Origin of the sequence: Xanthomonas sp. NCPPB 1068 (assembly GCF_041479385.2) — a bacterium.
Taxonomy (GTDB): Bacteria; Pseudomonadota; Gammaproteobacteria; order Xanthomonadales; family Xanthomonadaceae; genus Xanthomonas; species Xanthomonas cannabis.
The window spans coordinates 4,585,560-4,700,902 of record NZ_CM192986.1; the positions used below are offsets into that span (position 1 = coordinate 4,585,560).

The window sequence follows — 115,343 nt, forward strand, 5'->3', positions numbered from 1 at the left end:
TCTTCACCCCGCAACGCAGCAGCTCGTCGAAGTAGGCTTCCTGCGCCCAGGCCGCCAGACGCTGGTTGTTGCTCTGCGACAGGATCAGTTGCACGTCCACGCCCGATACCGCGGCGATGCGCAAGGCGCTCAGCAAGGCTTCGTCCGGCACGAAATACGGCGTCACCAGCACCACCTTGCGCCGTGCCAGGTGGATCACCGCGTTGATGGCATCGCGCGCGTTCTCGAACGGATACGCCGGCCCGCTGGGCAGCAGCTGGGTGGCGATGTTGGCCTGGCACACCGGCGCATCCGGCCACACATCCAGGCGCTGCCCGGTTTCGGTGAACCAGTCGCTGGCGAAGACCGCTTCCAGATGGTTGACCACCGGCCCGCGCACGCGCGCCACCAGTTCGCGATTGGGCACGCCGTGGACGAAGCCGGCATCGGCCAGATTCTGCGAGCCCACAAAACCCACCTGATTGTCGATCACCGCGATCTTGCGGTGGTTGCGCAGATCCATGCGCCCGCTGCGGCGCCAGCGCAGCCCACCGGGCAACACCGCCAGCACTTCGATGCCGCCAGCCAGCAGACGCTTGCGATAGCGGCGCAGGCCGCGCTTGGCGCCCACCGCATCGAGCAGCACGCGACAGCGCACGCCACGCGCACTGGCACGCTCCAGCGCGGCCACCACCGCCTCGCCCACGGCATCGTCGAACATCAGGTAATACAGCAGATGCACGCGCTGTTCTGCTGCATCGATCGCGTCGATCAGCGCCTGCAGCGACTGCGCGTAGTCGTCCAGCAACTCCACCGCGTTGCCCAGGGTCGGCATGAAATCGCCCTGGCGTTCGATCAGCGGCACCACCTCGGCACTGCTGGTGTCCGCCTGCGGTGTCCAGCGCAATGCGTGCAAGGGCAGTTGCTGTTCGCGGATCACCTGCGAGGCGGTGGCCTGCCGTTCCACGCGCAGGCGCGACAGCCACGGATGGCCGAACAGCAGGTACAGCGGCAGGCCGACCACCGGCACGAAGCCGATCAACAGCAACCAGCTGCGCGCCGCGCCCGGCGTGGTGCGGGCGGGAATCCACAGCAGGGCAGCCAGCCGGATCACCCAGTCCAGCGCCAGCAGCCAGGTCCCTTGCAACCAGTCGGGCAGCATCAGCGCTCCGTTCTCATGAGGAAGCCGATTCTGACCGGGCCGGACGTGAACGCAACGGCGTGCCGCCACCGGCCTGTCCGCAATGGCGAAAGGGCCCCGCTTCCGAGGCTGCCGGCCGCACGCGCTCGGCGCAGACCTGCCGCAGCGTCTGTACGAAGGCGGTCTGCGCGCGGGTGGGGTGCCAGTCGCTGCGCGTGGTGATGCCGATCTGCCGGCGCAGCTGCGGCCCGGCGCGGCCGATCTCGGCCAGCAGGCCGGCGCGGCGCTCGAACAGGAACTGGTCGCGCGACATCAGGGTCAGCCACTCGTCTTCCAGCAACAGCCCGCGCACGGTCAGCTCCGCGCCGCACTCGATACGCAGCGCCGGCGGCTCCAGCTGGCGGTCGCGGAACATGCGCTCCCAGCGTTCGCGCACCGGTGTGCCGGCGGCGGCGATCACCCAGGGGTAGTCGAGCAGCTGCGCAAACGCATACGACTGCCCGGCCAGCGGGTGCCCGCCGCGCGCCACGATCACCGGCTCGTCGTCGAACAGCGGCTCCTGCAGCACGTCACGAACCGGTAGCCGCTCGCGCAGCGCACCGATCAGCAGATCCAGCCCGCCGTCGCGCAGATGTGCCAGCAATTCTGCATACGGCCCTTCGACCACGCTGATGCGCGCGGCCGGGTGCGCGCGCGCAAACCGCGCCAGCGCCTGCGGCAACAGGATCGCCCGTGCCAGCGGCATCACCCCCACCACCACCCGGCCGGCATGCTGCGAGCGCAGCGCCGCCACCTCGTCGAGCGCGGCGCGTACCTCGGCCAGCGCCAGCCGCACCTGCCGCAACAGCCGCTCGGCCACCGGCGTGGGCTGCATCGCCTTGCCGCGGCGCATGGTCAGCGGCACCTCGATCACATCGGCCAGCGACTGCACCGCCCGATACACCGCCGGTTGCGACACCCCCACCTGCACGGCCGCCAGTGAGTAGCTGCCCGCCACATCCACGGCGACCAGCGCCTGCAACTGTCCCAGCGACACGCGCCGCTCCAGCCCCGGGCGGGCGGGCAAGCGCAGCGCACGCCGCGCCACCCGGATGCCGCGGCCAAGATGCGCCAGCGCACGCTCGACCCGCGGCACCACCAGCTGGGTGGCCTCGGTGGCCACCATCCCGCCAGGCTGGCGGTCGAACAACCGCACCCCCAGTTGCTGCTCCAGCCGTGCCACCGCCTGGGTCAGGGCGGGCTGCGACAGGTTCACCTGCGGGGCAGCCGCGCTGATGCTGCCCAGCCGATGCACCACGACCAGGGCGTGGAGATGGCGAAGGTTCGGCTCGGGCATCGGCGGCATGCTCTAACTATAAGCAAAACCAATACGCATACCTCAAATGAATCTTGAGCTGTCTCGCTCTCGCCGCTCAGACTCGGCACAGCACTAACGAGGATGGATGGATGAGCCAGGTCGTCACCCAGATCGCGCGCACCCCGATCGCCGTCGTGGACGGGCTGGCGCAGGCCGGCGTGGCCACCGTGCATGAGGCGCAAGGCCGCACCGGCCTGCTGCATCACCGGCTGCGCCCGATCTACGGCGGCTGCCGCATCGCCGGCACTGCGGTCACCGTGTCGGTGCCGCCCGGCGACAACTGGATGATGCATGTGGCCATCGAACAGCTGCAGCCAGGCGATGTGCTGGTGGTGGCGCCCACCAGCGACTGCTGCGACGGCTATTTCGGCGATCTGCTGGCGACCTCGGCCCAGGCGCGTGGCTGCCGCGGACTGATCATCGATGCCGGCGTGCGTGACGTGCGCGACCTCACCGCCATGCAGTTCCCGGCCTGGAGCCGCGCCATCTGCGCGCAGGGCACCATCAAGGAGACGCTGGGATCGGTCAACGTGCCACTGGTGTGCGCCGGGGCCTTGGTGCAGCCGGGCGATGTGGTGGTGGCCGACGATGACGGCGTGTGCGTGGTGCCGCGCGAACGCGCCGCCGAGGTGCTGGCCGAAGCGCAGGCCCGCGAAGCGCGCGAACTGCTCAAGCGCGAGCGCCTGGCGCGCGGCGAGCTGGGGCTGGACATCTACGCCATGCGCGAGCGCCTCGCAGCCAAGGGACTGCGCTATGTCTGAGCGGGTGCGTGCGATGTGGATGCGCGGCGGCACCTCCAAGGGTGGCTTCTTTCTCGCCGATGACCTGCCTGCCGACAGCGCCGCGCGCGCGGCCTTCCTGCTGCGCGCCTACGGCTCGCCGGACCTGCGCCAGATCGATGGCATGGGCGGCGCCGACCCGCTGACGTCCAAGGTCGCCGTGGTGTCGCGTTCGGCCCGCGCCGATGCCGACGTGGACTATCTGTTCCTGCAGGTGGCCGTGGACCAGGCGCAGGTCAGCGACGCACAGAACTGCGGCAACATGCTGGCCGGTGTCGCGCCATTCGCACTGGAACGCGGCCTGCTGCCGGCGCGCGACGGCGAAACCGAGGTGCGCATCTTCATGCGCAACACCGGCACCCTGGCCACGGCCACCGTACAGACGCCCGGCGGCCGGGTCAGCTATGCGGGCGATGCGCGCATCGATGGCGTTCCCGGCACCGCCGCACCGATTGCGCTGGCGTTTGCCGACATCGCCGGCTCCTCCTGCGGCGCCCTGCTGCCCAGCGGGCGAGCGCTGGACACGATCGACGGCGTGGAGGTCACCCTGATCGACAATGGCATGCCCTGCGTGGTGTTGCGCGCCAGCGATGTGGGCATCAGCGGCTACGAAGACCGCGCCACCCTGGATGCCGACGCGTCGCTCAAGGCACGGTTGGAATCCATTCGTCTGCAGGCTGGCCCGCTGATGCGGCTGGGCGATGTCAGCGCTGCGACGGTGCCGAAGATGATGCTGGTGGCCGCGGCGCGCGACGGCGGCGCGATCTGCGTGCGCTCGTTCATTCCGCACCGCTGCCACGCCTCGATCGGCGTGCTCGGCGCGGTCAGCGTCGCCACCGCCTGCCTGCTGCCGGACGCGCCTGCGCATGCGCTGGCGCAGCTGCCCGGCGGCGACCGCCAGCAGGTGGGGGTGGAGCATCCCAGTGGCATAAGCAACTGCCTCATCGAGTGCGACGCACAGGGCGCGGTGGTGCGCGCGGCGGTGATCAGGACTGCGCGCAAACTGTTCGATGGTGAATTGTTTGCGTGAACGTCACCGACCAGCCCTGCGCGCCGGCAGTTGACTGCGTGCCACTACCTCTCTCCGCATCGCGACGAGCATTGCCATGATCATCGACTGCCACGGCCACTACACCACCGCGCCCGCGGCGCACGATGCGTTTCGCAAAGCGCAGATTGCGCACTACACCGACGCCAGCGCGCCCGCGCCGGTGTACCCGGCCATCTCCGATGACGCGCTACGCGAAAGTGTCGAGCAACATCAGTTGCGCCTGCTCCGCGAACGCGGCGCAGACATGACCATCTTTTCGCCACGTGCCAGCACCATGGCGCATCACATCGGCGATGAGGCGGTGAGCCAGGTGTGGACACGGCACTGCAACGACCTCATTGCCCGCGTGGTGCAGCTGTATCCCCACACCTTCATCGGCGTGTGCCAGTTGCCGCAGTCGCCGGGGGTGTCGATCGCCCACTCGATCGCCGAGCTGGAACGCTGTGTCACCGAGCTCGGGTTTGTCGGCTGCAACCTCAATCCAGATCCTTCCGGCGGCCACTGGACCGGGCTGCCCCTGACCGACCGCGCCTGGTACCCATTCTTCGAAAAAATGGTCGAGCTCGACGTGCCGGCAATGGTGCACGTGTCGGGCAGCTGCAACGCCAATTTCCACGCCACCGGCGCGCACTATCTCAACGCCGACACCACGGCCTTCATGCAGTTTCTGGAAGGCGACCTGTTCACCGACTTCCCGGATTTGCGCTTCATCATCCCGCATGGCGGTGGCGCGGTGCCCTATCACTGGGGACGCTTCCGCGGACTGGCCGACATGCTCGGCAAGCCACCGCTGTCCACGCATGTGATGCGCAATGTGTTCTTCGACACGTGTGTTTATCACCAGCCAGGCATCGACCTGCTGTTCGAGGTCATCGATATCGACAACATCCTGTTCGGCTCGGAAATGGTCGGCGCGGTGCGCGGCATCGACCCGCAGACCGGCCACTATTTCGACGACACCAAACGCTACATCGATGCATTGGCGATTTCCGCAGCCGACAAGCACAAGGTGTTCGAAGGCAATGCGCGGCGGGTGTACCCACGGCTGGATGCGCAATTGCGGGCGCGTGGGCTGTAGCGGTGTTCCCTTCTCCCATCGGGACATTGTCCTCCTTTATGGGGGAGAAGGTGGCCCGCAGGGCCGGATGAGGGTACGGGCGAAGCCTCGTGTCATCTATTCCCCAGTGGCTTCGCCCGTACCCTCATTCCAACCACCGCTCCGCGCTCCGCGCCCCGGCCCGCGCCAGCGGCGCGAGCGCTCAAGGCACGCACACCTTCGGTGCGCAAGCCGTGCCTTGTCGCCCCGAGGGGAGCGGGGATTTGTCACGCACCACTGTCGATTTTGACCTTTGCCTTAGCTGGCTAAGCGCGAGGTGTTCGAGAGCAATGCGCGGCGGGTGTATCCGCGGCTGGATGCGCACCCGACGGAGAGAGGAACGCGCACTAACGCAGGCTAGGTGCAATCGAAAAATAATCGACGTATCCATCAAGAACGCCGCGAGCGATTCCCGCAAACGCAAACACCCGCCTTTCGGCGGGTGTTTGCTTGGATGCAGATCGCGTAATCGGTGGATTACTTGATCTTGCCTTCCTTGTACATGACGTGCTTACGCACGACCGGGTCGTACTTCATCATTTCCATCTTCCCCGGAGTGTTCTTCTTGTTCTTGTCCGTGGTGTAGAAGTGGCCGGTAGCGGCCGAGGAAATCATACGGATCTTGTCACGCTTGCCTTTTGCCATGACTGCTTACTCCTCAGACCTTTTCGCCGCGCGCACGCAGCTCTTTCAGAACGGCATCAATCCCGTTCTTGTCGATGGTGCGCAATGCATGCGCGGAGACACGGAGCTTCACCCAGCGGTTTTCGCTGGCAACCCAGAAGCGACGCTCGTGCAGGTTGGGCAGGAAGCGACGACGGGTTCTGTTGTTTGCGTGGGAGACGTTGTTACCCGTCTGCACACGCTTGCCGGACACTTGGCATACGCGGGACATTACGCACCTCGATAAAGTTTGGTGTCTTCCTTAGCCAGGAAAACGGCGGCCCCGACAGCAGCTTGGCTGCCACGCAACGTTGGGAATCAATCACTTAACGCTGGGAAGAGGCCGGCACCACATCGCGCTGGGTGCCGCCGTCCGGAACGATCCGGGCACAGCGAGCCGCGCATTATGCACGGCAATCCCTTGTGCTGCAAGCACTTAGGCCAGGCGCCGGTGGCGTGCGGGGGCACCTTGCGCACGCTGCCTGCGATGCGGTCTGCCTGCCGCATCGCTTGCCGTCGCTGCCAGCCCTCTCCTGCCGACGCAGCGAGCGATGTACCGGCCGCTTGCGCGCGCCCGGGCCGCAGCAGAAAACGCCGCAGCACTCCCGGGACAGGCCCCGAACCAGCATCGGCACGCGCCCGGCCGCGTCATCGCCGCCCGGTCACACCCTGCGCCGCCGAGGTGCCCCGGCGCGAGCGGGGCACGCTCACGCCCCGCCCCGCTGCGGCACCGCGGCATCCGCTGGTGCTACACGCCCGGCCTCGTCCCGATGCAGCCAGCAATACAGCACCGGCAACACCAGCAACGTCAGCAGGGTGGACGAGACGATGCCGCCGATCACCACCGTGGCCAGCGGGCGCTGCACTTCGGCGCCGGCGCCCACGTTGAAGGCCATCGGCACGAAACCCAGCGCAGCCACCAGGGCGGTCATCAACACCGGGCGCAAACGCGCCAGCGCGCCTTCGCGCAGGGCCTGCTCCAGCGACATGCCTTCGGCACGCAGGCTGCGCACGAAGGCGATCATCACCAGGCCATTGAGCACCGCCACGCCCGACAACGCGATAAAGCCCACACCTGCGGAAATCGACAACGCCAGCCCGCGCAGCGCCAATGCCACCACGCCGCCGATCAGCGCCAGCGGCACGCCGCTGAACACCACCAGCGCATCGCGCAGCGAACCGAACGACCAGTACAGCAGCGCGAAGATCAGCAGCAAGGTGCCCGGCACCACCCAGGCCAGGCGCTGGCTGGCGGAGATCAACTGCTTGAAGGTGCCGCCGTAGCCGATCCAATACCCGGTGGGCAGCTTGACCTGTGCCCGCACGCGCTGCTGCACCTCGGCGACAAAACCGCCCAGGTCGCGATCGCGCACGTTGGCGGTGATCACGATGCGGCGTTTGCCGTCTTCGCGATTGATCTGATTGGGACCGAGCACGGTCTCGATCCTGGCCACCTCGCGCAGCGGCACCGTGGTCGGTTCGCCACTGCGCCAGCCGGCGGCGCGGCTGGATTCGTCGGCATCGGCGCGCTCGCCATCGCCGCGCAACGGAATCGGCAGGTCCGCCAACGCGGTGGGGTCCTGCCGCAGGCCTTCGGGCAGGCGCACCACGATGTCGAAGCGGCGGTCGCCCTCGAACAACTGCCCGGCCGCCTGCCCGCCCACGGCGGCCGCGACGGTGTCCTGCACCACGCCGGGATTGAGCCCGTAGCCGGCCAGCGCGGCGCGGTCGGGCACCACCGCCAGCATCGGCAATCCGGTGGCCTGCTCCAGGCTCACATCGGCCGCGCCCGGCACCGCGCTGGCGATTTCCTGCACGCGCTGCCCGAGCTTGACCAAGGTGTCCAGATCGTCGCCATAGACCTTGATCGCGACATCCGCGCGCACGCCGGAAATCAGCTCGTTCATGCGCATCTGGATCGGCTGGGTGAACTCGTAGTTGTTGCCGGGCAATTGCTTGACCGCCTGCTCGACCTCGGCCAGCAACTGCGCCTTGGGCTTGCGCGGGTCCGGCCACTGCGCGCGCGGATGCATGATCAGGAACGTATCGGCGACCGAGGGCGGCATCGGGTCGGTCGCCACTTCGGCGGTACCGAGCTTGCCGAACACGTGCGCCACTTCCGGAAACTGCTTGATGCGTTTTTCCAGGGTGGATTGCATGGTGATGGCCTGTTCCAGGCTGGTGCCGGGAATACGCAGGGCATGCAGCGCGACATCGCCTTCGTCCAGGTTGGGGACGAACTCGCTGCCCAGGCGTGTGGCGAGCACCGCGCACGCCGCTACCGCTGCCAGCGCCGCGATGCCCACCCAGCGCCCGTGCCGCAGCGCGCGATCCAGCAATGGCGCATACACGCCGCGCGCCCAGCGCATTGCGCGGTTTTCATGCTCGGCAACCTTGCCGCCCAGCAGCAACGCGATCGCTGCCGGCACGAAGGTCAGCGACAACAGCATCGCCCCGGTCAGTGCCAGCACCACGGTGATCGCCATCGGGTGGAACATCTTGCCTTCGATGCCGGTGAGCGCGAACACCGGCAGATACACCGCGGTAATGATGCCCAGGCCGAACAGGCTGGGGCGGATCACCTCGGCGGTGGCTTCGGCGGTAAGTTCGAAACGCTCGTCGCGCTCGAGCACACGCCCCAGGCGCAATTGCGCTTCGCCGAAACGGCGCAGGCAGTTCTCCACGATGATCACCGCGCCATCGACGATCAAGCCGAAATCCAGCGCGCCCAGGCTCATCAGGTTGCCGGACACGCCACCGCGCACCATGCCGGTGAGGGTGAACAACATCGCCAGCGGAATCACTGCGGCCGTGATCAGGGCTGCGCGGACATTGCCCAGCAACAGGAACAACACCACGATCACCAGCAACGCGCCTTCGATCAGGTTCTTGGCGACGGTGACGATGGTGCGGTCCACCAATGCGGTGCGGTCGTACACCGGCACCGCCTGCACACCGGCCGGCAAGCTGGCGTTGGCTACTTCCAGGCGCTGTGCGGCGGCTTGCGCCACGGTGCGGCTGTTGGCGCCGACCAGCATGAACACCGTGCCCAGCACTACTTCATTGCCGTCCTGGGTGGCGGCGCCGGTGCGCAGCTCGCGTCCTTCGCCCACCTGCGCCACATCGCGCACGCGGATCGGCACGCCTTCGCGCCGGTCCAGCACGATCGCGCCGATCTGCGCGATGTCGTCCACCTGCCCCGGCACGCGCACCAGAAACTGCTGGCCGTTCCGTTCGATATAGCCGGCGCCGATGTTGCGGTTGTTGGACTCGACCGCACGCGCCACGTCATCCAGGGTAAAGCCCAACGCGACCAGGCGCGCCGGATCGGGGGTGATATGGATCTGCCGCGCATAGCCGCCGATGGTGTTGACCTCGGTCACGCCCGGCACATTGCGCAGCTGCGGGCGCACCACCCAATCCTGCAAGGTGCGCAGATCGGTGGCCGTCCACGCACTGCCATCGGGCTTGCGCGCATTCGGCTTGGCTTCGACCGTATACATGAAGATCTCGCCCAGCCCGGTGGCGATCGGCCCCAGTTGCGGCTCCAGGTCGGCCGGCAGTTGCGACTTGACCTGCTGCAAGCGCTCGGCCACCTGCTGCCGCGCGAAATACAGATCGGTGCCATCGGCAAACACCGCCGTCACCTGCGACAAGCCATAGCGCGACAACGAGCGGGTGGACTCCAGCCCCGGCAGTCCTGCCAGCACCGTCTCCAACGGAAACGTCACCCGCTGCTCCGATTCCAGCGGCGAATAGCCCGGCGCCGCGGTGTTGACCTGCACCTGCACATTGGTGATGTCCGGTGTCGCATCGATCGGCAAGCGCGAAAAACTCCACGCGCCGATCGCAATCAACACGCCCGTCAAGGCCAGCATCAACCAGCGCTGCGCGATCGCGAACCGGATGATGTTAGTGAGCATGACGCGCACCTCCGCGCACGCTCGGCGCAACTGCGTGGACAGCCACATCGATCAGTGCGTGCGTGCCTGCGCCGCGACTGCGTCGATGACAGAAAAGACGTGTCGCTGAAGCACGGAAGAACTGTTCGCACGCACCTGCGTGCGGCCAAGGAAGCAGCAAACCGGAAACGCAGCGTTCAGTGATCATGCGAGGCCCCCGACTTTTCGATGTCGGCCTTCACCAGGTAGCTCTGCTCCACCACCACCGTGTCGCCCGGCGCCACGCCGGACACCACTTCCACCTGCTGCGCATCGCGCGCGCCCAGCCGCACCGGCCGCGCTTCGTACACATCGCCCACGCGCACGAACACCACGTCCCAGTCGCGGAACCGCTGCAACGCCCCCACCGGCACCACCATCGCCGCCGGCTGCTGCGCCACCGTCACCCGTGCCTTGACCGCCGAGCCCGGCCGCCACAAGCCATCGCTGTTGCGCAGCACCGCGCGCGCCACCGTGCTCTGGCTGGCCGTGGCGGTGCCTGGCAACACGCGCTCCAGCGTGGTCTGCGCCACCACGCCATCGCTGATGCGCGTGACCGTCACCGGCGCACCGGCGGTGATGTGGCCGGCGTCGGCGCCGAAGATGTGCAGATCCACCCACAAGGTGGACAGGTCGGCGATTTCGAACAGCGTCTGGCCTTCGCCCGCGTTGCTGCCCAGGCTGGCATTGCGGGCGAGCACGGTGCCACCGATCGGTGCGCTCACCGAATAGGTGGTCAGGCTCAGATTGCTCTCCACCGTGGCCAGCACCTGGCCTGCGCGGACCTGGTCGCCGACATTGGCGCGCAGGCTGCGCACCGGGCCGGGGAAACGCGCGGTGGCCTGCGCCTGCGCGCCTTCTGCGGGCGTCAACAGACCTTGCACTTCATGCTGGTCGGCGATGCTGCCAGCACCCACCGGAGCAATGCGAATGCCGGCATCCTGGGCGATTTTCGCAGCGATGGTGGTGCGGCCTTCGTAGCTGGCATAGCGCCAGCGATGCGTCTTGCCCTGCACGGTGGCGCGCACGTCCACATCGAATGAATGCGGTTCGCCCACGGTGCTGTCTGCCAGCAGGCTACCGTCGTCGCGTGGCCGCAACCGATGCACTTCATCGACGCCGCCAAGCCGCTTCAAATGCACTTCCACGTTGCCCGCAGTGGCCGGCAACGGTTTGCCATCGCGGTACAGCCAGGCCTGGTAGGTGGGCGGTCTGCCGTCTTCGGCGATCGCCAACTCCACGCTGTCGCCGTCCTGGCTGAGCAGGCGCCCGCCGTGTGCGCCTTTTTGTGCGTCTTCGCCATGTGCGTCAGCATCGGCATCAGCTTCGGCAGCATGCCCTGCGTGGTCGTCGTGAGACTCTTCGCTACTGCGGCCGCAGCCGCTCAGCAGCAGCGCCAACAGCAGCTGCGCCATCAAAAAACGTGTCATCGAAATGGGTCCTGGCTGGCGCCGATGCAGTGCGTCGGGCGAACGAATGAAGCCGGCTTGCGCTGGACGCGCGCCAGGCATGGGCGGTGCTTCGCGGCCGCTGGATGATGCAGTTGCGACTGCAGTTGCAGTTGCAGCAGATGCAACCGTGCGTACGCAGTCCGCGCGAAAAGATGGGAAGGCGTCAGCGCTCATGGCTCCACCTGCGCGGCACTGTCGACCACGAACGGCTGCCCGGTCAGGCGCTGGATCTCGATCAACGCGGTCTGCGCGTCCAGTGCGGCGGCCAGTTGCTGCTGACGTGCATCGCTGCGTTGCGCCTGCAGCTGCGCCCAATCCAGATAACTGGTGGCGCCGGCACGGTACGCGCGCTCGGCCGCGGCATCGGCGCGCGCAAGTGCGGGCAGCACATCGCTGCGCATGCGCGCCACTTCCAGCTGCGCGGCGCGGTAGCGGCCATGCGCGTCGGCCAGCGTGGCGTACAGCAGCAATGCCTGCGATTGGCGTTCGATGTCCAGCAACGACAGCTCCGCTTCGGCGGCGCGGATGTCCGGTTGCGCGCGCGCGGCGCTGCCCAGCGCCAGCGAGACGCTGCCCAGCAGCGCGGTGGCGTCGTTGGCTTCGAGCCGGCGCACGCCCACCTGCCAGTCCAGGTCCGGGCGCGCCTGGCTGCGTGCCAGCCGCACCCGCGCCTCGCGCACGCGCTGCTCGCCGTTCAAGCGCGCCAGTTCGGGCGTGGCATCGAGCAGCTGCGCCAGCACCTCGAACTCGGGAATCGCCGGCAGCTGCAATGGGTCGCCAGTGACATCGCCGAAGTCCGGCGCACGCTGCCCCCACAACACCGCCAACTGGCGACGTGCGGCCGTCTCTTCCAGTTGCGCGCGGTCGCGATCGAGCTCCGCACGTGCCTGCAAGGCCTGCGCGGTCAACACCACCGACTCCGGCGAGGCGCCGGCCTGCAGCCGCAAACGCGCGGCGGCCACGGTACGCTGGCGTTGCGCCAGGGTCTCCAGCGCGACGGTGCGGCGCTGGCGGGCGGCGGTGATGGCCAGGTAACGCCGCGCCACCTCGGCCAGCACGTCCAGCCGCGCGATCGCCCGTTGCGGTGCCAGCGCATCGATACGGGCCTGGGCCAGCGTGCGCCGCGCATCCAGTTTGCCGCCGCGTTCCAGCACGCCGGCCAGGGTGACGGTGAGTTCGGCCTGGTCCAGCGCGCGGGTGGGGCCGCTGCCGAACACGTTTTCCAGTTCGGCACCGATGCGCAACGGCGGACGCAGCGCGTCACGTTCGGCTTCGGCGGTGAGGACGGCACGCTGGCCATCGGCCAGGCGCAGGTCGGGGTGCTGCAGGGCGACGCGCGCGATGGCGTCGTCCAGGGTCAGCACGGGTTTGGGCGATACGTCCTGCGCCATGGCGCACGGCACGACCGCGAAGACGGCAATCGCCGTCAGTCGCAACCACATGAGGGTGTCTCCGGAATCGGGATCGATGGACAGGCCGGCAGCTGCCGGCGAGGCATCAGGCCGCGATCGGGGGACGCAATCCGGTCTCGCTCAGGTGCGAGCGGTAGTGCGCAAACACGGCCACGGGCCGGGCGTGCGCGTGCGTGGACAACGGCAGCCAGGCCAGCGCCGGCAAGACGGCCGGATTCTGGCCGTGGCAGTAGCCGCTATGCATCAGGGCGTGCATCAGGCCGGCCCCATCGCGCTCGCCGGCATCGCCTTCGTCGGCGCCATCATGGCCATGCGGCGCGGTGTCTTCCAGATGCATCTGGTCGTGCGCCAACGCATGCACATCGCCCAATGCGCAGGCCACAGGCGCCACCAGCACGCCCAGCGCCAGCACTGCCAGCGCCATCAGGCGCAGCAAGGGGTGCAACAGGCGGGCGCGACGCAGCAGCATGGGCTGCAGCGTATAGAGCCCAGGGTGGTTACACAATTGCATGCGGGTGTGGCGTGGTTGGGGGGGTGCTTGGATGCTCTTTCTGCTCGGATGCTCTTAAAGCGTGGTGGGTCGAGTGCGCGGTGCCCTCACCGCTCGCGGGACACGCCGTTAACCCGTCCATGGGGGCTCGGTGGCGGCATCCATGCCGCCAACGGTCCCGCAATCGGTAAGGACACCGCACCGGACAGTTGGCTGGTGGTTTTGTTCAAGAACTGAGGGCGCCGCGCCACTGGGTTGCTGGTTGCCGATCGCTTGTTGAAAACTCTGCACACCGACCAACTCGACTGGTCCTTGCCCGCCCACCGTCGCGGGACCTTGAGCGGCATGGATGCCGCGCCAGAGCCTCCAGGGACGGATTCACGGCGTGTCCTGCAATGGTGGGCGGGCAAGGGCCCTGCAGCAAACTCGCAGCCTCGGTCGAGTGCGCGGTGCCCTCACCGCTCGCGGGATTCCAACGTGATGCCCTCAGACGCCGTTACCAGCACATCACGGTGCGCTGGCAGCGGCTGGCTTGGACTTGATCGGGCGTGCCTTGCTCTCTGCGATGAAGGCGCGCACCTGCTGCTCCAGCACCGGCAGGGTGACCGAACCCTGCTTCAGCACCACGTCGTGGAAAGCCTTGATGTCGAAGCGCTCGCCCAGTTGCTGTTCGGCCTCGGCGCGCAGCTTGACGATGCTGATCTCGCCCAGCTTGTAGCTCAGCGCCTGGCCCGGCCAGGAGATGTAGCGGTCCACCTCGGTGGTGACTTCGTGCTCGCTGAGTGCGGTGCGGTCGCGCAGGTAGGCCAGCGCCTGCGCGCGGCTCCAGTCGTCGTGGTGCACGCCGGTGTCGATGACCAGCCGGCAGGCACGCCACATTTCGTAGGTGAGCCGACCGAATTCTTCATAAGGCGTCTCGTAGATACCCATCTCCTGGCCGAGCTTTTCGGTGTACAGCGCCCAGCCTTCGCCGTAGGCGGAGATATAGTTTTCGCGGCGGAACGCGGGCTGCTCGCCCTGCTCCAGCGCCAGCGAGCCCTGCAGCGAATGCCCGGGCGAGGACTCGTGCAAGGTCAACGCCGGCAGGTTGTACAGCGGCCGCGATGGCAGGTTGTAGGTGTTGACCCAATACGTCGTGGCGCCACCGCGGCCGGCGGTCCAGAACGGGGCGATATCGTCGGGCACCGGCTTGATGGTGAAGCGCCCGCGCGGCAGCGTGCCGATGAACTTGCCCACCTGCCCGTCCACGCGCTTGGAGATCCACGCCGCGCGATCGAGCAACTCCTGCGGGGTCTTGGCGTAGAACTGCGGGTCGGTGCGCAGGAAGGTGAGGAACTGCGCGAAGCTGCCCTTGAAACCCACCTGCTGGATGATCGCGTTCATCTGCGACTGGATGCGCGCCACTTCGTCCAGGCCGATCTGGTGGATCTGCTCAGGGCTCAGCTCCAGCGTGGTGTATTCGCGGATCTGCTGGCGATAGAAGGCCTTGCCGTCGGGCAACGCTTCGGCCGCCAGCGTCGTGCGCGCATTGGGCATGTAGTCGTTGCGGAAGAAGCCCAGCAACTTGCTGTACGCCGGAAGGACGGCCGTGCTCAGCGCGGCCTTGGCTTGTTCGCGTAGTTGCGCCTGTTCGGCGGCGGGGATCTGTGAAGGCAGCTGCTTGAATGGCGCGTAGAACGTCGACTCGGTGGGGTCCTTGACCTCGGCGATGGTGGCGATGGAGACATCGCGCCCATCGAGCACCGCGCGCGGCACGCTGAACCCGCGTGCCAGGCCGGCGCGCATGTTGACCATCTGTTGGTCGAAATAGCGCGGCACATCGTTCAGGCGCGCGATGTAGGCGCGGTATTCGGCGGCGGTCTTCATCGGCCGCTGCGCCATGAAGCTCAGGTTCGACCAGAACGAGCTATCGGAGTTGAACGGCATTTCGTACAGGCGCAGGCGCACGTCGGCGGCCAGGTTTTCCACCTGTGGGCGGTAGATGGCGAAGTTGATCTGGTTGGCCGGCGAGAGCTGCCTGGGGTCGATGCCATCAAGCTGCTTGAGCACGCCGTCCCACACCGCCAGGCGCGCCTGCTGGGCGGCCGCGCTGACATCCGGCAGATGCGTGTTGTCGCCGGTGGTGTCGCTGTCTTCGTCGGCCTGCCCGGTTTCGGCCTGCCGCCAGGCCCACTCTTTTTCGTAGATCGCGCGGAAGCGTGCATCGGCGGGCGCTTCGGCGGCGAGCGTGGCCGGCGCGGGCGGCGTGGCGGCCTGCGTGGACGCGACGAACGAGGTGCCCAGCAGGGCGAGCGAGAGTGCGACGGCGAGCGGAGAGGTCACGTGCGGAAAGCCTGATCTGGAGCGAACGCCCGATCATGGCAGCCCACGCGTGAGCTGCCATGGGCCGGAAGTCCCAATGCGAGCTGGCGCGCTGTGGTGGCTGTTGAGCTCCCTCGCCTGCCTTGGAGCGCGTGTGGGGCTGTTGCGCTGATTGGCCAGAGTGTCGGTGCTGCCCCCATCCGCCCTGCGGGCACCTTCCCCCGCAGGCGGGGGAAGGGACCTGGTGGTGTCGAGGGTCGGTTGTCTTTCCACCGGGCGGAGCAACGGACGTTACTGGCGAGGTCGGTGTTGCCCCCTCTCCCGCCTGCGGGAGAGGGCTGGGGTGAGGGCCGCTTGATGCCGATCGGCGTCGGCTCGGCTCAGGCCTTGCGCACCACCACCAGATGCCGCTCGCCCTCCAGGCCGGGCACCTGCAGCGGATGCACCTCGCTCATGGTCCAGCCGGCAGGCAATGCGGCGATTTCCTCGTGCGGATAGACGCCCTTCATTGCCAGCAGGCTACCGCCCGGGCGCAACAGGTGGCCGCCGACATCGATGATGCCGGCCAGCGTGTCCAGCGCGCGCGCGGTGAGGTGGTCGTAGGCGGCCGGCTCGTCCAGCGCTTCGGCGCGCGATTCGGCCACCCGCGCATTGCGCAGCTCCAGGTGACGCAGGGCCTCGCGCATGAAGCGCGCCTTCTTGCCGTTGCTTTCCACCAGGGTCACCTGCAGTTGCGGGCGGGTGATGGCCAGCGGAATGCCGGGCAGGCCGGGGCCTGTGCCCAGGTCGGCAAGGGTGCCGCTGGCGATGTAGGGCTGCATGGCCAGCGAATCGAGCAGGTGGCGGGTGACCATCTCGCGCGGGTCGCGCACGGCGGTGAGGTTGTAGGTCTTGTTCCAGCGCACCAGCAGGGCCAGGTAACGCAGCAGCGGTGCGGCGAAGGCCGCATCCAGGGATTGGGCCTGCAGGCCGCGTTCGAGCGCGGCGGAGACATCGGGGGCGAGTGCGGCATCGTTCATGGCGCGATTATCGCAGCTGGGGTGCCGTGCGGGCGCGCGTGTGCAGGCGAGGATGCTGCTGGGTTGTCCGGGCCGACCAAGCCGACACCTCTTGGGCAACGCTGGACACACGCGCCGCACCCACCGCAATGGACACGTGCCGGTAAGACAGCGGCGCTATATCTGGACACCGCTGCCAGAGCTTTGGAGAACGCCATGCCCGCCTCCGATCGCGTCCGCCGCCGCCTCCTGCAAGGATTGGGTGCCGGCCTGTTGCTGCCAGCCACTGCCGGCTGGTCCGCGCGCAGCCTGGCCGCGCCTTCCGGGCGCCCACTGATCACCGACGGAGTGCAGAGCGGCGACGCGCTGGAAGACCGCGCGATGCTATGGAGCCGTGCAGATCGGCCGGCACGGATGCGGGTGGAATGGGACACGCGCCCCAGCCTGCGCCAGGCACGTCGGGTGGATGGACCGATGGCGGTGGCTGCACACGATTTCACTGCGCGCGTGGACCTGAGTGGCCTGCCGCGTGATCAGGACATCTTCTACCGGGTGCGCTTCGAAGACGCCGACAGCGGGGTACTGAGCGCGCCGGTACATGGGCATCTGCGCAGCGCGCCGCGGACACGGCGCGACGTGCGTTTTGTCTGGAGCGGCGACACCGTCGGCCAGGGCTTCGGCATCAATCCGGACATCGGCGGCATGCGCATCTACAGCGCCATGCGCGAACGCAACCCGGATTTCTTCCTGCACAGCGGCGACACCATCTACGCCGACAGCCCGGTTCCGGCCGAACTCACCGTCGAAGACGGCAAGCGCTGGCGCAACCTCACCACTGCGGCCAAGAGCAAGGTGGCCGAAACGCTGGACGAATTCCGCGGCAATTACCGGTACAACCTGCTGGACGAGCATGTGCGCCGTTTCAATGCCGAGGTGCCGCAGCTCTGGCAATGGGACGACCACGAAACCACCAACAACTGGTCGCCCGGCAAGCAGCTGGATGCGCGCTACCAGGTGCGCGAGATCGACGTGCTGGCCCGACGTGCCCGCCAGGCCTTTCTGGAATACGCACCACTGCGCGGCGTGCGCGCCGATGGCAACGGGCGCATCTATCGCAAGATCGCCTACGGCCCGTTGCTGGATGTGTTCGTGCTGGACATGCGCAGCTACCGCGGCGCCAACAGCGACAACCTGCAACCGCAACCCGGCCCCGATGCCGCGTTTCTCGGGCCGGAGCAATTGGCGTGGCTGCAGCGCGAATTGGCCGGCTCGCGCGCGCAGTGGAAGGTGATTGCCGCCGACATGCCGATCGGCCTGCGGGTGCCCGATGGTGAAGATGGAGAGGGGCGTCCGCGCTGGGAAGCGATCGCCAATGGCGACCCCGGCGTGCCGCGTGGCCGTGAGCAGGAAATCGCCACGCTGCTGCGCTTCATCAGCCGTGCGCGCATCCGCAACACGGTGTGGCTCACTGCCGACGTGCATTACTGCGCAGCCCATTACTACCACCCCGACCGCGCCGCGTTTCAGCAGTTCGAGCCGTTCTGGGAATTCGTCGGCGGCCCGCTCAATGCCGGCAGCTTCGGGCCGAACGCGCTGGATGCCACCTTCGGCCCCACGGTGGTGTTCCAGAAGGCGCCGCCTGCCCCCAATACCTCACCGTTGGCCGGGTACCAGTTCTTCGGCGAGGTGGAGATCGATGGCGCCAGCGGCGTGCTGACGGTGACCTTGCGCGACCTGGATGGCGTGGCACAGTTCCGTCAGCCGATCCTGCCGTATGGCGCGGGGCCTCACACGGCCGCGTGAGGGTAGAGCGCCAGCGCGGCGCGGCACTGCGGTGCGGCCCACCATTCGTGCAGCTGCCAGCGCGCGGCCTGGCCTAGCGCCGGGTCGCACCACCGCAACTGCAGGGCGCCATCGGCTGCCAGCGCGTAGGCCAGCCGATGCAGGCCGAACGACAGGCCGTGCCCATGCGCCTTGAGCAGGGCTTCCTTTGCGCACCACAGACGAAAGAACAGCGCCTGCTGTGCGTCCGCCGGCAAGGCGGCCAGCAGCGCCAGTTCATCGGGGTGGAAGAAGCGATGCGCGATCTCCAGCAGGCGCGGGCGCGGGCGGATCCGCTCCAGGTCCACGCCCAGCCGCACGCCCTGCCCCAGCCCCACCAGCAGGTAATCGCCGCTGTGGCTCCAGCCGGTATCCCAGTCCGGCAAGGCCGGCTGCAGGGTCGGGCGGCCCCGTGCGTCACGTTGCAATGGCACCTGCGCCGGATCCAGGCCCAATGCCGGACCCAGCAGCTGCCTCGCCTGCGGCTCGCCGCGTTCGCCGGGCCGGTGCGGCCGTAGCCAGAGCTGCACCGGCCCGTGCTGCCAGCTTGCGTACGCTGTCACGCGCCGCCCACCAACCCAACTGCTTCGCCAGCCCGGCGGCCGCGCTCGACAGCTGCTTCACGGCGCGATGCGTCCAATGGCGCCCATGCACCACGTCCGGTGCACAGACATGAGGAGATCGGCAACATGGGCATCATCATCTGGTTGATCGTCGGCGGCATCGTGGGGTGGCTGGCCAGCATCATCATGCGTCGCGATGCGCAGCAGGGCATCATTCTCAATGTGGTCGTCGGCATCGTGGGTGCGCTGATTGCCGGTTTTCTGTTCGGCGGTGGCATCAACCAGGCCATCACCCTGTGGACCTTCGTCTGGTCGCTGGTGGGCGCGGTGATCCTGCTGGCCATCGTCAACCTGTTTACCCGCGGCCGCGTGCGCTGATCAGCGCAACATCGGTTGCCACGACGCCCGGGCCTGCCCGGGCGTCGTCGTTTCAGCGACCGCCGGCAGCGCGATCGGCAGGATGGTTGACGCCGTCTTCCACCGGCACCGCAATGTTCAGCGCATACGGATTGACGCCTTCCAGGCAACCGACGTTGTAGCCGTATTCGTTGGGATTGGAACGGCGCCGATGATGGGTGTAGATGCCGCACACGCCGCAGAAGTAATGCGCGGCGGCATGGGTGTTGAACTGATACAGCCGCAGCGCGTCCTGGCCTTGCACCACATGCAGGCCGTCGAGGGCCACAGAGGCCACGATGGCGCCACGCCGGCGACACATCGAGCAATCGCAACGGCGCGGGTCGAGCAGGCCGTGCGGCAACTCCAGATCGATCTGCACTGCGCCGCAATGGCAACTCAAGCGGTGCACCGGACCCAGCGTGATATCGCCCACCTTATGGGTACTGCGACGCAGATGACGCTCGCTCATGCGCCCGCCTCCGCAAGCCGCACCCAGGCCGGCGCATGGTCGCTGGGGCGCTCCCAGGTGCGCGGTTCGCGGTCGATGCCCGATTCAAAGGCACGTGCGCGCAAGGCCTCCGACACCAGGGTCAGGTCGATGCGCAGGCCCAGGTTGCGGCGGAAACCGGCCTGGCGATAATCCCACCAACTGAACTGCTCGGCTTCATCGTGATGCAACCGGAATGCATCGTGCAGGCCCAGCACCAGCAGTTTTTGCAACGCGGCGCGCTCGGCGGTGGAGGTGAGGATATGGTGCTCGTTCCACACCGCCGCATCGTGTACGTCGCGCGCATCCGGGGCGATGTTGAAGTCGCCCAGTACCACCAGCTGCGGATACCGCTGCAGCTCCTGCGCGATCCAGTCGTGCACCGCATCCAGCCAGCGCAGCTTGTAGGCATATTTCTCGGTGCCCACGTCCTGGCCATTGACCACGTACAGGTTGACGATGCGCACGCCGTCCACGGTGGCGGCGATCACGCGTTGCTGCACGTCGTCGAACCCGGGGATACCCATCTGCACGTCCAGCGCCGGCGAGCGCGACAGGATCGCCACGCCGTTGTAGGTCTTCTGGCCGCAGAACACGCTGCGGTAGCCCAGGGCAGCCAGCGCCGCATCCGGGAACTTGTGGTCTTCCAGCTTGGTTTCCTGGACGCCCACCACGTCCGGCGCAAACGCGCCGAGCCACTGTTGCAGGTGCGGCAGGCGCACGTTGAGCGAGTTGACGTTCCAGGAGGCGATTTTCATGGGGGGGCCCGTGGTCCAAACCGCCAATAGTACCGCGCCGCCCGCGCATGCCTCAGGGCCGGGCCGAAAGACGTCCCGAGCTGGTCGGGGCCGCTGCACGCGGTCGCACTCCCCGGGCGGTTCCATCGCCAGACCGTGCGTATGTCGTTGCAGCAATGAAGGCTGCCGCATCCGCGCGCCTGCGCGTCGCGCTGCAAGCGTGGCTGCCGTGCCGGCACCGGGCGCGCAGCGATATCGCCAAAACGCAAGACGCCGGCACAAGGCCGGCGTCTGCAATCACCTGTACAACGCCGCACTCAGTGGCCCGAGGCACCACTGGCACCCAGGCCGGTTTCGGCACGGATCTGCTGCGCCTTGAACGCGGCGCGTTCATTGGCCGCCTGCGGGCTGCGATCCAGGATCGAGAACAGCCAGATGCCGACGAAGCCGATGATCATCGAGAACAGCGCCGGCGAGGTGTACGGGAACGGCGCCGAACCGGCCGCGTTGCCCAGCGTGTCCACCCACACCGACGGCGACAGCACGGTGAGCACCAGCGAGGACACCAGCCCCAGGAAGCCACCAGTCACCGCGCCGCGCGTGGTGCAGTTCTTCCACAGCAGCGACAGGATCAGCACCGGGAAGTTGGCCGAGGCGGCGATGGCGAAGGCCAGCGACACCATGAAGGCCACGTTCTGCTTCTCGAACACGATGCCCAGCAGCACCGCGATCACGCCCAGCACCAGGGTGGTGGCGCGCGAGACCTTCAGCTCCGAGCCCGGCGCCGGATTGCCCTTCTTGAGCACCGTGGCGTACAGGTCGTGCGACACCGCCGATGCGCCGGACAGGGTCAACCCTGCAACCACCGCCAGGATGGTGGCGAAGGCCACCGCCGAGATGAAGCCCATGAACACGTTGCCGCCGACCGCATTACCGACCAGCACCGCCGCCATGTTGGCTGCACCCTTGCCGCCGTGGATGGTGCCGGTGGCCACGTCCGCAAACTGCGGGTTGGTCAGCACCAGCGCGATCGCACCGAAGCCGATGATGAAGATCAGGATGTAGAAGTAGCCGATCCAGGTGGTGGCCCACAGCACCGACTTGCGTGCCTGCTTGGCATCGGGAACGGTGAAGAAGCGCATCAGGATGTGCGGCAGGCCGGCGGTGCCGAACATCAGCGCCATGCCGAACGAGATCGCCGAGATCGGGTCCTTCACGAAGCCGCCCGGCCCCATGATCGACAGGCCGGCCTTGGCGGCATCCTCCGCCGATGCACCGCCATTGGCCGCAATCGCGGTCTTCACCCGCACGCCCTCGGCAAACAGCGCCTCGAAGCTGAAGTTGAAGTGCCACATGATGGCCACGGCCATGAAGGTCACGCCGGTCAGCAGCAACACGGCCTTGATGATCTGCACCCAGGTGGTGGCGGTCATGCCGCCGAACAGCACGTAGACCATCATCAGCACGCCGACCAGGGTCACCGCCACCCAGTAGTCCAGGCCGAACAGCAGCTTGATCAGCGCACCGGCACCGACCATCTGCGCAATCAGGTAGAACAGCACCACCACCAGCGTGCCCGACGCGGCAAAGCTGCGGATCGCGGTCGGCGCGAAGCGATAGCCGGCCACGTCGGCGAAGGTGTACTTGCCGAGGTTGCGCAGCCGTTCGGCCATCAGGAAGGTCAGGATGGGCCAGCCGACCAGAAAGCCGATCGCATAGATCAGGCCGTCGTAGCCATTGGCCATCACTGCGGCGGTGATGCCCAGGAACGAGGCCGCCGACATGAAGTCGCCGGCGATCGCCAGGCCGTTCTGGAAGCCGGTGATGCCGCCGCCGGCAGTGTAGAAGTCAGCGGCCGATTTGGTCTTGGCTGCTGCCCATTTGGTGATCCACAAGGTGCCCAGCACGAAGAAGCCGAACATGCCGATCGCCACCCAGTTGGTGGGCTGCTTGTCGGCCTGACCGATGTCACCGCCGGCGGCCAGCGCGATGCCTGCCGGCAGCAGGCCGGCCAGGATCAGGAGAAGGCGCGAAGTCTTGCTCATTTGCGGGCGTCCTCCAGGATCTGCGCGGTCAGCTGGTCGTAGGTGTTGTTGGCGCGACGCACGTAGATGGCGGTGATGACGATGGTGAACACCATCACCCCGATCGCGATCGGAATGCCGATCGAGGTCACCCCGTCGCCGATGGGCTTGGCAAGGAATTCCTTGTCGAAGGCAATCAGGCCGATGTAGCCGTAGTAGGCCAGCAACATCAGCACGGTCAGCGTCCAGCCCAGCGTATTGCGTTGGCGTTTGAGCGCGTGGTACTTCGGATTGGCATCGATCTTGGCGATCAGTGCGTCATTCGAGACGGTCATGGTCTGTCTCCTGGAGTGCGGGCGGCACGGCCCGCCCACATGCGTGGCGGGCGGCCGGCGGGGTGAACCTTAGAAGCTGTACTTGGTGGTGAACTGCAGGCGCGAGATGTCGCCGGAGTCGCCGTTTTCGGCTTCGCGGCGGCCGTACATCAGCTCTGCACCCACATCCACCTTGGGCAGCGGCGAATAGAAGACGTTGGCACGCAGGCTCTGCTGCGACTTGCTGGCAAGCCCGCCGGTGTTGGCCAGGCTATGGTCGTAATCCACCCGCGAATACATGATGGTGCTGCGCAGCTTGGCGCTGTAGTCGTGGCGCCACGCCACCCAGCCGGCCACGGTGCTGACGGTGTGGATGTTGCCATCCACATCCAGCTCCACGTCCGAGCCGTTGCCCAGGCCCAGATAGCGCCCCAGGCCTTCGCCGTAGCTGAGCTGATAGCGCAGGTCGTTGCTGGAATTGATGATCCAGCGGCCGCCGCCGGCGATGGCGCCGCCGAACTCGGTGTCGTTGGTCAACGCGCTGCGGGTGCGGTACTGGCGTGCGATGGCCGACAGGCCGAACGTGCCCCAGGTGCCCTTCCAGTTGTAGCGCGCGGTCAGGTCCGGCATGGCGCCGTGGTCCGAGGCCAGGATGGTGTTGCCACCCTGGTAGGGCGTGGTCAGCGTTTCCGGGTTTTCTGCCGACACGCTGAAGGCGCCACGGGTGTAGCGGATCTGGGTCTGGCGGCTGAACAACGCGCCGTCGGTCGGCCCGACGATGTCGGCCGCTTCCGGCAGGATCGTGGAGTCGACGAAGTTGGACCAGGTCTGGCCGGCCAGCCAGTTGTTCCAGCTCATGTAGGCATGCCGCAGGGTGCCGCCGTAGAGGTTGTTGACCTGGTTGGCCAGCGCGTTGCCGAAGAAGTCCAGCTCGATGAAGCCGGTGAGCTTGTCGCCGTTTTCGGTGACGGTGTCCACGCCCAGGTTGAAGCGCGAGAACTTGGCATGGAAGTCGGTGTCGGTGCTCGACGCCTGCCCGCCGACCGGCGTCTGGGTCGGGATGTACAGGTACCGCCCCACCGCGCCTTCGGGCAATGCACCATCGCTGGTGCGGGTGGTCATGAAGTCGGCCTTGATGAAACCACCGTAACGGAACGTTGTCCCCGCCGCTGCATTCGGTGTGATGCTGGTGATCTGGATCGGCCGCTTGCCGGCCGGAACCGCAGGCGCCGCTGCCGGCGCTTGCGCCTGCAGGGTGCGCACTTCGCTGACCTGGGTCTGCGTCTGTGCGATCTGGCCCTGCTGCTGTTGCTGCGCGGTCACCAGCAGTTGAACCTGGCGCTCGAGCTCGGCGATGCGTGCTTCCAACGCCTTTTCCTTCGGCGTCTGTGCAAACGCCACACCCGGCAGGATGCTGGCCACGAACAAGGCGGCGGCCAATGGATGGCGCACCAGCGGTGCAGTACGGTGTTTCATGGAACCCTCTCCCCGATGAAGGCCTCGCGCTTGATGGCGATGCTGTGCGGAGCGTGAGGCAGTCCGCGGTTTGCAGCCTATTCGCCTTTGGTCGTAGCTGCAACGCAGCATTCCGCAAGGTGACCGATCGTCGCACCAGAGCCCGCAATGGATGTGCGCTGGCGCACTGACCTGGTTACGACCATGGTCTAAGGCGCCGTTGACCGCCGGGACAGAATGGATGCGGCACACTGATTGCCTACCGAGGGCAGCCGCAGCGCCCTCTTCCGACAAGATCATCGCAAGTGAGGGTGCCATGGCTGATGTTTATCCCGTCGATCCCGCGTTCGCCAAGGGCGCACGCGTCAATGGCGAGCAGTACGCAACGCTGTACCGCGAATCGATCGAGCACCCCGAGCAGTTCTGGGGCAAGGCCGCGCAGCGGCTGGACTGGTTCAAGCAGCCCACCCAGGTCAAGGACGTCAGCTTCGCGCTGGACGACTTCCATATCCGCTGGTTCGGCGACGGCGAGCTCAACGCCAGCGTCAACTGCCTGGACCGCCAGCTGGCCACGCGCGGCGACAAGACCGCGCTGCTGTTCGAACCCGACAGCCCGGACGCCGCCTCCTACCCGGTGACCTATCGCGAGCTCTATGAGCGCGTGTGCAAGCTCGGCAACGCCCTGCGCAACCTGGGCGTCAAGAAGGGCGACCGGGTCACCATCTATCTGCCGATGATCGTCGATGCCGCCGTGGCCATGCTGGCCTGCGCGCGTATCGGCGCGGTGCATTCGGTGGTGTTCGGTGGCTTTGCCGCCAACTCGATCGCCGACCGCGTGATCGATTGCCAGAGCAAGCTGATCATCACCGCCGACGAGGGCCTGCGCGGCGGCAAGAAGATTCCGCTCAAGGCCAACGTGGATGCGGCGCTGAAGATCCCCGGCACCAATACCGTCGAAACCGTGCTGGTGGTGCGCCACACCGGCGGCGCGGTGGAGATGCAGGCACCGCGCGACCGCTGGTTCCATGATGTGGTCGACGGCCAGCCGGCCGAGTGCGAACCCGAGCGCATGAATGCGGAAGATCCGCTGTTCATCCTCTACACCTCCGGTTCCACCGGCAAGCCCAAGGGCGTGCTGCACACCACCGCCGGCTATCTGTTGTTCGCCAGCTACACGCATGAAGTGGTGTTCGACCTGCGCGAGGACGACATCTACTGGTGCACCGCCGACGTGGGCTGGGTCACCGGCCACAGCTACATCGTGTATGGCCCGCTCGCCAACGGCGCCACCGCGCTGATGTTCGAAGGCGTGCCGAATTACCCCAGCGTGTCGCGCTTCTGGGAAGTGATCGACAAGCACCAGGTCACGCTTTTCTACACCGCGCCCACCGCCATCCGCGCGCTGATGCGCGACGGCGAGGCGCCGGTCAAGAAGACCTCGCGCAAGAGCCTGCGCCTGCTCGGCAGCGTGGGCGAGCCGATCAACCCGGAAGCCTGGCGCTGGTACTACGAGGTGGTCGGCGACAGCCGCTGCCCGATCGTGGACACCTGGTGGCAGACCGAAACCGGCGGCATCCTGATCTCGCCGCTGGCCGGCGCGGTCGATCTCAAGCCCGGCTCGGCCGCGCTGCCGTTCTTCGGCGTACAGCCGGCGCTGGTCGATGCCGAGGGCAAGATCCTGGAAGGCGCCACCGAAGGCAATCTGGTGCTGCTGGATTCGTGGCCGGGTCAGATGCGCAGCGTCTACGGCGACCACCAGCGCTTCATCGACACCTACTTCCGCACCTATCCGGGCAGCTACTTCACCGGCGACGGCTGCCGCCGCGATGCCGATGGCTATTACTGGATCACCGGCCGCGTGGACGATGTGATCAACGTGTCCGGTCACCGCATCGGCACCGCCGAAGTGGAAAGCGCGCTGGTCTCGCACCCGAAGGTGGCCGAAGCGGCCGTGGTCGGCTTCCCGCACGACGTCAAGGGCCAGGGCATCTACGCCTACGTCACCTTGATCGCCGGCGAGACCCCGAGCGAAGAGCTGCACAAGGAGCTGGTGAGCTGGGTGCGCAAGGAAATCGGCCCAATCGCCTCGCCCGACCACCTGCAGTGGGCCCCCGGCCTGCCCAAGACCCGCTCGGGCAAGATCATGCGCCGCATCCTGCGCAAGATCGCCGAGAACGCACCGGACCAGCTGGGCGACACCTCGACCCTGGCCGATCCGTCGGTGGTGGATTCGTTGGTCAATGAAAGGCTGACGCGCTAACGCGCTGACGCGCGTTGGAAATGGGGAATCGGGAGTGGGGAATCGTTGAAGCGGTTCCCTGCGAACGGAGGGAATCGAGAATGGGGAATCGTTGGAGTGGTTCCCTACCACCCGGCGCAGAGGCGGCATGGGGAGTGTAAAAACAGTCTCTAGCCCGCCTCTGTCAACCGCTGTTGCGCGCCGCTTTCTCCAGCCACCCGACGTACCATCTCTCAACGCTGTTGCTGTTGCTGTCGCTGTCGCTCTTAGCGTTTGCTCTTGCGATTCCCAATTCCCGATTCCCGATTCCCGGCCCCAAAATGACCACCCTGCTGATCGCTGACGACCATCCCCTGTTCCGCGAAGCCTTGCGCGGGGCAGTGCAGCGGGTGATGCCGGGGGTGGAATTGTTCGAGGCCGACAATGTCGATGCCCTCTATACGTTGGCCGATGCGCAGCCGGATGCCGATCTGCTGTTGATGGATCTCAACATGCCCGGCGCGCAGGGATTCAGCGCGCTGGTGCATATGCGTTCGCTGCATCCGCAGTTGCCGGTGGTGGTGGTGTCTGCACGCGAAGAACCCACCGTGATGCGGCGTGCGATCGACCATGGCGCGTTCGGCTTCATCCCCAAGTCCGCCGATTCGGACACCATTGGCCGTGCCCTGGCCACCGTGCTCGATGGCGAACGCTGGATTCCTGCAGAAGCGCAGAACCTGCCGCCGACCGACAGCGAAGAACGTGAGGTCGGCCAGCGCCTGCGCGATCTCACCCCGCAGCAGTTCCGCGTGCTGCAGATGCTGGGCGCCGGCCGTCTCAACAAGCAGATCGCCTACGATCTGGGCGTGTCCGAAGCCACCATCAAGGCGCACGTCACCGCGATCCTGCGCAAGCTCGGCGTCACCAACCGCACCCAGGCGGTGCTGATGGCGGGCAAGCTCGCCATCGATTCGGATGGCATCGTGCTGCCGCCGGAAGAGGAGTAACCCGCGCGGCACGTGCCTGCGTCGGGCGTCACGGGGAGAGCCCCGTCGCGCCCCGGTGCGCTCCTACGCGTGACCCCGCATCTGCAAGGTTACGCAACAAGAGGCACCACACCGACACACCGCTGCAGGAGCGCCCCGGACGCGACGGCATCATCGATACAGCCCCATCGCACGCACGCGCGTGACGACGCCTGACCCTGCATCTACCAGGTCACGCAACAACAGGCATCACGCCACACACACCAACACACCGACACACCGACACGCCGCTATGGCAGCGCCCTGGCGCGACGGCATCCTCAAGACAGCCCCGTCGCGCACAAGCGCACCACGACGACGCCTGGGCCCGCATCTGCCAGTCACTCGACACGATGCAGGACACCGCCAGCGCGGCAGTGACGCGTGTCCATCGATTCCCGAGACGGGCATGCACCGACGCGCCGCAGTGCACGGCATGCCATGCACCGTGCACAGCAGCTGGCGCTGCGACAGCCGCCCGTGCCACCTGGTGCGTGGCTGGTTGCTGCGGTGTTTTGCGCAAACCCGCTGCTCGACGTTGCTCCACAGTGGCAAGCCCAAGCGCAGCGGCGTGATCGTCTCCACAGCTGCGCGCCGTGCGACATCGCAGTTGTCGATATCACCATTGACCATGTGCTGATGCCTGGGCAAGGCTCGGTCACCAGGGACGCTTTGGAGTTGGGGTGGCATGACGCGACGATTTCCGTGGCTCTGGATGGGCCTGCTGGTGGCGTGCGCACTGATTGCAGTGCTGGCGTGGCAGAACCGGCAGCTGCGGGAGCAGCAGCAGTGGTTGCAGACGCGCATCAGCACGCCTTACGAGGGCATGTACGTGCCCCGGATCGAAGCGATCGATGGCGATGGTCAGCGCCATCTGCTGGGTGCGCCGCAGGGCCCGGCACAGGTGCTGTTCTTCTTCACCACCACCTGCCCGTATTGCCAGCGTTCGGCGCCAACGGTGCTGCGCGCGGCGCGGGAGCTGCAGGCCAATCTACCGGGGCGGCCGCAACTGCTGGGTGTCTGCCATTGCGATGCGGCGCAGGCCGCGCGCTATGCGCATGTGCATGGGTTCGATTTTCCGGTGGTCACGTTGACCGACCGTCGCGCGCTGATGCTGTTCCGTGCGCGCAACGTGCCACTGCTGATGGCCATCGATGGGGCCGGGCGCGTGCGCCATTCCCATCTTGGCGTGTTCGATACCACGGAGCGGGTGCAGGACCTGGTTGCCGCGTTGCGCCGCACGGATGCGCCAGCGGCTTTTGCAACGGTGAAGGAGTAATGCATGAAAAAGCGTTGGGTAAGCTTGCGCAGTGCGTTGATGGCGGCCACGTTTCTGGCCAGCACCGGATTCGGTGCCTTCCAGGTGATGGCCGTGGACAATGCACAGCCGAAAGTCGAATCGTGTAGTGCATGGGCCTGCAAGGCCGAGTGCCCGGAGTTCGGTGGCGATCTCGGGCAAGGCAACGTCTGCTACTGCTGCGGCTGAGTCGGCGGCGGGGCCATCCGGGCCCCGCCCTCTGCAGTGCGATGGCGGTGCTGCGCTGCCAATGCGGGGCACCGTCGTGCAGCCCTCGCTGACCACCATCGCGTTGTCATCGTGCGCACGCTGGCCGCCGCGGTGACATCGCGCACCAACCGCTCAGCTGACCGCGAGCAAGGCGGCACCTGTCAGGCACCGATCCAACCGTCCGCCGTCAGCCCAGCGCGCGGTAGCGGAAGTCGCGCAACACCACCTCGCCCTGCTGCGCGGCGTACACGCCCAGCTGCAGGCTCAGGAACCCGCCAAAGACGTTGTGGTGAAAGCCGGACACTTCCATGCGGGTGGGGTGGCGCGTCCACTGCCGGCCCTCGTCGAAGGAGTAGTCGAAGCGCACGATGTGGTGATCGTTGGTCAGCCGCACGCGGATGCGGCGGTGGGTGTTGGGCGTACGGGCCCACACCAGTTCTTCGGAGTATTCGTAGGTCTTCATGGTGTCGGCGGTGAAGCCGATGCCGACGAAGGCCTTGTGGTTGTAGAACAGCACGATGCCGCCTTCGGCAGTGCCGACCAGCTCCAGCGTCACCTCGGCCACGTAGGCGCGATCGGGCACGCCGCAGGTGAGCGGCGCGCTGTCGATGGGCGACGTGCCCGCGCAGGCCAGCGTCAGCGCCTTGTTCGCACGGCGCACCCGTGCCTGCTCGCCGGGCTTGGGCGCATGCAGGCTCCACTGGGTGCCGAAGCGGTCGCTGGAAAAATCGTCCGACAATGCAAAACCGCTGGCCGCGGCACGCGCGCCGACAGCTGCAAGTGCGGGTGTGCGCATTGGCTTGGACAGATCGCCACCGGTGGCGCGGAACCAGCCGTCGGCGGTCCATTCGACCGGCTCCAGCAGTGTCTGCCGGCCCAGCGTGCGGAAGCCGTTTTCGTAGCCGTGATAGACCAGCCACCAATCGCCGCGCGGGCCCTCCACCAGCGTGGCATGCCCGCGCGACCACCACGGCTCCTGCTCGGACAAGGTGCGCACCAGCGGATTGCGCGGGCAGTGTTCCCACGGCCCATGCACCGAACGCGAGCGCGCGGCGATCACCATATGCCCGGTCACCGGCCCGGCGGTGCCGCCGACAGCGGTCACCAGATACAGCCAGCCGTTGTGCCAGGTGAGCTTGGGGCCTTCGGGGGCGAAGTTCTCCACGATCCAGTCGTCGGGATAGCGCCATGGTGCGTAGGCCGGTTCGAGTTGCCCGTCGGTGGCCAGGCCGTCGTCGCGCAGGCGGATCTTGCGGATGCCGTTGACGAACAGGTAGCGCTTGCCGTCCTCGCCCAGCACATGGCCGGGATCGATGCAGCCGGCGATGCCCAGATCGATCGGCGCGCTCCACGGCCCGCGGATGTCGTCGGCCCAGATCACAAAGATCTTCCAGCCGTGGTCGTCCGGATTGGCCGGGATGTAGATGAAGTAGCGGTTGTCGTGCTTGCACAGGTCCAGCGCCCAGATCGTGCCCAGTTCCTGATGCAGCGCCGGGCCGATCGGCGCCCAGTTGACCAGGTCGGTGGAGTGCCACAGCACGATGCCCGGGTAGGAAAAGAACGACGAAAACGTCATGTAGTAATCGTCGCCATCCTTGAGGATGGTGGGGTCCGGGTGGTCGCCGGCCACGATGGGGTTGAGGTAGGTGCCGTTGCCCAGGTCCGCCTTGCGCTGCCCTTCGATGCCGCGCGCCCACTGCGGGGTGCGAGCGCAGGGTGCAGACGGCGCCTGCGCGGCAGCCGACAAGGGCGCGACCAGCGCGCCGGCGGCCAGTACCTTGAACAAGTCTCGCCGTGTCGTGTCTGGCATGTGCCCGCTTCATCGGATGAGGGCTGGTATCTAGCCCTATGGGCGGGCCTGGGGCAACCGCACGACCTGCGTTATAGGAACTGGTGATGCGGCATGCGGATTTTGAAATAGCCTGGCAGTGGCGCGTTGCAGCGAGCGGGACTGCGCATCGGCATCGGGATGCATGCGCACGTGCTGTGCTGGCAGGTGTACGTGCGTTGGGCTGGATGGCGCTCCTCTCTGCAATGACATGACGGCGCGATGCGTCATCGCGTTCGGCACCGTGAGCTCGGCGGACCGTCACCGGCCGGAGGCTGTGCGAGGTTTATCGCTGGGTTGCACCTGACTGGGCATCCAGAAACTGCCCGGTGTGTGTCACAGCCATTGGTCCGGTCGAGTGGGCACATCTCTCGCGCATTGGCCGGAACCACACGAAAGCGATGCCCGGCCCAGGGCGCCCCGCCGCTTGCGGCGCCCTGGGCGCCTGCAAGCCCACTGCCATGCTGCACTGCAGCGTGATCTGTTCATTGATGATTGCCATATTCATATGCGAACAGCCGGGCACCCGCCGGCTGGTGGACGTTGCGATGCCCAGCTGCTGCTTTCCAGACTCCGGTTCCGCCTGCGCCGTCTTTTCGGAGCAGTGCGCATGAGCGCCGTCGCGCGGCAGCGCCTGGGGCGCACCGACGTGCAGCTGTCGGCGCTGGGCTTTGGCGCCGCGCCGATCGGCAATCTGTACGCCGAAGTGGACGAGGCCGACGCGCTGGCTGCGGTGGCGGGCGCGTTCGATGCCGGCATCCGCCATTTCGATACCGCGCCTTACTACGGCTATGGCTTGAGCGAAGCGCGCCTGGGCCGCGGCCTGGCCGGCGTGCCGCGTGATGCGTACACGCTGTCGACCAAGGTCGGCCGCTGCGTCTACGACGACGCCCAGGCCGTTGCCGGCCGCGACGGCTTTGCGGTGGCCGGGCGCCGCGCCGAGTTCGACTACAGCGCCGACGGCGTGCGGCGCGCGTTCGCCTCCAGCCTGGAGCGCCTGGGCACCGACTACATCGACGTGCTGCTGCTGCACGACATCGGCGCGCTGACCCACGGCGACAACCACGCCCGTGTGCTGCAGCAGGCCTTGGAGGAGGCCTTGCCGGCCATGGCGGAGTTGAAGGCGTCCGGTGCGTGCGGGGCGATCGGCCTGGGCGTCAACGAGCAGGACGTGGCACTGGAGGTGCTGCCGCGGTTTCCGCTCGATTGCGTGATGCTGGCCGGCCGCTACACCCTGCTGGAACAGCACGGCGCACGCGCGCTGCTGGACCAGGCGCAGCAACACGGCGTGTCGATCCTGTCGGCCGGGCCATACAGCTCGGGCCTGCTCAGCGATGCGCGCGGCCCCGGCGCCACCTACAACTACGCCCCGGTCGATACCGCCACCTTGCAGCATGCGCAGCGCCTGTATGCCGCCTGCGCCGCGTTCGGGGTGGATATCGGTGCGGCTGCGTTGCAGTTCCCCCTGGCGCATCCGGCAGTGACCACGGTGGTGGCCGGCATGCGCACCGTGGCCGAGGTGCACTCGGCCGCCGCACGGTTGCAGGCGACCATTCCGCATGCGCTATGGCAGCGCCTGCGCGACGGCGGCCTGCTCGATACGGACCTGCCCACGCCATGAACCGCGTCGATGCGCATCTGCATTTCTGGCATCTGGCACGTGGCGATTACGCCTGGCTGACGCCCGAGCTTGCGCCGCTGTATCGCGACTTTGCACCGCACGATGTCGGCGCTGCGCTGGACGCGGCCGGCGTTGGCAGCGTGGTCGTGGTACAGGCCGCCGCAACGGAAGCGGAAACCTGTTACCTGTTCGAGCTGGCGCACGATGCGCCGCGCATTGCCGGCGTGGTCGGCTGGGTGGATTTTGCCGCGCCCGACGCCGCCGCCCGCATCGGCGCGCTGGTTCGCGCTGGCGGCGGCCTGCTCAAGGGCCTGCGCCCGATGGTGCAGGACATTGCCGACGTGCACTGGCTGGCAGGCGCCGAGTTGGACGCCGCCTTCGATGCGATGCTGGAACACGATCTGGCCTTCGATGCCTTGATCCGCGCGGCACACGTGCCGGCCTTGCAGGCGCGCCTGAAACGGCATCCGGCATTGCGCGTAGTCGTCGATCACGGCGGCAAACCGCAGATTGCGGCCGGCGAATTCGTCGCCTGGGCGGCCGGCATGGCCGCATTGGCGCAACATCCCAATGTGCATTGCAAACTCTCCGGTCTGCTCACCGAAGCCGCCCGCGGCGCCGGCATCGACGCACTGGAGCCGTATGTCGCGCACCTGTTCGCGCGCTTCGGTGCGCAGCGCCTGCTGTGGGGCAGCGACTGGCCGGTGCTGACCCTGCGCGCCGATTACGCGCACTGGGTCGATCTTGCACAGCAGCTCGTCACCCGGCATGCCGCCGCCCACGCCGATGCGGTGTTCGGCGACAACGCATGTACGTTCTATCGTCTGCCACGGCCGGCGGCCCCCACCCACGGAACCTTATCGGTATGACAGTCTCCATCCCCACCACACCCACCACCCGCCTGCACGGCAAGCGCTGCCTGGTCACCGCCGCTGGCGCCGGCATCGGCCGCGAAAGCGCGCTGGCCTGCGCACGCGCCGGCGCCCAGGTGATCGCCACCGACATCGACGCCGCTGCCTTGCAGGCGCTGGCGGCCGAATCGGACGCCATCACCACCCAGCTGCTGGACGTCACCGATGCCTCGGCGATCGCTGCGCTGGTCGCGGAGCACGGCCCGTTCGATGTGTTGTTCAACTGCGCCGGTTACGTGCACCAGGGCAGCATCCTCGACTGCGACGAGCCAGCGTGGCGCCGCTCGTTCTCGATCAATGTCGACGCGATGTACTACACCTGCAAGGCGGTGCTGCCGGGCATGCTCGAACGCGGCCGCGGCAGCATCATCAACATGTCGTCGGTGGCTTCCAGCATCAAGGGCGTGCCCAACCGCTTCGTCTATGGCGTGACCAAGGCCGCCGTGATCGGCCTGAGCAAGGCGATTGCCGCCGACTACGTGGCGCAGGGCGTGCGTTGCAACGCGATCTGCCCGGGCACCATCAAGACGCCCTCGTTGGCGCAGCGCGTGCAGGCCTTGGGCGGCGACGAACAGGCCGTGTGGAAGAGCTTCACCGACCGCCAGCCGATGGGCCGCCTGGGCGACCCGCGCGAGATCGCGCAGCTGGTGGTGTATCTGGCCTCGGACGAATCCTCGTTTACCACCGGCCAGACCCATATCATCGATGGCGGCTGGTCGAACTGAGAGGTGCTGGATCGCTCTCTGTCCGCTGACACCAGGCCGCATCTCACACCTGGCGTCAGCGTTGTTTGCAGCATGGATCACCCGCATTCCTGTTCCGAGCGCACCTTCCGCACCCGTCCGCGCCGTGTGATCGGCCGCTCCACTCCTCCCCTGCAAAGGAAGACTGCATGAAACTCGTACGTGTTGGCGCCGAAGGCCACGAACGCCCCGGCCTGATCGATAGCGAAGGCCGCATCCGCGATTTGAGCGGCGTCATCGACGATGTGGCCGGCGAGCACATCACCAACGCCGGCCTGGAAAAGCTGCGCGCGCTGGATGTGACCACGCTGCCGCTGGTCGAAGGCGAGCAGCGTTACGGCGCCGCCGTGGGCCGCATCGGCAAGTTCATCTGCGTGGGGCTCAACTACGCCGACCATGCCGCCGAATCGGGCATGGAAGTGCCGAAGATGCCGATTCTTTTCATGAAGGCCACCACCGCCGTGTGCGGCCCCAACGACACCGTCATCATCCCGCGCGGCTCGGTCAAGAGCGACTGGGAAGTGGAGCTGGGCGTGGTGATCGGCGACGTGGCGCGCGATGTCTCGGTGGACGAGGCCTTGAACCATGTGGCCGGCTACGCGGTGATCAACGACCTGTCCGAGCGCGAATTCCAGCTCGAACACGGCGGCCAGTGGGTCAAGGGCAAGAGCGCCGATACCTTCGGCCCGATCGGCCCGTGGCTGGTCACCCGCGATGAAATCGCCGACCCGCAGAAACTGTCGATGTGGCTGGAGGTCAACGGCCACCGCTATCAGAACGGCAGCACCCGCACCATGGTGTTCGGCGTGGCCGAACTGGTCAGCCACATCAGCCGCTACATGACGCTGATGCCCGGCGATGTGATCAGCACCGGCACCCCCCCGGGCGTAGGCCTGGGCCAGAAGCCGCCGGTCTACCTCAAGCCGGGCGACGTGATGGAGCTGGAGATCGAAGGCCTGGGCCGTCAGCGTCAGCCAGTGGTGGCGCATCCGCGTGATGCGGGTTGAGGTTTTTTGGAAGGACTGAGGGAGTACTGCATTGCAGTGCGTCCCACCTCTCAGAATGTTCTCACGCGAAGGCCGAAGTACTCACACGACACGAATCGTGCAGCAAAGCAAAGCCCCTCTCCCCTCGGGAGAGGGGTTGGGGTGAGGGTACGTCGCCACGGATGCGCGCAACGCGACGTCAGTCCACTTGTCATGTGGCCCTGATATTTCGACGCTCGTGCTCACGCATCACACGCATGTTGCTCTCACGGAGTTTGCTGCCGCATTAAGTGTCTAAACGTTGTAGCGCGTCGATCGCAAAATGCAGTTGGTCGTGCAATGGATTCATTGGGGTGAGTTGCAAACGCCTGAGTCACTGCAGCGCCTCAACACCCCCAGCGCTACGCGTTCGTACCCTCGCCCCAGCCCCTCTCCCGGCGGGAGAGGGGCTCAAGCGCGCTTCACTGCTGTCGTTTTCTTGACCCTTCGTTCTTGCACCCATCTGTTTTCCGCCCGTTTTCACTTCCCGCTTGCCATCGCCAGGACTTTCATGAGCACCATCATTGCCCTCGAGACCCACGACGTCCGCTTCCCCACTTCGCGCGAGCTCGATGGGTCGGACGCGATGAATCCGGATCCGGATTACTCCGCCGCCTATGTCGTGCTGCGCACCGATGCGCCCGATGACCTGGCCGGCTACGGCCTGGTGTTCACCATCGGCCGCGGCAACGATGTGCAAACCGCTGCGGTAGCCGCACTGGCCGAACACGTGGTTGGCCTGCGCGTGGATGAGGTCATCGCCGACCTCGGCGCATTCGCGCGCCGGCTCACCAACGATTCGCAGCTGCGCTGGCTGGGCCCGGAAAAGGGCGTCATGCACATGGCCATCGGCGCAGTGATCAACGCTGCCTGGGACCTGGCTGCACGCGCCGCGAAAAAACCGCTGTGGCGCTACATTGCCGAACTCACGCCCGAGCAGCTGGTCGACACCATCGACTTCCGCTACCTCACCGACGCGCTCACCCGCGACGACGCGCTGGCCATCCTGCGCGCTGCACAGCCGCAGCGCGCGCAACGCATCGCGCAGTTGATCGAGCAGGGCTACCCGGCTTACACCACCTCGCCGGGCTGGCTCGGTTACTCGGACGAGAAGCTGGTGCGGCTGGCCAAGGAAGCGGTGGCCGACGGCTTCCGCACCATCAAGCTCAAGGTCGGCGCCAACGTGCAGGACGACATCCGCCGCTGCCGCCTGGCGCGCGAAGCGATCGGCCCGGACATCGCGATGGCGGTCGATGCCAATCAACGTTGGGACGTGGGCCCGGCAATCGACTGGATGCGCCAGCTGGCCGAATTCGACATCGCCTGGATCGAGGAACCCACCAGCCCGGACGACGTGCTCGGCCACGCCGCCATCCGCCAGGGCATCACCCCGGTGCCGGTATCCACCGGCGAACACACGCAGAACCGTGTGGTGTTCAAGCAGCTGCTGCAGGCCGGCGCGGTGGACCTGATCCAGATCGACGCCGCACGCGTCGGCGGCGTCAACGAAAACCTCGCCATCCTGCTGCTGGCTGCCAAGTTCAATGTGCGCGTGTTTCCGCACGCCGGCGGCGTGGGTTTGTGCGAGCTGGTGCAACACCTGGCGATGGCCGATTTCGTCGCCATCACCGGCCAGATGGAAGACCGCGCGATCGAATTCGTCGACCATTTGCACCAGCACTTCCTGGACCCGGTGCGCATCCAGCACGGCCGTTATCTGGCCCCGGAAGCGCCGGGGTTTTCCGCAGAAATGCACGCTGCCTCGATTGCAGAATTCAGCTACCCCGACGGACGCTTCTGGGTCGAAGATCTGGCTGCCAGCGCGAAAGGCTGAGGCTACGGCCCCTCATCCGCCCTTCGGGCACCTTCTCCCGCACGCGGGAGAAGGAAGCCGCGGCTAGAGGTCGGGGATGCGCAGGCCGGCCATGGCCGGGCCGGATGGTGATTCAGCAGGCTCGGCGCTGCGGGTCGGCGCTTCTGGGGCCAGGTCTTGGACCTGGCGGAACAACGGGTGGCTGACACGCAGCCCACTACAGACACCAAGCAGATAGGGATGCATGGCACAAACGCACCTTGGCCGATCGGCTGCGCCAGCTGCAGCTGATCCACCGCCCCAGTGCCAAGGCCGAGCACGCCCTTCCCGCCTGCGGGAGAAGGTGCCCGCAGGGCGGATGAGGGCGCGGGCTCAGCGCACGGAACAACGAACGGCTGACACGCAGCCCACTACACACACCAAACAGATGGGAGTGCATGGCGCAGACGCTCCACCGCCCCGGTGCCACGCCGAGCACGCCCTTCTCCCGCCTGCGGGAGAAGGTGCCCGCAGGGCGGATGAGGGCGCGGGCTCAGCGCACGGAACAACGAACGGCTGACACGCAGCCCACTACAGACACCAAACAGATGGGGGTGCATGGCGCAGACACACCACCGCCCCGGTCCCAACGCCGAACACGCCCTCATCCGCCCTGCGGGAGAAGGTGCCCGCAGGGCGGATGAGGGCGCTGGCTCAGCGCTGCGCCTGGATCGCTTCGCTCAACGCAAAGATCCGCCCCGCCTCGCGCCATTTCTCCCCAGGCGCGCTGCCCGGCAGCGGTTTCTGGAACCGCCACATCAGGTCTTCCCAGGCTTGAATCCGCGGATCACCCGCATCGCGCGCCGCCTTGGCCGCCGGGTCGTAGTCTTCGCCGACCTCCATCAGCATCACCAGCCGGTCGCCACTGCGAAAGATCTCCAGCTCGCGGATGCCGGCCTGCTGCAGCGAGGCCACGACCTCCGGCCATACCTCATCGGGCCGATGCCAGCGCTCGTAGTCGGCGATCAGCGCCGCATCGTCGTGCAGGTCCAGCACATAGCAAAGACGCGGCATGCTCAGGCTCCTGCAATCACGGGCGCCGCGCGACGGGCACGCAGCGCGAACAACAAGATCACCGCAAAGCATGCGCCCGGCACCACCATCGCCCAATGGATACCGGCCATGTCCGACACCCCGCCCATCACCGCGGTGAGCAACGCGCCGCCGATGATGGACATCACCAGCAACGACGACCCCAGCTTGCGTGCGTCGTCATGCATGCCGTCCAGCCCCAGCGCGAAGATGGTCGGGAACATCACCGACATGAACACGCTGGCGGCCACCAGTGCGTACAGCCCGGTCCAGCCCGGCAGCGCGATGGCCACTGCGCACAGCACCAGATTGATCGTGGCAAAACTCGCCAGCAATTTGGCCGGCGCCAGATACCGCAGCAGCGCGGTGCCCACGAACCGCCCGGCCATGAACAGCACCAGCGAAATGGTCAGATAGCTCGCTGCAGTTTTTTCCGGCGTGCCCGGCACGGCGTCCTGCAGGTAGCGGATCAGGTAGCTCCAGATGCCGACCTGCGCGCCCACGTAAAAGAACTGCGCCACCACCGAAAACACGAACAGCCGGTTACGCAGCAATTCGCCAAAGCGTGCGCGCCTGGGAGCTTCGCCGGGGGCCGCCTCCGGGGCGCCGGTGGGAAAGCGCACCAGCGCGATCAGGATCGCCCACAGCACCACCACCACGCCGATGATCAGGTACGGCATCTGCACGGCGGCCGATTCGGTGGCGAAGAACGCCTCGCGCGCGGCTGGCGCCATCGCCGCCAGTTCGGCCGGGCTGTGCTCCACGCCGGAGAAGATGAAGTGCTGGCCCACCAGCACGCCGGTGATCGAGCCAAGCGGGTTGAACGCCTGCGCAAGGTTCAGCCGTCGCGCCGCACCGTCGGCGGGGCCCAGCACGGTCACTAGCGGATTGGCGGTGGTTTCCAGAAACGCCAGGCCACTGGCAATCACGAACAAGGCCAACAGGAACAGCCAGTAGGTATGCACCTGAGCGGCCGGATAGAACAGGAACGCACCGCACGCATACAGCAGCAGGCCCAGCACCACCGCAGCCTTGTAGCTGTAGCGGCGCATGAACATCGCCGCCGGCATCGCGAACACGAAATAGCCCATGTAAAAGGCGCTCTGCACCAGCCCGGCCTGCAGGTCGGTCAGTTCGAAGGCCTTCTTGAACTGCTTGATCAGGATGTCGTTGAGGTTGTTGGCCATGCCCCATAAAAAGAACAGGCTGACGATCAACAACAGGGGAACCATGGCGGTACGCGCCAGGTTGCCGCGCGGTGACGCGGCAATGTCACTGTGATGCATGCGACCGATCCCCTCCCAAGGCTGTGGCGCTTGCGTTGCAATCCAGCGAGCGTACTGCGCACGCCAACGCCATGCAAATATAAAATCTTTGTTTATATTTGCACGCGCAGCATCCCACTGACCCGTGCCCGCGATGCCTGTACCCTGGCGCGCCGCACCCTGCCCTGGAACCGCAAACGGATGAGCACCGAACCCGCCAAGTACCGCGCGCCGGCCCTGGACAAGGGCCTGGACATCCTGGAACTGCTGGCGCGTGACGCGCGGCCGATGAGCATGGGGGCGATTTCGCAGGGTGTGGGGCGCTCGCGCGGGGAGATCTTCCGCATGCTGCAGGTGCTGGAAGAACGCGGCTACCTGATGCGCGACGCCGAGGGCGACTATGTGCTGACCAACCGGCTGTTCATGCTCGGCATGCAGCAGCCGCAGGTACAGAACGTCACCGAAGCCGCGCTGCCGGTGATGCGGCGCCTGGCCGATGCGATCTGCCAGCCCTGCCATCTGGTGGCGCCGTCGGGCGACCAGATCGTGGTGATCGCACAGATGGACGTGCCCAGCGACCTGGGCCTGGTGGTGCGCCCGGGACATCGTCGCCCGCTGGCCCACTCCACGTCCGGCCTGGTGCTGTTCGCGTTTCAGCAAGCCGACGTGCAGGGGCGCTGGCTGGAGGCGCTGGACGCCAGCGCGGTTGCCTACGACCGCGCGCAGTTCCTGAAGGACGCGCAGCAAACACGTCGCGATGGCTATGCGATGCATGCCAGCGAAGCGGTCGTCGGCGTGATCGACCTCACCGCTCCGATCCTGCAGCACGGCAGCGCCACCTACACGCTGACGGTGCCCTTCATCGAACGTCGCCCGGAGCTGGTCAACGCGCGCGCAGCGCTGCAAGCCCTGTGTGCGGCAACGGCCGAGATTTCCGATGCGCTGATGTATCACCCGCCACGCGCATTGGGCGGGTGAATCGGGCCAGAGCGGGCTTGGCGCTTGGGGCGATGTCGCACGTGCGCGATCACCGGCGATGGGGTGACCGACAAGACGGGGCAATGCCGCGTGGAGCTGCGATGGCACTCGAACGACCGTGATTGCACGCGCCTCAGCTGCGGCTGCGGCAGATCGACGCGGCTGTCCGTTGCAGTGGCCTGGGCAGCGCCTCCGCGGTGCTCGTCGAAGCTGTTGCGTGCAGTGGCGAGCAGCGTGATTTCCCGCAGGAAGCCAGCATAGCGGCCGCTACGATAGCCAAGGCTATAAAGATCAGACCGACCTTCGCGTGCGGGCAAAACGCCCGAAAGCGCGTTTTGCGTTGTTACACTGCGCGCCCCTTGGGGAGTAGCCTGCTTTCGTCCATCGAAAGCGCCTGCATCAACATCCTCGGCCGTTGCGCCGTGGTGCAGGCAACCAGTGTGGTTTGGCGAGACCAACGACATGCGTGCCTGACGATGGTTGGCGCGGGCGCATGCCGTTGTGAACGTGCCCAACCCGAGCGTGTCGATGTCTCCTGTTTCCATTGTGTTGATCGGTTTTGCGATGTCCACCGATGCCTTTGCCGCCGCCATCGGCAAGGGCGCTGCGATGCGCAAGCCGCAGTGGCGTGATGCATTGCGCGCCGGCCTGGTCTTCGGCTGCATCGAAGCCATCACCCCGGTGATCGGCTGGCTGCTGGGCCGTGCCGCCTCCAGCCATCTGCAGGCCTTCGATCACTGGATCGCCTTCGGCCTGTTGGGCGCGTTGGGCGTGCACATGATCGTGGCCGGCCTGCGCAACGAGCCGGACGATGCCGAAGACGCAGCCTCCCAGACGTCGAAGCGGCACGGCTTGCTGGCCTTGGCCACCACCGGCTTTGCCACCAGCATCGACGCGATGGCAGTCGGCGTCAGCCTGGCGTTTCTCGACGTGCACATCGGCGTGGTGGCGGTGGTGGTGGGCCTGTGCACCTTCAGCATGGTCACCGCCGGCATCATGCTGGGGCGTGCACTGGGCGCCTTGATCGGCAAGCGCGCCGAGATCCTCGGCGGCGTGATCCTGGTGATCGTCGGCAGCGTGATCCTCTACGAACACCTCAGCGGCGCGGCATAAGCGCAGGCAGTTGTCGTAGGAGCGCACCCGGGCGCGACGGGCATTACCGGGAAAGCCCCGTCGCGCCCGGGTGCGCTCCTACGATGCATGGCATGCGCTCCGCGCGCGATCGGCATCGTGGGATGTTTACTCGATGCCGACTGCATCGCCGTATGTCGCGGTGATGGCGGGGATGCACCCGTCAGCGGGTTTTCGCGTCGTGGTACGCACTCAAAAACGCGCGCAGCGAGGCCGGCTTCACAGGCTTGGTCAGCAGGCGGTAGCCGCGTTCGCGCGCAAGCTGTTTGAGCTCGTCGCGGCCGTCGGCGGTGAGCAAGGCGCCGGCGATCGGTGCGGTTGCCGCGGCCTGCACGGCATCGAGCGTGTCCAGGCCGTCCAGGCGGTCGTGCAGGTGATAGTCCACCAGCATCAGGTCCGGTTGTTCGCGCGCACGCTCCAGCGCCTGGTCCACGGTACTGGCGGTGATGACTTCCACCTGCCAGCGGCCGAGCAGCGCGCGCATGCCGTCGAGGATTTCGCGGTCGTTGTCCACGCACAGCACGCGCAAGCCGGCCAATGAATCGCCACTGGGCGACGCGCGCGTGGCCGGCACCGGCAACAGCGGCGCCACCGGTACCGCCGCCACGCGCGGCAGCAGGATCGAGAACATGCTGCCGCGGCCGACCTGGCTGCGCGCGCTCAAGTCGTGGTCGAGCAGGCGCGAGATGCGTTGGCAGATCGACAAGCCCAATCCCAGGCCCTGCTCGCCCCAGTCGAACGGCTGCTGGTAGCGGCGGAACTCTTCGAAGATCTGCCGCATGTGATGTTCGGGAATGCCCGGGCCGGTGTCCCATACCTGCAGCTCCACCTGCTGCCCGCGCCCGCGCATGCCCAGCACGATGCGTCCCTGGCGCGTGTAACGCAGCGCATTGGCCAGGAAGTTCTGCATCACCCGGCGCAGCAGCCGGCGGTCGCTACGCACCCAGATCGTGCGGCTGTGCACCTGCAGGCGCAGGCCACGGCTGGCGGCCACCGGTGCGTACTGCGCGGCCAGCTCGTGCATCAGTGCGCTGGCATCGAAATCTTCCACCGTCGGCCGCAGGCCACCGGCATCCAGCCGCGAGACATCCAGCAGACCATCGAGCAATTCTTCGGCCGCACGCAGCGAGGCATCCACGCGTTCGGCCAGATGGCGTTGTTCTTCGTTGTTCTGGTGGCTCTCGCGCAGCGCGGAGGCGAACAGGCGTGCGGCGTTGAGCGGCTGCAACACGTCGTGGCTGATGGCGGCCAGAAAGCGGGTCTTGGATTGCTGCGCCAGCTCGGCCTCGCGCGAGCGGTCGGCCACGCGCTGTTCCAGGTTTTCGTTGGCGTCCAGCAGCGCGCGCTCGGCGCGCTTGTAATCGGTGATGTCGTTGTAACTGGTGACGTAGCCCCCGCCGGGCAGCGCCTGGCCACGCATTTCGATCACCTTGCCGTCGCTGCGGGTGCGCTCGAACACATGCGGCGAGCCGGCGCGCATGTGGCGGATACGGCGGTCGATCTGGTCTTCGATATCGCCCTCGCCCAGCTCGCCACGCTCGGCGTTGTAGCGGATCAGGTCGGCCACCGGGCGGCCGACGTACAGCATGCCGTCGGGGTACCCGAACAGCTGCTGATAGCGCCGATTCCACGCGGTCAGGCGCATGTCCGGGTCGACCACGCTGACCGCGGCGCTGATGTTTTCCAGCGTGGTGGACAGGATCTCGCGGTTGAAGCGCAGCTCCTGGCCGGCCTCGTCCAGTACCGCCACCACTTCACCCAGCTCCATGCCCGAACCGCGCAACAGGCTGGTCAGCACCAGCCGTGCGGAGGCCGCACCGATGGAGGCTGCCAGCAGGCGCTCGGTGAATTGCACCCAGGCGCGGTCGGCCACCACGGTCGGCTGCAGCTCGCGCTCCAGCAACTGCGCCTGCTCCACGAACGCACGGCGCGCATGCCGCTCGCCCACCACGCGCTCGGCCAATGCCTGCAGGTCGCCCACCCGCACATGCCCCGGCCATTCGCCGGCCACCGCCGGACGCTGCGCATACGGGTCCAGGAAGGGCGCGGCACGCAGCCGCTCGTCCACCCCGGGGCGCCAACGCGCCGACACCAGCATCATCGCGCCGACGTTGATCAGCAACGACCAGAAGGTGCCGTGCGCCAGCGGGTCCCAGCCGCGCATGCCGAACAACTGCTGCGGCTGCAGCCACGCAATGCCGAATGGCCCGTCCACCAACCACTCCGGCTGCAGCCAGCCCGCACGCGTGGCGGCCGGCAGCAGCAGCGTATAGATCCAGGTCATGAAGCCGAGCACCATGCCGGTCTCCACGCCCTTGCGGCTGGCGCCGCGCCAGTACAGCCCGCCGATCACGCCCGGCGCAAATTGCGCCACCGCCGCAAACGCCATCAACCCATACGCGGCCAGCGTGGTGTCGTTGGCCACGCTGCGGTGATAGCCATAGGCAACCAGCGCCAGCAGCAAAATGGCGACGCGGCGGATCCACAGCACGCGCGAGGCCACTGCCGCACGCGCGTTGGCGCTGACGCGGCGGCGCAGCAGCACCGGCATCACCAGATCGTTGCTGACCATGGTGGCCAGGGCGATGCTGGCTACGATCACCATGCCGGTGGCCGCCGAAAAACCACCCACGTAGGCCACCAACGCCAGCACCGTGCTGCCCTGGCTCAGCGGCAGCGCCAGTACCACCGCATCGTCCACCACCGCGCTACCCTTGCCGAACAGCGCGATGCCGGCCGAGGCGATCGGCACCACCATCGCCGAGATGATCACCAGGTACGCCCCGAACAACCAGCGCGCGCGACGGATATCGCCGACATCGCTGCATTCCACCACTGCCACATGGAACTGCCGCGGCAGGCAGATCACCGCCAGAAAGCTCAACAGCGTCTGCGAAATGAACCCCACCGATGGCGTGTGCTCGAACAGGGTGCGCGCCGAATCGGCGATATGCAGCTGGTGGTCGCTCAACCACAGCCAGGCAAACAGGCCCACCGCCACGATGGCGATCAGCTTGATCACCGACTCCAGCGCGATGGCCAGCATCATGCCGTGATGGTGCTCGGTGGCATCCACCTGGCGGGTGCCGAAAAGTGTGGCGAACAAGGCCATCAACAGCGCCACGTACAACGCCGGGTCGGCGAAGATGCCGCGCCCGGCGCTGCTATGCCCGGTCAGCACCTCCAGGCTCATTGCCACCGCTTTGTACTGCAGCGCCAGGTACGGCACGATGCCGACCAGTGCGATCACCGCCACCAACGCCGCCAGCCGCCGCGAGCGGCCATAGCGCGAGGAAATGAAATCGGCGATGGAGACGGTGTTTTCGGCGCGTGCGATCAGCGCCAGTCGCTCGATGATGCGCCAGCCGAACAGCAGCAACAGCAACGGCCCCAGATAGATCGGCAGATAGCCGATGCCGTTGCGCACTGCCGAGCCGACTGCGCCATAGAAGGTCCACGACGAGCAGTACACCGCCAGTGCCAGGCTATAGACCGCCGGCCGCAGCCATGGCCGCTCCGGATACATCGGCCGGCGGTCGCCCCACCACGCCACGCCGAACAGCAACGCGGCGTAGCCCACGGAAACCAGCAGCAGGATCCAGCTTGATACCAAGGGGCGTTCCCAGGCGGCGCGATGCGAGCCTGGGAGTTTACGCAGTGGGATTGGGGATTGGGGATTGGGGATTGGGGAATCGTGCCGGACTGTTTGACGTAGGGCGAAGCCCTTCGGCCACCTCTGGCAGTTCCTGCCGTCTTGCAGGAGGTGTGGTGTCGTGATGTAGGCGTTGCACGCGTTTCGCGCTGCCGGGACGCCGGTCCTTTGAATCAGCCGCTGACCAGGGGCATCGGGCTGAAGGTCAGACGCCCCCCATCCGCCCTTCGGGCACCTTCCCCCGCAGGCGGGAGAAGGGACCGCGGTTGCGATGTGCCATGCACTGGCGTGTCGCATCTCCGGCCCACCGAGCTGGCCAGAGGCGTTGGGCTGAAGGTCAGACGCCCCCCATCCGCCCTTCGGGCACCTTCCCCCGCAGGCGGGAGAAGGGACCGCAGTGCGGTGTGCCATGCAATCGCCTGTCGCATCTCCGGCCCACCAGGTCAGGCAGCCGGCAGGGGGGCGTCTGCCTCATGGCTGACCAGAGCGTGCACGGTCGGGCGACATGCACTGTTACGGCCGGCGACGATGCAGCGTTACGGTTGGGCGGCGCTGCGCCGTTGTCGCGATCAGCCGATGATGCAGCGGCCACCCGGTGTTGGCCGCTCCCCTCTCCCGCCTGCGGGAGAGGGTGCCCGGAGGGCGGGTGAGGGCCGCTCAGCCCGGCAGCCGCACCTGCACCCGATACACCCGGCCGGCGGTCACCGCGTGCACGCGCTGGTCCGCGCTGACCACGCCATCCACCAGCACCTCCGTCGCCACGCGTCCGGCTTCGCGCTGCAGCTGCACCTCGAACTGCGCGCCCCGGAACTGGCGCGTGACCTGCGCCTGCGGCCAGTGCGACGGCAGCTGCGGACGGATCGCCAGCGCATCGCCCTCGCCGACCAACCCGAACAGACCCTCCAGCACGCAGCGATACACCCAGGCCACCGTGCCGGTGTTGAACAACTGGCTCGACCGCCCGGCGGTGCGCGGATACTGATGCCAGGCACCGCGGTAATAGTTGGGCAGCGACACCGGCAGATGGCCGCGCTGCAGCACGTCCTCGCGCGTCGGGCCCGGCAGCATCGCGCGCAGGATCTCCCACGCGCGGTCGGCCTCGCCGATCTGGTACAGGCTGTACAGATAGAACGCCACCGCGTGGTTGTAGACCGCGCCGTTCTCTGCCGCGCCCGGCCACTTCTGGGTCAGCCGCCCCACGTCGTCGCGCATGTGCGTGTACGCCGGCGCCAGCATCACCGGGCCATACGGGGTGTGCAGCTGCTCTCGCACGGCCTCCAGCAGCGCCGCGCGTTGCTGTGCATCCGCAGTGCCGGCCAACAGCGCGAAACTCTGCGGATTGAGATAGATGCGCCCCTCCACATCGTCGGCAATGCCGAAGCGCACACCGTCGTCGGTGATGCCGCGCGCATACCAGTTGCCGTCCCACAGCTCGCGATTGGCGTCGGCATTGACCGCGCCCACCGCCTGGCCAAACCTCTCCGCCTGTGCGCTGCGTCCGTGCGCAGCGCAGATGTCCGACCACAGCCGCAGCGCATACGCGGTGGCCACGGTCAGCCAGCCGGACACACCCTTGCCGCGCCAGCCGACCATGTTCATCGGGTCGTTCCAGTCACCCTGGGCGATGAAGCTCAAGCCGCGTGCATCGCGTGCATCCAGCAGCCACTGCATGGCCGCATCCAGCCGCTCGGCCACGCTCAGCGCCTGGCCATCCTGCGTGCGCACCACTGCCTCCAGCACGCTGGCATCATTGGTTTCGGCCAGATACGCGCTCAGGAAGATAGGCAACCACACGCAGTGGTCGGTATGCGGTACCTGGTTGATGTATTTGAGCTCGGCGCCTTCCACCAGCAGGATGCCGTCCGGCATCGCACCGCTGGGTTCCTGCTGCGACAGCGCGTGCAGCAGCGCCGCACGCGCGGTGGCCGGCTGCAGGTAGGCCATGCCCATATGGTCCTGCAGATAATTGCGCGTCTGCGGATCGGTGGTCAGGCGATTGACGTCGCCGTGGTAGAACACCTGCCGCGGCAACCAGTGGTTGACCAGATTGTCCAGCGCCGCATCCGGCGTGGCGATCTGCACGCAGCCATGGCCGGCCTGCAGGTACTGCGCATACTCACGTGCCGCCTGCGCAAAGCCTGCTTCCGACAGATAGCGCGCACGCAGCGCGGCGATCTCTGCATCGTCCTTGGCCGGCCCGAACGCGAAGCGGTACACGCTCGCCGCGTCCGCTTCCAGACGCAGGCGGTATTGCAGCGCCGCCGCCGGGGTTTCGTAATGCGCGTCGCTGTTGCCCAGTTGCTCGGCCTGGATGGCGGAGGGCGCATGCAACCCGCCTTCGCCTTCGAACGCCAGTTGCTGCGCGTCCCACGCCACCGGCGGTTGTTCGTGCAACAGGAAGGTGCAGTCCTTGAAATCGCGCTGGCGAAAGTAGTCGTCCACCTTCTGGTACGGCGCCACGCTACGGCAGACGATGCCGCCCAGCGCCGGCTCGTAGCCGCCGGACTGATGCATCCACGACATGTAGCCAACCGGGAAATACACGTACAGGCTCAGCCTGCGCGCACGCCCGGAAGCGTTGTGTACGCGGCATTCCCACAGCTCCACCGCATCGTCGGTCGGCAGGGCCACGCATAGCTCCACCACGATGTCGTCGTGCTGCACGCGCCAGCGCACATCGTGCTTGCCGGCGGAGAATTCGAATGCCTGCGGCTGCGCGCGCACCGGCTCGTACGGCACCGAATACAACGCGCCGGTGTCTTCATCCTTGAGATAGAAAAAGCGCCCGGGATGGTGCGCGTAATACGGCTGCTCCGGCATCATGAAGTTGCGCGCCTCCAGCACCGGCGCATGCGCGTACTTGGACGGCTCCGGCTGCATGAACTGGCCGGTGGCATAGCCGCGACAGGTGAGCTGCAACATCATGCGGCGGTTCCACAGGAACCCGCCGGCATTGGGCATTGCGGTGGGGCTGTAGAGCGCATAGCGCGCGCCGTCGGCGCTGGGCGCCAGCAAGGTGGACAGATCGTCGGACGCAGCAGTGGGCAGTGCAGACACGGTCAGGGGTGCTCCGGTTCGTCGCGCTTGCGCGCGGCCAGTTCGTGCTGGATGCGGCGCAGCAAGCCGTCATCCAGCGGATAGAAACGCATGGTCCAGGCCGCCAGCAGCGCCACTGCGCCGGGGATGACCGTCAGCAGTAGCACGATGCCGGTCAGCGAGCCGGTGGACTGCGCGCTGTTGGCCACATAGCCCATGCCGGCCAGCACCCAGGCGATGCCGGCCGAGGCGAGCGCGCCGCCAAGCTTCTGCGAAAACGTGGCCGCCGCAAACGTCATCGCGGTGGCACGCCGGCCGGTGCGCCATTCGGTGTAATCGGCGCTGTCGGCGTACATCGAAAACGCCAGCGGCGACTTCGGCCCCAGTGCCAGCCCGATCAGCATGTTCAACGCAAAGATGGCCCACACCGCATCGGCAGGCACGAAGAACATCGCACAGCTCAGCAGGCCGACCATCACCATCAGCCCGCACATCAGCTGGCGCTTGTCCCAGTGCCGGGTCAGCAGCGGCGTGATTGCCGCACCCACACCCAACGCCACCGAATAGCAGCCCAGGAACAGGCCGACCAGATCCGGGCGCTGCACGTAATACTTGAGGTAGTACACGCCCGCACCGCCGCGCATGGTGATGGTGATCATGATGATCAGCGACAGCACGAACAGCACGCACCACGGCTTGTTCTGCAACAGGTCGACGATGTCGCGGCGTACCGGCGTGCGTTGCTGCGGCGGTGGCTGCACGCGCTCGCGCGTGGTCAGGGCCACGCCGACGAACAGCGCCACCGCGATGGCGCCATACAGCATCATCGTGCGCTGCCAGCCCAGCGCATCGTTGCCACTGCCGAACCAGCGCACCAGGTCCATCGTGAAGTAATTGACCAGCGTAGTGCCCGCAAATGCACCGATGAACCGCAGGCTGATCAGACCGGTGCGCTGCTTGCTGTCGGCGGTGATCACGCCCGACAACGCCGAGTACGGAATGCTCACCACCGTGTAGGCCAGCATCATCACCAGGAAGCTGAGCGTGGCCCACACCATGCGCCCGTGTTGATCCAGCTCCGGGGTGGTGTAGGCAAGCACGCCGGTCGCTGCCATCGGCACCGCGCCCCACAACAGATACGGGCGGAACTTGCCCCAGCGGCTGCGGGTGCGGTCGGCGATGGCGCCCATGGCCGGGTCGGCGATCGCATCGGCGATCTTGGTCAACAAAATCATCGTGCCGACTGCCGCAGCCGGCAGGTGCATGGTGTCGGTGTAGAAGATCAGCAGAAACGCCGAGATGTTGGCCCAGTAAAGATTCAGGCCCAGATCGCCGGCGCCGTAGCCGAGCTTTTCGCGCCAGCGCAGGGGCGCCGATGCAGGAGACGTTGCGGGGGGTGACGTCATCGGCAGACCTTCGCATGCGTTGTACCCGGCCGGGCACGCCGTTACGCTGGGTGCCCGCTCACCTGGCAAGGAGCGCCGACGCTACACCACGCATCGGCTGCCGCCAACGTGAAATCCGCTCAAATGCCGAATCGATCCGGAGATATAACCTGACGTGATGGACACCGCCGTCCCCGCCACGCCCGCGTCCGCTTCGCCCCTGGCCATCGTCGTGATGGGCGTGTCGGGCAGCGGCAAGACCACCATCGCGCAGGCGCTCGCCGCGCATTACGGCTACCGCTTTCTGGATGCCGACGACTATCACAGCGTGGCCGCACGCGCACAGATGGCCGCCGGCCAACCGCTCACCGATGCCATGCGCCTGCCCTGGGTGGAACTACTGGCCGCCACCCTGCGCGACTGCGTGCATGCCGGGGAATCGGTGGTGCTGGCGTTCTCGGGTTTACGCGGTACGCACCGGCAATTGCTGCGCGGCAGCGGCATACCGATGCGCTTCGTGTTCCTGCATGCGGCCCCGCACGTGATTGCCGCACGCCTGAGCGCGCGCGCCGGCCACTTCATGCCGCCCAGCCTGCTCGACAGCCAGCTGCAGACCCTGGAGCTGCCGCTGGACGAAGCGGACGTGGTGTCGGTGGATGTGGACGCCACGGTGGCGGAGGTGGTGCAGGATGCGATCACGCAGCTGGCGCTGATCGCCCCCACTGCGGTGCACAACGCCGCACCCTCGCCTCAAAACGCCTGACGCACCAGCTAACGCAGCCCGCCATCGCACGCCCGGGCGTCTCCCGCTCACATGGGAACAGGACGGCGCGCAGCACCGGATGGGGATGCAGGCCAAGCCACGTGGGTGCGGACGACACAGCGGCATCGCCCCTTACCTCTACGTGTTCGACGCACGCCGGCGGCGAGTGCCCCAAGGCACGCGTGACAACGGCGCGCAGGCAGTGCCATTCGCCAGAGGGGAGTGGGCTTACCCCTCACCGCAGCGTACGTTGCGTTCGATCAATCAGAACGCGCAACGCGTGCAGTGCTGCAGGCCAATGCCACCACCACCGCCACCAGAGAACGCTGCGCAGCGCGCAGCGATCGCGGCGTCACCGCCGTGTCGATCCACCGCACAAGGTGGCGCAACATTTCCTGGTTACTTTTTGCAAACCGCTGATTTGCAGGGACATTCGGCGCTTTCTGGCTGAATCATTTTTTCTATCGCACACACGCTAAATAGTGATGAATCATCACCATTTGTGCGATTAACGCACGCGTTGAACGCAAATTTTGCGAGCTGGTACGACCAGATCCAAGCAGACCCGACCACTCTCTGAATGCAGCGGCCAAGGCCGTGTTGCACGGTCGCCGCAATCGGCGATCTTCATCCAGCAGATCCGGGGGGATCCAGCGCTTCCTTCCATCAATGGACACGCCGTGATGACAAATCCCAATCGCCGTTCGCGCTTACGCAGTTTGACGCTCATCCCTTGCCTGCTCGCCAGCGCAGTGGCTTTCGCCCAATCTGGCGCCACAACCGCGCAGGCGCCCGTGTCGTCGCTGGATACGCAGGCGTTCGCGCGCTCCGGCGAGGTCTGGCGCAGCTTCGGCAATGCGCTGCCCTTCGCCAGTCCCACCAGTTGGCCGATTGCCGGCGGTGGTTATTTGAACCAGCGCTTCGCGCCAGGCGAGTGGAAGATCAATCGCAGCACCGTCTCCTCGCTCAAGCCGGCGTGGACCCTGACCACCACCGGCGACATCTCGGCAACGCCCAGCATCGAGGGGGGCACGCTGTATGTCCCCGACTGGGGCGGCACGCTGTACAGCGTCGATACCCAGACCGGCAAGCCGAACTGGCAGGCCAAGCTGTCCGACTACACCGGCAAGAGCACCTCGCTGTCGCGGACCACCCCGGCCATTACCCCCAAGAGCATCATCCTGGGCGACATGGCCGGCGGCACCGTGCTGGCCCTGGACAAGAAGACCGGCAAGTTGCTGTGGAAGAGCGAGGTGGAAACCAATTCGCAGGCCCAGATCACCTCGTCCCCTGTGGTCTACGGAAACCGCGTGTACCTGGGCGTGTCGTCCAGGGACTACGAGAGTCTTGACCCGACCCATCGGTTCTCGTTCCGCGGCAGCGTCGTGGCACTGGACCTCGCTACCGGCAAGAAGGTGTGGCAGTTCTACAACGCACCCGAAGGCTATACCGGCGCGTCGACATGGGGCCAGGTCGCCGTCGATCCCATCGCACGCCGCATCTACTTCGGCACCGGCAACAACTACAACATTCCTGCCAGCGTGGGGAACTGCGTGTCCAACGCACGTTCGTACCGTGGCAGCGAGCTGACGGTGCAGGATGAACTCGACTGCATGGCGCCGGATAACTATGTCGACTCGGTGGTCTCGCTGAATCTGGACACCGGCAAGCTGGTCTGGGCAAACCGGAACCAGGGGTATGACGCCTGGAACCTGTCCTGCATCCTCGCTCCCACCAATGGCCTGTGCCCGAATACCCAGGCGACCAATCTGACCGGGCCCGACTACGATTTCGGTGGCGCAGGCATCAACCTGTTCTCCGTCCAGCGCGATGGCAAGCTGCAGCAATTGGTCGGCGCCGGCCAGAAGAGCGGCATCTACTGGGCCTTCGACGCCAAGACCGGCGCCAAGGTGTGGTCCACGCAGGTCGGCCCCGGTGGCACCACCGGCGGCATCGAGTGGGGCGCGGCGTTCGACCCCTACAAGTCGCGCGTGTATGTGGGGATCAACAACAATTTGAATACCCCCTACACGCTGGCGCCGGGCAATACCGTCAGCCATAACGGCGGTTCGTGGGCAGCGTTGGATGCGGCCACCGGCCGGATCCTGTGGCAGGTCAAGGCGACGGGCCTGAACCCCGTCAACCCGGTCGTGCCGGCGGGTGCCCAGGGCCCCATGAGCGTGTCGCCCAACCTGGTGTTTGCCGGCTCGATGGCAGGCAACATGGTGTCCCTGGACAGCGACACCGGCGCCACCCTGTGGAACTACAAGGCGACCGGCTCGGTGATGAGCGCACCATCGATCGTGGACGGTGCGCTGTACTGGGGCTCCGGCTATGCGCGCAACAACTTCGGCGTCGCAGCCACGGCCAACCAGTTGATCAAGTTCGTGCCGGACGCTGCTGCAGGCAAGTAGGGGTCAACATGGATGCTCTGCGCTGCCTGACGCGCAGCACGGCATGACAACGGCGCCACCTTCGGGTGGCGTCGTTGTGTCTGCAGTTGTCCTGATCCTCGCGCTCGATGCGCGGGAGCATGCTGCATGTCTTGCTACTGGGGCATGGCCATAGCGAGGGACATTCGAGCTCCCATCCGGTGCAGTTGGACGCAGCGCAGCGGCACTGTCTTTGAATCGCCGCTGCTGTGTGGGCGCTCATTCCTCCAGGTGATGCGATGCGCACGCCTTGCATACCGATCGGCCGAGGCAACGACACCGCGCCTCTGATCCACATCCAACGCAGCTCACGTGTTGGTATTGGCCGCGGTGGTGGTGCGCCGTCCGGCCGCGCTGTTGTAGCAGCAGGGCCCCTACAGGCGGGTCACCTGGCATAGCCGGATCTGCCCTGCCTCCAACCCATGCGCCTCGGCCGCCCTTCGGCGCAGCGCGCATACCAATCCCGCTGCATCCAGCCCGCCGTCGGCAGGCACATCCACGCTGTGCGTCAATTGACCCCACACCACCGGCCGGCCATCGCAATAGCCTTCGTAGTCGGCAAAATAATGCAGCTGGCGCGGCTCAGGTCCCGACATGGACATCGCCCTGGATCTCCGTGCAGCCCAGATGCTCCAGCGCGATTTCCAGCCCGAGCAGATAACTCTGCGCGCAGTAGCCGCGCACGGTTGCAATGCAGGGCGCAAACCCCGGTGGCAAGCACCGCTCCGGCCGGTCCGCACTGTCGTCGTGGGTCTCCACGAACGGATACGGCAATGCGCCCAGCACACGGTGCAGACGCGCACTGTCCACGCAACTGCCCGGATCGATCAACGCGATCTCCATCCGCGCCTGCCCCGCCACGCGCAAGGCATCCAGCAATTCCTGCTCCGACCCACAGGCCCGCAATGCCACGGTCTTGCCCGCATCGCCGGCGCATTGCACCAGCTGGCGAATGACGGCCCGCGGCAGCGGCTGCGGCCCACGCACCAGTGGCAGCGACGCCTCCGGCCCGCGCACGATCATGATCGACATGGCGCGCTCCTCAGGCAGCCACGCGCAACGGCGCGTGCAGCGACGGCAGGCAACGCGCGGCAATGCCGAGCGACATCGCATACGCACGCGGCGCATCGTGCGGCGTGATCACCACCGCCAGCGGCGCGTGCTGCGCATGCAGCCACGGCTCCAGCTCCTGATCGGCATCGGTATGCACCTCGATATACGGCGTGGGCAACGCATCCACGGCAGCGCGCAAGGCCCGCGCGCAACTGCGCTCGGACAAGGGCAGATCACCCGAATCCAGCAACACCAGCTCCACCTCGGCATCGCCACCGGCCGCATGCAACTCGGCGATCAGGCTGTCTACATCGGCACACGCCAGCGTGCGCAACGCACGGCCAGCACACTCGTGCGAATGCATCGGCACCAACGGTGCAGCATCAGCCTGAGGACCTCGCAAAATCAGGATACACATCGTGTTCGACTCAACGCACCACAGTGCGGGAGTGCCAAGGTAGGCCTGGGAGGCATAAAGGGGCTATTCGCGCGCTAGAGCGCGGCATAAAGAATGCGTAATAGCATGCTCGCGAGACACAAAACACGACTAGAACCTGCTCTCACATTGTGGCAACCTAGGCGTGGAGCGCATTGGATCGGTTATGGGGAGCCTAGCTGCTACAGCAACAACTATTTCGGACATCGGATCTGAAAACGCGGGTCCGGTTACGTCTTGGACAACTGTTTAAGAAAATTCACTACCTTAGCCCGAGATTTATATGATTCGCAGAGTAGTTTTTCTGTCATTGATGTTAGCGAGCTTCCAGAGCTTTGCGGCCTACTCCGTCGTGGGACAGAAGATAAAGAATATTTCCACCGGCTGGGGAGGCGAGGCTATATACGTGGTCACCGAAGGTAGTCTTCCTGCAGGAGCGAGCTGCGGGGGTGGAAATCGTTTCATAATTGCGCCCAGTGCACCTATGTATAAAGAAATGCTTTCCATGGCGCTAACGGCACTTCAAAATAAAAATACACTGGAATTTTATGTCGATGGATGCAACGGAAATTCAATGCAAATCAAAGCCCTCTCTATATCTGAATAAGCTCCTGACTTAGGATTAAAAATTCAATAAACTAAGATCTCCTGTCGGCCTTTCTCAAGCTCGACCCAGCAATAATTCAGAGTCTCCGGGCACACTAGCTTAGGAGGCCACGATGCGCCAAAGCCAGTTCATAGCGAGCCAGAGCGTTGCCATGCGTAGTAGACCTAAGGCGGCCGCCAGGTTAAGGTTGTCTGCCGTGAGTTGGCATTTCGGACGCGACTTACTCCCTTTGGAAATCCAACCACGGTGACATGGAAGCTGCTGACGTGAAGTGCCTTCGCGATCTGAAGCGCAGCCGCTCAACGCGTGTATGAGCTGGCGATGGAAACCACGCGCTGAATGATGTCCTCGTAAAGAAGCTGTGACCCCGGCGCGTAAGCGCCTAGCTTCTTGCCTGGCTCTTTGAGCAACATGGCTAGACGAGCGCAGCAGGACATTGATCTGTGGTTGCCTGAGCTCGCTCAACAACGCGCTGAGCGCCGCCTTGATAGGGATGACGAGATAATTGCGTTGCCGACGCCTCATAACCTGAGTAGCGATTGGGTTTAGAGACCGGGAAACGATATCGATATTGGCCATATGTCATGCATCCGCGGACGGCGTATTACCTTCTAATTAGTTTCAGTGATCGTTCTTTTCGTTGTGTTGGGGTTGCCAGCGCTCGATCTAGTGCGTGCACATAGCGTTGTCAGCCGCCGCTGCTGGTTAAGGCAGTGTCGCGCAGCTGTCGTTGAGCGATTAGACCTAAATATTTCATTAGGCCTGCCAGGCTGGATCAGCCTTAACTAAATCAAACGTATGCTTTGGATCAGGTCAAGACCCCGTATATTCTAGATCTCGCTCAAAATATAGTGAGCAGTCTCGCGGTCCGGCCACGCTGAGCAATCTCCCGTTCCCTGCACATGAACCCTAAGCCCTTGTGTATGCGCACTTAAGAGCAAGGCATACATTGCCCTTCCCGTGTTCGTGGAAAGCGATATTGACCAGGCAGTTGACGAACATTTCGGAGGATTCGCATGATCTCCACTTAAAGAAAAGAAGACCACATCATTAGCATGAGGCATCAACTGCATCACTTTGCCAGATCCATTGCCCGCCACTAGCGAGAATGATGAAGATAATAGTAAAAAACATAAAAAAATATTTCTACTAAACATTAAATAAATTTCCGCATGTTTGATATTGGTTTATGGGGTGGCCGAACTCGTTTTTCTAACACTAGTTGGTCTTGCGAATGCATCGAACGAGAGAACCTCTCGAGCGTAATTGACTCCATCCTGTCGCACAGACTCTGACCTGAGAGGGCGCAAAGCAGCTTCTGCAAGGCCATCACCCTGATACTGGCGCGTTGCGCCTATAATCGGCAGATAAGGCAGATTTGATCTTCCCAACTCGTAAGTAAAATTCTCTACACGGGCCACTGCTGCGGGACCGGTTCCAGTCTCCTTCCTCAACATTTTCCGCTCGTTGTAACGATAGCTATTGCCGAAAGTGTAACGGGTCCACTCACCCGGTCCACTCACCTCAGTTGAAACAGAGCCTGCGCAATTGTCAGAAAGGCAAATAGGATCAACAATAATGTATGTACTGATGTCTGTAATGGCCTTGCCTTCATCGGCAAGTCGGCTGTATGTATAGGGGCGAGGAGCCCAGCTTCCTGGAGGTGCATAGCCCGCAGGTTTATCCCAGAACCCTGCAACTTCAGCGCTACTCTGTACTCCGTTGTAGCGATAAGTCCATTGTACTTCAGGAACTCCTGGACCGCTGACAGTTTTTCGAATCAAACTATTGGTCCAGTAAAAGCGGACATAATCAGAATATGCGGCGCCCGGCTCTGGACCACCATCACCTGCGCTAGGCTGGCACTGCTGCGGAACGTTTGACCGTCCCCGTAAAAAAGGGCGAATCTCAAATATGCCAAGAGCTCCTGAAGGATGTCTGACAAATAGATTTTTGTTCGTCGTGGCTATTGTTACACCATCATCAATCGTACCGGGGTAGTTGCAACTGGAGGGATCCATCTCACTAACGCTAAATGCTTTGAAGTAATTAGTTAGGTCGTACGACCAGGCACTGCCATCAGGTAGATTGACCCTGGTGAGGGACTGACCATCGGGTGAGTACGAATAACTCCACGTCCTTCCATTCGCTGAAGCGCTTACTACCTTTCCATTGCCGTTATAAGAAAGAGCAATAAAGCGCCCATCATTACTCTCGATTGCGTCCAAGCGAATGGGTTGATCGGATGCATTGCTATAGCGATAGGAAACCCAGTTTCCATATCGGTCTTCGATTCGTGAAACGTACAGTGTATTCCGACGACGGATCATCTCTTGCTCATAGACATCTCCAAACCCGCCGCTTGGCTGCGAAATCGTATACACGAAAGATTTACGGATTGTTGGTTCATGGAATTGCGCCATCCAATCAAACCAGTATTTTGTCCCGTCAGCAGTAATTGCCAGGAATCCTTCGCCTGACGTATTTTTGATTGAGGGCAAGCATGAGAACCAGGTCCGACTACTGGTTATCCATCGAAAGCCTCCACCGCTCGTCGGAGCAGGTAGCCCCGAAGTAGGCGTCAACAGCTCGCCGCCACCAGGCATCTCGGCTTGTAGCCCATACCAGTAGTCCATCGGTGCAAACTCACCGATCCACGGCGGCACACGCTGACCGGAACAACGCTGGTCACTCCATCGGTATATCGTGCCTGGATTGATGACCATCCCCTGAGGTCCAAGCACGCTACCTGTCAGCTTTTGCGCGAATACTCCACTGATGCGTGGGATGTCCAGCACCCAGTCAGCAAACGGCTGATCATCAATTGGTGGATCAACATTCGCATACTGTGCAGCCACCACCGGGTCTTTCACCGAAAATCCACGAACCAAATTTACAGGCAATGAAGAATTCCCTTCAATTGCAATATCTACTTGGCTAAACGAGACTCGACCGGTATAAAAGTCGATGCTATCGCCTAACAAGCTCTCATGTACTTGTTCAGATACCTGGGATTTCTTAATGTACCTTGCATAATCTTCCCACGGCGTTTGCTGTGAATAAGAATTTGAACAAGTCATGAGAATCGAGATTGACACCATGAGCAGCCTTATATTCATACCTTCCTAATCTCAATGCTTTCAGTAGTAGGCGCCCGCACAACAACAAATTTATTTAAATTTACAATTAAAAACATTTAATTGGACTTAGCTTATACGGAAAGTAGCTTCATGACAGCGCTCGTCGCCGCAAAAAAAAACTTGGACTTGCTTGAAATAATTACGTTGTAACATGAAATATCTAGACCCAAGCCTTAACTAACTGGCTATTTAAACTACCGTGGCCGGCCCCTAAAATCACCAAAATTTTCCCCTCCGCTGCGCCGGCGGCGAATATTAAGTACTCAATAGCTTCATTTTCATCTTCATAAGAAGTTGTTACAACTGATAAATTTTCACTATTCTCAAGCAGAATATCTAGTTCATCCTCCGTTTGACTCGCGAAATCTCCTACGAAGCATAGTTCTTTGCAACCAAACTCAATCAATACCTTGGAAGACTTTAGCATCGCATCCATTTCCTCCTTTGAGTAGGCTGGCAACATGGCGACAAAGCCCTGCTCGCCTAGAAGAGAAAGTGCTTTGCCCAAGCAGTCTGGGGCGCAGATCAACATCTCCCGATCTTTTCTCGTAATTATTTTCATCAGGTACTTGCAGGCGGAGTGGGCGGAGTGGGCGGAGTGGGCGGAGGGGAACGAGGGGTCGGAGGGGGAGAATTTTTTAATTTCTCAATGTTCTCTCGAAATGTTCTAATTTCATTCTCCAAATGTCTGACTCTTCGTTGCTGCTGTAATTTCACTGCAGCTTCTGGCATTTTCTCCATTCCTGGCTTGACAGTTGGATTATTTTTAAAATCTTCAATTTTCTTTGCATGCTCGGCAATTCTATTTTCCAAAGATCGAATTCCTCTTCTCGCTTCGTTGCTAATTTCACGTCTAGCTACGCCACCAACCAAACCAATAGCACGCCCTCCCGTAGCAACCAGCGCCAAGCCTGCTACAGCTCCGACGGCACGACTCTCTGATCGCACCATAAACTCGTCTCGAGATATCTCCCCGCGATTCATGGCAGCGATGTCACGATCAATCGCACATGTTGATGGACCGTCGCACCGACCATCTGGATCCGTCTTGGTATATGGATTGTTGGAAGCATACCAGTAGCGATTAAAATTAAGCCCTGATATAGGACTAGTGCCTACTGGATCAACACTTAGAAATCTGCCAATATTTGGATCGTAATAGCGCTGCTGCATATATGTTAGCCCTGTTGCAGCATCCATTACATGCCCCGTGTAGCCAATTCCATCTGTGGGTGCCCCTAAGTTGGCACCATAAGGCTCGTACTCTCGCCGTTCAATAACGTTGCGACTTTCATCCGTTAGCACAGAAACAGAGCCAAGACCATCTGTATGTACATAACGAACAACTTGCGCTGAGGCGACCGAGCAGAAGCTGAGGGAAAGTACACACGCAAGTAGTGCGCACAGCCAACCGTTCACAATTTTTGTAGTTTCACTCATTGCCATTTCCGATATTTAGAAAGCAGTTGAGGCTTTGGAAATTTAATGACAAGCCATAGCGGGTAAGAAACTTATCTAACTATGCACGCCACGCTGCTATCGTGAATCACCTAATATAAACCTCAACAATGTCGCAGCCGGAAGCCTGATAATCCACTTTTCTTTTATTAACTAGAGCTGCCAACAAGGTTGCCATTAGAGCCTTACCACCTGCCTTAGTCTCGTCGAAATACATCGTTGGTGAGGCTTTACATTCTTGCGCAAGAGATCCAAACCATACGAAGTGAGCTGCTGATGCCTGATAAGCCCCTAGCTGGGTCACTTCCACATCACGCACCCATTCATTTGCTGAGGCGTGAGGAGCAACTATAAATATGCCCAGGGCTACGGACAGCACAAAGTTATAAGATAGCTTCATGTCATTCCCTTTTATTTACTCAAGAATTTTTTGAAATTATTGCGCCACTCATCCGATTATCGAAACATCTATCGATGGGTGAATTGCTCTACATCGCTGACCTTGAGTGCTTGGAACTTTTAAGGAGATTAGTTAAGGAGAAGCTGATAGAGCAGCGGAAAGATATCAACCGCAGAGCGCTTGATATGCGAAATTCCTGATACCGCGCTGCAAACGCCGTTCTGCGTACAGCCGAGAACACGATATGAATACGTGCCCGAGGGGCGTGATAGCGATGTCCAAGTGGTTTGATCGCCCTCGTAAACGGACGTCCAAGTTAGGCCGTCGATAGTTTCTTCAACCACGTAGCGCACAGCTCCCGGACCCGCGCTCCAGGTCAAGGCGTCTTTCGTAGCGGGCGCCTGACCGAAAGGCCACTCAATTTCAGCCACGTTACTTCCGCCAAGCGTCACGTACTCTGTAATTTTTGAGCGGCGCTGGTTTTTCTGAAAGCGCAAGACACCAGCTTGGTCGTACATTGAGCCTACAATTCCCGCTGTCTGTGTTGCTTGCGTGCGTCTACCATTACCGTCGTATCGATAGGTTTCCTTACCTGTGGCAGACCGCAGGCGATTGCCGAAATCGAACGCATAGGTTTGCCCGTTTTTGTTGACGAGATTTCCTTGCAGATCGTATGCAAGGCCAACAACGGTTCCTCCGCCACAGCCACCCGTCTTGATGTTTGTCAGGTGCCAATAAGGATCATAGCAGTACGAATGATCGCGACCAGCTATCGCGACCTTTGTCAGATTATCCAGCGCATCGTAGGCATAAACTGCATTGCCGAACATCGGGGACGATGCAGACTTCAATCGGTCCAGCCCATCGTATTCCATACTCCGATTTCCGCGCCCATTACGCCCTGAAGCATTGTCGGTAATTGACTTGACATTGCCATTCTGGTCGTATGTGTAGCTGTCACTTAGAACTGCGATCCCGCTATGCGTGTCCTGGCTTGTACCGGGAAGTTGACGACGGTTCTGGGCCATCGTGTGCAAAATGCCGTTGCCATACGTGAACTGACGAATGGCGCCATTGGGGTAGTAGCTGACTGCGCTAGCATACGCACCCGCGCGAGTCGGCTGGCCTAGTGCATTGGGTGAATAATCGATAGTTTGACCTGTCGGATAGCGATGCGCCGCTAGATTTGCATTAGCGTCATAGATCGAACTCATTGCCCACGTTTCGCCGTCTGCCTGTCCTTGGCTTTCGCCGACAAGGAGACGTCGCTTATTGTAAGAATAGCTGTTGTAGGTCGCGACATCATTGTTCAATGTCGTGATTTGCTTGGTCAGGCCGTCTGGCCAGTAGCTTAGGCGTTGATTGCCATTGCCATCGGGAAAAGTAAGTGATGCGATGCGATTTCGCGCATCGTAGCCCCGATCGACCCTTCGAGCGGCTATCGTTGCGGACGCACCGTTCGTATCGCAGCCAATGTCCATAGGTAGACCTGCAGCTGACCACCGGACGTTGCCCGCACCGTCGTAGCCCGTCAATGTAGCGCCTGTCTCCGGCTCAACCGAGCGACACAGTTCTTGATTGCCGTTGTATGCATATGTGCGCGTTAGTGCCTGGCTCCCATCGTTGCTACGCCGTCTGATTGCTGTGGGCTTGCCAAAAATGTCGCGCGATATTTCGGTGACGGCACCTTCTGGGTGCTGGATCCAGACCGGCCTGTCGTACGCCGGCTGATCGAAGACCTGATAACCGGTCACTGTGCTCTGCCCGTTAGGACTTCTCACCCGCGTCTGATTACCAGGCAGATATTCGGTAAGCGTTATCAGTGCTTGCGTGTCCAACTCCGTGTCCTGGCCCACTGCTGTGGTTCGGCCTAATGCGTCGTACTGCGTCCAGGTTCCAGTGGTTAACGCATCACTGCTGCCTGGATAGGAGGCGAATGTCACGCGACCTTCGTGGTCGTATGAAAACTTCTGGAATCTTTGTGTGGCCGCTTCATTGGCTGCATCGAACTCGCGCGTGAGCCAAGGCCGCCAGAATGCATCAAAATAAGTGATTTTGCGATAGTTGCCTGTCGCTATTGTTTGCCGCCAGTGCCCGCCTGCAATTCCAAACTCCGCGCTAGGGACGAGCTCGAATGCCTGCGTAGTTGAGTTCCAAGCAGTACTATCGCCCCCAGGATAAGAAATGCTATTGATCCTTCCCATCGCGTCGTAACCGTACGAGGTCAGATAGCCGTTCTCGTCAGCGATAGCGGTAATCCATCCGTTGTCGTTGACAGCTGCAGATTCGCCAGTGCCATCGGCATAGCGAATCCACTGCGGAATACCGCGCTTCCAGTTCGATAGCACCGTCGTATTACCATTCCCATCGCTAACTGTAGCTACCGTGCCATCTGCGTTATAACTGAATGTCTGTTGCAGTTTTCCAAAGCTACGTGATGCGACCGGTTGAGCATTTGCTCCGTAAGTTACTTCAGAGGCGATAACGCCATCCACTATTATCCTTGATGTTTGTCCAAGCACCCATTTTGAAGTGTCGTCGTAATAAGAGACCGCTTCGGTTCTACTATAATTTTGTGCCGACGCGGGCAATGACAGCCATGAAAATGCACTTAAGGCGGATAGAAGTCTTATCTTGTTTTCAAATATTATTTTCAAGCATAGCCCCTTAAACATGGATTCCATTAGGTTTCTCGCCACTTGATCGCTCGCTGCGGATCTCCAATTAAAGAGATTCCATTCGTTTCATGATTCTAGGGGCTGCTACTTTTTGTCACTTTTGTCGGCCTGGCGTATACGTCAAAACAATAGGGAGCTCCCGCACAATCAGAGGCGACCTGCCATCTAAATGTTGCCCCTTGTTCTGTGACTACTTTGCTCTGGAGAGGCATGTAACGACTTCCCATTTCGCCGTCACCTCTCGGCATCATGCTCCCGCCAATCGAGCTAGGATATGGTCCGGAATCCGGAGACGCATAGGTATTGATCGTTGCACGAATGGAGCTACTTCCGCTCCATCCTTCATCAATACGCAGAAGCTGCCCTTCGTTGATTCTGTAACGGTTTCCGAACGTGTACCGTATCGATGAGCTGTCAGGGCCGGTTACAGTGACTGTCTTCGTCGTAGGAGAAGCAGCACCACAAACTGCAGTTTCCCATCCATAGACTTTATGAGCCCAGCAATGATTTGTTGGTCCATATGCATAGCTCCAGGTATACCCCTGGGAAGGCAAGCCTGGCCCGGTTATCTTCTTTTGGAGAATTGACCAGCTAGGAATGACCCGTGGCTGATCGGGGTAGCCCATCGGAGCTGGCTGAGCATATCCATATGATTTGCAGTTGCTTGGTACCCATGATCGGCCATGTTCCATTCCGGTCACAGAGAATTCCCCAAGTGCTCCAGTTGGATGGGTCATAGTACCAATGCGGCGCCCACCTAACAGAGAGCTGCTAGTGTTGTCGCAATCGGCGCTCGCTCTTGCGCTAGGAGAGTTATTGAAATAGAGATCGGCAATATTGAATATCCATGCAGAACCATCAGGTAGCACAAGCCTATCTAGCCTGGGACTTACCGCTCCGGATGAGGAGTATTGATAGCTCCATCTTCTAGCTCCATCGGTAGCACTGGTGGCGGGAAAACCGCTGACATCGATTCTGCGTCCATCGCTTGCGACTATGTTTACCAACTGCCAGTTCGACCACGTATAGGTCACTGTGTTGCCGAAGCGATCAGTCACCAATGTTGGAAGAATCCAGGTATCCCTAACTCGAATCGGCTTATCGATCGCGTCCATGATACTAACCGCGGGACGGGAGACCATGTAGTCGAAGCGATACTGGGTTCCATCTGGGCGGATCATCAGGAAGCCTTCACCGGTTCCTCCGGCACTTAAAGCAACGCAGCGGAAGACTGAGCCATCTCGCGTGGTCAGCGGATAGCTGTTCCCGTCCGTGGGCCCAACCCCTGGCCGAGTGCGGAGTAATTCTTGATCTCCTGATCCGGGCAAATAGACGTAGTTACCATTCCAAAACAAATCGGCTGGGAAGAATTCGCCCCCTGAACCGGACTCACCACCAGGCGGCCACATGTTGCTGCAGCGGGTATTGCTCCACCCACTCCGCTCTGTGAACATGCCGTGGACGTGTGGAACGTTTAGATCCCAGTCCCCGAATACCCTTGCTTCCCCATTGCTAGAGCTCACCACAAATCTACGGGAAAGCGATACTGGCAAAGAGCTGTTACCAGGAATATCTATATCCGTTTGCACGAATTCAAGATTTCCCATGTAGAGCCCTACCTCGTCTCCAAATAGATCGGAGCCTTTCGGCTGGATCACATGCCTTTCCCGTATTAGTTTCTCATAACTGTCAGGGATCGAAGTTTGTGATAGCAATTCAAAGCTTACAAGAAGCATTGATAGCGTAAGGATCAGCCTTGTCATAAAGCCCGGAATTCCTGTTACAGTAAATTATTAAATTGATCGACTGAAGTGAGCCTTGTCGCCGCACCACCCATTTTATATCTATAACTTGCAAAGGACTGCTTTCGGATTAACTCGTAACCAGCGCATCACTGCGAAGAAATTATTTACGATTAATCTTCTATGTAGATAAATTTGCCAATACACTTCCTATCATCATCATCGATAATGAACGTTATTTTTTTGCCAGTCGTCAGTGATGTCATTAAAGCAGCGTATATAGCTTTATTGTTGTCGATATTCGAATTCGCCCAATATAGCGGCTTTCCGGCAGGACACGCGGTGTTGCCGGCACTCAAGACGAAGGGAATTTGCGCGGGCATGTACGTGGCTTCGATAGATAGCACTCGGCCCGAGATGTACTGAAGCGCCTCCGCTTTCTCGCATACAGCTGCTAACCCAAGCAGTGCTACAAGATGCAATCTATTTTTCATTTACCCTGCCTTATAGATGCAAGCGATTAATCTAGGCTTACACAAGCCTTTCGCATCGGTGTTGAAAATCCGATTTTTGGAAAAATCAGTTGCGGCCGGAAAGGGCTCTCTATCTAATGAACCGTATCGCCACTATCTTTGTCCGCCCTCCAAATCCACAGTCGCCTTTTTCTACAATTAGCCCCACATCAAGATCTCGCGTATACGCTGTCAGAGCCATAGCGAGCAACTCTTGATATGCCGCGTGGTTCTTATCGATAGCGAAGTCGTTTGGGCTAGCTGTGCAACCTGTGACTGAGGCCGTCGAATGATGTAAGGCGAGCCCTTCGCCATACCAACCATTCTCTACATAGGTGATTTTCCCGTAGCCAGTGACCTCGACGGCCATGGCAGCGCCAGAGAATGACGTCGTTAGCGCCAGCAAATACTGCAAGCACAACCGTTTGCCGAAATGCATCCGCCTTCCTTGCTATCAGATATTCAACAATATCGACGTCGCAGATAGCACCGCACTAGGCGCGCAGGCTCCTGAAGCGACGTTCCCCTGAGCTTTTGAGCGAGGGCCAAGGCCTCTCATTCGCGCAGCATGAACAGCCGAGTCAGCTTTGTCAATACGCGATGAAGGTCAAGTGGCGGGCTACTTCTCCCGCCGCCAGTTCACCGAGCCCTTAGTCTCCACCGTGCTGGATTCGGCCTCGATATCGAAGCCGCGGCTGAGCAGGTATTTCAGCGTCAGCACCGAGCCGCTGCCGACCATCGAGACGCCGTAGCCGACGTAGAGTTTGGGCGAGAGGTATTTGCCGAAGCCCACTACCGAGCCGCCGAGGGTGCTGGATTCGCTCACGCCGGCGTCGTCCAGGCCGAGCTTGGCGCCGATCTGCGAGGCGATCAGGCTGCTGCCGGCCGAGAGTGCCGCCGAGGCGGCGCTGACCTGCTGGGTTTCGTCGCTGCTGGCGGTGGACAGGCCGCGGCCGAGCACCAGGTACGACAGCGCCTCCGATTGCGACATCGCCGGTTCCGACCAGACATCCGCACGCGGCGATTCGGCACGTCCGCTGACGTCGATGCCGGCAGTGACATCGCCGATCTTGCGTTCGGCGCGCAGGCTCACGCGCGGGTCGGAGACGATGTTGTTGTTCCAGGTCAACTGGCCGCGGCTGATGGTCAGGTCCTGGCCATAGGCCTTGTAGCGGCCACGCACATCCAGCCCGCCGTTGGCCGTCATTTCGCGCCCCGGGCGTGCGCGGATCTGCATCTGCCCGCTCAGCCCGCCCTTCAGGCCGAAGCCGCTCATGTTGACCTTGTCGCCGAGCACGATGGCCAGGTCCATATCCAGCGGCGAGGCGGGTGTTTCTTCCGGGTCCACCGGGTCCAGCACTACCACGTCTTCGGACACCGAGGTGCCGCGATCCAGCCGCTCCAGATCGATGTCGGCTTCGGGCACGGTGACCTTGCCGCGCAGCTGCATGGTGTTGTCGGTAATGCCGAACTGCATGTCCGGATTGGCGATGATGCGCAACTCGCTGGTGTTGTAGGCCAGCACGTTTTCGCCACGGATATTGAGCAACAGCGGCGTGCTGGTGCCGAACCACGACAGCCCGCCATCGATGTTGAGCGTGCCCTCGCCGGACTTGGCCGATGCGGTGATCTTGGCCGAGCCATCCGGCAGCGCGTCGAAGCGCCCCTTGCCTTCGCTCAGGGTCAGGCCCATCGAGGGGTACTCGGCCGTGAAATCGCTCAGCGTGGCGTCGCCGCCCAGCAGCGGTTTGTCGCGGGTGCCGCGCAGGCTTACATGGCCTTCGACCAGGCCCTTGGGCCGCACCACGTCAGCCACGACCAGCTCCAGCCAGTACAGCCGCGACATGTTGAGATACAGCTCGCCGTTGAGCGGTGCGTATGCATCCCAGCCGGTGTTGAACTTGGCATCCACAAAGCCCGCGCCCTGGAAACCGATACCGAGCTTGGCCTGGATCTGCTGCTGGGTGAAATCGGCCTGCACGCTGAACTGGTCGTAGCGCAGCAACTCGCCGCGATTGGGATTGCCGGCCACCGCGGCGTAACGGGTTTCGCCGAGGCGAATGCCGCCTTCCGGCGAGGCGACACGCAGGCTGCCTTCCCAGGCGTTGCCGCGCGGCTTGAAACTGCCGTCCAGCGACAGCTCGCCACGCAGATAGATCTGGCGGCCTTCCTGCTTGGGCAACCACGGTTGCACCAGCGACAGCGGCAATGCGTCGCCGTGGACCACCATGCCCTCACGCGGCCAGTTGGCGCTGGCGCACAGCGCGCCGCCGGTGGCCGCGCCCAGGCAGGTATCGGACAAGGTAAATGCGGCGCCATCGGTACTGAACTGCGCCGGCTGGCGCAGCGCCCAGGCATCGCCCTTGGCCGGGGCGATCCGCAGCGTGGCGACCTGGCCCTGCCAGCGTTCGCCATTGCGGCGTACATCGCCCTGCAAGGCGACGCTGGCCATGCTGTTGGCAATGTCGGCATCCAGGCGCAAGGCTTCCACCGCACCGCGCGCCTGCACGCGCACGCTGTCCAGCACCACGCCCGCCTCGATGGCAGTGCCCTGCAGGGCCAGCTGCCCGTCGCTGCCGCGCCACGGCAGGCGGCCGCGCAGGCTGATGCTCTGCGCGCTATAGCTGTCCCAGCGCAAGCCATTGCCGGCGATGTCGGCGGTGATGTCCGGCGCATCGCGCTTGCCGCTGACCTGCAGCTGCCCGCGCACCACTCCGGTGGCGCCCGGCAGCACATCGTCCAGCTGCAAGGGCTGCAGCTGCGCGGCGATGTCGAGCTGGTCGCCCACCTTGCCCTTGGCGTTGATGCGGCTATTGCCCAGCGCCAGTTGCAACTCACCCTCGCCTTGTTCGCCACGCAGTGCGAACTTGCCATTGGCCGACAGCGCGCGTTGACGCAGCTGGCCGGTCAGGCTGGGGATGTCTGCAGTGGCCTCGAAGCCCGGCGAGACACCGCCGGCCGGTGCCGGCAGCTGGCGGCCCTTGGAGGCGACCTTGCCGGAAAGATTTCCGTTCCATCCCGGCGCGAAATAGCCCGGATCGAACTTGGCCAGTTGCGCGGTGACGTCCCACTGCAGCTCCGGCGTCCAGCCCACCTCACCGGTGAGATCCAGCGAACCGCCCGGCGTTTTCGCCTGCACCTGCTTGAGCTGTGCGCGTTGATCGTTGCCGCGGCTATCGAACACCAGTGCGGCCTGTTGGCCGTCGCGCTCCAGCGTGGCGCGGCCGATCGCCGCCCAGGCCTTCAAGGTGCCGGCAACGCCCAGGCGCGCCTCTTTCAACTCCACCGGCACCAGCGGTGCATCCGGGGTGGCCGGGTCCGGCGTCGGGGTGAAGCGCAGGCCGCTGGCGTTGACGGCAAACCGGAAACTCGGATTCTGGGTATCGCGGAAATCGGCGGTGCCGCGCAGCTGGGTGCGGCCTTCGAAGGTGTCGATCACCAGCGGTTCGACGGTCAGTACCTGATCGGCCAGGCTGATATGCGACGGCTGCAGGGTGGCGCTCAACTCGCCCTGTTTGATGCTGCCCTGCAGGTCGGCGTTGCCGCCCTTGCCGGAGGCGGCCAGGTTCACTGCGATGGGTGTGGCCGGCGCGCTGGGCGCGCCATCGGCAGCCGGAATCAACAGCGAGGTGTCCAGCGCCTCGGTGACGGCCTTGAACGCCCAGGTCGGGTCGTCGCGGCCTGTGAACACCAAGCTGGCCTGCAGCGGTGCCGGCGCGCGGCCGGCGATGGCCACTTCCATCTTGTCCAGATCGCCGCGTGCAACCAGCCCGAGGCTGGCCGGCGTACGCCCGCGCGCGGCCGGCAGCACTGCGGTGGCGGTGAGATCGGCGTGGTAATCGTCGTTGGGAATGTAGTCGCCATGCAGGCGGAAGTCGCCCATGTCGGTGTCGACCACCAGATCGCGCGTGCGCAGTTCGCCGGTGGCCACTTCCAGGCCGCCCTGCACGGTGTGCAGCACGATCATCGGCTGCTGCAGCTGGGTGATGCGCAGGTTCTGCACATCGATCTTGTCGGCCTGGATCGCCAGCGGCACGTTGATCTGCGGCAGCGACTCCGGCCAGCTGGGCAAGGTGAACGGTTCGTCGCTCTTGCCGAGGTTCAAGGTGGCATTGCTCACCTGCACGGCGTCCAGTTGCAGCTTGCGCCCCAGTAGCGGCCGCAGATCCGGCTCCAGGTACACGCGCTCGGCGGTGAAGTGGATGTCCTGGTACTTGAAATCGACGTTGCGCAGGGTCAACGGGCCCGCTACCGGGCCTTCGACGGTGCCGTAGGTAAAGCTGGCGCCCACCGGCAGGCGCGCCACCACCTGGGCCAGCAACACATCGCGCCCGGCCACGGTCTGCAGCAACCAATAGATGGCGATCAAGGCCAGCAGCACCAGCCCGAGCACGGTCAGGCCCGAGCCCACCCAGAAGCGGCGCCGGCGGTAGAAGCGCGCGCGGCGCGGCGCGGAGGGCGGCGTGGGTGTACTCACAGGTTGGCACCGATGTCGATATACAGCTGGAACTGCGAGTCGGGGTCGTTCAGGCCGTGCGCGATATCCACGCGCACCGGCCCCACCGGCGAGCGCCAGCGCAAGCCGAAGCCGATACCGGTATGCCAGTCGGGCGTGTTGTCGAACGCGCTGCCGCTGTCGACGAACACCGCCCCGCCCCACGGCCCGCCCTTGAGGTAATGCTCGTACTCGGCACTGGCGGTGACCGCATTCTTGGCACCCAGCGCGAATTCGTCCGGCTTGGGCGTGCGCGGCCCCACTTCGCGGAATGCATAGCCGCGGATGCTGTTGGCGCCACCGGCGAAGAAGCGCAGGCTCGGCGGCATGGCGACCAGATCGCTGGTCCAGGTGGTGCCGCCTTCGCCGCGCAGGATCACCCGCCCGTTGTCGCCGGCGCCCAGGAACCAGCGCAGCTGCCCATACAGCTGGCCGAAGTTGGTGTCCGAGCCCGCCCCCTCGGCGCCGCCACGGATGAACATCTGCGCCGACACGCCACTGCGCGGAAACAGGCGGTCGTCGACATTGACGTAATTGGCCTGCAACTGCGGATAGATCAGGGTGGAGGTTTCGTACACCGCCCCTTCGAAGTCGTTGCCGCTGCTGAAGCGCCAGCGCTCGCGCAAGGCGTTGATGGAGGCGATCGCGCTCCAGCGCTCGTTGATCTGGCCGCTGCGGCTGCCGGTGAGCTTGACGTTGCGCAGGTCGATGTACTCGGTCTGCTCGTCATACAACCGCGCCGAGGCGGTGTACCAGCCGTCCAGCCAGCGGAACGCCGGCACCCGGTAGCTGGTGGTCAGGCTCTTGCGGTTCTGCGCGTAGTCCAGCTGCGTGTCCATCTTGTGGCCGCGCGAGTTGACGTAACGCCGCTCCACGCCGCCGCGCACACCGGCACCGCTTTCGCTGCCGTAGCTCAGACCCGAGGTGTAGACGGTGCGCTTGGCACGGGTGAGCTTGACGTCCACCGGCACGCGGCCATCGGCGTCGGCCTCCTCGGGCTTGGGCTGGATGTCGATGCTGCTGAAGTAATCCAGCTTGGTCAGCGACTCGCGCAGCCGGTCCAGCTTGCCCTCGTGGTAGTAGCTGCCCTCGTCCCAGTACACCAGCGGGTCGAATAGCCCGTCGCGGAAGTAGTCGTAGTCGAAGCGCACCTTGCCCATGTCGTAGCGGCGGCCGCTGTCCCAGTTCAGATCGATGTCGGCGGCGTGTTCGGCGCGCGTCACCGCCACCCGGCGCTGGGTGAAATCGGCATCGAAATAGCCGCGCTCGGCCAGGCGCCGGGTGATGCGCACCTTGCTGGCCTCGTATTGCGGATGACTGAACACCTGCCCTTCGCGCGGCTCGAACTGCTTGAGGTCTTGCCCCAGGTAGCGGTCCTGCTCGGCCCAGCCGGTGATGGAGATATGCGAGGTGCGCACCCGCACCGGCTCGCCGCGGTCCACCGTGATCACCACCGTGACCCGGTCGCCGTTGCGCGGCGCCGCCAGCTCGATGGTCGGCGAGTAGTAGCCGAACGGCTCCAGCGCCTCGCGCGTCTGGCGCTCTGCCTGGGCCAGCAGATATTCCAATCGCGACTCGCCCTGCTCCTTGCCCACGGCCTCATACAGAGACAGGGAGACCTCGATGTTCTCGATCATCTCGGCGTCGTCGCCGTCGTCCAAGCCCTTGATCTCGATCTTGTCGATGGTTGCCCGCGCCAGGGCAGGTCCAGCCAGGACGCACAGCAGCAGAAGAACGGGTCGAACCCGGAAGATGAATCGCATCGGCGCAGGATACCGGCAGGACCGCGAAGGTCTGTTAATGGGACGTCTAGGGGTCGAGAGTGCCATGTCGTCTGTCACGTGCGCATGCACACGCCTGCACAGGAGGCTCGCCGGATGAGAGGACAGCGCCGTAGGCTTCCCGGGAATCGGCGGAGATAGCACCCGCGTACCGTCAGCCCGCACATGGCGCAGTGATGTGGCGTTGTTCCTTCTCCGCGGGTGAAGCGTCTGTGCCACGGGGTCGCACTACGGCAGCAACGCTGCAGCGCACCACTGATGATCGGTCAGGCGCTGTCGTCCCCAGCCGGCGCGTGACGGCAGCGGCACCGTCACGCGCATTGCCCGTCAGCTGGACAAGTGCTCGATGGCGGCCACGCTGCCGAGACGGTCGCCGAGCTTCTTGAGCAGGGCCAGGCGGTTGGCGCGCAGTTGCGGGTCTTCGGCATTGACCATCACGCCGTCGAAGAAGGCGTCCACCTGCGGGCGCAGGCGGGCCAGGCGGGCGAGCACGGCGACGTAGTCGTGGCGATGCAGCGCGTCGCCGGTGTCGCCTATCGCCGCTTCCACGGCTTCGGCCAGGGCTTCTTCGGCCGGTTCACGTAGCAGGCTGGTGTCGATGTCGCCGGGAATCTCGCCCTCGACCTTGCGCAGGATGTTGCGAATGCGCTTGTTGGCGGCGGCCAGGGCTTCGGCTTCGGGCAAGGTGGCGAAGATGCCGATGGCATCGATGCGGCGGTCGAAGTCGTAGAGGGAGCCGTGGGTCGCGCCCAGGTGCGCTCCTACGCCCAGCGGTGTAGGAGCGCCCTCGGGCGCGACCGAGAACAAGCCAGCGACTGCATTGAAATGCGTTGCGGGCACGCCTTTGTCCGCGTAGTAGCCGCGTAGGCGGTCGAGGATGAAGTCGAAGATTTCATCGTCTTGGCTGGTCTGCGCCAACACACTTTTTGCATCTTTTTCGATAGGTTGCGGCACTGTGGCGCCGGCTTCTCTGACCTTTGCTAGCACAGCTTCTGTCTTGAGTAAGTGGCGGGCGCTTGCCTGCAGATTGATCTGATTTCTGGCCTCGGCGAGCAATTTCTTGAGGTCAAAGTCAAACCCCGACTCAATCACCGTCCGCGCCAACCCCAGCGCATTACGACGCAATGCAAACGGGTCCTTGTTGCCGGTCGGCTTCAGACCCGCCGCAAACCCACCGGCCAAGGTATCCAGACGCTCGGCGATCGCCAGCACCTTGCCCAACGGCGACAGTGCGATGTCGTCGCCGGCAAAACGCGGCTGGTAGGCCTCGTCGATAGCCAGCGAAATTTCGCTGGGCTCAGCAGCGGCCTTGGCGTAATGCCGGCCGGCAATGCCCTGCAATTCCGGGAATTCATTGACCATGCGCGACTGCAGATCGTTCTTGGCCAGTTGCGCGGCACGCCGCGCCTGCACCGGATCGGCGCCCACCTGCGGGGCGATGATTTCGGCCAGCGCCGCCACGCGTGCGACCTTGTCGGCCACGCTGCCGAGCTTGGCCTGATACGTGACAGTGGCCAGGCCTGCGCCCATCGCTTCCAGGCCCTGCTTGAGGTCCTCGTCGAAGAAGAACTTGGCATCGGCAAAGCGCGGGCGGATCACGCGCTCGTAGCCCTTGGCCACTTCGGCCACATCCCTGGATTCGATATTGGCGATGCCGATGAACTGCTCGGTCAACTTGCCGCCGTCATCCAGCACCGGGAAAAACTTCTGGTTGATCTCCATGGTCTCGATCAGCGCTTCCTGCGGCACCGCCAGGAAATCGCGCTCGAAACTGCACAGCACCGCCGACGGCCATTCGACCAGGTTGACCACCTGCTCCAGGTTGTCGTCGCTGATGCGCGCAGTGCCACCGGCCTTCCTGGCGGCCGCTTCCACCTCTTCGACGATGCGGGAGCGGCGCGCATCGGCGTCCACCAACACATGCGCGGCACGCAGCGCGTCGATGTACTCGCCCGGCGCGGCCAACGCCACCGCGCCTTCATGCATGAAGCGGTGGCCGCGCGTGATGCGATCGCCGCGCACGCCCAGCAATTCGGCCGGAATCACCTCATTACCGAACAACAGCACCAGCCACTGCACCGGCCGTGCGAAGGCGTACTCGTGCGCGCCCCAGCGCATCGGCTTGGGGATCGGCATGGCAGCGATGGCTTCGCGCAGGATGTCGGGCAACAGGTCGGCAGTGCGCGCGCCCGGCGTCACTGCACGGTGCACGAAGCGCTCGCCTTTGGCGTCGCTGGTACGTTCCAGCGCGGTCCAGTCGATGCCGGCCTTTGCCGCAAATCCGGCCAGCGCCTTGGTCGGTTGGCCTTCGGCATCCAGCGCGATAGTGAGATACGGCCCAAGCACTTCGGAGCGCTGCTCCGGCTGCTCGGTGGCAACCCCCGGCAGCAGCACCGCCAGGCGGCGCGGGGTAGATAGCGGCTTGGCATCGCCACGGGTGACCGCAACGCCGCGCTTTTCCAGCCCGGCCAGCACACCGTCGAAAAAAGCCTGCGCCAGGCCCGGCAGCGCCTTGACCGGCAGCTCTTCGGTGCCCAGTTCGATCAGCAGGGGAAGTTGTTCGCTCATGTGACATGGACCTTTGCGTATTCCCTTCTCCCGTCGGGAGAAGGTGCCCCGAAGGGGCGGATGAGGGTACGGGCGAAGCTCTGTGGAGTTTGGGTGCGTGGGGGCTGCGCCCCGTCCCCTCACCCCAACCCCTCTCCCGCAGGAGAGGGGCCTGTTGCTCCCTTCTCCCCTTGGGAGAAGGTGCCCCGAAGGGGCGGATGAGGGGGACGGGCGAAGCCTAGGAAGTTTGGATGCATGAGGGCTACGCCCCGTACCCTCACCCCAACCCCTCTCCCGGTGGGAGAGGGGCTCTCGTTACTTCTTCACCCCAGGAAACCCCAGCTTCTCGCGCTGCGCGTAATACGCCTGCGCCACGCCCTGCGCCAGCGCGCGCACGCGCAGGATGTAGCGCTGGCGCTCGGTGACGCTGATCGCGCGGCGTGCATCCAGCAGGTTGAAGGCGTGGCTGGCCTTGGTCACCTGCTCATACGCCGGCAACGGCAGGCCGACCTCGACCAGGTGCCTGGCCTCGGCTTCGCAGGCATCGAAACGGTGAAACAGCTCGGCCACATTGGCGTGCTCGAAGTTGTAGGTGCTCTGCTCCACCTCGTTCTGGTGGTACACATCGCCATACGTCACCGCGGCGCCATCCGGGCCGTAGGTCCATACCAGGTCGTAGACGTTGTCGCAGCTCTGCAGGTACATGCACAGCCGTTCCAGCCCGTAGGTGATCTCGCCCAGCACCGGCTTGCACTCCAGGCCGCCAGCCTGCTGGAAGTAGGTGAACTGGGTCACCTCCATGCCGTTGAGCCAGACTTCCCAGCCCAGGCCCCAGGCACCGAGCGTGGGCGATTCCCAGTTGTCTTCGACAAAGCGCAGGTCGTGCACCAGCGGGTCGATGCCCAGCGCCTTGAGCGAGCCCAGGTACAGGTCCTGGATGTTGTCCGGGTTGGGCTTCATCGCCACCTGGTACTGGTAATAGCGCTGCAGGCGGTTGGGATTCTCGCCGTAGCGGCCATCGGTGGGACGGCGCGAAGGCTGCACATACGCCGCATTCCACGGCTCCGGTCCCAGCGCGCGCAGGAAGGTGGCCGGGTGGAACGTGCCCGCGCCCACTTCCAGGTCCAACGGCTGGATCAGCACGCAGCCCTGGTCGGCCCAGTACTGGTTAAGGGTCTGGATCAGGCCCTGGAACGTGATTGGAACGCGGGGGGAATCGGACATGCAGCAAGGGCCGTGCGAAAGGGGTGCGCTAGTATACCGGCCCACCCGCAGCGCTTCGCCGCGGGCGATCGCGGCAGGGGACAACCAGCATGGAACAGCGGCGTATCGCCGATCCGGATAACGCAGTGGCACTGCTGCCGCGCGGCCGGCTGATGTTCGACTCGGTGGCCGCCGCGTTGCTGGCCGATGGCATGGTGGTGGCGCACGAACACGAGCGCGTGCAGTTCTCCGCGGCCGGCGCGCGCAACGCCAGCGACGTGCATCCGCTGGTGCTACTGGCTAATCTGAAGTTGCATGCCGCGCAGCCACCGGCCGGTGAACTCGGCCTGGAACGGCTGACCGAATGGCTGGCCACCCGCACCGGCCTGCGTTACCTGCGTATCGATCCCACCCGCATCGATGTGGCCGCCGTCACCGGCGTGGTCTCGCACGCGTATGCGCGCCGCCACCGCATCCTGCCGCTGGCGCTGGATGCCGAGCGGGTGCTGATCGCCACCAGCGAGCCGCTGGCGCTGGAATGGCTGGCCGACGTGCAGCACTTGAGCCGGCGCCGTATCGAGCTGGCGCTGATCAACCCGCTGGATCTGCATCGCTACACGATGGAGTTCTTCGGTGTGACCCAGTCGGTGCGCGGCGCGCGCGGCGATGCGCGCAGCACCGAGTCCAATGCGGGCCTGCCCAGCTTCGAGCAGCTGGTGGAGCTGGGCCGCGCCGGCGACGTCAATGCCGACGATCACCACATCGTGCATATCGTCGACTGGCTGCTGCAATACGCCTACGAGCAGCGGGCCAGCGACATCCACCTGGAGCCGCGCCGCGAGGCCGGGCGCATGCGCTTTCGCATCGACGGCGTGCTGCACAAGGTGCTGGAAGTACCGCCCTCGGTGATGACCGCCGTGGTCAGCCGCATCAAGGTGCTCGGCCGCATGGACCTGGCCGAACGCCGCCGCCCGCAGGACGGCCGCATCAAGACCCGCTCGCCGGGCGGGCGCGAGGTGGAAATGCGCCTGTCCACGATGCCCACCGCGTTCGGCGAGAAATGCGTGATGCGCATCTTCGACCCGGATTCGGCCTTCAAGAGCATCGAGCAGCTCGGCTTCAGCCCCGAGGAGGCCGCCGGCTGGAGCGCGCTGGTAGAGCGCCCGCACGGCATCGTGCTGGTCACCGGCCCCACCGGTTCGGGCAAGACCACCACGCTGTATTCCACGCTCAAGCGCCTGGCCACGCCGGACGTGAACGTGTGCAGCGTGGAAGACCCGATCGAAATGATCGCGCCGGAATTCAACCAGATGCAGGTGCAGCAGAACATCGACCTGGATTTCGCCAGTGGCGTGCGCACGCTGCTGCGCCAGGACCCGGACATCATCATGATCGGCGAAATCCGCGACCTGGAAACCGCGCAGATGGCGGTACAGGCTTCGCTGACCGGGCATCTGGTGCTGTCCACGCTGCACACCAACGATGCCGCCTCGGCGATCACCCGCCTGCTCGACCTGGGCGTACCGCACTACCTGGTGGCCTCCACGCTCAACGGCGTGCTCGCGCAGCGGCTGGTGCGCACCCTGTGCGTGCACTGCAAGCGCCCGCACACGCTCAGCGACGCCGACTGGGCGGCGATTCGCGAGCCGGGCGAAGCGCTGCCGGAACCACTCAACGTGCACGCACCGGTCGGCTGCCTGGAATGCCGCCGCACCGGCTATCTGGGCCGGGTGGGCCTGTACGAACTGTTGCCGGTCACTCCCCGCCTGCGCACCCTGATCCGCCCGGACACCGAATTGGCCGGCTTCAGCCACGCCGCCCGCGGCGAAGGCCTGCGTACGCTGCGGCGCACCGGGCTGGAAAAGGTCGCCGCCGGGCTGACCACGGTGGAAGAAGTGCTGTCGGTATTGCCGCCCCGGGAGTAGGGAAGCCACTGTGGCCGAGGGAGCGGCGAGGCCCCCCCACCAGACAGTTGGGCGGCGGTTTTATAAAAGCTGGACATGGTGCGAAGACGGTGCGGCTCCGCGTTTGGGTGCTGCAAGCTGGCCGCGCCCAGTGATATAGCCAGCGAACGTCACCTGTCGCCTGCACTGACACACCGACCATCTCCATCGGTCCTTGCCCGCTCACCGTCGCGGGACCTTGAGCGGCATGGATGCCGCGCCAGAGCTACAGGGACGTACTTGCAGCGTGTCCTGCGATGGTGGGCGGGCAAGGGCCCTGCAACAAACGCAAAGACGTCGAGTGCGCGGCGCCCTCAAGGCTCGCGGGACACGCCGTTAACCCATCCATGGGGGCTCGTTGGCGGCATCCATGCCGCCAACGGTCCCGCAAGCGGTGAGGACACCGCACCAGCAAGTTGGCTGGTGGCTTACCAGAAGAAACAAAACACCGCACCAGAGCGTTGGTCGTTGCGCTGTTGAAAGCTCTGCGAACGACCAACTTGACTGGTCCTTGCCCGCCCACCGTCGCGGGACCCTTGGCGGCATGGATGCCGCCACGGAGCTACATGGACGTACTTGCAGCGTGTCCCGCGATGGTGCGCGGGCAAGGGCCCTGCAGCAAAGGCGCAGCGTGGAGGGCGCGGCTTCGTGTCGAAAGTCGGTCAATCCAGCCACGCCCCTCCCGTTCAAGCAGGCTACGGCATCCTCAAGCCGCGACGCCACGAACGCGCCGATAATCCAGTCGCGCCGATCTCTGCCGATATAGATGGCGTGCCACCGCCGTGGTTATTCCGTCAACCCCGCTGGGAGGGAATCAGCACATGTCATTCGGCAATCACCGGCAGCGCCCGTCTTGGCCCGCCGCTTGAAAAAAACACGCCCCTGCCGCCTACAATCGGGCACATCTGTCGTGTCCGGATCTTCGCGCATGTCTGTTTTGCCGTTCCTGATCATCGAAACCGGGCAGCCCGTGCCGGAGATGAAGCGCTACGGCCGTTTTCCGCACTGGATTCGCGTGGCGGCGGGGCTGGCCGAGCATGAAACGGTGGCCATCGACGTCGCCAATGGCGATCCGCTGCCTGATCCGGCTGACTTTGCCGGCGTTATCGTCAGCGGCTCGGCCGCCTTCGTCACCGACCGCGCCGACTGGAGCGAACGCAGCGCCGGCTGGCTGCGCACCGCGGCGCACCAGGGCATGCCGTTGCTGGGCATCTGCTACGGGCACCAGTTGCTGGCGCACGCCCTGGGCGGCGAGGTGGACTACAACCCGGCCGGGCGCGAGTCCGGCACGATCGCCCTGGAACTGCATCCGCCAGCCGGGCAGGACCCCTTGTTTGCAGGCCTGCCGGCGCAGTTCCCGGCCCATGCCACCCACCTGCAGACGGTGGTGCGCGCCCCGGACGGCGCCATCGTGCTGGCGCACTCGCGCCAGGACCGCTGCCATGCGTTCCGCTGGGGCCGGGCCACCTGGGGCGTGCAGTTCCACCCGGAGTTCGCCACCCACCACATGCGCGGCTACGTCCAGGCCCGCGCGGACTGCATTGCCCGCCACGGCCGCTGCGCCCGCACCGTGGCCCGCGAGGTCACCGCCGCGCCGGTGGCCCGCAAGCTGCTGCGCCGGTTCGTGCACCACGCCCGCGGCCTGCAAACAGTGAACGCTCGTCCCGCCGCGCACACGTAAAAGCAGCGATAATCGCGTCACGCCGGATGGTCCGGCGCGCGTATCGATCCGGAATGGGAATGAGCGAAATTCGCAAGGTGCCGGCATCTGCCGGCGCAGAATGGCTGTTGACCGGTTTCTCGCTGTTGAAGCGGGCGCCGCTGGCGCTTGGCTCGCTGGGGGTGATATGGAGCGTGGCCGCCTCGCTGGTGGTGTCGCTGTCGGTGCTGGTGCCGCTGCTGGGCCCGGCCCTGCAGTTCCTGTTGGTGCTGGCCGGCCCGCTGTTCATGGGCGGCCTGCTGTGGGCAATCCGCGAGGTGGACGAAGGCCGCGTCGCCAAACCGTCGCATCTGCTGCACGGCCTGCAGGACGGCCGCGCCCCCCATCTGCTGGTGTCGTTGCTGCCGCAGTTGATCGCCGGCCTGCTGCTGGGTGTGCTGTTGTTGGCGATGATCGGCGCCAGCGGGCTGCAGCAGTTGTCCGAAGTGATGGTGAAGATCAACCAGATCAGCCAGTCCGGCGCCCAGCCCGACCCGGTGCAGATCGAGCAACTGGCCGCCAGCCTGCCGGCCGGGCGCATCCTGCTGTGGCTGCTGCTGACCATCGCGACCTTCGCGGCGATGACGCTGGCGCTGTTCGTGATGCCGCCGCAGGTGATGTTCGACCGCAGCACCGGCGGCCACGCGCTGCGCGAAAGCCTGCGTGCCAGCCTGCACAACCTCCCGGCGATGCTGGTGTTCTTCGTGCTGGCCTTCATCGCCATCTTCGCGATCTATTTCGCGGTGATGATCGTGGCGCTGATCGTCGGCCTGGTGGCGGGCCAGACCGTGGCGATGTGGCTGGCCCAGCTGCTGCTAATGGCGGTGCTGATGCCGGTGTTTGCCGGCTCGGTCTACGCGGCGTGGAAGCAGATGTTCACCCACGAAGGCGCCGCCGCCCAACCGATCAAGCCCTCACGGCCGGATGTGTTTGCGGCTTGATCGTGGAGCCGTAGGAGCGCACCTGGGCGCGACGAAGCTTTCCCAGGAACGCCCGTCGCGCCCGGGTGCGCTCCTACGCAATTCGACCTGTCCGCGTGGTGTCAGTCTGTCCGATTGAGTTCCACGCGAACGGCCGTGATGCAGTCGGGTATGTCGCCGAACGGCAATGGATGCGCTGCAAACACGTTCTCGTAAATGATCACCTCTGCACCGGAGCGGGTTTCGCGAAGGTGTCCCACGCCGCTGAAGGACGTATTGGCATTCTCTCTCAAGGTGGCATTACGGCCGTGGAAGAAGTCACTCGCAGCGTTACCGCACGTATCGATGCGTACTGTCAGCTCGCCATACATCGCGCTGATGAAGTCGTGTCGTTCGGTGCCGAATAGCTGAAACGGATCGACGGTGTTGTAAATCAGCAACACCGTCGGCATGCCGGCCCCGGCCGCCGTGCGTAGCTGCCCCCGCGCTTCGACAATCTTCTGGCGCACATGCCAACCGATCGTCCTGGACCACACGCCATCTGGATCGATTCCGCGATCACTCTCGATCTGCTTGATCTCCACCGCCACCAACGTGCTGCCAAGCCACACGTGATAGTCGGGGGTACGGCTGGATGTCTCGGCAATCCGCTGGCAGTCCAGCCGATGATGCGCGCAGAATGTTTCAAACAACTGCTCTGATGTGGTTCTTTGCATTCCCAGATCAGCTCGCAGACCGAGCGCGAATTAGGCGCTCTTCGGCCCCACCGCACGCGAGGCAATGATGCCCAGCTCATACAGCAGGCACATCGGGATGGCCAGCATCAGCTGCGACACCACGTCCGGTGGGGTAAGCACGGCGGCCAGGATGAAGATGCCGACGATGGCGTAGCCGCGGCCTTCGCTGAGCTGCTTGGGGCTGACCCAGCCCAGCAGCACCAGGATCACCAGCGCCACCGGCAATTCGAAACTCGCACCGAAGGCGAAGAAGATCGCCAGCACGAAGTCCAGGTAGGAATTGGCGTCCGGGGTAATGGCGATCACGTCCGGCTTGAACGTGGTCAGGAAGTGGAACACCGCCGGCAACACCAGGAAATACGCGAACGCGCAGCCGATGTAGAACAACGCCACCGCCGAGGCCAGCAGCGGAAATGCCAGCTTCTTTTCGCGCTGGTACAGCCCCGGCGCGACAAACGCCCAGGCCTGGTACAGCAGCCAGGGCACGCTGAAAAACACCGCCACGAAGAAGGTCAGCTTGAGCGGGGCGAAGAACGCACCGGCCGGGTTCATCGCGATCATGGTCTGCCCCAGCGGCAGCTGCGAGATCAGCGGCGCGGCCAGCCAGGAATAGATCGCCCGCGAGAACGGCAACAGCACCAGCAGCACCGCACCCAGGCCGATCAGGGCACGCACCAGGCGGGCGCGCAATTCGACCAGGTGCTCGATCAGACTGCTTTCGGCCTGTGCATCGTCGAACAGGCTCACGGGTGCTTCTCCTGGATCCTGGCCGGGTCGGCCGGGGTTGGTGCGGTGGACACGTGCAGCGTGCCCGGCTCGACAGGCGGTGCGGCGACCGGGCCCTGCGCAGGCGCGCTGGTGAGATGCGCTGCATGCGGTGCCGGTACCACGGGGTCATGCGGCGCCGGCACGACTGCCTGATGGGGCGCCGGCGCAACGGGCTGTGCCTGTGCAATCACCGGCGCCGCCGCCGGTGCGGCGATGGCAGCACCCGGGGCAGTCCCGGCAACCGGCTCGGCATTGGCGCCGGTCGACAGATCCGCATGCGCCAGCTCCAGTGGCGTGGCCACCGGCGTGGCGCTGCTGCGGATGTCGATATCGCGGCCCACGTCGTCATGCAGTGCGCGTGCACCCTGCTCCACCTGCTGCTGCTTGTGACGCAACTGGTCTTCGGCTTCGCGCAGCGAGGCCTGCACGTCCTGCAGGCTGCGCTTGAGCTCCTCGGCTTCCAGCTCGCGTTCGAGTTCCTGCTTGACCGAATCCCACTGCGCGCGCGCGCGGCGCACCCACAGTCCGGCAAATCGGGCCGCCTTGGGCAGGCGCTCGGGACCGAGCACCACCAGGGCGACGATCGCAATCAGCGTCAGTTCGCCAACACCTATGTCAAACACCGACGCTGCTCCGGATCAGCGCGCGTCGCGGTCGCGTTCGGCCTGCGCCTCACGCGCCTGCTCGGCAGTGCGGGAGTCGTCACCGAGCTTGCCGGCCGGCTTGTCGTCGTCGTGCATGCCTTTCTTGAATTCCTTGACCGCGCTGCCGAGGTCCTTGGCACCGCTGGTGAGCCGCTTGGTACCGAACACCAGCAACACGATCACCAGCACGATCAGCCAGTGCCAAATGCTGAAACCGCCCATGATCTGCTCGCTTGCTGAAAAGAAGGAAGGCGCAGGATACCCCAGCGCACCGTGCAGGGGGATGACAGCGCCTCAGCGGTTGCCGTCTAGTGATTCGGTGCGGATTTCACCATCGGACACCGGTTGGAACCCCTGCTGCGGCGGCGGGGTGGTGCTGGGCTGCATCGGTACCGTGCTGGCTTCGTTGGCAGGCGGCGGCGGTGCGGATTGCGCCGCCGGGGCCGCGCCTGGCGCGCGCGGCGGCACCGGCGCGGTGTCGTCGTCGCCATCGCTGGTGCGGTTGGCGCGTGCGGTGTAGGTGACTTCCTCCAGACGGTCGCGGAAGGCGATCACGTCGGTGGACGGGCGCTCGTTGGTGCGGCCTTCGAAGATCATCCGCGGAGTCGCACCCCCGCCATAGGCGTTGAGGTCGGCGGCATCGTCGATCTGCAGCACCGCGCCGTCCAGCGCCACGCCGGCAAACAGCCCGCGTGCGCGCGACCACGACCAGATCTCGGCCTTGAGCTGGCCGTCGGTGGCGGCAGCGGCGTTCCGGCCGACCGGACCTGCAGCCACGCCGGCATCCGCGCCGAGGGTGAACTTGCCGTTGACGATGTTGTCCAGGCTGCGGTCGTTGCGGAACACCAGCACCACGTCGGACGACTGCACGCCGGCCTGGAAGCCGATGCTGCCGCCGGTGAGCTTGACGAACACCGGCTGCGACCAGCTGCCGTCGGCGTTCTTCATCGACATCAGGCCGTGGCCGCGACGACCGCCGATCACCAGACCGGCCTTGAGCGTGTCGGGGATGACCACGATGGCGCGCGCCTCGTCGAGCAGTTTGTCCGGAATGGACTGCTCGGGAATCTTCATGATCTCGTTGAGCACCCGCACCGCATTACGTGCGCGCTGGTCTTCTTCCGGGCCGGCCACGGCATGGCCGGCAGCGAAGGTCAGCGACAACAACAGGGCCAGGCGCGACAAACGAGGCATGACAAGCTCCAGGGGACGATGCGTCAAAGATAGCAATGCCGCGACGTTAGTGGTGGCGCAATGAATCGGTGGTGAGCGCAACCGGCTGCAAGACGCGGCCGATCGCCGTCATTGGTGCAGTGTTCTCGGCAGTGCTGCCCGCCTCTGCCAGAATGGTGCGCATGAACACGACACCCGATACCGCCCTGCTGGTCGTCAACCTCGGCACCCCCGAATCGCCGACCGCCCCGGCCGTGCGCCGCTACCTGGCCGAGTTCCTCAGCGACCGCCGCGTGGTCGCCATTCCGCCGCTCTTCTGGAAACCGCTGCTGTACGGAGTGATCCTGCCAATCCGCGGGCCCAAATCGGCGGAGAAATACGCCAAGGTGTGGTTACCCGATGGCTCGCCGCTGGCGGTGTATACCCGCCGCCTGGCCGATGGCCTGAAACAGGCGCTGCCCGACTGGCACGTCGAGTGGGCGATGCGCTACGGCGAGCCGGCATTGCGCAAGACGCTCGATGCCCTGCGCGCGCGCGGCATCCGGCGCATCGTGGTGTTGCCGCTGTACCCGCAGTACTCCACCACCACCACCGCCTCGATCCAGGACGTGGTGGATGCGTGGCGCCCGAGCGCGCCGGAGATCGCGGTGGAGGTGATCCAGGACTATTGCGAGGACGCCGGCTGGGTGGCGGCGATCGCCGACTCCATCCGCGCGCACTGGCAGGTCCACGGGCGTAGCGAGAAGCTGATGTTCTCCTTCCACGGCCTGCCGCAACGGGTGGCCAATGCCGGCGACCCGTACCCGCAGCAATGCGAGCGTAGTGCGCAGGCGATCGTGGCGGCGCTGGGCCTGGGCGCGGACGAATGGCAGATGGGCTACCAGTCGCGCTTCGGGGCCGAACGCTGGTTGCAGCCGTATGCCGAACCGACCTTGTGGGCATTGGCCGAAGGCGGCGTGCGCAGCTTCGATCTGGTGTGCCCGGGCTTTGCCACCGACTGCCTGGAAACGCTGGAGGAAGTGGCATTGGGCTTTGCCGAAACGCTGGCCGAACGCGGCGCCACGCTCAGCTATATCCCCTGCCTCAATGCCAGCGATGCGCACGCGCAGGCACTGGCTGCACTGGCGCGTCGCGCGTGAGGTTGGAGCCGTTTGCGTGCGAGCTGGCCATCGGTCGTATCACCGGGTTGCGCAGCACAGAGCGCGGGCCGCGCCGGGTGCTGGCCCTGCATGGCTGGCTCGATAACGCGGCCAGCTTCGTACCGCTGAGCGCGCATCTGCACGCGCAGGCGCTGGATCTGGTGGTGCTGGATCTGCCCGGCCATGGCCATAGCGCGTGGCTGCCGGTGGGCGCGGAGTACACGCTCAGCAGCGCGATCCACAACCTGTTGCAGGTGGCCGATGCGCTGGGCTGGGACCGCTTCACGTTGTTGGGCCATTCGCTCGGTGGCGGCGTCGCCAGCCTGATGGCCGCTGCCGCGCCGGAGCGCATCGAGGCGCTGCTGGTCATCGAGGCGCTGGGCGCCCTGGCCGAGCCGGTGGAGAGCACGGCCGAACGACTGCGCGACTCGGTGCGTTCGACGCGCACCCTGGCGCAGCGGCCGCTGCGGGTGTTCGCCTCGATGGAGGCACCGGTGCGCGCACGCATGATGGCCAACCAGCTCACCGAACCGGCTGCACGGTTGCTGGTGGAGCGCGGCCTGCGCGTGGTGGAGGGCGGCTACAGCTGGTGCACCGACCCACGCCTGACCCTGCCCACCGCCATCCGCATGACCGAGGCGCAGATCGACGCGGTGCTGGCCTCCATCGCGTGCCCCACCCAGGCGATCTTCGCCACGCCGGCGCAGCCGTATTTTTCCGATGCGCTGCGCGATCACCGCGTGGCGATGGTGCCCGACGCGCGTCTGACGCTGCTGCCGGGCACGCACCATCTGCATATGGAAACCCCGGCACCGGTGGCGGCGGTGATCAATGGGTTTCTTGCGGATCTGCCGCAACCGCCGAGGTGATGCAGGCAGCTGGAAGGAGCGTGATGCATCATGCGGCGCGTGGTGATTGCAATTGAGTGCTTCGATCGGTGGGATGCGCCCTGGACGTTTTGCGGTGCAGTTCGTGCCGATCCAACGCTTGGGGCGGACGATCGTGCGTTGTTCGAACAGGTCTGGTCGACAGCGTGCAACGCACGTCATTGGACAACGGCCCGCTGCTTGGACACAGGCGTCGCCATGGCCGAACGCGCCCTGGCGCAGCAGTTTGCCTGGCTATCGCCGCTGGCCCGACGGCACCTCGCCCAGGCTGCAGCGTACGAATGGCGCTAGCGGGCTTGCCGCGCGCCAAGGCAGACCGCGCAGTGGCTTTGCATCGCTGTTGATTGGACTTAGTGCGACCGGATCAGCGCGAGCGCTGCGCACCTGACAGACAGACATCGCTGCGGCCTCGCATCAGGCGACCTGCAACAACCGCCGCAGCTGCGCCTTGAGCTGGCGGCCGTGTTCGTGAAAGTAGCTGCGTTCGTCGCGCCAGGTGGGGAAGCGTCGTTCCACTTCGGCCCAGAAGGCCGGCGAATGATTGGCCTGCAGCAGATGGCAGAGCTCGTGCACCAGCACGTATTCGAACGCAGACGGGCGGCCGAGCACCAGTGCCAGGTCCAGTGCCATCGAGCCATCCGGGGCGAGCGAGCCCCACTGCGAGGACATCACCTTCAAACGCAACCGTGCCGGTGCGCGCGGCAGGCCGGGGAGATAGGTGGGCAACCAGCGGCCGACATCGGCGCGGGCCTGCGCTTCGTAGAATTCCTTCAGTGTGCGACGTAGACCGGCATCGCCCAGGCGGGTGGGCACATAGAACTGCGCACCTGCATCGGTGATGTCGATGCGTGCGTAGCGGCCGTCGTGCCAGCTCAACGGCAGCAGCGCCCCGCGCAAGGGCAGCAGCCCCGGCACCCCGCGCTCCAGCGCAGGAAAGGCATCGACCTGCTGGTAGCGCGACAGCTGCGTGCCCAGCCAATCCAGGTGCGCGTGCAGGAAGCGCTCGCCGGACACCAGGCTTGCACGCAACGGCAAGGTCAACCGCGCGCCGCGCTCGTCGACGCTGAGTTTGATGCGGCGCGCGCGCGGGTCGCGGACGCGCAGCACGTCGATGTCGCGGCCGTCCAGTTGCACGCGCACGCAGTCGCGTTCGACAACCTGCGAGGGCGGCGCAATCAGGCGGCGGACGGGTTTGAACATGGGCACAGGATAGCGCTGCGATGTGTCAGGTGGTGAGACGGCGCACGTGATGCATTCGATGTTGGCGCGACTTGGAGCGACCCACCAGACGGCCACGCCCACTGGCAGATGGGCGCAGCCGAACTGGGTGGATATGCGGCCTGGCTGCATGGCCCTGCCCTCGACCTCCGCAGGACGCACCGACGATACGTCTTCAAGAAAGCAGCCGACCAACGCTCCGGTGCGGTGTCCTCGCCGCTTGCGGGAGCATTGGCGGCGTGGATGCCGCCATCGAGCCCCCATGGACGGGTTAACGGCGTGTCCCGCGAGCGGTGAGGGCACCGCGCACTCGACGTCTTTGCGTGTGCTGCAGGGCCCTTGCCCGCCCACCATCGCAGGACACGCCGTCAATCCGTCCCTGGAGGCTCTGGCGCGGCATCCATGCCGCTCAAGGTCCCGCGACGGTGAGCGGGCAAGGACCAGTCGAGATGGTCGGTTTGCAGAGTCTTCAAAAAGCGATTAGCTAACTGGCGACGCGGTGTCTTTGCTCTTCAACAAACCACCAGCCAACTGTCTGGTGCGGTGCCCTCGCCGCTTGCGGGACCGTTGGCGGCATGGATGCCGCCATCGAGCCCCCATGGACGGGTCAACGGCGTGTCCCGCGAGCGGTGAGGGCACCGCGCCCTCGACCGAGGCTGCGCGTTTGCTGCAGGGGCCCTTGCCCGCCCACCATCGCGGGACACGCCGTGAATCCGTCCATGGAGGCTCTGGCGCGGCATCCATGCCGCTCAAGGTCCCGCGACGGTGGGCGGGCAAGGACCAGTCGAGATGGTCGGTGCGCAGAGTTTTCAGAACAGCGATCAGCGGATCGGCGACGCGGTGTCTTCGCTCTTCAGTAAAACCACCAGCCAAATTTCTGGTGCGGTGTCCTCGCCGATTGCGGGCTCGATGGCGGCATGGATGCCGCCACCGAGCCCCCATGGACGGGTTGACGGCGTGTCCCGCGAGCGGTGAGGGCACCGCGCACTCGACTCACCGCGCTCTTGACGCACGCATCGACTCGCGCCTGCCAATGCCGCCACAAGTTCGAAACCTGGTTACTCCGCCTTGCTGAGCTTCAGCGCGGTTTCCAGCAACAGGAACAGCCGGCGGATTTCGGCGCTCATCAGCGCAAAGCGTGCGTCGAGTTCGGCGCGCGCGCCGTCGTCTTCGCTGTGTTCGAGCTGATCCAGCGCGCCGTCGAGAAACTTGAGCTTGCGGATCACCAGGTCGTCGCCGAGCACGAAGGAGAGGTTGTCATCCAGCACCAGCGCCAGCTTGGTGACCTGCTTGCCGGCTTCCAGATGCTTGTCGATCTCGTCGCCGCGCAGTTCCTGGTGCTGGCACTTGACCACCGCGCCGCCTTCGATCGGGTCCTTCATTTCGCATTCTTCGCCCAGGCTCAGGCCTTCGGGCAAGGGCTCGCCGGCGATCCAGCCGGTGAGGATGGCGCGCGGGGCGACTTCGGCATTGAGCGGCAGCGCCGGGAAGCTGCCGAGCGCGCCGCGGATCTCGCTCATCACGTTCTCGCCGCTCTTGCGGCTGGAGGTGTTGACCGCGATGTAACCGTGCTGCAGATCCAGGATGGCGTCGGTGCGCGAGCTCTTGACGAAGGCGCGCGGCAGCAGCTCATGGATCAGGTCGTCCTTGAGGCGTTTGCGGGCCTTGCCGCCGGGGCGACGGCCTTCCTTTTCCTCGATCTCGGCGACCTTGCGCTCGAGCAGATCGTTGACCACCGCGCCGGGCAGGATCTTGTCCTCGCCACCGACGGTGAGCCACAGGAAGTCTTCCAGGCGGTGCGAAAGCACTTCCTGCTCATCGCGGCCGAACGGCGAAATGAAACCGCGCGAGTTCATTTCCAGCGGGCCGACCGGCTTGAGCTGCACTGGCGGCAGCAGCGTTTCGATTTCGGAAAAATCCAGCGTGGTCGGGAAACGGAACAACGTGAGATTGCGAAAGAACATGCGTAAGACCGAAGAAGACAAACGTGGAGGTGGAAGACCGACGGCGACCGAGCGGGCGCGTCAGTCGCTGTTGTGTGGGGTGTCGCTGGCGGCCAGCCAATCGTCACTGGCGTCGGGCACGGCCGCAGCGGCCCCGGGCGCGCGGCCCAGGCTCAGGAAATCGAACAGGCGGCGGTCGGCCAGTTGCTCGGGGCGCACATCGCCCAGCGCGCGCGCGATCTGATCGACCCGCCCGGGTTGCTCGCGATCCCATTGCTGCAACATGCGGCCGACCTGCTGGCGCTGCAGGTTTTCCTGGCTGCCGCACAGGTTGCAGGGAATGATCGGAAACTGCCGCGCCTGCGCGTAGTCGGCGATGTCGGCCTCGCGCACGTAGGCCAACGGGCGGATCACCACATGCGCGCCGTCGTCGCTGCGCAACTTGGGCGCCATCGCCGCCAGGCGTGCGTGGTGGAACAGATTCATGAAAAACGTGGCGACGATGTCGTCGCGGTGATGGCCGAGCGCGATCTTGGTCACGCCATGTGCCTGCGCATAGGCATACAGCGCGCCACGACGCAGCCGCGAGCACAGCGAACACATGGTCTTGCCGGCCGGAATCACCCGGCTGACCACCGAATAGGTGTCCTGCTCGACGATGTCGAACGGCACCCCCAGCGCGCGCAGATAGGTGGGCAGCACGTGGGCGGGGAAGTCCGGCTGCTTCTGGTCCAGGTTGACTGCCACCAGCGTGAACGGCACCGGCGCCTTGCGCTGCAGGTGCAACAGCATGTCCAGCAGGGTGTAGCTGTCCTTGCCGCCGGACAGGCACACCATGACCCTGTCGCCGGCTTCGATCATGCCGAAGTCGGCAATCGCCTGGCCCACCTGGCGTTGCAGGCGTTTGCCCAGGCGCAGCTGTTCGGGCATCGGCCGCTGGCGCGGGTTGCGCGGCGCGGGGTCGGCCAGGGGTTGCGGCAGCGGCAGGACAGCGGTCATAAGCCGGCCATTGTAGCTGCCGGGGGGATTGGGATTGGGTCGTGAGGTCAGGGGTGGCTGCCCCCATCCGCCCTTCGGGCACCTTCCCCCGTAAACGGGGGAAGGGAGCAAGCCCTTGTTTAGGGGGGAGCGCCACCCACCGGCGCTCTCCTGGCGGCGCTCTCCCAGCAACACCCTACACCCCGGCGGCTCCCTCACCCCGGCGGTTCCTCTCGTAGCAATTCCCTCTCGTGGCAGCTCCCTCTGCTGGAAGCTCCCTCTCCGGGCTGCTCCCTCTCCGGGCTCTCTCTCCTGGCGCTCCCTCTCGTGGCAGCTCCCTCTCCTGGCGATCCCTCGCCCGGCGGTTCCTTCTCCTGGCGATTCCCTTTCGTGGCAGCTTCCTCTCACCCCAGCAGCTCCCCCGCTCGGCGATTCCCTCTCCCGCATGCGGGAGAGGGTGCCCGAAGGGCGGGTGAGGGCCGTACGCCACGGCCCGCCCACTACCGGCCATCACCACACCCGGCCACCACAGCAAACTGCGTATCTCGCAGCGCAGCAAGCCTTTCGGCGCCGGGCTGGGTAAAGTCGGGCAGACCGCTTCACTCGGAATCGGCATGGAATCTCCAGCTTCGCTTCATCGCGCGGCTTTTTTCGGTCGCAATTGTGGTAGCGCTAACATTTTGCGTGGTGTGGGTCGGATCTTGCGCGCGCAGTCCCCCTTGGTGCCGGCCGCGCGCGCTGCTGGCGCAGCGGCAGTGCACATGGGCGACTGCCGCGCTGCGCGACTGGCCACTCGTTTGCAACACCCTTGCCTTCCCTCGCCTCCTTGCAGGAGTTCCACCCCATGAGCAACACCGTCTACATCGGCGCCAAAGAGTATTTCCCCGGCATCGGCAAGATCGGCTTCGAAGGCCGCGACTCCGACAACCCGCTCGCGTTCAAGGTCTATGACGCCAACAAGAAGATCGGCGACAAGACCATGGCCGAGCATCTGCGCTTTGCCGTGGCCTACTGGCACAGCTTCTGCGGCAACGGCGCCGATCCGTTCGGCCCGGGTACGCGTGCGTATCCGTGGGATATCGGCAACAGCGCGCTCGACCGTGCCGAAGCCAAGGCCGATGCCGCATTCGAATTCTTCACCAAGCTCGGCGTGCCGTATTACTGCTTCCACGATATCGACCTGTCGCCGGATGCGGACGATATCGGCGAGTACGAAAGCAACCTCAAGCACATGGTGGGCATCGCCAAGCAGCGCCAGGCCGACACCGGCATCAAGCTGCTATGGGGCACCGCCAACCTGTTCTCGCACCCGCGCTACATGAATGGTGCATCCACCAACCCCGACTTCAATGTGGTGGCGCGCGCCGCCGTGCAGGTCAAGGCCGCGATCGATGCCACGGTGGAACTGGGCGGCGAAAACTACGTGTTCTGGGGCGGCCGCGAAGGTTATGCCTGCCTGCACAACACGCAGATGAAACGCGAGCAGGACAACATGGCGCGCTTCCTCACCCTAGCACGCGACTACGGCCGCGCGATCGGCTTCACCGGCAACTTCCTGATCGAGCCCAAGCCCATGGAGCCGATGAAGCACCAGTACGACTTCGACAGCGCCACCGTGATCGGCTTCCTGCGTCAGCACGGCCTGGACCAGGATTTCAAGCTCAATATCGAAGCCAACCACGCCACGCTCTCGGGTCACAGCTTCGAGCACGATTTGCAGGTTGCCAGCGATGCCGGCCTGCTCGGCAGCATCGATGCCAACCGCGGCAATCCGCAGAACGGCTGGGACACCGACCAGTTCCCGACCGACCTGTACGACACCGTCGGCGCGATGCTGGTGGTGCTGCGCCAGGGCGGGCTGGCACCGGGCGGGCTGAATTTCGATGCCAAGGTGCGCCGCGAATCGTCCGATCCGCAGGACCTGTTCCTGGCGCATATCGGTGGCATGGATGCATTTGCACGTGGTCTTGAGGTTGCCAACGCGTTGCTGACGTCTTCGCCGTTGGAGCAGTGGCGCGCCGAGCGTTACGCCAGCTTCGACAGTGGTGCGGGCGCAGCCTTTGCCAACGGCACCAGCACGCTGGTGGATGTGGCCAAGCATGCCGCCGGCAATGCGCCCAAGCAGATCAGCGGCCGTCAGGAAGCCTACGAAAACCTGATCAATCAGTATCTGATCCGGTGAACGCTGCCACGCGCGCGGCGTGGGACGCGGCGTGGATGGGACACCCCGCCTGCATTGCCCTGGCGGCAATGCAGGCGATGCAGCCACTCATCCAGATCGACGGCACCGTGGCGCGTACTACGCAGGGGACATCACGCCGGCCACCGCAGGGACGCACAGGACATGCACAACCCGTCGGCGACTGCGCCCGTACTGCGGCCGCGCCGTCGCTCCTCTTACTCGGCCGGATCGGAGGGTGTCGGTGCGGCCACCGAATCCCGCTTGACCAGCAGGTGCGCGACCACATGATCGACCATCTTCGCCGTGCGCTCCTTGGCACGTATCGTCTTCAACAGGATGTCCAGCGCGGCATCGGCCATGGCGGCGATGGGTTGCTGCACGGTGGTGAGTTCGGGCCATACCGCCGTGGCGGCAGAGGTGTCGTCAAAGCCCACTACCGACAAGTCACGCGGCACATCCAGCCCACGTCGGTGCGCGACCGAAATGGCCGCGGCTGCCATGTCGTCGTTGCTGGCGAAGATGGCACTGGGGCGGCGTTTGCGCGCCAGCAGTTTTTCGGCGGCGATCAGGCCGGATTTGTAGGTGTAGTCGCCCGGCTGCACCAGATGCCGATCCAGGCGCAGGCCGGCATCGGACAACGCGGCCTGAAACCCTTCAAAGCGTCGCGTACTGGCCGACAGATTCGGATGCCCGGCGATATAGCCGATGCGCGTATGCCCCTGCGCGATGAGATGTTCGGTGATCTCCTTGGCGGCGGCGAATTCGTCGATCCGCACGCAGGCCACATCGGGGCTGAAGTGATTGGAGGCGATCGCCACCACCGGCACCTTGGCGCGCACCAGCTCCAGCACCGCGGCCCTGGACTCGCACAACGGCGGCGGCAGGATCACGCCGGCCACGCCCTTGGCAAGCTTGCGTGCGGCACGGCGCTCGGCATCGGCATCCAGGTCGTCCCAGCAGTCGATCACCAGCTGGATCGAGGTCCGCGAGGCCACGCGCAACACACCCAGCAACAGCTCGCGCAAATACGCGCCGCTGGGATCGCTGTAGATCAACGCGATACGGGTGCTCTGTGCAGCGGCCAGCGCACTGGCAGCGAGATTGGGCGTGTAACCGAGCTTGTCGACCGCGCGCATCACCCGCTCGCGGGTGGCATCGCGGACACTGCCGTTGTTGTTGACCACACGCGAGACCGTCATCGGCGACACCTTCGCCAGCGCCGCCACCTCGTCGATGGTGGTCGCGCGACTGGTGCGGCGGACCGACTTCCTGATCTTCTCCAAGCGTGGCCTCTTCAGGTGACTGCGACAGCGGGCGGATGCTCGCGTGCTGCTGCCAGTACACGCGCGGCAGCCCGACGTGGCGCGATGCAAGCCATGGTACCGGGAAGCAGACAGAGCGGCGAGATGCACCCACGCGCCTGCAGCCTGCAGGAGCGCGCCGCATGAGCGCATGCCGGATGGGCCGCACGCGCGCGAGCGGGCATGTGCTGGCGCTGCTTTGGCTGGTCCTGCTGGGTGCCGCGTTGGTGCAGGTCGCCCCCGTGCATGCCGAAGATGGCTACGAGTTATGGTTGCGCTACCACACCCTGGGCAAGGCCGCGCAGCTGCGCCAGCACGCAAGCGCCCTGGTGGTGGCCGGTGATTCGCCTACGCTGCGGGCCGCGCGGGAAGAACTGCAACGCGGTGTACAGGGGCTACTGGGCAATGCGCTGCCCACCACCGCGACCGTCACCGCCGATGGCAGCATCCTGCTGGGCGCCGCGACCGCCCCGCAGATGGCGGCATTGAAGCTGAAAACCGATGGCCTGGGCCGCGAGGGCTATCTGATCCGCACGGTCAGCGTCGATGGGCGTCGGACCACGGCCATCGTGGGCGGCAGCGATGTCGGCGCGCTATATGGCGCGTTTCACTTTCTGCGCCTGCTGCAGACTGGCCAACCGCTCACTGCGCTGGATGTGCGCGAGGCGCCGCGCCTGCAGCTGCGCATGCTCAATCATTGGGACAATCTCGATGGCGTGGTGGAGCGCGGTTATGCCGGCGCCTCGTTGTGGAACTGGCAAACCTTGCCCGGCTATCTGGACCCGCGTTACACCGACTATGCGCGCGCCAATGCCTCGTTGGGCATCAATGGAACCGTGCTCAACAATGTCAACGCCAAGGCGTGGAGTCTCACGCCGCAGTACCTGGACAAGGCCGCGGCACTGGCGCAGGTGTTTCGTCCCTATGGCATTCGGGTGTTTCTCAGTGCGCGCTTCAGTGCGCCGATCGAGATCGGTGGTCTGAAGACTGCCGACCCACTGGACCCGCAAGTGCAGCGCTGGTGGCGCGACAAGGCCGACGAGATCTATGCGCGCATCCCGGATTTTGGCGGATTCCTGGTCAAGGCCAATTCCGAAGGCCAGCCCGGCCCGCAGGATTACGGACGTAGCCATGCCGATGGCGCAAACCTGCTGGCCGACGCGCTGGCGCCGCATGGCGGGGTGGTGATGTGGCGGGCCTTCGTCTATTCGCACGAGCAGCCGGACGACCGCGCCAAACAGGCATATAGCGAATTCGTGCCGCTGGATGGCGCCTTTCGCGACAACGTGATCGTGCAGGTGAAGAACGGTGCCATCGACTTCCAGCCGCGCGAGCCGTTTCACCCGTTGTTCGGTGCGATGCGCAAGACGCCATTGATGCCGGAGTTTCAGATCACCAAGGAATACCTTGGCTTTTCCACCCATCTGGCCTACCTGGGCACGCTGTTTTCCGAGACCTTGCAAGCCGACACCTACGCACGCGGCAACGGCTCGACGGTGGCCAGAACCGTGGATGGCAGCCTGTTCACCGATGCCAAATATCCGCAGCTGACCGGCATTGCCGGCGTGGCCAATATCGGTGCCGACCGCAACTGGAGTGGCTCGATCTTCGACCAGGCCAACTGGTATGCCTATGGGCGGCTGGCGTGGGACCCGCAGCTGTCGCCGCAGGCCATTGCGCAGGAATGGGCGCGCATGACGTTTTCCAACGATCCGGCTGTGGTCGAACCGGTGGTTGGCATGATGCTGCGCTCGCGCGAGGCGGTGGTTGACTACATGACCCCGCTCGGGCTGCATCACCTGATGGGGCGCGGCCACCATTACGGCCCGGCACCTTGGGATGCCGGCAGCGAACGCCCTGACTGGGACCCGGTGTATTACCACCGCGCCGACCGCAACGGGATCGGCTTCGATCGCAGCGCCAGCGGCAGCAATGCCGTTGCGCAATATGCGCTGCCGGTGGCGCGCGTGTTCGGCGATGTGCAGCGCGTGCCCGAGCCGTTGCTGCTGTGGTTCCATCATGTGCCGTGGGATCACCGCATGGCCTCCGGCAGACCGCTGTGGGACGAGCTGGTCTGGCGTTACGACCACGGTGTGAGCGAGGTGGCTGCGATGCGCACGACCTGGCAAGGCCTTGCCGGCAAGATCGATGCGCCGCGCTACCAACAGGTGGACGCTTTCTTGGCGATCCAGCAGCGTGAGGCGCAGTGGTGGCGCGATGCGAGCATCGCCTATTTCCAGAGTGTGTCCGGCCGCCCGCTGCCTGCCGGCGTGGCGCCGCCAGCGCATCCGTTGGCGTATTACCAGGCACTGACATTTCCGTACGCACCGGGGAATCCGAAGTGAGCGCATGTCGGCTGAACGTGTTGGTCGCCACGTTATCGGTGTTGCTGCTGCCGCAACTGGCAAGCGCCGCAGATGCACCGCTGCTGCATCCCGTTTTCCAGGACCATGCGGTGCTGCAGCGCGATGCGCCGATCCGCGTATGGGGCGATGCGGCGCCGGGCGCGCGTGTCACGGTGCAACTGGAGACGGCGCAGGTGCAGGTTCGCGCAGACCGGCAAGGGCATTGGCAGGCACGCCTGCCTGCGCATGCGGCCGGTGGCCCGTACCGCCTGAAGGCCAGCACTGCCAACGGGGTGGTGCAACAGATCGACGATATTTTGATCGGCGATGTGTGGCTGTGTTCGGGGCAGTCGAACATGGAGCTGCAGGTGCACCGCACCCTGGATGCACGCAGCGAGATTGCCGATGCCGACCACCCCAGCATCCGCATGTTCAAGGTGCCCGCGCAATCCAGCCCAACCCCGCAACGTGGCTTCGGTGGCGTTGCAACGTGGCAGCGCACCACCCCGGAGACGGTGAAGGAGTTTTCGGCCGCGTGTTACTACTTCGCGCGTGAGTTGCAGAAGACCGTGGACGTGCCGATGGGCTTGATCAACGCCTCATGGGGCGGCTCGCAACTGCAGGCCTGGATCGGCGACGCGCCGCTGCGTGCGGCCGGCGACGATGGCCCGGCGCTGGATGTGCTGGCACGTTACGCAACCGACCCGGTCGCGGCGGCACCGCGTTGGGCCGCGCTGTGGGAAGCCTGGTGGCATGCGCATGGCGAAGGCGAACCGTGGCAGCCCGATGCGCCCGGCGACTGGCAGGGCGCACCGCCGGCACTGGGCGCATGGGACGACTGGGGCGTGCCGCAGCTGGTCGGCTTCAACGGCATGGTGTGGTACCGCACCAGCATCGAACTGACACCGGCACAGGCCGCGCAGGACGCGACGTTGTTGCTGGGGCCGGTGGACGAACTGGACCAGACCTGGGTCAACGGACGCGGCGTGGGCAGCAGCTACGGTGCGGACCAGCCGCGTCGCTACCCGCTGCCGCGCGGGCGGTTGCATGCCGGGCGCAACAGCATCGTGCTCAATGTGCTCAACACCTATCGACGCGGCGGCTTGTTGGGCGATGCGCAATCGCGCGCACTGCAGTTTGCCGATGGCAGCACGCTGGCGTTGGATGCGCCATGGCAGTACCGCATCGTGCCGCCGGCAGTCGGCACACCACCGCGGGCGCCGTGGTCATCGGCCGCCGGGCTCACCACCTTGTACAACGGCATGATCGCCCCGCTCGGGCAGCTGGGCCTGCGTGGGGTGCTGTGGTACCAGGGCGAATCCAATGCCGGCGATGCGGCGCATTACCCGGCCTTGCTCAACGCATGGCAGCGCGATTGGCGACAGCGCTTCGGTGCGCAGTTGCCGCTGCTGGTGGTGCAGCTGGCCAATTACGGCACCCCGCCCACCCAACCGGCCGAAAGCGGTTGGGCGCAATTGCGCGAGGCGCAGCGGCGCTTCGTTGCCGACGATGCACGCGCCGGCTTGGCGGCGGCGATCGATATCGGCGACCGCTACGACATCCATCCGGCCAACAAGCAGGAGCTGGGCCGGCGCCTGGCGCGTGCAGCGCGGCATGTGGTGTATGGCGAGGCGATTGCGCCGTCCGGCCCGGTGCCGCGCAGCCTGCAGCGCGAGCGCGATAGCGTGCGCATCCGCTTCGATGACGTGGACACCACTTTGCTGAGCTATGGCAACGACGCACCGATCGGCTTCGAGCTGTGCGGCGAGGCGTCCGGCACTTGCCGCTATGCCAGCGCCACGCTGCAGGGCCGCGATGTCAGCGTGCGCATCCCTTCCGGCATGACCGCAACGCGCGTGCGCTACTGCTGGGCCGACAGCCCGGTGTGCACGCTGTACGACCGCAGCGGCCTGCCAGCTGGCCCGTTTGAACTTCCCATCACCGCCACCCCTTCCCCCTGAGCGAGATCACGATGTCACAGACTCCCGACTCCCCTGCACCGCTGCAAGGTTCTGCCCGCGACCGCGAGATCGTCGAGGCGCGCGTCATCGTCAGCTGCCCCGGGCGCAATTTCGTCACCTTGAAGATCCGCACGCGCTCCGGCATCACCGGGCTGGGCGATGCCACGCTCAACGGGCGCGAATTGGCAGTGGCGGCGTACCTGCAGGAACACCTGGTGCCGAACCTGATCGGCCGCGATGCCGGGCGCATCGAGGACATCTGGCAGTTCTTCTACCGCGGCGCATATTGGCGGCGTGGCCCGGTGACCATGAGCGCGATTGCCGCAGTCGATGTCGCGTTGTGGGACATCCTGGGCAAGATGGCCGGCATGCCGTTGTATCAACTGCTCGGCGGGCGCTCGCGCGAAGGCGCGCTGGTGTACGGCCACGCCAACGGCCGCGATATCGCCGAAACCAGCGATGAAGTGGGCCGCTTCCGCGAGATGGGCTTCATCGCCATCCGCGCGCAATGCGGCGTGCCGGGCATCAAGAAGACCTACGGTATTTCAGTCGGCGGCAAGCCCTACGAGCCGGCCGAAAGCGAACTGCCCACCGAAACCGTGTGGTCAACGCCGCGCTATCTCGGTGTGGTGCCCAAGTTGTTCGAGCAATTGCGCAGCGACCACGGCGACGAGATCGAGCTGCTGCACGATGCGCACCACCGGCTCACTCCGATCGAAGCCGCGCGCCTGGGCCGCGACCTGGAGCCGTACCGGTTGTTCTGGCTGGAAGACGCCACCCCGGCGGAAAACCAGCGGGCGTTCGAGATCATTCGCCAGCACACCATGACACCGCTGGCAGTAGGCGAGGTGTTCAACTCGATCTGGGACTGCAAGCACCTGATCGAGCAGCAGCTGATCGACTACATCCGTACCACCATTGTGCATGCCGGCGGCATCACCCACGTACGCCGGCTGGCCGATTTCGCCGCGCTGCACCAGGTGCGCACCGGCTTTCACGGCGCCACCGATCTGTCGCCGGTGTGCATGGGCGCAGCGTTGCACTTCGACACGTGGGTGCCCAACTTCGGCATCCAGGAATACATGTTCCATTCCGACGAAGCCAACGCGGTGTTCCCGCATGACTATGAATTCCGCGACGGGCGCCTGCACTGCGGCGAAACTCCTGGGCATGGCGTGGACATCGACGAGGAGCTGGCAGCCAAGTATCCGTACGTGCCCAAGCAGTTGCCGATCGCACGCCTGGAAGACGGCGCGATGTGGGACTGGTGATGCGCCTGCTGCCGGCAGCGCTGGCCCTGCTGATGGCTGCGCCTGCCCCTGCTGCGGTGCAGGCACCGGCAACGACAGCGGCGCCCACCGGCGTGGATGTCGCCTTCGATTGGTTCGACTACCGCGGCGACGATGCGGTGTTCGCAACTCCGCTGCCGGCCGGCCACTACCGCAACCCGATCCTGGCCGGCTTCTACCCGGACCCCAGCATAACCCGCGTGGGCGAGCGCTATTACCTGGTCAATTCCACGTTTGCGTATTTCCCGGCGATTCCGGTGTTCGAGAGCCGCGATCTTGTGCACTGGACGCAGATCGGCAATGTGGTCGAGCGCCGCGAGCAACTCGACTACGACGGGCTGGGCGTGTCGCGCGGCATGTTCGCCGCCAGCATCCGACATCACGCCGGGCGCTTTTACGTGGTGGGCACGTCGGTCGATAGCGGGGGCAACTTCATCGCCAGTGCCAGCGACCCGGAGGGCCCGTGGTCGGCGCTGACCTGGCTGCCGGGTATCGACGGCATCGACCCCTCATTGTTCTTCGATACCGATGGCAGCGCGTATCTGCTCAACAACGGCCCACCGCAGGGCACGCCGTTGTACGAAGGCCATCGCGCGATCTGGATGCAGCGTTTCGACCTCGCCACCAGGCAACCGGTTGGCCCGCGCAAGGTGTTGCTCAATGGCGGCGTGGATCTGGCCAGCAAGCCGATCTGGATCGAAGGCCCGCACCTGTATCAACGCGACGGGTGGTACTACCTCTCCTGCGCCGAAGGCGGCACCGGGCCGCAGCATTCGCAGGTGGTCTTGCGTAGCCGCAACGTGTGGGGCCCGTATGCGCCCGCACCGAACAACCCCATCCTGACCCAACGCGATCTGCCGGCCACGCGCGCGCACCCGATCAGCAATGCCGGCCACGTGGACCTGGTGGACACGCCCGATGGGCAGTGGTGGGCGGTGTTTCTCGCAAGCCGTCCGTATAGCGGCGACCGCTACAACACCGGGCGCGAAACGTTCTTGCTGCCGGTGCAGTGGCGCGATGGCTGGCCCTCCATCCTGCCGGCGGGCCAGCCGATTCCCTACATCGCCAAGGCGCCCACCGGCACAAAAAAAGCACGTGCCACGCAGGCGCCATTGGCGGGCAACTTCACCTGGCATGACGACTTCGACCACGCCACGCTGCAGCGCGAGTGGCTGAGCGTCCGCGTGCCCAAGAGCGAGGTGGCTGACCTGCGCACGCGTACAGGCTGGTTGACGCTGCATGCCGGCACGCAGGGGCTGGACAGCGCCGGCACACCGGCCTTCCTCGCACGCCGCCAGCAACACACACGCTTTACGGCAAGCACGGCGCTGGATGTGCCCGCGCAGGCGGGCGTCAGTGCGGGGCTGGCCGCGTTTCAGAATTACAATGCGTGGTATGCCCTCGGCGTCCGTCGCGATGGCGATGCGCTGCAGGTGTTCCTGGACAAGCGCGATGGCGCCACCACCACCACGCTTGCACAGACCCGCATTCCGGCAACCGCACAGCTGCGCCTGCAGATCAGCGGCGATGGCGGCGCGTACAGCTTCGCCTTCGACGCCGATGGCCGCGGCTGGCAATCGCTCCGCCGCAACGACGATGCCGGCTTTCTCAGTACCGAACAGGCCGGCGGCTTCGTCGGCAGCATGATCGGGCCGTTCGCCCAATCGCACCCCGACCGCCAACAGGACTGACCATGCCCTCCTACCCGCCCGCCCGTTTCCGCTCGCTCGCGCACGGCGTCCTGCTCGTACTGGCGTGCGCCGCAGGCGCTGCCCATGCAGCCACACCACCGCCGTATCTGGACACGCAACGCAGCTTCGACGCGCGCGCCGCCGATCTGGTGGCGCGCATGACGCTGGAAGAAAAAGCCGCGCAGATGCAGAACGCTGCGCCCGCCATCGCGCGCCTGCAGGTGCCGGCCTACGATTGGTGGAACGAGGCGCTGCATGGCGTGGCGCGCGCCGGCGGTGCCACGGTGTTTCCGCAGGCGATCGGGTTGGCGGCCACCTTCGACACGCCGCTGATGGCCGAGGTGGCCACCGCCATCAGCGACGAAGCGCGCGCCAAGCACCACGCGTTCCTGGCGCGTGGCGAGCACAAGCGCTATCAGGGGCTCACGTTCTGGTCGCCGAACATCAACATCTTCCGCGATCCACGCTGGGGCCGCGGGCAGGAAACCTACGGCGAAGATCCGTTTCTCACTGCACGCATGGGCGTGACCTTCGTGCAGGGCCTGCAGGCGCAGCAGGGGTCGTACCGCAAGCTCGATGCCACCGCCAAGCACTTCGCCGTACACAGCGGCCCGGAGGCCGACCGCCATCATTTCGATGTACACCCCAGCGAGCGCGATCTCTACGAGACCTACCTGCCGGCGTTTCAGGCCCTGGTACAGGAGGGCAAGGTCGCTGCGGTGATGGGCGCCTACAACCGCGTCAATGGCGAGTCCGCCTCGGCCAGCACGCGGCTGGAAGGCATCCTGCGCCGCGATTGGGGTTTCGACGGGTACATCGTCAGCGACTGCGCCGCCATCCGCGACATCTGGCAGAACCACAAGATCGTGCCCACGCCCGAAGCCGCCGCCGCACTCGGCGTCAAACACGGCACCGACCTGGATTGCGGCGACACCTACGCCGCGTTGCCTGCGGCGGTGCGTGCCGGCTTGATCGACGAGGCCCGCATCGATACCTCGCTCAAGCGCCTGATGACCACGCGCATGCGCTTGGGCATGTTCGACCCGCCGGCCAGCGTGCCGTGGGCGCAGATTCCCGCCTCGGTGAATCAATCGCCGCAGCACGATGCGCTGGCGCGCCGCACCGCACGCGAATCGCTGGTGTTGCTGAAAAACGACGGCGTGTTGCCGCTCAAGCCCACGCTCAAGCGCATTGCCGTGGTCGGCCCCACCGCCGACGACCCGATGTCGCTGCTGGGTAACTACTACGGCACGCCGGCCGCGCCGGTCACCATCCTGCAAGGCATCCGCGATGCCGCACCGCAAGCCGATGTGGTCTATGCGCGCGGCAGCGACCTGGTGGAAGGGCGCGAAGACCCCAATGCTGCCGCACCGATCGAATCGCGCTATTTGCGCCCGGCGGCCGATGCCACGCAGAACGGCCTGACCGGCGACTATTTCAATGGCCGCACGCTTGCCGGCCAGCCGGTGCTGACCCGCATCGACCCGCGCATCGCCTTCCGCTGGGACCGCAACGCGCCCACCGACGATGCAGTAGGCCGTGGCGAACTGCAGCCCGACCGCGCGCTCGGAAAGGACGATTTCAGCGTGCGTTGGCATGGCCAGTTGCTGCCGCCGGTCTCGGGCACGTACGACCTGCAGATTGCCGCCGACGACGGCGTGCGCCTGTACCTGGACGGTAAGTTGCTCATTGATCAATGGAGCGATGCACCGCGCATGCGTGGCGGCACTGCCAGCGTGGCGCTGGAAGGCGGCAAAGCCTACGACCTGCGTGTGGAGTATTACGAAGCCACCCGCGATGCCGGGGTGCGCCTGGCCTGGCGCATGCCCGGCGCCAAACCGCCGCTGCAGGAAGCGGTGGACGCCGCCCGCAATGCAGAGGTGGTGATATTCGTCGGCGGCCTCACCGGCGATGTCGAGGGCGAAGAAATGGACGTCAATTATCCCGGCTTTGCCGGTGGCGACCGCACCGACACGCGCTTGCCCAAGCCGCAGCGCGAGCTGCTGCAAGCGCTGCAGGCCACCGGCACGCCGGTGGTGGTGGTGCTGACCACCGGCTCGGCGCTGGCAATCGACTGGGCCCAGCAACACGTGCCCGCCATCCTGCTGGCCTGGTACCCCGGCCAGCGCGGCGGCAGTGCGGTGGGCGATGTGCTGTTCGGCCAGGCCAGTCCCGGTGGCCGTCTGCCGATCACCTTCTACAAGGAAGACGAGCGCCTGCCGGCCTTCGACGACTACGCCATGCGCGGGCGCACCTATCGCTATTTCACCGGCAAGCCGCTGTATCCATTCGGGCATGGCTTGTCGTATACGCAGTTTGCTTATTCCACCCTGCAGCTTGATCGTAAAACCGTGGCCGCCGACGACACGCTCACGGCAACGGTCACGTTGAAGAACACCGGCCAACGCGCAGGCGACGAAGTGGTGCAGCTGTATCTGCAGCCGCTGAAGCCACAACGCGAACGCGCCATCAAGGAACTACGCGGCTTCCAACGCATCAGCCTGCAGCCGGGCGAACAACGCGAGGTGCGCTTCACCATCAAGGCGCAGGACGCGCTGCGCATCTATGACGACCAGCGCAAGGCGTACGCCGTGGATCCGGGCGCCTATGAGGTGCAGATCGGCGCCTCCAGCAGCGACATCCGCAGCAAGCAACGCTTCACCGTCACCGGCAAGTAATCGCGCCCCCAGAAGCCGCCGAGCAAAGCCCCTCTCCCTGCGGGAGAGGGGTTGGGGTGAGGGTAAGGCCACCAAGCAAACCTGCAGCACCCCACGATTACTAAAAAGACCCCATGCCAATTCCAACGCTCTCCATCGCAGCACTCGCTCACCTACCAACCACTGTTCTCACACCAAGCTACACCCCAAAACACACCACCATCGGCATCGTGCATCTGGGCGCAGGCGCCTTCCATCGCGCCCACCAGACCGTCTACATCGACGACCTACTCGCCGAAGATCCCACCTGGGCCATCTGCGCCGTTTCCTTGCATAGCCCGCACGTGCGCGATGCGCTGCGTCCACAAGATGGGCTCTACACATTGGCCTTGCTCGACGAACACCCGCAGCTGCGCATCATCGGCGCTATCCGCGAAGTCCTCTGCGCCGCCGACGAACAAGCCACCGTGCTAGTACGCCTGTCAGATCCTGCAGTGCGCCTGGTCACGCTCACCGTCACCGAAAAAGGCTATTGCCTGGCCGGCGACACGCTCGACCTGGCGCATCCCGACATCGCCCACGACATCGCCCACCCCGCAGCCCCGCGCAGTGCCGTCGGCTATCTCGTCGCCGGGTTGCAGCAGCGCATGCGCAACGGCACCGCGCCATTCACTGTGCTCAGCTGCGACAACCTGGCCGACAACGGCACGCTGCTGCAGCGCGCCGTGGTGCGGCTTGCGGAACAGAATGACCGCGCGCTCGCGGCCTGGATCGCGCAACACGCAGCCTTCCCGCGCTCGATGGTGGACAGCATCACGCCCGCTACCGATGACGCGCTGCGCGCGCACGTGCAAGACCAGCTGGGTGTGCACGACGCCTGGCCGATCCAGCGCGAGCGTTATAGCCAATGGGTGATCGAAGATCGTTTCTGCAACGGCCGCCCTGCATTCGAACGCGCAGGCGTCACCCTGAGCGAGGACATCGCCGGCTACGCGCGCGCCAAGCTGCGCCTGCTCAACGCGCCGCATTCGGCGCTGGCGTATCTCGGCAGCCTGCTACACCTGGAGACGGTAGCCGACGCCATGGGTCACCCTGAACTTGCGGCCTTCGTCGAGACACTGATGCGCCACGACATCGCGCCCACCCTGCAGCCCATGCCGGGCTTCGACCCACAGCACTACAGCGACGCCATCCTGGCGCGCTTCCGCAACCCCGCCATCCGCCACCTGCTCGCCCAGATCGCCTGGGACGGCTCGCAGAAGATTCCGGTGCGGCTGCTGGGCACGATCGGCGATGCGCTGGCGGCCGGGCGCCCGATCGACCACGTATGCCTTCCGGTCGCCGCCTGGTTGCATTTCGTGCGCAGGCAGGCAGGCATTGGCGTGGCGCTGGTCGACCCATTGAACGATGCCCTGGGCGCGCTTGGACGCGCAGCCACTGGCGATGCCGCCGCTGATGTCGCGCGTTTTTTCACGCTGGATGCGGTGTTTGGCACGCTGGCTGCAGATTCGCGCTTCGCCGATGCGCTGGCGAAAGCCTATCTCGCGTTGGGTGATGCCGCACCAGGCCAAGTGGAGACCGTGCTTGCCTCGCTGGAGGCCAGTTGAGCGACGTTGCATCCTGGCGAAGGTGGCTGAGGTGTGAGCTGCGCACGACACATGCCGCGCCGCGCAGGAGCGGCCCACCTGCCATCGGTGCGCCTCTCCACCACGCGTAGAGACGCCCGATGGTTCCTGCGTGCCGCTGCGCGCTCGACGTGCGTGCTGCGGCAGACCTGGCCCACACAGCCCGGCGATTGCGGCGCGTGTCAGCGACGCGCAATGACCTGCCCGATCCGCAGCAGGTTGCCGCTCTCGTCCACGATCGCAAACTCGCGCATGCCCCAGGGCTTGTCGGCAAGCGGGTCGATGCGCGGGATGCCTTGCGCCGGGAGCCCTGCCGCCTGCAGTGCGGCGTAGACGTCATCCACGTTGCCCACCCGCAGGTAACAGCCCGCATAGCACGCGGCCGGGTCGAGATCCGGATGCGCAAAGAAATGCAGCTCCACCGCGCCACGTCGCAAGATTGCATAGCCTGCATCATGCGGATGCGCATCGCCTTCAAAGCCCAGTCGGCGATAGAAGGCCAGGGTCTGCGCAATCGCGCGGCTGGGCAGGATCGGAATGGTCTGGTCGGCGGCGTTGGCCTGGGCGTTCATCATCGACTCGTCGGCAGCGGGATCGGGGCACACGCCGCTACGGTACTCCTTGGACACACGAGCCGCTTGGATCCGCGTGCATCGCAGACCTCAGCAGCCCGTGCAACGGCTTGCGCCCGATCACGCTGCGCGGCCGCCATGCAGCGCGGCGGGCTTGTTGAACAGACGGATCAACACCACGACGAGCAGGAGCACAAAGCTCAACTCCCAGACATAGAACGCGGCGCCCACGTGGTCGATCATGACCTGATGGCCCGCCTCGTTCTTGTCGAACCGGGTTGCGCGAAAGGTATCCAGTCCGATCAGGCAGGCCGCCACCAGCAGGGCCGCCGCCATCTTGTCTAACTTGAGGCCATAGCAGAGCCACGCCAACCAATACAGCGGGTTACTCATCCAGGCGATGCACTGGCCGTCCACCACCTGCATCCACCCAAGCAGAGAATGACAAAGCCCCCCAGGTGTTCATCGCCGCCATGCAATGCAGGAAGGCAGAGCGCAACAACGTATAGCAGGGCCGACAACACGAGCAGAAAGCGCTTCACGAGCATCCTTGTTTGAGTCCGGCCTGTGTACGCTCGCGCGTCTGTCACTTCAGAGGGCGTCCGCACAGCCACGGGTGGCCACTATAGACACTCGCTGCAGACTTTTGCGCGGTGCGCCGCTGCTCCCGACGGCATCAGCGGCAGATGGGATGGCAGGGGCTTCGACCGGGCGCGTCGCCATGACATGCTTGAACCCCAACCATCCAACCCCCGGAATCTGATCTCGACATGGCAACTCCCAAAAAGCAGAACCTGCCGGAAAAGGTCTGCGTGCAATGCGGACGGCCGTTCTGTTGGCGCAAGAAGTGGGAGAAGGTCTGGGACGATGTGAAATATTGTTCGGATCGATGCCGCGGCGATCGCAGGCGGCAACGCACGTTGCCTTAGCTCGCCTGCCAGCATGCGTGCCTGGCCTGTACGGGACGGTCGACGCAGCGATGGCGCGCACCACAGCCCTGCAGCACTGCACCGATGCCCTCGCTGCATGCCGGACCAAGGCTTGCTCCGTCTGCAAAATGCTTTCGCCGTGCACGATGCAGGTACGCCGCGTCAGCACTCCCAGCGCCGACGCAGCATGACCAGATGGCGGAGTGTGCCGCCTGCGGTTATTTCTTTGTCGCCGCCTTCTTCGCGGCGCCCGATGTGCCCGCACGCTTGGTAGTTCGCTTGCTGGCAACCGCCATGTTGTCCACCAGGTTGGGATAGGGCCGGCCCGCCGCCTTGGCACGCTTCCTGGCCTGGGACTTCTGTGCGGGAGACAGCGATGTGGACCGTGATGCGCTCTTGGGGTTGGGCGTTTTCCAGGGTGCAGACTTCCTGGCGGCGGCTTTTTTTACGGCCTTCGCGGACGTAGCGCTCTTGCTGGCAGTGCCTCGTTGCGCCGATGTCTTCCTGGCCGTTGTCCTTGCCGTGGTCGTGGAAGCACGCTTGGTGCCGGGCGCGCCCCGCGAGGCCACCTTTTTTACGGCCGTCTTTCTTGCCGAAACCTTCTTGGCGCCCGACTTCCTGGCCGGCTTCTTCGTTGCCGCCTTCTTCGTTGCTGACTTCTTGGTTGCTGACTTCTTCGTTGCTGGTTTCTTTGTGGCAGCTTTGCGCGCTGGCGTCTTTTTCGTCGCCGACGACGTTGCGCCACGTGTCTTCGACGTCTTCTTGGCAGCCGTTTTCGAGGCGCCACCTGCACGTGTGGAGGCGCCGGCCTTCTTGCTCGCCCCTGCGTCCAGACGCTGGAGCAGACGTGCGGCCCAGCGCTGGCCTGCATCACCGCCCCACAGCAGCCAGGCGATATAGCCGGCCGAGGGCGCCTTGGCATCTGCCCAGCCTTTGCCGTTCTTGTCGACGCTGTGTCGGGCGAAGTAGGAATGCATGCGGCGAATGGTCTGTGCAGACAGCGACTTCTGCGCTGAGAGATCGCGCGCACGCGCCACGCCAATCGCGGTGCCGCCGCGCCCATGCTGCTCGCGCAGGCGCAGGCCGCGCGCAGCGGCAGCGGCCACCGCCTTGGGTGGAGCGGTTTGCAGAACCTGCTTTGCTTGAGTGATGGCCACACGCATCTCCGGGTCGATTTACCGTAGTGTTCGCAAGCGCGGTTCTGCTGCACGTGAAGAGCTCGCAGGCACCGGTCCGCATGCGGCATGCGGGCGAACGGCTTGCGGCGCAGCGCATCGCCGCTCTTCCAGGTGGAACGCTGGACCGAGCCATGTTGCTGGACGCAGTGGAACAGCTGGGCTCCGGCATCGTGGAGACTGGGCGCATCTGCCGCGATGCGTGCAACTCGCCATGCGCACGCTGCTACCGGATCAGGCTGCTTGTGCAGCTGGATCGTGTGGCCGCTGTCGCTACACTGGTCTGCCATGGCCACTGGCAGAGCGCTTCATGCGACTGTTGAACATCACGCTCCGCGCGGGGCTGCTCGCCGCGACCATTGGCTGCGTGCCTGTGCTCGGCATCGCGGCCGAACACGCTACGTCTGCCAAGACCGCCGCGCCATCGCCGCAGTGGCACCCGGTTGCGACACATGGCAAACCGAATGCGCGCCACGAGAACAGTCTGGTTGCCATTGGTGAGCGGCTGTATCTGATCGGTGGACGCGATCAGCGCCCGTTGGAGATCTTCGATACCCGCACAGGTCGCTGGTCGCAAGGCAGCGCACCGCCGCTGATGGTCAGTCACGCGCAGGCAGTGGTGTCTGCGGGCAAGCTGTATTTCGTCGGCGGCTTCACCGGTGACTACCCGGAAGAAGCGTCGCTGACCCACCTGCTGATCTACGATCCGCAAACCGACACGTGGCAGACGGGCCCGGAAATTCCGCAGCATCGGCGTCGCGGCGCCGCAGGCGCGGTCGCGCATGCCGGCGTGCTGTACCTGGTCGGCGGCAACACGCGCGGGCACATGAGCGGGTACGTGCCGTGGCTGGATGCCTTCGATACCAGGACCCAGCAGTGGACACAGCTGGCGGACGCGCCGCGCGCGCGCGACCATTTCCATGCGGCCGTGATCGACGGAAAGCTGTATGCCGCCGGTGGACGCAGGTCGGCCCACGAGAGTGGCAACACCCTGGCGCAGACGATTGCGGAAGTGGACATCTACGACATTCAACGCGGCACCTGGTCCGTTGCGCCGGCCACGTTGCCGACGCAGCGGGCCGGCACCAGTGCCATTGCACGCAACGGCAAGCTGCTGATCATCGGCGGCGAGAGCCTGCGGCAGGTCAAGGCGCATGACGAGGTGGAAGCCTACGACCCGCAGCGCGCCGCCTGGACAACGCTGCCAGCGCTACCGCAGGGGCGCCATGGCACGCAGGCCGCAGCCGTCGATGGCAGCCTGTATCTGGCTGCCGGCAGCGCCAACCGCGGCGGTGGCCCGGAGTTAGATGATGTGTTGGTGTTGAGCAACAAGGACACCGAATAGCAGAGATCTAGACTTAGTCGACTCAGATAGTGACTCTGGAATTCATGAGCCTTAAAACACTATTAAGTTATGCCTCCGCGTTCGCTGCGGTTATCGCATCACTACTTTGGTATAAAGCGAGCGCCGCCGAAGTTTCCCATGACCCTGATGATCCTGATGACAAAGCCACTGTTATTTTCTTTAACGGCGATCATTGCTGGGATGTCATTGCAACGGCAGAACTACAAACAAAATGGAACAAACGGGCGGCGTTAGCCGCTTCTATAGCTGCAATAATTCAATCCGTTTCTTTGGTTTATCCCGAATAATTGGTCGGGCAAGTTCCTAACGCACAAACTGCAGCCCCAACGCCTTGACGCGCACGCGCGCCAGCATCGCGTGCGAGGTCATGTAGAGCGTGTGGCCGTCGTTGCCGAAGGCGCAGTTGGAGACGGCTTCGCCGGTCTCGATGCGCCCCAGGCGCTGGCCGGCCGGATTGAATACGATGACCCCGCCCGGGCCGGTGGCGAACAGGTGGCCGTCGGCAGAGACCGCCATGCCGTCGGGCAGGCCGGGCGCGTCCTTGGCCACCAGGTCCGAGGCATCGGCGAACACGCGCTTGCCGGTGACGGCGCCCTGGGTGTCGAGCGCATACGCCATCCAGATCGGTCGCTCCGGGTCGGAGTTGGACACGTACAAGGTGCGCTCATCGGGCGAAAGCGCGATGCCGTTGGGAAAGCTCAGGCTGTCGTCGAGCAGATGCACGCTGCCGTCGGTGTCCAGCCGGTAGACGCCGTTGAAGCGCAGCTGCTTGACCGGCGAGTTGTTCAGATCCTTCAGGCCATACGGCGGATCGGTGAAGAACACCACGCCGTCGCTGCGACGCACCACATCGTTGGGACTGTTGAAGCGCTTGCCCTCGAAGCGGGTGGCCAGCGGGGTCTTCTTGCGCGTGACCGGGTCGAGCCGGGCCACGATGCGGGTGCCGGAATCGGCCAGCAGCACGGTGCCGCTCGGCTCGGCGTAGAGCCCGTTGGCACCGGCCTCGCGCAGCGTGGCCTGCTCCGGGCCGGTATAGCCGGACGGCGACAGCAACACCGACAGGCCGGCCTGTTCGGACCAGCGATACAGCTTGTTTTCCGGCACGTCGGTAAACAGCAGGTAGCCTCCGTCGCGCACCCATGCCGGGCCTTCGGACCAGGTGAACCCCTCGGTGAGCTTTTCGATACGCGCATCGCTGGCAACCACATCGGCGAAGCTGCGGTCGAAGGTGTCCACATGCCCGATGGCCGGGAAGCGCGGCGGCGGCGGATCCTTCCTGGCGCAGGCGGCGACGATCGCCAGCAACGGAACAGCCAACAACAGATAGGGCGGCAAGCGCATCGGAGGGTCCGGACAATCAGGTGGGTCCATCATGCCATCAAGCCCGTGCAAGGTCCCTGCGCACGCTGGCAGACGCGACTAGGGAGCGGCCGAGGCCGGCACTGCCAGCACCGCCTCCAGTGCCGGTTTGGGCTGGTGGTTGCGGTCGAACAGCAATGGGTAATTGGTGCGGCCAGGCACGGGGTAATCGTTCTTCCACGACATGCCGTCGCTCACGCCCCAGACGCTGACGCGGGCGAGCTTGTCGCGCTTGCGCCAGAACAGCGCGAACAGTTCGGCGTAACGATCGCGCAACTGCGCCTGCACCTGCGGCGGCAGGCCATCGCGGTAGGGGTCAAGGAAGCGCTTGAACTCCGGCAACTGGAACTGCGCGTGCGCAAGCCCGGTGCCGATGACCTGGCCTTCGCGGGTGAGCGGCAGCACGTCCACGTCGAGCTCGGTGATCATGACCTTGATGCCGAGCGCGGCGTAGGCGTCGATGGCGTCCTCGATATCGCGCAGGCTCGGGTAATTGAGCCCCCAGTGCCCCTGCATGCCGACGCCATCGATACGGATGCCGGCCTGCTGCAGCATCTTGACCATGCGCACGATGCCCTCGCGCTTGGCCGGCCGCCAGGCATTGAAGTCGTTGTAGTAGAGCTCCGCGTCGGGTGCGTAACGCTGCGCGAAGGCGAAGGCATTGCGCACCACCGTGTCGCCGTCGCCAATGCGCTGCACCCAGTTGGTCGAACGGTAGCTGCCGTCTTCGTCGATGATTTCGTTGACCACATCCCAGGCCTGCACCTTGCCGACATAACGGCCTGCCACCTGCTCGATATGTGCGCGCATGCGCTCGATCTGTGCGGCCGGGGTGTTTGCCGCGCCGCGCGTCCCCACAAAAAACCAGGCCGGGGTCTGGTTGTGCCAGACCAGCGTGTGGCCGACCACGAACAACCCGTTGCGTTGCGCATAGTCCACAAACGCATCGGCGGCGGTGAAGTCGAGCTCGCCGCGACGCGGCGCAACGACCTCGGCCTTCATCACGTTTTCCGGCGTCACCGCGTTGAAATGGCATGCCACCAGCGCCGTGGCGGCGGCGTCCTTGCCGGACACGATGTCGGCATTGACGGCAGTGCCAAGCAGAAAGCCGTCGGCGTACGCCAGCTTGAGCGAGGTGCCAGGCGTGTCGCAGCGCGCCCATGCCGGTGCGGCGACGAGAATGGCAACGGCGGCGAGTGCGCGACGCAACAGGGTGATCAGGTACGGCATGGCGTTGTGCCTGGTTGGGGTTGCATTGAGGTGCTGCAGCGGGTGCCTCACAGGCCCGGCCTCACTGCACGACGATCTGCGCTTGCGCGGCATCCAGGTGCTCCGATTCCACATGCAGCGTGATCGTGCCGCGCCCGCCCGGCGTGGCGCGCACGATCGCCAGGCATAGCCCGTTGAAGGCGTTGCGTTGCGCTGAGGCAAACGACTCCAGATTGGTTGCATCGCCATTGTCGGTGGCCACCAGTTCGCCCGGGCCCTCGATGCGAAACCGCAGGCGGTCGCCGGCGGTGGGCGCCGGCCGCCCGTCGCGGTCCAGCAAGCGCACGGTGACAAAGCTCAGGTCACGGCCATCGCCGTCGATGCGGCTGCGGTCCGGGCTCACCTGCATGCGCGCCGCCGGCCCGGCCGTGAGCACGCGATCGTCGGCCCAGGGCTTGCCGTGCTTGTAGGCCTGCACGCGCAATTCGCCGGGCTGGTACACCACCGCATCCCAACGCAACCGGTACTGCAATGCGCCCTTGCGCTTGCGCCCCTGCGAGATGCCGTTGACGAACAGCTCGGCCTCGTCGCCGGAGGTGAACACATGCACCGGTGTGACCTGGCCTTCGCGCCCGGGCCAGGTCCAGTGCGGCAACAGATGCGCCATCGGCACGTCCGGCCGCCAGCGCGCCTGGTACAACCGGTAGCGGTCCTTCGGAAAACCGGCCAGATCGAAAATACCGGAGTACGCGCTGCGCGAGCTGTAATACGGGGTGGGCTCGCCCAGGTAATCGAAGCCGGTCCAGACGAATTCGCCGGCGACATAAGGGTGCGTGTCCAGCGCGGAAAACACCTTGTCGGCACTGGAACCGAAGTCCACCGCATGCAGCTCGTACGCGCTGACCTGATGCACGGCCGAGTCGCCACCGCGCCCATCGCGCACCGGTGCGCTGGTGTCCGGGGTGACCGGAAACAGGTACACGCCGCGGCTGCTCAGCGCCGAGGCGGTCTCGCTGCTGAGGATGGCCTTGTGTGGAAACCGCGCATGAAACGCCGGATACTGCGGCGGCTTGCGAATGCGCTCGGTGCCTTCGAACTCGGGCGCATCACGAATGCCCTCGCCCTGGTAATTAAGGCTGATGACATCCAGCGCCGCCGGTAGCGGCATCTCGGGCGAGGCGTAGTTCATCGCCACCGTGGCCGGGCGCGTGGGGTCTTCCTCATGCACGATGGCGTGCAGCGTGCGCGCAATCGCTGCGCCCTGCTGGCCGGTGTATTGCTCGCCGACCTCGTTGCCCACACTCCACAGCATCACCGACGGATGGTTGCGGTCGCGCCGCAGCATCGCGCGCAGATCCGGCTCGTGCCATTGCGGAAAGACCAGATGGAAATCGAGCGGGGTCTTCTTCATTTCCCAGCTGTCGAACACTTCATCCACCACCAGCAGGCCCATGCGATCGGTGAGCTCCAGCAGCTCCGGCGCGGGCGGGTTGTGGCTCATGCGGATGGCATTGGCGCCCATCTGCTGCAGCAACTGCAGTTGGCGCTCGGCGGCGCGCACGTTGAATGCCGCACCGAGTGCGCCGAGATCATGGTGATTGTTCACGCCGCGGATCGGCACCTGTTCGCCGTTGACCAGCAGTCCCTTGTCGACATCGAAGACGATGGCGCGGATGCCGAAAGGTGTCTCGTAGCGATCCACCAGCTGCCCGTTCTGGCGCACCTCGGTCACTGCCACATAGCGATGCGGCTGCTGGGTGGGCGGTGGGCCCCATAGCCGTGGCGCATCGATGTGCGCGGTGCCCTGCACACGCGCGTGACCGCCGGCAGGCACCTCCACCGGCAGCGCGGCGATGTGCGCCACCGCCTCGCCGGTGCGTGTGCCGCTGGCTGCGTCGAGCACGTAGATCGCGGTGCTGACCTGCGCCTGCGCGGTGGCGGGTGCGGCGTTGTCCAGCGTCACCGCCAGCTGCACCTGTGCTGCAGCGGCCGACACCTGCGGCGTGGTCAGCTGCGTGCCCCAGTGCGCGATATGCAGCGGCGCGGTCCTGGTCAACCACACATTGCGATACAGCCCGCCACCGGGATACCAGCGCGCCGATTCGGGCGGGTTGTCCAGCCGGATCGCCAGCTGGTTGACGCCGCCAGCGACCAGGCAAGACGTCAGATCCACCCGCCACGAGCTGTAGCCATACGGCCAGCCGCCCACCAGCTGGCCATTGCACCAGACCGTGGCGTACGCCATCGCGCCATCGAGGTCGAGAAACAGCGAGCGGCCGCGGTCGCTGGCCGGAATATCCAGCGTTTTGCGGTACCAGCCGATGCCCCAGCTCGGCAACCGCCCCATGCCGCCGTACGGACCATCGACCAGAAACGGCCCCGCAATCGCCCAATCGTGCGGCAGGTCCACCAGCTGCCATGCACTGTCGTCGAACTGCGCTTGCACATAGGCCACGTTGCTGCCCGGATGGCCGGGCGGGCGTTGGTGGCGTTGTGCCGGGTCGGCGATGAGCGCATTGGCGGTCGGCAGGATCCATGGCCTGAGCACATCCTTGGCGGTGGATTGCAGCGGCTGCGCCTGATCCGGGCGCGCATCGGCCACCTTGCCGTCGTCGCTGCCGGTGACCTGAGGGCGGGCCGCATAATCGAGCACCACCGGGTTGCCTGGCGGGTCGCCACGCTGAAAGCGCCATTGCGCATTGAGCGACAACCGCTCGCGCGGGGCGCCGGTCTGCGCGAGTGCGCCGAGCGCGGGCAGTGCCAGGCAGACACAGGCGAGCACGCGTCCTGTCATGCACGCCCACCTGGCCGCGATGCGCCGCGCTACTGCAGGTGCAGGGTGTGCCACTGTCATGACGCCGGCGGCTGCCGTTGCGCGCCACTGCGTGCCGCAGCGCGCGTCGGTGCCGCTGCAATGCGCGCGCAGCCGCACGCGCACCGGCTACGCAGCGGCTGCCTCACAGCTTGTACGCCTGCTTGGGCAGCCGATACGCAAGATCCATCGCCACCTCCATCGCCTCGTCTTCCTCCAGCCGATGTTCGGCCACCAGCTTGGCCAGGAACGCACTGTCCACGCGCCGTGCCACATCGTGGCGCGCGGGTATCGACAAAAAGGCGCGGGTGTCGTCGTTGAAGCCCACGGTGTTGTAGAACCCGGCGCTGGCCAGGGTCTGCTCGCGAAAGCGCCACATGCCTTCCGGCGCGTCATGGAACCACCATGCCGGGCCGAGCAGCAGCGATGGGTAATGGCCGGCCAGCGGCGCCAGCTCACGGCTGTAGCTGGTTTCGTCCAGCGTAAACACGATCAAGCGCAAGCGCGGGTCGTTGCCGTAGCGATCCAGCAGCGGCTTGAGCGCATGCACGTAGTCGGTGCGCATCGGGATGTCGGCACCCTTGTCGCGCCCGTAAGTGTCGAACAACTGCCGGTTGTGATTGCGAAAACAGCCCGGATGCAGCTGCATCACCAAGCCATCGTCCAGGCTCATCGCCGCCATTTCGGTCAGCACCTGTGCGCGGAACAACTCGGCCTCCGCCGGCGTGGCCGCACCGCGCACCACCGTGTCGAACAGCCGCTGCGCCTCGGCAGGCGACAGATCTGCGGTGGCGGCGCTGGGGTGCCCGTGGTCGGTCGAGGTGGCACCGTGTGCGGCGAAGAACGCACGCCGTTGCCGGTGCGCACGCAGATAGCCGGGCCAGCTCAGCACGTCCTCGCCGGTGAGCGCGCCGAACTGCTGCAATGCACCGGCAAATTGTTCGTGTTCCGGGTCCACCACCGGGTCGGGGCGATACGCAGTCACCACCCGTCCCTGCCAGCCGCTGGCGGCAATGTCCGCATGGTGCTGCAGCGAATCCAGCGGCGATTCGGTGGTGGCGATCACCTCGATGTTGAAGCGTGTAAACAGCGCGCGTGGAAGAAAGCCTGGCGTCTGCAGCGCAGCAGTGATGTGGTCGTAGTAATGATCGGCGGTGCCGGCATCCAGCCGGATGCGCAGATCGAAGACCTCATGGAACACATGATTGAGCCATAGCGCCGACGGGGTGCCGCGCAGCAGCGCGTAGTGCTCGGCAAACACGCGCCACGCCGCGCGCGGATCCACCGGCGCGCGTGTGCCGTCGGCACGCGGAATGCCCAGCGTATCCAGGCGGATGCCCTGGCTGTACAGCATGCGGAACACGTAGTGGTCCGGCACCAACAGCAACTCGGTGGCGTTGGCGAACGGCGCATTGCCGGCGAACCACGCCGGGTCGGTGTGGCCATGCGGGCTGATGATCGGCAGGTTGGCGATCTGCGTGTACAGCCTGCGCGCGATCGCCCGCGTGCCGGGGTCGGCAGGCAACAGGCGGTCGTCGTGCAATGCGAGGGGCAAGGAAGCAGGCATGGATCAGGACACCAGGCAGAATGGAGAACATGCAAGGCAACCGGCGCAGCGCATCATGGCGCCGGCGTGCCGGGATGGGCGGCCACGTAGTCACGTAGCCAGGTCATGGCCGGCCGCTCACTGCCGTCGCCGCGCACCAGATACGCGGCCTCCTTGTCCCGCCACAGCCCGGGGCGAAATCCCCACAGCGTAATGCCGCGCACTGCAGGGTGCTCCCAGAACACCGGAAACACGCGCTGGTAATCGGCCAGCTGCTGCGCATCGGTGGGCCCGTCCAGATCGAACTCGGTGATATAGATCGGCAGGCCGGTGGCGGCCAGCGCATCGAGATTGGTGCGG

Annotated in this window: 85 protein-coding genes, 2 pseudogenes and 1 riboswitch (2 of these 88 cut by a window edge); of the genes and pseudogenes, 35 read left to right on the forward strand and 52 right to left on the reverse strand. The window is 65.1% G+C overall.

What is annotated here, in order from left to right:
* Together cls and ACCQ12_RS19475 are read right to left on the reverse strand one after the other, a co-directional pair.
* Window positions 1-1,141, reverse strand: partial view of a cardiolipin synthase gene (gene cls, locus ACCQ12_RS19470; protein ID WP_166752545.1) — the 5' portion only. Its footprint begins 278 nt before the window's first position; only the first 1,141 of its 1,419 coding nucleotides appear in the window; it begins with the start codon at window positions 1,139-1,141; the stop codon falls past the left edge of the window.
* A gap of 13 nt (window positions 1,142-1,154) precedes the next feature.
* The gene (locus ACCQ12_RS19475) at window positions 1,155-2,465 is read right to left on the reverse strand and encodes a LysR family transcriptional regulator (RefSeq protein WP_372382498.1); all 1,311 of its coding nucleotides are present in this window, start codon (window positions 2,463-2,465) and stop codon (window positions 1,155-1,157) included.
* Between the two features lie 101 nt (window positions 2,466-2,566).
* On the opposite strand from ACCQ12_RS19475, the gene ACCQ12_RS19480 reads away from it, so the two are divergent.
* From ACCQ12_RS19480 to ACCQ12_RS19490, 3 genes are all read left to right on the forward strand, one after another.
* Entirely contained in the window at window positions 2,567-3,238 is a 672-nt protein-coding gene (locus ACCQ12_RS19480; protein WP_166745377.1) for a 4-carboxy-4-hydroxy-2-oxoadipate aldolase/oxaloacetate decarboxylase, read from the forward strand.
* A complete protein-coding gene (locus ACCQ12_RS19485; RefSeq protein ID WP_372382499.1) occupies window positions 3,231-4,286 on the forward strand; it encodes a 4-oxalomesaconate tautomerase in 1,056 nt (351 codons plus the stop codon). The genes ACCQ12_RS19480 and ACCQ12_RS19485 overlap by 8 nt, the downstream gene beginning before the upstream one ends.
* A gap of 76 nt (window positions 4,287-4,362) precedes the next feature.
* The gene (locus ACCQ12_RS19490) at window positions 4,363-5,385 is read left to right on the forward strand and encodes an amidohydrolase family protein (RefSeq protein WP_372382500.1); all 1,023 of its coding nucleotides are present in this window, start codon (window positions 4,363-4,365) and stop codon (window positions 5,383-5,385) included.
* 495 nt (window positions 5,386-5,880) lie between these two features.
* Here ACCQ12_RS19490 and rpmG read toward each other — a convergent pair whose 3' ends face one another.
* The 8 genes from rpmG to rsmG form a co-directional block, all read right to left on the reverse strand.
* The gene (gene rpmG, locus ACCQ12_RS19495; protein ID WP_002809462.1) at window positions 5,881-6,048 is read right to left on the reverse strand and encodes a 50S ribosomal protein L33; all 168 of its coding nucleotides are present in this window, start codon (window positions 6,046-6,048) and stop codon (window positions 5,881-5,883) included.
* Between the two features lie 13 nt (window positions 6,049-6,061).
* Window positions 6,062-6,298, reverse strand: coding sequence for a 50S ribosomal protein L28 (gene rpmB, locus ACCQ12_RS19500; protein ID WP_002809459.1), 237 nt, complete (start codon window positions 6,296-6,298; stop codon window positions 6,062-6,064).
* A gap of 475 nt (window positions 6,299-6,773) precedes the next feature.
* Window positions 6,774-9,989, reverse strand: a complete 3,216-nt coding sequence (locus ACCQ12_RS19505) for an efflux RND transporter permease subunit (RefSeq protein WP_372382501.1) — start codon at window positions 9,987-9,989, stop codon at window positions 6,774-6,776.
* 176 nt (window positions 9,990-10,165) lie between these two features.
* A complete protein-coding gene (locus ACCQ12_RS19510; protein WP_372382502.1) occupies window positions 10,166-11,437 on the reverse strand; it encodes an efflux RND transporter periplasmic adaptor subunit in 1,272 nt (423 codons plus the stop codon).
* A 191-nt stretch (window positions 11,438-11,628) separates the two neighbouring features.
* Window positions 11,629-12,900, reverse strand: a complete 1,272-nt coding sequence (locus ACCQ12_RS19515; RefSeq protein ID WP_372382503.1) for a TolC family protein — start codon at window positions 12,898-12,900, stop codon at window positions 11,629-11,631.
* 55 nt (window positions 12,901-12,955) lie between these two features.
* On the reverse strand, window positions 12,956-13,339 hold the full coding sequence (locus tag ACCQ12_RS19520; RefSeq protein ID WP_039404961.1) for a hypothetical protein: 384 nt from the start codon (window positions 13,337-13,339) through the stop codon (window positions 12,956-12,958).
* Window positions 13,340-13,867: 528 nt separating this feature from the next.
* Window positions 13,868-15,682, reverse strand: a complete 1,815-nt coding sequence (locus ACCQ12_RS19525) for a DUF885 domain-containing protein (protein ID WP_372382504.1) — start codon at window positions 15,680-15,682, stop codon at window positions 13,868-13,870.
* A 359-nt stretch (window positions 15,683-16,041) separates the two neighbouring features.
* Window positions 16,042-16,680, reverse strand: a complete 639-nt coding sequence (gene rsmG, locus ACCQ12_RS19530; protein ID WP_047697899.1) for a 16S rRNA (guanine(527)-N(7))-methyltransferase RsmG — start codon at window positions 16,678-16,680, stop codon at window positions 16,042-16,044.
* A gap of 195 nt (window positions 16,681-16,875) precedes the next feature.
* Here rsmG and ACCQ12_RS19535 point away from each other — a divergent pair, with 195 nt between their 5' ends.
* Window positions 16,876-18,462, forward strand: coding sequence for an alkaline phosphatase D family protein (locus ACCQ12_RS19535; RefSeq protein ID WP_372382505.1), 1,587 nt, complete (start codon window positions 16,876-16,878; stop codon window positions 18,460-18,462).
* On the opposite strand, the gene ACCQ12_RS19540 is transcribed toward ACCQ12_RS19535, so the two are convergent.
* A complete protein-coding gene (locus ACCQ12_RS19540) occupies window positions 18,447-19,043 on the reverse strand; it encodes a 4'-phosphopantetheinyl transferase family protein (RefSeq protein ID WP_372382506.1) in 597 nt (198 codons plus the stop codon). The genes ACCQ12_RS19535 and ACCQ12_RS19540 overlap by 16 nt on opposite strands.
* Before the next feature lie 126 nt (window positions 19,044-19,169).
* On the opposite strand from ACCQ12_RS19540, the gene ACCQ12_RS19545 reads away from it, so the two are divergent.
* Window positions 19,170-19,421 (forward strand): GlsB/YeaQ/YmgE family stress response membrane protein, encoded by a 252-nt coding sequence (locus ACCQ12_RS19545; protein ID WP_039404974.1) that lies wholly within the window; start codon window positions 19,170-19,172, stop codon window positions 19,419-19,421.
* Between the two features lie 52 nt (window positions 19,422-19,473).
* Here ACCQ12_RS19545 and ACCQ12_RS19550 read toward each other — a convergent pair whose 3' ends face one another.
* The 5 genes from ACCQ12_RS19550 to ACCQ12_RS19570 all read right to left on the reverse strand — a co-directional run bounded on the left by ACCQ12_RS19550 (window position 19,474) and on the right by ACCQ12_RS19570 (window position 24,480).
* The gene (locus ACCQ12_RS19550; protein ID WP_355605801.1) at window positions 19,474-19,911 is read right to left on the reverse strand and encodes a GFA family protein; all 438 of its coding nucleotides are present in this window, start codon (window positions 19,909-19,911) and stop codon (window positions 19,474-19,476) included.
* Window positions 19,908-20,687, reverse strand: coding sequence for an exodeoxyribonuclease III (xth, locus tag ACCQ12_RS19555; RefSeq protein WP_372382507.1), 780 nt, complete (start codon window positions 20,685-20,687; stop codon window positions 19,908-19,910). The genes ACCQ12_RS19550 and xth overlap by 4 nt, the downstream gene beginning before the upstream one ends.
* A 296-nt stretch (window positions 20,688-20,983) precedes the next feature.
* Complete coding sequence (locus ACCQ12_RS19560) at window positions 20,984-22,711, reverse strand: cation acetate symporter (protein ID WP_372382508.1); 1,728 nt, start codon at window positions 22,709-22,711, stop codon at window positions 20,984-20,986.
* Entirely contained in the window at window positions 22,708-23,025 is a 318-nt protein-coding gene (locus ACCQ12_RS19565; RefSeq protein WP_047697893.1) for a DUF485 domain-containing protein, read from the reverse strand. The genes ACCQ12_RS19560 and ACCQ12_RS19565 overlap by 4 nt, the downstream gene beginning before the upstream one ends.
* A gap of 69 nt (window positions 23,026-23,094) precedes the next feature.
* Window positions 23,095-24,480: a DcaP family trimeric outer membrane transporter gene (locus ACCQ12_RS19570; RefSeq protein ID WP_372382509.1), complete on the reverse strand. Its 1,386-nt coding sequence runs from the start codon at window positions 24,478-24,480 to the stop codon at window positions 23,095-23,097.
* Between the two features lie 295 nt (window positions 24,481-24,775).
* Between ACCQ12_RS19570 and acs the strand changes: the two genes are divergently transcribed.
* The 4 genes from acs (at window position 24,776) to ACCQ12_RS19590 (ending at window position 29,188) form a co-directional block, all read left to right on the forward strand.
* The gene (acs, locus tag ACCQ12_RS19575) at window positions 24,776-26,719 is read left to right on the forward strand and encodes an acetate--CoA ligase (RefSeq protein ID WP_372382510.1); all 1,944 of its coding nucleotides are present in this window, start codon (window positions 24,776-24,778) and stop codon (window positions 26,717-26,719) included.
* A 299-nt stretch (window positions 26,720-27,018) separates the two neighbouring features.
* A complete protein-coding gene (locus ACCQ12_RS19580; RefSeq protein WP_039566073.1) occupies window positions 27,019-27,684 on the forward strand; it encodes a response regulator transcription factor in 666 nt (221 codons plus the stop codon).
* Between the two features lie 733 nt (window positions 27,685-28,417).
* Entirely contained in the window at window positions 28,418-28,981 is a 564-nt protein-coding gene (locus ACCQ12_RS19585; RefSeq protein ID WP_184441562.1) for a peroxiredoxin family protein, read from the forward strand.
* A gap of 3 nt (window positions 28,982-28,984) precedes the next feature.
* Window positions 28,985-29,188: a hypothetical protein gene (locus tag ACCQ12_RS19590; RefSeq protein ID WP_005922076.1), complete on the forward strand. Its 204-nt coding sequence runs from the start codon at window positions 28,985-28,987 to the stop codon at window positions 29,186-29,188.
* A gap of 208 nt (window positions 29,189-29,396) precedes the next feature.
* Here ACCQ12_RS19590 and ACCQ12_RS19595 read toward each other — a convergent pair whose 3' ends face one another.
* A complete protein-coding gene (locus tag ACCQ12_RS19595) occupies window positions 29,397-31,019 on the reverse strand; it encodes a family 43 glycosylhydrolase (protein WP_372382511.1) in 1,623 nt (540 codons plus the stop codon).
* 628 nt (window positions 31,020-31,647) lie between these two features.
* Here ACCQ12_RS19595 and ACCQ12_RS19600 point away from each other — a divergent pair.
* The 5 genes from ACCQ12_RS19600 to ACCQ12_RS19620 all read left to right on the forward strand — a co-directional run bounded on the left by ACCQ12_RS19600 (window position 31,648) and on the right by ACCQ12_RS19620 (window position 37,171).
* The gene (locus tag ACCQ12_RS19600; RefSeq protein WP_372382512.1) at window positions 31,648-32,658 is read left to right on the forward strand and encodes an aldo/keto reductase; all 1,011 of its coding nucleotides are present in this window, start codon (window positions 31,648-31,650) and stop codon (window positions 32,656-32,658) included.
* Complete coding sequence (locus ACCQ12_RS19605) at window positions 32,655-33,527, forward strand: amidohydrolase family protein (RefSeq protein WP_372382513.1); 873 nt, start codon at window positions 32,655-32,657, stop codon at window positions 33,525-33,527. The genes ACCQ12_RS19600 and ACCQ12_RS19605 overlap by 4 nt, the downstream gene beginning before the upstream one ends.
* Window positions 33,524-34,294 carry an SDR family oxidoreductase gene (locus tag ACCQ12_RS19610; protein WP_372382514.1) on the forward strand — a complete coding sequence of 257 codons (771 nt, stop codon included), beginning with the start codon at window positions 33,524-33,526 and terminating at the stop codon, window positions 34,292-34,294. The genes ACCQ12_RS19605 and ACCQ12_RS19610 overlap by 4 nt, the downstream gene beginning before the upstream one ends.
* A gap of 167 nt (window positions 34,295-34,461) precedes the next feature.
* Window positions 34,462-35,319, forward strand: a complete 858-nt coding sequence (locus ACCQ12_RS19615; RefSeq protein WP_184375587.1) for a fumarylacetoacetate hydrolase family protein — start codon at window positions 34,462-34,464, stop codon at window positions 35,317-35,319.
* A 529-nt stretch (window positions 35,320-35,848) separates the two neighbouring features.
* Window positions 35,849-37,171, forward strand: a complete 1,323-nt coding sequence (locus tag ACCQ12_RS19620) for an L-fuconate dehydratase (protein ID WP_372382515.1) — start codon at window positions 35,849-35,851, stop codon at window positions 37,169-37,171.
* A 672-nt stretch (window positions 37,172-37,843) separates the two neighbouring features.
* Here ACCQ12_RS19620 and ACCQ12_RS19625 read toward each other — a convergent pair.
* Together ACCQ12_RS19625 and fucP are read right to left on the reverse strand one after the other, a co-directional pair.
* Window positions 37,844-38,203, reverse strand: coding sequence for an L-fucose mutarotase (locus ACCQ12_RS19625; RefSeq protein ID WP_166744534.1), 360 nt, complete (start codon window positions 38,201-38,203; stop codon window positions 37,844-37,846).
* A 2-nt stretch (window positions 38,204-38,205) separates the two neighbouring features.
* Window positions 38,206-39,507, reverse strand: a complete 1,302-nt coding sequence (gene fucP, locus ACCQ12_RS19630) for an L-fucose:H+ symporter permease (RefSeq protein ID WP_372382516.1) — start codon at window positions 39,505-39,507, stop codon at window positions 38,206-38,208.
* A gap of 180 nt (window positions 39,508-39,687) precedes the next feature.
* Between fucP and ACCQ12_RS19635 the strand changes: the two genes are divergently transcribed.
* Both ACCQ12_RS19635 and ACCQ12_RS19640 read left to right on the forward strand, forming a co-directional pair.
* Window positions 39,688-40,464: an IclR family transcriptional regulator gene (locus ACCQ12_RS19635; protein ID WP_104581498.1), complete on the forward strand. Its 777-nt coding sequence runs from the start codon at window positions 39,688-39,690 to the stop codon at window positions 40,462-40,464.
* Between the two features lie 355 nt (window positions 40,465-40,819).
* Window positions 40,820-40,980, forward strand: a riboswitch (yybP-ykoY riboswitch).
* 12 nt (window positions 40,981-40,992) lie between these two features.
* A complete protein-coding gene (locus tag ACCQ12_RS19640) occupies window positions 40,993-41,577 on the forward strand; it encodes a manganese efflux pump MntP (RefSeq protein WP_372382517.1) in 585 nt (194 codons plus the stop codon).
* 181 nt (window positions 41,578-41,758) lie between these two features.
* On the opposite strand, the gene ACCQ12_RS19645 is transcribed toward ACCQ12_RS19640, so the two are convergent.
* From ACCQ12_RS19645 to ACCQ12_RS19655, 3 genes are all read right to left on the reverse strand, one after another.
* Complete coding sequence (locus tag ACCQ12_RS19645) at window positions 41,759-45,208, reverse strand: NahK/ErcS family hybrid sensor histidine kinase/response regulator (RefSeq protein WP_372382518.1); 3,450 nt, start codon at window positions 45,206-45,208, stop codon at window positions 41,759-41,761.
* A gap of 696 nt (window positions 45,209-45,904) precedes the next feature.
* Window positions 45,905-48,304, reverse strand: coding sequence for a GH36-type glycosyl hydrolase domain-containing protein (locus tag ACCQ12_RS19650; RefSeq protein ID WP_372382519.1), 2,400 nt, complete (start codon window positions 48,302-48,304; stop codon window positions 45,905-45,907).
* Between the two features lie 2 nt (window positions 48,305-48,306).
* The gene (locus ACCQ12_RS19655; RefSeq protein WP_372382520.1) at window positions 48,307-49,689 is read right to left on the reverse strand and encodes an MFS transporter; all 1,383 of its coding nucleotides are present in this window, start codon (window positions 49,687-49,689) and stop codon (window positions 48,307-48,309) included.
* 157 nt (window positions 49,690-49,846) lie between these two features.
* On the opposite strand from ACCQ12_RS19655, the gene ACCQ12_RS19660 reads away from it, so the two are divergent.
* Window positions 49,847-50,431 carry a gluconokinase gene (locus ACCQ12_RS19660; protein ID WP_068838605.1) on the forward strand — a complete coding sequence of 195 codons (585 nt, stop codon included), beginning with the start codon at window positions 49,847-49,849 and terminating at the stop codon, window positions 50,429-50,431.
* Window positions 50,432-51,114: 683 nt separating this feature from the next.
* A complete protein-coding gene (locus ACCQ12_RS19665) occupies window positions 51,115-52,845 on the forward strand; it encodes an outer membrane protein assembly factor BamB family protein (RefSeq protein ID WP_372382521.1) in 1,731 nt (576 codons plus the stop codon).
* A 392-nt stretch (window positions 52,846-53,237) separates the two neighbouring features.
* Here ACCQ12_RS19665 and ACCQ12_RS19670 read toward each other — a convergent pair whose 3' ends face one another.
* From ACCQ12_RS19670 to ACCQ12_RS19680, 3 genes are read right to left on the reverse strand one after another with little or no spacing between them, the layout of a single operon-like run.
* Window positions 53,238-53,465 carry a hypothetical protein gene (locus tag ACCQ12_RS19670; RefSeq protein ID WP_166744530.1) on the reverse strand — a complete coding sequence of 76 codons (228 nt, stop codon included), beginning with the start codon at window positions 53,463-53,465 and terminating at the stop codon, window positions 53,238-53,240.
* Window positions 53,446-53,895, reverse strand: coding sequence for a 3-dehydroquinate dehydratase (locus ACCQ12_RS19675; RefSeq protein WP_039412262.1), 450 nt, complete (start codon window positions 53,893-53,895; stop codon window positions 53,446-53,448). The genes ACCQ12_RS19670 and ACCQ12_RS19675 overlap by 20 nt, the downstream gene beginning before the upstream one ends.
* A gap of 10 nt (window positions 53,896-53,905) precedes the next feature.
* A complete protein-coding gene (locus ACCQ12_RS19680; protein ID WP_372382522.1) occupies window positions 53,906-54,334 on the reverse strand; it encodes a hypothetical protein in 429 nt (142 codons plus the stop codon).
* Between the two features lie 301 nt (window positions 54,335-54,635).
* On the opposite strand from ACCQ12_RS19680, the gene ACCQ12_RS19685 reads away from it, so the two are divergent.
* The gene (locus ACCQ12_RS19685) at window positions 54,636-54,959 is read left to right on the forward strand and encodes a hypothetical protein (RefSeq protein ID WP_166750816.1); all 324 of its coding nucleotides are present in this window, start codon (window positions 54,636-54,638) and stop codon (window positions 54,957-54,959) included.
* A 112-nt stretch (window positions 54,960-55,071) separates the two neighbouring features.
* Window positions 55,072-55,472: pseudogene (locus tag ACCQ12_RS19690) on the forward strand (transposase); the annotation flags it as partial.
* A 674-nt stretch (window positions 55,473-56,146) separates the two neighbouring features.
* On the opposite strand, the gene ACCQ12_RS19695 reads toward ACCQ12_RS19690, so the two are convergent.
* From ACCQ12_RS19695 to glyQ, 10 genes are all read right to left on the reverse strand, one after another.
* Window positions 56,147-58,078, reverse strand: coding sequence for an RHS repeat domain-containing protein (locus tag ACCQ12_RS19695; protein ID WP_372382523.1), 1,932 nt, complete (start codon window positions 58,076-58,078; stop codon window positions 56,147-56,149).
* Window positions 58,079-58,259: 181 nt separating this feature from the next.
* Complete coding sequence (locus tag ACCQ12_RS19700) at window positions 58,260-58,661, reverse strand: DUF7684 family protein (protein ID WP_372382524.1); 402 nt, start codon at window positions 58,659-58,661, stop codon at window positions 58,260-58,262.
* On the reverse strand, window positions 58,661-59,539 hold the full coding sequence (locus ACCQ12_RS19705; RefSeq protein ID WP_372382525.1) for an RHS repeat domain-containing protein: 879 nt from the start codon (window positions 59,537-59,539) through the stop codon (window positions 58,661-58,663). The genes ACCQ12_RS19700 and ACCQ12_RS19705 overlap by 1 nt, the downstream gene beginning before the upstream one ends.
* A 106-nt stretch (window positions 59,540-59,645) precedes the next feature.
* Window positions 59,646-59,957, reverse strand: coding sequence for a hypothetical protein (locus tag ACCQ12_RS19710; protein WP_372382526.1), 312 nt, complete (start codon window positions 59,955-59,957; stop codon window positions 59,646-59,648).
* A gap of 128 nt (window positions 59,958-60,085) precedes the next feature.
* Window positions 60,086-62,641, reverse strand: a complete 2,556-nt coding sequence (locus ACCQ12_RS19715; RefSeq protein ID WP_372382527.1) for an RHS repeat domain-containing protein — start codon at window positions 62,639-62,641, stop codon at window positions 60,086-60,088.
* Window positions 62,642-64,550: 1,909 nt separating this feature from the next.
* The gene (locus ACCQ12_RS19720; RefSeq protein WP_372382528.1) at window positions 64,551-64,871 is read right to left on the reverse strand and encodes a hypothetical protein; all 321 of its coding nucleotides are present in this window, start codon (window positions 64,869-64,871) and stop codon (window positions 64,551-64,553) included.
* Between the two features lie 637 nt (window positions 64,872-65,508).
* On the reverse strand, window positions 65,509-69,366 hold the full coding sequence (locus ACCQ12_RS19725) for a translocation/assembly module TamB domain-containing protein (RefSeq protein ID WP_372382529.1): 3,858 nt from the start codon (window positions 69,364-69,366) through the stop codon (window positions 65,509-65,511).
* Window positions 69,363-71,147 (reverse strand): autotransporter assembly complex protein TamA, encoded by a 1,785-nt coding sequence (locus ACCQ12_RS19730; RefSeq protein ID WP_179456789.1) that lies wholly within the window; start codon window positions 71,145-71,147, stop codon window positions 69,363-69,365. The genes ACCQ12_RS19725 and ACCQ12_RS19730 overlap by 4 nt, the downstream gene beginning before the upstream one ends.
* 345 nt (window positions 71,148-71,492) lie before the next feature.
* Window positions 71,493-73,733, reverse strand: coding sequence for a glycine--tRNA ligase subunit beta (gene glyS, locus ACCQ12_RS19735; RefSeq protein WP_372382530.1), 2,241 nt, complete (start codon window positions 73,731-73,733; stop codon window positions 71,493-71,495).
* Window positions 73,734-74,027: 294 nt separating this feature from the next.
* On the reverse strand, window positions 74,028-74,936 hold the full coding sequence (gene glyQ, locus ACCQ12_RS19740) for a glycine--tRNA ligase subunit alpha (protein ID WP_039412270.1): 909 nt from the start codon (window positions 74,934-74,936) through the stop codon (window positions 74,028-74,030).
* Between the two features lie 89 nt (window positions 74,937-75,025).
* On the opposite strand from glyQ, the gene ACCQ12_RS19745 reads away from it, so the two are divergent.
* From ACCQ12_RS19745 to ACCQ12_RS19755, 3 genes are all read left to right on the forward strand, one after another.
* Window positions 75,026-76,840, forward strand: a complete 1,815-nt coding sequence (locus ACCQ12_RS19745; RefSeq protein ID WP_166750827.1) for a GspE/PulE family protein — start codon at window positions 75,026-75,028, stop codon at window positions 76,838-76,840.
* Window positions 76,841-77,786: 946 nt separating this feature from the next.
* On the forward strand, window positions 77,787-78,539 hold the full coding sequence (locus ACCQ12_RS19750) for a glutamine amidotransferase (protein WP_104581837.1): 753 nt from the start codon (window positions 77,787-77,789) through the stop codon (window positions 78,537-78,539).
* A gap of 59 nt (window positions 78,540-78,598) precedes the next feature.
* Window positions 78,599-79,498, forward strand: coding sequence for a BPSS1780 family membrane protein (locus ACCQ12_RS19755; protein ID WP_039412276.1), 900 nt, complete (start codon window positions 78,599-78,601; stop codon window positions 79,496-79,498).
* Between the two features lie 101 nt (window positions 79,499-79,599).
* Here the strand turns inward: ACCQ12_RS19755 and ACCQ12_RS19760 are convergent, their stop codons facing one another.
* From ACCQ12_RS19760 to ACCQ12_RS19780, 5 genes are all read right to left on the reverse strand, one after another.
* On the reverse strand, window positions 79,600-80,193 hold the full coding sequence (locus ACCQ12_RS19760) for a hypothetical protein (protein ID WP_208412727.1): 594 nt from the start codon (window positions 80,191-80,193) through the stop codon (window positions 79,600-79,602).
* A 30-nt stretch (window positions 80,194-80,223) separates the two neighbouring features.
* Window positions 80,224-80,961 carry a twin-arginine translocase subunit TatC gene (gene tatC, locus ACCQ12_RS19765; RefSeq protein WP_039412278.1) on the reverse strand — a complete coding sequence of 246 codons (738 nt, stop codon included), beginning with the start codon at window positions 80,959-80,961 and terminating at the stop codon, window positions 80,224-80,226.
* Entirely contained in the window at window positions 80,958-81,605 is a 648-nt protein-coding gene (gene tatB / locus ACCQ12_RS19770) for a Sec-independent protein translocase protein TatB (protein ID WP_104581839.1), read from the reverse strand. The genes tatC and tatB overlap by 4 nt, the downstream gene beginning before the upstream one ends.
* 15 nt (window positions 81,606-81,620) lie before the next feature.
* Complete coding sequence (tatA, locus tag ACCQ12_RS19775) at window positions 81,621-81,848, reverse strand: Sec-independent protein translocase subunit TatA (protein WP_003484969.1); 228 nt, start codon at window positions 81,846-81,848, stop codon at window positions 81,621-81,623.
* A 72-nt stretch (window positions 81,849-81,920) separates the two neighbouring features.
* A complete protein-coding gene (locus tag ACCQ12_RS19780; RefSeq protein ID WP_047694171.1) occupies window positions 81,921-82,820 on the reverse strand; it encodes a lipid-binding SYLF domain-containing protein in 900 nt (299 codons plus the stop codon).
* Window positions 82,821-82,972: 152 nt separating this feature from the next.
* On the opposite strand from ACCQ12_RS19780, the gene hemH reads away from it, so the two are divergent.
* Window positions 82,973-83,938 carry a ferrochelatase gene (gene hemH, locus ACCQ12_RS19785; protein ID WP_047694202.1) on the forward strand — a complete coding sequence of 322 codons (966 nt, stop codon included), beginning with the start codon at window positions 82,973-82,975 and terminating at the stop codon, window positions 83,936-83,938.
* Complete coding sequence (locus ACCQ12_RS19790) at window positions 83,935-84,807, forward strand: alpha/beta fold hydrolase (protein WP_372382531.1); 873 nt, start codon at window positions 83,935-83,937, stop codon at window positions 84,805-84,807. The genes hemH and ACCQ12_RS19790 overlap by 4 nt, the downstream gene beginning before the upstream one ends.
* 432 nt (window positions 84,808-85,239) lie before the next feature.
* Here the strand turns inward: ACCQ12_RS19790 and ACCQ12_RS19795 are convergent, their stop codons facing one another.
* The 3 genes from ACCQ12_RS19795 to ttcA form a co-directional block, all read right to left on the reverse strand.
* Window positions 85,240-86,025 carry a YgjP family zinc-dependent metalloprotease gene (locus ACCQ12_RS19795; RefSeq protein WP_372382532.1) on the reverse strand — a complete coding sequence of 262 codons (786 nt, stop codon included), beginning with the start codon at window positions 86,023-86,025 and terminating at the stop codon, window positions 85,240-85,242.
* A gap of 1,076 nt (window positions 86,026-87,101) precedes the next feature.
* Window positions 87,102-88,007 (reverse strand): recombination-associated protein RdgC, encoded by a 906-nt coding sequence (locus ACCQ12_RS19800; protein WP_039408990.1) that lies wholly within the window; start codon window positions 88,005-88,007, stop codon window positions 87,102-87,104.
* Window positions 88,008-88,067: 60 nt separating this feature from the next.
* On the reverse strand, window positions 88,068-88,985 hold the full coding sequence (gene ttcA, locus ACCQ12_RS19805) for a tRNA 2-thiocytidine(32) synthetase TtcA (RefSeq protein WP_166752893.1): 918 nt from the start codon (window positions 88,983-88,985) through the stop codon (window positions 88,068-88,070).
* An 823-nt stretch (window positions 88,986-89,808) separates the two neighbouring features.
* Between ttcA and xylA the strand changes: the two genes are divergently transcribed.
* Window positions 89,809-91,146 (forward strand): xylose isomerase, encoded by a 1,338-nt coding sequence (gene xylA / locus ACCQ12_RS19810; RefSeq protein WP_372382533.1) that lies wholly within the window; start codon window positions 89,809-89,811, stop codon window positions 91,144-91,146.
* 215 nt (window positions 91,147-91,361) lie between these two features.
* Here xylA and ACCQ12_RS19815 read toward each other — a convergent pair whose 3' ends face one another.
* On the reverse strand, window positions 91,362-92,429 hold the full coding sequence (locus tag ACCQ12_RS19815; protein WP_146093298.1) for a LacI family DNA-binding transcriptional regulator: 1,068 nt from the start codon (window positions 92,427-92,429) through the stop codon (window positions 91,362-91,364).
* A gap of 161 nt (window positions 92,430-92,590) precedes the next feature.
* Here ACCQ12_RS19815 and ACCQ12_RS19820 point away from each other — a divergent pair, with 161 nt between their 5' ends.
* The 6 genes from ACCQ12_RS19820 (at window position 92,591) to ACCQ12_RS19845 (ending at window position 103,997) form a co-directional block, all read left to right on the forward strand.
* Complete coding sequence (locus tag ACCQ12_RS19820) at window positions 92,591-94,792, forward strand: alpha-glucuronidase family glycosyl hydrolase (protein WP_372382534.1); 2,202 nt, start codon at window positions 92,591-92,593, stop codon at window positions 94,790-94,792.
* On the forward strand, window positions 94,789-96,753 hold the full coding sequence (locus tag ACCQ12_RS19825) for a sialate O-acetylesterase (protein ID WP_372382535.1): 1,965 nt from the start codon (window positions 94,789-94,791) through the stop codon (window positions 96,751-96,753). Before ACCQ12_RS19820 ends, ACCQ12_RS19825 begins: the two co-directional genes overlap by 4 nt.
* 11 nt (window positions 96,754-96,764) lie before the next feature.
* Window positions 96,765-98,024: a D-mannonate dehydratase ManD gene (gene manD, locus ACCQ12_RS19830; protein ID WP_372382536.1), complete on the forward strand. Its 1,260-nt coding sequence runs from the start codon at window positions 96,765-96,767 to the stop codon at window positions 98,022-98,024.
* Entirely contained in the window at window positions 98,012-99,733 is a 1,722-nt protein-coding gene (locus ACCQ12_RS19835) for a glycoside hydrolase family 43 protein (protein ID WP_372382537.1), read from the forward strand. The genes manD and ACCQ12_RS19835 overlap by 13 nt, the downstream gene beginning before the upstream one ends.
* A 2-nt stretch (window positions 99,734-99,735) precedes the next feature.
* Window positions 99,736-102,411 carry a glycoside hydrolase family 3 protein gene (locus ACCQ12_RS19840; protein WP_372382538.1) on the forward strand — a complete coding sequence of 892 codons (2,676 nt, stop codon included), beginning with the start codon at window positions 99,736-99,738 and terminating at the stop codon, window positions 102,409-102,411.
* Between the two features lie 113 nt (window positions 102,412-102,524).
* Window positions 102,525-103,997: a mannitol dehydrogenase family protein gene (locus ACCQ12_RS19845; RefSeq protein WP_372382539.1), complete on the forward strand. Its 1,473-nt coding sequence runs from the start codon at window positions 102,525-102,527 to the stop codon at window positions 103,995-103,997.
* A 200-nt stretch (window positions 103,998-104,197) separates the two neighbouring features.
* On the opposite strand, the gene ACCQ12_RS19850 is transcribed toward ACCQ12_RS19845, so the two are convergent.
* Complete coding sequence (locus tag ACCQ12_RS19850) at window positions 104,198-104,587, reverse strand: bleomycin resistance protein (protein ID WP_349777551.1); 390 nt, start codon at window positions 104,585-104,587, stop codon at window positions 104,198-104,200.
* 120 nt (window positions 104,588-104,707) lie between these two features.
* Window positions 104,708-105,135 (reverse strand): annotated as a pseudogene (locus tag ACCQ12_RS19855) (hypothetical protein).
* Window positions 105,136-105,357: 222 nt separating this feature from the next.
* On the opposite strand from ACCQ12_RS19855, the gene ACCQ12_RS19860 reads away from it, so the two are divergent.
* Window positions 105,358-105,516 carry a DUF2256 domain-containing protein gene (locus ACCQ12_RS19860; RefSeq protein ID WP_179456956.1) on the forward strand — a complete coding sequence of 53 codons (159 nt, stop codon included), beginning with the start codon at window positions 105,358-105,360 and terminating at the stop codon, window positions 105,514-105,516.
* Between the two features lie 218 nt (window positions 105,517-105,734).
* Here the strand turns inward: ACCQ12_RS19860 and ACCQ12_RS19865 are convergent, their stop codons facing one another.
* Window positions 105,735-106,673, reverse strand: coding sequence for a DNA-binding protein (locus ACCQ12_RS19865; protein ID WP_372382540.1), 939 nt, complete (start codon window positions 106,671-106,673; stop codon window positions 105,735-105,737).
* 328 nt (window positions 106,674-107,001) lie between these two features.
* On the opposite strand from ACCQ12_RS19865, the gene ACCQ12_RS19870 reads away from it, so the two are divergent.
* Both ACCQ12_RS19870 and ACCQ12_RS19875 read left to right on the forward strand, forming a co-directional pair.
* Window positions 107,002-108,036, forward strand: coding sequence for a Kelch repeat-containing protein (locus ACCQ12_RS19870; RefSeq protein WP_372382541.1), 1,035 nt, complete (start codon window positions 107,002-107,004; stop codon window positions 108,034-108,036).
* Between the two features lie 29 nt (window positions 108,037-108,065).
* The gene (locus ACCQ12_RS19875; RefSeq protein WP_372382542.1) at window positions 108,066-108,344 is read left to right on the forward strand and encodes a hypothetical protein; all 279 of its coding nucleotides are present in this window, start codon (window positions 108,066-108,068) and stop codon (window positions 108,342-108,344) included.
* 16 nt (window positions 108,345-108,360) lie between these two features.
* Here the strand turns inward: ACCQ12_RS19875 and ACCQ12_RS19880 are convergent, their stop codons facing one another.
* The 5 genes from ACCQ12_RS19880 to ACCQ12_RS19900 form a co-directional block, all read right to left on the reverse strand.
* Window positions 108,361-109,398 carry an SMP-30/gluconolactonase/LRE family protein gene (locus ACCQ12_RS19880; RefSeq protein WP_372382543.1) on the reverse strand — a complete coding sequence of 346 codons (1,038 nt, stop codon included), beginning with the start codon at window positions 109,396-109,398 and terminating at the stop codon, window positions 108,361-108,363.
* Between the two features lie 78 nt (window positions 109,399-109,476).
* Complete coding sequence (locus ACCQ12_RS19885; protein WP_372382544.1) at window positions 109,477-110,646, reverse strand: endo-1,4-beta-xylanase; 1,170 nt, start codon at window positions 110,644-110,646, stop codon at window positions 109,477-109,479.
* 61 nt (window positions 110,647-110,707) lie between these two features.
* Window positions 110,708-113,419 carry a beta-galactosidase GalB gene (gene galB, locus ACCQ12_RS19890; RefSeq protein WP_372382545.1) on the reverse strand — a complete coding sequence of 904 codons (2,712 nt, stop codon included), beginning with the start codon at window positions 113,417-113,419 and terminating at the stop codon, window positions 110,708-110,710.
* A 163-nt stretch (window positions 113,420-113,582) separates the two neighbouring features.
* On the reverse strand, window positions 113,583-115,004 hold the full coding sequence (uxaC, locus tag ACCQ12_RS19895) for a glucuronate isomerase (protein ID WP_372382546.1): 1,422 nt from the start codon (window positions 115,002-115,004) through the stop codon (window positions 113,583-113,585).
* Between the two features lie 53 nt (window positions 115,005-115,057).
* Window positions 115,058-115,343 carry the final stretch of an endo-1,4-beta-xylanase gene (locus ACCQ12_RS19900; protein WP_372382547.1) on the reverse strand. Its footprint extends 707 nt past the window's final position, so the window shows 286 of its 993 coding nt (coding positions 708-993); the start codon falls outside the window, past its right edge; it ends in the stop codon at window positions 115,058-115,060.

Bases quoted from the DNA above. Each gene is read 5' to 3' on its own strand.
- ttcA (WP_166752893.1), bottom strand. From the start codon at position 88,985: ATGACCGCTGTCCTGCCGCTGCCGCAACCCCTGGCCGACCCCGCGCCG.
- manD (WP_372382536.1), top strand. From the start codon at position 96,765: ATGTCACAGACTCCCGACTCCCCTGCACCGCTGCAAGGTTCTGCCCGC.
- ACCQ12_RS19730 (WP_179456789.1), bottom strand. From the start codon at position 71,147: ATGCGATTCATCTTCCGGGTTCGACCCGTTCTTCTGCTGCTGTGCGTC.
- ACCQ12_RS19615 (WP_184375587.1), top strand. From the start codon at position 34,462: ATGAAACTCGTACGTGTTGGCGCCGAAGGCCACGAACGCCCCGGCCTG.
- ACCQ12_RS19850 (WP_349777551.1), bottom strand. From the start codon at position 104,587: ATGAACGCCCAGGCCAACGCCGCCGACCAGACCATTCCGATCCTGCCC.
- ACCQ12_RS19635 (WP_104581498.1), top strand. From the start codon at position 39,688: ATGAGCACCGAACCCGCCAAGTACCGCGCGCCGGCCCTGGACAAGGGC.
- ACCQ12_RS19710 (WP_372382526.1), bottom strand. From the start codon at position 59,957: ATGAAGCTATCTTATAACTTTGTGCTGTCCGTAGCCCTGGGCATATTT.
- glyS (WP_372382530.1), bottom strand. From the start codon at position 73,733: ATGAGCGAACAACTTCCCCTGCTGATCGAACTGGGCACCGAAGAGCTG.
- ACCQ12_RS19670 (WP_166744530.1), bottom strand. From the start codon at position 53,465: ATGTCCATGTCGGGACCTGAGCCGCGCCAGCTGCATTATTTTGCCGAC.
- galB (WP_372382545.1), bottom strand. From the start codon at position 113,419: ATGACAGGACGCGTGCTCGCCTGTGTCTGCCTGGCACTGCCCGCGCTC.
- ACCQ12_RS19660 (WP_068838605.1), top strand. From the start codon at position 49,847: ATGGACACCGCCGTCCCCGCCACGCCCGCGTCCGCTTCGCCCCTGGCC.
- ACCQ12_RS19605 (WP_372382513.1), top strand. From the start codon at position 32,655: ATGAACCGCGTCGATGCGCATCTGCATTTCTGGCATCTGGCACGTGGC.
- ACCQ12_RS19755 (WP_039412276.1), top strand. From the start codon at position 78,599: ATGAGCGAAATTCGCAAGGTGCCGGCATCTGCCGGCGCAGAATGGCTG.
- ACCQ12_RS19580 (WP_039566073.1), top strand. From the start codon at position 27,019: ATGACCACCCTGCTGATCGCTGACGACCATCCCCTGTTCCGCGAAGCC.
- ACCQ12_RS19595 (WP_372382511.1), bottom strand. From the start codon at position 31,019: ATGCCAGACACGACACGGCGAGACTTGTTCAAGGTACTGGCCGCCGGC.
- ACCQ12_RS19485 (WP_372382499.1), top strand. From the start codon at position 3,231: ATGTCTGAGCGGGTGCGTGCGATGTGGATGCGCGGCGGCACCTCCAAG.
- ACCQ12_RS19695 (WP_372382523.1), bottom strand. From the start codon at position 58,078: ATGAATATAAGGCTGCTCATGGTGTCAATCTCGATTCTCATGACTTGT.
- glyQ (WP_039412270.1), bottom strand. From the start codon at position 74,936: ATGTCCGATTCCCCCCGCGTTCCAATCACGTTCCAGGGCCTGATCCAG.
- ACCQ12_RS19600 (WP_372382512.1), top strand. From the start codon at position 31,648: ATGAGCGCCGTCGCGCGGCAGCGCCTGGGGCGCACCGACGTGCAGCTG.
- ACCQ12_RS19570 (WP_372382509.1), bottom strand. From the start codon at position 24,480: ATGAAACACCGTACTGCACCGCTGGTGCGCCATCCATTGGCCGCCGCC.
- ACCQ12_RS19840 (WP_372382538.1), top strand. From the start codon at position 99,736: ATGCCCTCCTACCCGCCCGCCCGTTTCCGCTCGCTCGCGCACGGCGTC.
- ACCQ12_RS19480 (WP_166745377.1), top strand. From the start codon at position 2,567: ATGAGCCAGGTCGTCACCCAGATCGCGCGCACCCCGATCGCCGTCGTG.
- uxaC (WP_372382546.1), bottom strand. From the start codon at position 115,004: ATGCCTGCTTCCTTGCCCCTCGCATTGCACGACGACCGCCTGTTGCCT.
- ACCQ12_RS19715 (WP_372382527.1), bottom strand. From the start codon at position 62,641: ATGGAATCCATGTTTAAGGGGCTATGCTTGAAAATAATATTTGAAAAC.
- ACCQ12_RS19795 (WP_372382532.1), bottom strand. From the start codon at position 86,025: ATGTTCAAACCCGTCCGCCGCCTGATTGCGCCGCCCTCGCAGGTTGTC.
- ACCQ12_RS19820 (WP_372382534.1), top strand. From the start codon at position 92,591: ATGAGCGCATGCCGGATGGGCCGCACGCGCGCGAGCGGGCATGTGCTG.
- xylA (WP_372382533.1), top strand. From the start codon at position 89,809: ATGAGCAACACCGTCTACATCGGCGCCAAAGAGTATTTCCCCGGCATC.
- ACCQ12_RS19845 (WP_372382539.1), top strand. From the start codon at position 102,525: ATGCCAATTCCAACGCTCTCCATCGCAGCACTCGCTCACCTACCAACC.
- ACCQ12_RS19520 (WP_039404961.1), bottom strand. From the start codon at position 13,339: ATGCTGCTGCGTCGCGCCCGCCTGTTGCACCCCTTGCTGCGCCTGATG.
- ACCQ12_RS19655 (WP_372382520.1), bottom strand. From the start codon at position 49,689: ATGACGTCACCCCCCGCAACGTCTCCTGCATCGGCGCCCCTGCGCTGG.
- ACCQ12_RS19550 (WP_355605801.1), bottom strand. From the start codon at position 19,911: ATGAGCGAGCGTCATCTGCGTCGCAGTACCCATAAGGTGGGCGATATC.
- ACCQ12_RS19475 (WP_372382498.1), bottom strand. From the start codon at position 2,465: ATGCCGCCGATGCCCGAGCCGAACCTTCGCCATCTCCACGCCCTGGTC.
- ACCQ12_RS19685 (WP_166750816.1), top strand. From the start codon at position 54,636: ATGATTCGCAGAGTAGTTTTTCTGTCATTGATGTTAGCGAGCTTCCAG.
- acs (WP_372382510.1), top strand. From the start codon at position 24,776: ATGGCTGATGTTTATCCCGTCGATCCCGCGTTCGCCAAGGGCGCACGC.
- ACCQ12_RS19750 (WP_104581837.1), top strand. From the start codon at position 77,787: ATGTCTGTTTTGCCGTTCCTGATCATCGAAACCGGGCAGCCCGTGCCG.
- rpmG (WP_002809462.1), bottom strand. From the start codon at position 6,048: ATGGCAAAAGGCAAGCGTGACAAGATCCGTATGATTTCCTCGGCCGCT.
- tatA (WP_003484969.1), bottom strand. From the start codon at position 81,848: ATGGGCGGTTTCAGCATTTGGCACTGGCTGATCGTGCTGGTGATCGTG.
- ACCQ12_RS19700 (WP_372382524.1), bottom strand. From the start codon at position 58,661: ATGAAAATAATTACGAGAAAAGATCGGGAGATGTTGATCTGCGCCCCA.
- ACCQ12_RS19545 (WP_039404974.1), top strand. From the start codon at position 19,170: ATGGGCATCATCATCTGGTTGATCGTCGGCGGCATCGTGGGGTGGCTG.
- ACCQ12_RS19720 (WP_372382528.1), bottom strand. From the start codon at position 64,871: ATGAAAAATAGATTGCATCTTGTAGCACTGCTTGGGTTAGCAGCTGTA.
- rsmG (WP_047697899.1), bottom strand. From the start codon at position 16,680: ATGAACGATGCCGCACTCGCCCCCGATGTCTCCGCCGCGCTCGAACGC.
- ACCQ12_RS19680 (WP_372382522.1), bottom strand. From the start codon at position 54,334: ATGTGTATCCTGATTTTGCGAGGTCCTCAGGCTGATGCTGCACCGTTG.
- ACCQ12_RS19585 (WP_184441562.1), top strand. From the start codon at position 28,418: ATGGGCCTGCTGGTGGCGTGCGCACTGATTGCAGTGCTGGCGTGGCAG.
- ACCQ12_RS19620 (WP_372382515.1), top strand. From the start codon at position 35,849: ATGAGCACCATCATTGCCCTCGAGACCCACGACGTCCGCTTCCCCACT.
- ACCQ12_RS19705 (WP_372382525.1), bottom strand. From the start codon at position 59,539: ATGAGTGAAACTACAAAAATTGTGAACGGTTGGCTGTGCGCACTACTT.
- ACCQ12_RS19780 (WP_047694171.1), bottom strand. From the start codon at position 82,820: ATGCCTCGTTTGTCGCGCCTGGCCCTGTTGTTGTCGCTGACCTTCGCT.
- ACCQ12_RS19665 (WP_372382521.1), top strand. From the start codon at position 51,115: ATGACAAATCCCAATCGCCGTTCGCGCTTACGCAGTTTGACGCTCATC.
- ACCQ12_RS19860 (WP_179456956.1), top strand. From the start codon at position 105,358: ATGGCAACTCCCAAAAAGCAGAACCTGCCGGAAAAGGTCTGCGTGCAA.
- ACCQ12_RS19610 (WP_372382514.1), top strand. From the start codon at position 33,524: ATGACAGTCTCCATCCCCACCACACCCACCACCCGCCTGCACGGCAAG.
- ACCQ12_RS19640 (WP_372382517.1), top strand. From the start codon at position 40,993: ATGTCTCCTGTTTCCATTGTGTTGATCGGTTTTGCGATGTCCACCGAT.
- ACCQ12_RS19880 (WP_372382543.1), bottom strand. From the start codon at position 109,398: ATGCGCTTGCCGCCCTATCTGTTGTTGGCTGTTCCGTTGCTGGCGATC.
- ACCQ12_RS19760 (WP_208412727.1), bottom strand. From the start codon at position 80,193: ATGCAAAGAACCACATCAGAGCAGTTGTTTGAAACATTCTGCGCGCAT.
- ACCQ12_RS19800 (WP_039408990.1), bottom strand. From the start codon at position 88,007: ATGTTCTTTCGCAATCTCACGTTGTTCCGTTTCCCGACCACGCTGGAT.
- rpmB (WP_002809459.1), bottom strand. From the start codon at position 6,298: ATGTCCCGCGTATGCCAAGTGTCCGGCAAGCGTGTGCAGACGGGTAAC.
- ACCQ12_RS19505 (WP_372382501.1), bottom strand. From the start codon at position 9,989: ATGCTCACTAACATCATCCGGTTCGCGATCGCGCAGCGCTGGTTGATG.
- ACCQ12_RS19885 (WP_372382544.1), bottom strand. From the start codon at position 110,646: ATGCCGTACCTGATCACCCTGTTGCGTCGCGCACTCGCCGCCGTTGCC.
- xth (WP_372382507.1), bottom strand. From the start codon at position 20,687: ATGAAAATCGCCTCCTGGAACGTCAACTCGCTCAACGTGCGCCTGCCG.
- ACCQ12_RS19560 (WP_372382508.1), bottom strand. From the start codon at position 22,711: ATGAGCAAGACTTCGCGCCTTCTCCTGATCCTGGCCGGCCTGCTGCCG.
- ACCQ12_RS19565 (WP_047697893.1), bottom strand. From the start codon at position 23,025: ATGACCGTCTCGAATGACGCACTGATCGCCAAGATCGATGCCAATCCG.
- ACCQ12_RS19625 (WP_166744534.1), bottom strand. From the start codon at position 38,203: ATGCCGCGTCTTTGCTATGTGCTGGACCTGCACGACGATGCGGCGCTG.
- ACCQ12_RS19510 (WP_372382502.1), bottom strand. From the start codon at position 11,437: ATGACACGTTTTTTGATGGCGCAGCTGCTGTTGGCGCTGCTGCTGAGC.
- ACCQ12_RS19515 (WP_372382503.1), bottom strand. From the start codon at position 12,900: ATGTGGTTGCGACTGACGGCGATTGCCGTCTTCGCGGTCGTGCCGTGC.
- ACCQ12_RS19870 (WP_372382541.1), top strand. From the start codon at position 107,002: ATGCGACTGTTGAACATCACGCTCCGCGCGGGGCTGCTCGCCGCGACC.
- hemH (WP_047694202.1), top strand. From the start codon at position 82,973: ATGGTGCGCATGAACACGACACCCGATACCGCCCTGCTGGTCGTCAAC.
- ACCQ12_RS19590 (WP_005922076.1), top strand. From the start codon at position 28,985: ATGAAAAAGCGTTGGGTAAGCTTGCGCAGTGCGTTGATGGCGGCCACG.
- ACCQ12_RS19535 (WP_372382505.1), top strand. From the start codon at position 16,876: ATGCCCGCCTCCGATCGCGTCCGCCGCCGCCTCCTGCAAGGATTGGGT.
- ACCQ12_RS19675 (WP_039412262.1), bottom strand. From the start codon at position 53,895: ATGTCGATCATGATCGTGCGCGGGCCGGAGGCGTCGCTGCCACTGGTG.
- ACCQ12_RS19490 (WP_372382500.1), top strand. From the start codon at position 4,363: ATGATCATCGACTGCCACGGCCACTACACCACCGCGCCCGCGGCGCAC.
- fucP (WP_372382516.1), bottom strand. From the start codon at position 39,507: ATGCATCACAGTGACATTGCCGCGTCACCGCGCGGCAACCTGGCGCGT.
- ACCQ12_RS19745 (WP_166750827.1), top strand. From the start codon at position 75,026: ATGGAACAGCGGCGTATCGCCGATCCGGATAACGCAGTGGCACTGCTG.